Here is a 114,025-nt window from a genome sequence, read left to right as displayed (position 1 = left end):
TCAACGTCGTCGAAGGCACCCGCAAGCGCGCCCAGGCATACGAAGGCGTCGTGATTTCGCGTCGTAACCGTGGCCTGAACTCGAACTTCATCGTTCGCAAGATCTCGTCCGGCGAAGGCGTCGAGCGTACGTTCCAACTCTACTCGCCGCTGATCGCTTCGATCGAAGTCAAGCGTCGTGGCGATGTGCGTCGTGCGAAGCTGTACTACCTGCGTGAGCGTTCGGGCAAATCGGCGCGTATCAAAGAAAAACTGCCACAGCGTCGCGTCAAAGCAGCGCCAGCAGCTGCAGCTGAGTAATAGCCATCGTGCGCAAGCACCTTTGCTAATAAAAAGGCATCCGCAAGGATGCCTTTTTTACTATCCGCAGCGATATTGAAAGAACGTCATTTTGGCCAAGCTCGTGTTCGACCCCACCCAGTTGCCCGTGATTAGTCTGGCCGGCGAGGCCGCAGTGGCGCCGGCTCGCCTGCATCCGGCTGCGCTGCGCCAGCGCTTCGCGCAAACCCTGGCATGGGAGCCGGAAATCTCGACCGAGGCCGACAGCCGCCTGGCCGCGCCGTTTCGCCGCGCCGCCGTGCTGATTCCGCTGGTCGAGCGCGCCGAGGGCGTGACGGTCCTGCTCACGCGCCGCACCGACCACCTGACGAGCCACGCCGGCCAGGTCAGCTTTCCCGGTGGTCGCTCGGAAGACTACGATTCGTCGCCCATCGAAACCGCGCTGCGCGAGACCGAAGAAGAAATCGGCCTGTCGCGCCACCGTATCGAGATCATCGGCGTGCTGCCCGATTACGCCACCATCAGCGCCTACCGCGTCACGCCGGTCGTGGCGCTGGTCGAACCGCCGTTCACACTGCAGGTCGATCCGGGCGAAGTGGCCGAAGCCTTCGAGGTACCGCTGGCCTGGCTGATGGATGGCCAGCATCACCAGCGGCGTGAATTCCACCTGCCGCAGGGTGGCAGCCGGGCCTTCTACACGATGCCGTACGAGCAGTATTTCGTCTGGGGTGCGACGGCCGCCATGCTGCGCAATTTGTTCCACTTCTTGCGGGCTTAAGAGGCTGTTATTGCCCGAAATTTGATTCTGGCGTACTTCTCCGCTATCGTTACGGTGCAGTCGTGTTGCCATAACAAAAAAGGGTTACTGAATGACATTTTTTTCCATCCTGTGCGCGCTGCTCATCGAGCAACTGAAACCGCTGCGCGCGGACAACCAGGTGTATGGCGCCATCAAGGCGCTGGCGATTCGCATCGAAACCTGGTTCAACGCTGGCGAGCAGACCAACGGGCGGATGGGATGGTTCCTGATGATGGGCGCGTTGATGCTCCCCACCTGGCTGGTCCACTGGGTGTTCATTCACTACAACCTGATTTTCCTGGCCTTCGTCTGGAATGTCCTGATCATCTACCTGACGATGGGGTTTCGCCACTACAGCCATTTCTTCACCTCGATCCAGTTCGCGCTCAATACCGGCGACGAAGCGCGCGCGCGCGCGCTGCTGGCCGAATGGACACGGCTCGACACGGTCGGCATGGACGCCACCGAGATCACCCGGATCGCTGTCGAGAAAGCGCTGATCACGACGCACCGCAATGTCTTCGGTGTGTTCTTCTGGTTCCTGATGCCGCTGGGCCCGGCTGGCGCCGTGATGTACCGCATCTCGGAATACCTGTCGCGTGCGTGGAACGAGCCTGACCACATGCGCAACGAAGCGTTCGGCGAATTTGCGGCCAAGGCGTTTTACTGGATCGACTGGCTGCCCGTGCGCCTGACGGCGGTGGCGTTTGCCGTGGTGGGCAATTTCGAAGACGCCGTCTATGCGTGGCGCAATTTCGCCAATCGTTGGGTTGACGAAGCGCGCGGCATCATTCTGTCGGCCGGCGGTGGCGCGATGGGTGTGCGTCTTGGCACGCCGAATGAAAATGCCCCACAATTACTGCCGGCGGACGCCGCCATGGTCGACTTGAGCGACAGCGAGACGGACATCCTGCCGGGCGAAGAACCGACGATCCGCGCGCTGCAAAGCACCGTCGGCCTCGTCTGGCGTGCGCTGATTCTGTGGATGATTTTGCTGTTGTTGACCTCCAGTGTGGCCTGGCTGCGCTAGTGCAGAGCAGGGGCGCCGCCCGCTTCCTCGTTCTCAGGTCTTCTATAAGATATAATAGTGGCTTCACTTAGCCCCTCAGGACTATGACCGACTTAGCGCAGACCAAGGACGAGGAACTCTCTGGAGAATTTTTTGTCCTGGGCATCACGAACAACGGCAAGCAATTCCGCCCGAGCGACTGGGCGGAGCGGCTGTGCGGCGTCCTGGCAGCGTATTGTCCCGGCACCGGCGGCCCCAATGCCCACCTGAAGTTTTCTCCTTACGTGTATCCGACGCTGGTCAACGGGATCAAGGCCGTCGTGGTCAACCGCAAGTTGCAGAAGATCGAACCACTGGCATATCACTTCGTGCGCAGCTTTGCCACCGACAACGACATGCAGATCGTCGAAGCGTGCTTCGTGCCGCTTCCCGGCGAGAAACAGCCCGGGGCCTGAACTCTCAGCACCACGCCACTGGCGCCTTGATCACATCAAGGCGCCAGTGTTCGTTTGGGGCGGCCTTCCATGGGCTGCACCCGTTCGCGCCAGGGCTTCAGTACGCATCAGATGCTCTCTGTCAACCCGTCAACCGGAGGGGCATGCTGGGTTTGCCCATCTGCTACTATTTCGGCCGCAGGCGGGACGGTTGGCGTCCTGCCCCAATGATGGGACATCATGGATTCAAAGAACAAGATGCGCGGTATGTCCGCGCATGTCGCTGCGCTGTGCCTGGCGCTGATCACCAGTGCGCCCGCCGGTGCGCAAGCTGTGGCAAGCGCGCCTGCTGCCAGCGCACCCCCTGCCAGCGCTGCCAAAGCAGTGCTCCCCAAGGGCGTGACGCTTGGCCCGGCGGTCGAAGGCATCACCGAATATCGCCTGGCCAATGGCCTGAAGGTGCTGCTGTTCCCGGACGCTTCGCGCCCGACCGTGACGGTCAACATGACCTATATGGTCGGCTCGCGCCACGAAAACTACGGCGAAACGGGCATGGCCCACTTGCTCGAACACTTGCTGTTCAAGGGTTCGACGAACAACCGCGACATCACGAAGCAGTTCTCCGAACGGGGCATGCAGTTCAACGGCACCACGTCGCTCGATCGCACCAATTATTATGAAGTCTTCCAGGCCTCGAAAGGCAATCTGGACTGGGCGTTGCAGATGGAAGCGGACCGCATGGTCAATTCGTTCGTCTCCGCCAAGGACCTTTCGTCCGAAATGACGGTCGTGCGCAACGAATTCGAAAGCGGCGAAAACCAGCCGGGCAACGTGCTGTTCAAGCGCATGCAGAGCATCGCCTACGACTGGCACAGCTACGGCCGCTCGACGATCGGTAACCGCAGCGACATCGAGAACGTGCGGATCAAGAATCTGCAGGACTTCTACCGCACCTACTATCAGCCGGACAACGCCGTGCTGCTGGTGGCCGGCCAGTTCGAGCCGACTGCCACACTGGCGAAGATCCAGCGCCTGTTCGGGGCCATCCCGAAACCGAAGCGCACCTTGCCCGTGTTCTGGACCGAAGAGCCGACCCAGGATGGCGAGCGCAGTTTCACCGTGCGGCGCCAGGGCGACATGCAGTTCGTCGCGGTTGGCTACAAGATCCCGTCCGACCTGCACCCGGACGCTGAAGCGCTGGGCTTTGCCTCGCAGATCATGGGCGACGCGCCCAACGGCCGCCTGCACAAGCTGCTGGTCGAAACGGGCAAGGCCAGCCAGGTGTTCAGTTTTGGCCAGACCGGGTATGCGCCGGGCCTGCAATACTTTGGCGCCGTGGTCAAGCTGGGCGAACCTATCGAGCCTGTGCGCGAGGCACTGGTCCAGGCGGTGGAAGAATTTGCCAGCAAGCCGCCCACGACCGAGGAACTCGAGCGCGTGCGCCGTTCGTGGCTCAACACGGTCGAGCGCAGCCTGAACGATCCGCAGGCGGTGGGCGTGGCGCTGTCCGAGCCGGCGTCCCTCGGCGACTGGCGCATGTTTTTCGTCAGCCGCGAGCGCGTGCAGAAGATGACGGCCGAACAGGTCGCCGCCAGCGCAGGGCGCTACTACCTGCGCACCAACCGCGTGACCGGCACCTTCATCCCCGAAGAGTCGTCGAAACGCGCCGCGCTGCCGCAAGCGCCGGCCGTGACCGACGTGCTGAAGGACTTCAAGCCGGCCGTGTCGAACCTGGTGGCGGAAAACTTCGACCCGAGCCAGCAGAACATCATGCAGCGCACCACGTTGACGACGGCGGGTGGCGTGAAGCTGGCGCTGCTGCCGAAAAAGAACCGTGGCGAGACCGTTACCGTGGACCTGCGCCAGCATTTCGGCACCGAGCAAACTCTGTTCGGCAAGGGCACGATCCAGGGCCTCACGTCGGCAATGCTGATGCGCGGCACCACGCGCTACACGCGCGCCGAACTGGCCGACGCTTTCGACAAACTCAAGATGACGGGCGGTCCGACGCATTTCCAGACCACGCGCGAACATTTGCCTGAAGCACTGAAACTGGTGGCGCACGTGCTGCGTGAGCCGGCGTTCCCGGAATCGGAATTCGAGCAGCTGCGCCAGCAGATCCTGGTGGGACTGGAGGCAAGCCGCAACGAGCCCAATAGCGCCGCCGCGCGCGCCATGGCGCTGCATTTCAATCGCTATCCGAAAGGCGACGTGCGCCATGCGAACTCGCTCGAAGAAGACGTGGCCGAGGTCAAGGCGGCACGTCTGGCCGACCTGAAAACGTTCCATGCCGACTTCCACGGCGTCCAGCCGGCCGAGATGGCGATCGTGGGCGACTTCGACGCAGCGCAGATCACGCCGCTGGTGGGCACGCTGTTCGGCGCCTGGCGCGCCCCGCAGCCGTTCGCACCGGTGCTGACCGACTACGCCGACGTGGCGCCGCTCGCGCGCATGCTCGATACGCCGGACAAGGAAAACGGGTCGTACACGGCGCGCCTGAACGTCGATCTGAACTTCGAAGACCCGGATTACCCGGCCCTCATGCTGGCCAACTATATCTTCGGCGAAGGTGGCCTGAAGTCGCGCCTGATGGACCGGATCCGCCAGAAGGACGGCCTGTCGTACGGCGGCGGCTCGAACCTGACGGCCGGCACGCTCGACCGCTCCGGCGTGTTCTCGATTGGCGCCATCGCCGCACCGCAGAACCTGGCCAAGCTGGACGCGGCAGTGCGCGCCGAGTTGACGCGCGCGGTCAAGGACGGTTTCACGGCCGAAGAACTGGCCGGCGCCCGTTCGGGGCTGATGCAGCAACGCCTGCAGACGCGCACGAACGACGCCGCGCTGGCAGGCGGCTGGACGTCGTACCTGTACCGCGGCAAGACCTACCTGTGGTCGCTGGAACTGGAACGCAGGCTGAACGCGGTCACTTTGCCCGAGCTGAACGCAGCGTTCCGCAAGGCGATCGATCCGGCAAAACTGTCAGTCGTGATGGCCGGCGACCAATCCAAAGTCGGCGAGCCGGTCAAACCGATAGTCGCTATGCCTTAACTGCAACAGTTATCTGCCTTAAATGCTCTGGGTTGTGACGCCGGGGGAAGCATGCGTTAAAATGTTTCCTTTCGGAATCATCGTATCACCCAGGGAGTATCATGAAGGGCATCAGCAAATTGCCGCCAGCAAACGGCATGTCGTTTTCTGGCAAGGTTGTCCTGGTCACGGGCGCTGCCAGCGGTATTGGTCGCGCCATCGCCTTGGCGTTTGGCCGCGCCGGCGCCTGTGTGGTCGTGGCCGACATCTCGATCGAGGGTGGCCACGCCACGGCGGGGATGATCGTGGAAAATGGCGGCAAGGCGCTGTTCGTGCAATGCAACGTCACGCGCGCGCTCGAGGTCGAGGCGCTGGTGGAAAAGACGATCAATTACTACGGTCGCCTGGACATCGCGGTCAACAATGCCGCCGTGGATGAAGAGCGCGGTCCGCTGGCCGATACCGACGACGAGCTGTTCGACCGCATCATGAACGTCAACGTCAAGGGTGTCTGGCTGTGCATGAAATACCAGCTGCGCCGGATGCTGGCGCAAGGCAGCGGGGCGATCGTGAATATGGCGGGCGTGTCCGGCCTGGTGGGCAATCCGAACCATGCGGTCTATAGTGCCAGCAAGCATGCCGTCGTGGGCCTGACCAAGAGCGCCGCCGCCGAATATGCACGTGATGGCGTGCGCGTCAATGTGCTGTGCCCGGCGGCCGTGAAAACACCGATGCTGGCGCGCGCGATCGAGCGCGAGCCAGGCATCGAGAAAAAGCTCAAGGCAGCCCATCCGATGGGACGCTTTGCCGAAGCAGGCGAAGTCGCGCAAGCTGCTTTGTGGCTGTGCTCCGACATGGCGTCGTACGTGAATGGCCATGAGATGGTCATCGACGGTGGTTATACGGCCGTCTAGGGTCGCTGTCAGCGCTCCGTGCATGCTGACGGCGGCCTGCCACTGCGGGCTTACTTGGGCCGTGGCTGCTTGAGGTTCTGGCTGGCGACGGCGACGCGGCCGGCGCGCACTTCACCCACGGCAATCGCCACCGCGCGTGCCACGTTGCGGGCCTCTTCCTGCACCGCATGGTCGGCGTCGAACGTCTCGTGGCTGTCGGCATACGATTCGTAGTAGCCGATGAAGCGGTTGAGCTGGCCGAAGTTGCCCGAACTGATCAACCCCATCCATTCCAGCCAGTCCGACAGCGAGCGGCGCACGCCCTCGATGCCAGCCACGTCACCATGCACGATGAGGCCGAATGCGCGCCCGGCGAGGTGCTTCGGATATTCCCAGCCATCGCGTTCGATCTGCTTGGCGAGCTCGGCCTTCTTGCCCTGCGTCGAGGAAGGATCGGGATTGCCGCCGTCGGCGCAGACCAGACGGTCGATCATCTGCTTGAGCACCCCTGGCGTCTGGTACCAATAGACCGGCGTGATGATGATGACGCCATGCGCCAGCACCCAGCGTTCGTAGATCTCGTTCATCCAGTCATTGACCTGGCGCTCGGCGTGGTTCGGGTAGCAGCTGCATGGCCAGTGGCACAGCGGCATGGCGGTCGACACACAACCCTTGCATGGGTGAATGTGGCGGTCGTAATCTGAATTGATCAGGCTCAGATCGAGGATGTCGGCCTCGATGCCATCGGCCTCGATGACGGTGCGCGCCATCTCGGCCATGCGCCAGCTTTTCGAGACTTCGCCGGGGCAGGTGCCATCGTTGCGGGCCGAGGCGTTGATGATCAGGATGCGACTTTTGGTGTCGGGATTCTTCTGGTGCTTCTCGGCCTCGAGCAGGCGGTCGCGCGCGGCTTTCCAGTCGATCGACAGATCATAGTCGGGATCGGCAAAGCCCGGCCCGGCCTTGACCGTACGCGGGGCCTTGCGGCCGTCCTGGTAAGCGTCCCAGGCGACCGCCTCGATAGCGGCCAGCTCATGTTCGAGCGCGTCGTAGCCGGGGTCCTGGAAGGTGCGGCGAAACTGCAGGTGGAATTCGTTGCGCCCCAGCTTGGCGGGCGCCTGGCCCTTGCGTACCGTTGTCATCATCTCTCCCATGTGAATGGGATGATTATCGCGAGGACTGGTCAAAGACTGTGTTCGCACGCGCACACAGAATGGCGAATCGGTGCACGGGCGGGGCGACCATGGGTGCGTTGACGCACGGCGCGGCCCGTGATGCCTGTTTACTCTGGAGCCACGATGTAATGGCCCGTGGCGTCACCGCCTATCACCCAGAAAGCGTTAAGGAATCATATGTCAATGGAATCGAAACAAGCAGTGCTGCACCGCATGGTCACCCCAGAACATGTCTGTCCGTTCGGCGTCGAGTCGCTGGAATTGTTGAAACAGGCAGGTTACCAGGTCGAGGATCATCAACTGACTACCCGTAGCGAAGTCGATGCCTTCATGCAGGATGAGGGCGTCCAGACGACGCCGCAGACCTATATTGACGGGAAGCGTGTAGGCGGCTACGACGAAATTGTCGATTTGTTAGGCGAGAAGTAAAGAGCACCCGCCTGGCCGGGCAGCGCCGCTTCCCCGCACGCGAAGCGCGAGCAGCAAGAGCAGCAAAAGCAGGGCAGCAAAAGAAGAGCCGCAAAAGCAGGGTCAGGTCTGACAATCAGACACGGACTCAGCAAAAGTTTGGTTGTGAAAGCCCTGGCGAGCCGACCAAGCGCGAGCTCGTGTCCAAATGTCAGACCTGATCCTGGCTACTATGAGCAGATCTCATCGTTTGATGAGTTAACATCACTTTTATTCATTTCACAGCTTCGGCATACTCCATCGGGTTGGGCACATATGTCGTGCTCTCAAACCCGGAGCACCTGGCTATGATGAATGAAGATTTTACGTTTGCGATCAAGACCGTCCGTTTCGATGAACATTACCGTCCGGCGGATGGCACGCGTATCACGACCAATTTCGCGAACCTGGCCAGGGGAGAGAATCGCCAGGACAATCTGCGCAAGGCCTTGCAGATGATGGACGCGCGTTTCAATGCCTTGGCCCATTTGGACAATCCCAAGGGGGATCGTTATTCTCTTGAACTCGATATCGTCTCCGTCGACATGGCGTTGGGGGACGGAGGACGTGGTGATGCGTTCCCGCTGATCGAAATATTAAAAACCAGTATCGTCGATCGCGACACCAACGACCGCATCGACGGCATCGCGGGAAACAACTTTTCCTCGTATGTGCGCGATTATGATTTCAGCGTGCTGCTGTCGGATCACAACAAGGATCGGCAGGAATTTGGCGTCCCGGCTAACTTTGGCGACCTGCACGGAAAGCTGTTCCAGTGCTTCCTCGGCTCGACGGCCTACAAGGAAAATTTTGGCAAGCCCCCCGTGATCTGCCTGAGTATTTCTACCAACAAGACTTACCACCGCGCCGAACATCAGCACCCTGTATTGGGTGTCGAATACCTGCAGGATGAACCTTCGCTGACCGATCAATACTTCAGCAAGATGGGGCTGCGGGTGCGCTACTTCATGCCGCCCGATAGCGTTGCGCCACTGGCATTCTATTTTGTCGGCGATCTGCTGTCCGACTACACCGATCTTGAACTGATCGGCACTGTCAGCACCATGGAGGCTTTCCAGAAGATTTACCGGCCCGAAATCTACAATGCCAATTCTGCGGCGGCCAAATGCTATCAGCCGAAATTGAAACACGAGGATTACTCATTGACGCAGATCGTGTATGACCGGGAAGAGCGTAGCCAGCTCGCCGTCAAGCAGGGGAAATTTGCTGAAGAACACTTTATCAAGCCATACCAGCCGATTCTTGAGCGATGGGCAGCCAGCTACACCCTCTAATAATCAAACACGAAAAGCGATCTGATATGAAAAAATTACTGCCCACTTCAACTGCCGGCAGTCTGCCGAAACCTTCTTGGCTCGCACAACCAGAGACGCTTTGGTCGCCCTGGAAACTGCAAAACGAAGAATTGGTCGAGGGTAAACAGGATGCATTGCGCCTGTCCCTCGAAGACCAGCAACAGGCAGGCATCGATATCGTCAGCGATGGCGAACAGACGCGCCAGCATTTCGTCACGACATTTATCGAACACCTGAATGGTGTCGACTTCGAGAAACGCGAGACCGTCAGGATCCGGAATCGTTACGACGCCAGTGTGCCAACCGTGGTTGGCGCCGTGAGCCGCCCGAAGCCGGTGTTTGTCGATGATGCCAAATTTCTGCGCCAGCAAACCAAGAAGCCGATCAAATGGGCCCTGCCTGGCCCCATGACCATGATCGACACGCTCTACGATAGCCACTATAAAAGCCGTGAAAAGCTGGCTTGGGAATTTGCGAAAATCCTGAACCAGGAAGCGCGCGAACTGGAAGCCGCCGGCGTCGACATCATCCAGTTCGACGAGCCGGCGTTCAATGTGTTTTTCGATGAAGTCAATGACTGGGGCATCGCTACGTTGGAACGGGCCATCGAAGGCCTCAAGTGTGAAACCGCCGTCCATATTTGCTACGGCTACGGCATCAAGGCCAATACTGACTGGAAGAAGACATTGGGGGCGGAGTGGAGACAATACGAATCCATCTTCCCTCAGCTGCAAAAATCGAATATCGACATCGTCTCGCTGGAATGCCATAACTCGCATGTTCCAATGGATTTACTGGAACTTATCCGCGGCAAGAAAGTGATGGTCGGCGCGATTGACGTGGCAAGCAATATGATCGAAACGCCGGCGGAAGTTGCCAACACCCTGCGCAGGGCGCTTCAGTTCGTCGATGCCGACAAGCTGTGCCCTTGCACCAACTGCGGGATGGCACCTTTGCCACGTCACATCGCACGAGCCAAGCTGGCTGCATTGAACGCAGGCGCAGACATTATTCGGCGCGAACTGTCAGCCTGATTATGTAACGCGCCAGCTTGATGTTCCAGAGTCGGACGCGTGAACTGAACTAGCAGGGTCAGGTCTGACATTCAGACACGAGCTCAACAAAAAGTCTGTTTATGAAAGCCCCCGCGAAGGGTTTGCGGAAGAGCCCGTGTCCAAATGTCAGACCTGACCCCGGCTTTTGACATGAAAAAAGCGGGCCGGGCGCAGGGCCTGGCCCGCTTTCACGGGGACATCGACAACAGCTGGCTTACTTCTGCTGTTGCAGCAGCACCAGCCAGTACTTGGCCAGGTCGCCTGCACCGCCGCCGCCCTTGACGGTCTGGAAGGTCGAGGTCGCTTCGGCTTTCTTGCCAGCGCGAACTTGCGCCATGCCGAGACGCAGCTTGGCTTCTTCAGCGTTCTTCAGGCCGCCCTTGGCAATACCTTGCTGGATGAAGCCGACGCCCTTGTCGCCCTGGTCCATGGTCGCGTATGCCCAACCCAGGTTGACGAGGCCGGCGCCGGTCTTGGCCTTGGCCGCGCCCGCTTCGCCGGCAGCGATGTTCTTGGCATCGTCCGCTGCGCCCTTGTTTGCCTTGTCGCGCAGCGCGTTGTGGGTCTTGGCATTGGCCCCTTTGCCCAGCACGCCGGCAGCGTAACCGGCATCCATGGTTTTCTTTGCTTCGGTCGGGAAACCGTCACGCAGCGACAGCTCGGCCAGATCGACATATTCCTCTGCCGCCATCTGCTTGACGGCAGCCGCTTCCAGGCGATACACGTTGATCATGTTGGTCTGTGCATCGAAGCCCGACTTGCGCGCCACGCCGCGGTTGAGCAGGTCGGTCCAGAAGTCGTCGCTCGGGTAGTGGGCGACCAGCTTTTCCAGCGCGACCAGGTAGCCGGCATCATCCTTGACCTTGTTGGCCGACGAGGCCAAGAGGCGCAGGTCTTCTTCGCTTGGCTTCTGGCCGGCTTTTTCGGTCGCCTCGATGGCTGGAATCAGCGCCGTCTTGGCACTGGCGTAATCGCCGCCCAGGTAGTAGGCGCGGGTCAGTGGCGCGGCGACTTTTTCAGGCGTCGGGCTTTCTTTCTGGTAGCGCTTGAACCACTCGATGGCCTTCGGGTAATCCTTGGCGTTGTAGTGCATGTTCGCCAGGGCCTGGATGAAGTCGGCCTGCTCGTTCGGCGCCAGGCGGCCCGATGCGATGACGGCTTCGAGCGCTGGGATCGAGATCGCGTTGTCGTTCGTTGCCGAGCCCAGCGACAGCTTCATGCGGTTGACGACGTAGTCTTCATACGGCGTGCGGTTCGGGAAGGCTTCGGCCTGCGTCACGCGGCTCTGGATTTCGGCGTAATTCTTTGCATCCATCAGCGGCTTGATCTGCGCCGGGTCGAGCAACTTGAACAGCTCAGGACGGACAGTGTCCTTCGGCGCGGCGGCGGCGGCGGCCGCAGGCTTGTCTTGCGCGTGGACGGCAGGAATCACGGCAGCGGAGCTCAGGCCGACGGCGGCCAGCATCAGGCAGAGGCGGGCGAGACGGAGTTGGGACATTGGTTATCCTTCTATCTAGACAAAAAATATACGAAATGTGCTTTTTGCAATATAGCAAAAATGCCAAGCTCGGACAAAAAAGTATTGTCCCATACATCCAGCATTTTCTGGATTGGCAATTGTGCCGTAGCACGGGCCGCCGTGCCCGTGTCGTTACATCGCGTTACCTTGCCGCTGTCACGGCCCGTCAAAACCCGGTACCGGGCAGGTACCTGGCGCGTCGATCTCGCCGGCCAGCCACGCCATGGCAGCGGCCAGCGCCGGCGGCGCAAATCCATAACTGAGCAGGGCAGGACCGGGGAAGTCGAGTGCCTGATACGGGTTCCACAAGGCCAGATGCAGGTCGGGCCGCCAGGTCGCGCAGGCTTGTGGCCCGTAGCGCCGGCGCGCGGTCGAGGCCAGGATCGTGAAGCGGCCGTCGACTGGCAGCGCGCTCCAGTCGAAGGTTTCGCTGTCGGCGAAGGTCACCAGGTCGACGTCGTACAGCTGCGACAGCGCTGCCGCGATGCTGGCCGCCGGCACGCCGGCTTCGGACACGCCGTCGCTGATCACGTCGGCGCGTGCGATCAGGCGCACGCGCGCGCCGCGCTCTGGGCGCTGCGGCGAGCGCAGGGCCGTCAGGCCCGCGCGCCAGGCGCGCGCCATCAGTGCGCGGTCATCCGCTTCGGCCGCGTAGGCGAGCGCGCCGGCCGGGTGCGCGTCGGCCAGCTTGCCAAGGCGCGCCAGGCGTGCCTGCACGGCGGCCAGCGGCAGCACACCGTCGCGGATCGCCGCGGCGATCGCGTGCACCGTCTCGATTTGCGTGGCGCGCGTGCCGATGGCCATGACCATGTCGGCGCCCGCGACCAGCGCATTGACGGCGGCCTGGCCGACGCCATAGCGGTGCGCGATCGCGTGCATGTCCATGCCGTCGGTGATGATCACGCCATCGTAGCCGAATTGTTCGCGCAGTACGCCGGTCAGGATCGCATGCGACATGGTGGCCGGATTGACCGGGTCCAGCGCCGGATAGACGATGTGGGCCGTCATCATGGCCGGCGCATGGGGCGCAGCGATACGAAATGGCGCGAATTCGAAGCGTTCGAGTTCGGCGCGTGATTTGTCGACGTACGGCAGGTCGCGGTGCGAATCGACGTGGGTGTCGCCGTGGCCGGGGAAGTGCTTGACGCAGCAAGCCACGCCTTCGCGTTCGCTGCCTTCCATCCAGGCCAGCGCAAGCCGGGTCGCAAGCACTGGATCGGCGCCGAACGAGCGCTCGGCGATCACCGGATTGTGCGGGTTGTTGTTCAGGTCCAGCACCGGCGCGAAGTTCCAGTTGAAGCCCAGCGCACGTACCGCGCGCGCCACGGCCGCGCCAACCTCGCGCGCCAGGTCCGGATCGCCCGCCGCGCCGAGTGCCATCGCGCTTGGCGGTGCCGGCACCCAGGTCGAGCGCACGACGGCGCCGCCTTCCTGGTCAAGGGCGATCAGGGCTTGCGGCCCGATCGCAGCACGCAGCGCACCCGTGAAGCGGGTCAGCTGCGCCGCGTCGCGCATGTTCTGGCGGAACAGGCAGGCGCCGCGGATCCGGTAGGTACGCAGGAAGGCATCGGTGTCGGCATCGAGTTCGGTGCCGAACAGGCGCACCATCACCAGTTGGCCGGCCAGGTCGAGGTAGTCGTTCATGGGCGTGATTTGGGCGTGATTTTGGGCGGTTAGTTCGTCTTGGTGACTTTGCTCAGGTGGCGCGGCTGGTCGGCATTCATGCCGCGCGCAGCCGACAGCCGGGCCGCCATCGTGTAGAACGCCTGCACCGCGACAATCGGGTCGAGGTCGGGGATGGCGGCGGTGGGCAGCGTCAGGTCGCGGCTGGCGATGTCGGCCGGCGCTGCAAGCAGCACGCGCGCGCCCCGTGCGCGCATGTCGTCGGCCAGCGCCACCAGGCTGGCCTGGGTCGGACCGCGCGTCGCGAAGATCAGCAGCGGATAGCCGTCCTCGATCAGCGCCATCGGGCCGTGCTTGATCTCGGCGCCCGAAAACGCTTCGGCCTGCAGCGCCGAGGTTTCCTTGAACTTGAGCGCCGCTTCGAGCGCGAGCGGGAAGCTGATGCCGCGGCCCACCACCATGATGTTGCGCGCCGGCGCCAGCACGTCGATGGCGGCCGACCAGTCGCCGTCCTGGCCGAAACTGCGCGCAGCGCGCAGCGCATCGGGCAGGGCGGCGATGCCATCCTTCAGTTCAGGGTCGTTCTGCCAATCGGCGACCAGGCGCGCGCCGGCCACCAGGCTGGCGATGAAGCTCTTGGTCGCGGCCACGCTCTGCTCCTTGCCGGCGTGAAGCGGCATCGTCCACTCGGCGGCGTCGGCCAGCGGCGAAGCGGCGTCGTTCACCAGCGCCACCGTGACGGCCCCGCCGGCGCGGAAGTACCGCATCGGTTCGACCACGTCGGGACTCTGGCCCGATTGCGAAATGGCGATGGCCAGCGTGTCGCGCGCGATGATCGGCGACTTGTAGAGCGTGATGAGCGACATCGGCAGCGAGGTCACCAGGCGGCCCATGCGCGACATGATCAGGTAGGCCAGGTAGCCGGACGCGTGATCGGAGCTGCCGCGCGCCACCGTCACGGCGCTGTGCAACTGGGTTGCACGCAGTTGCTCGCCAAGCGCGGCGTAGCGCTCGGCGTCCTGCGTCAGGGCGTGGGCGATGCAGTCGCCGGACGACAGTGCCTCTTGCAGCATCAGCGATTCGGTACCGTCAGCAATGGCGGGCGCGGCATTCACAGGCATTCTCCTTCGATATAGACAGCTTTGATGTTCAGGGCGCGGTCCAGGACCACGAAGTCGGCGTGACAGCCAGGCGCCAGGCGGCCGCGCCGGGTTTCGCCGAGGTAGTCGGCGGCATGGGTCGAGACGCGCTTGCTGGCTTCTTCGATCGACAGGCCCATGCCCACCAGATTGCGCAGCGCCTGGTCCATCGTCAGCGTGCTGCCGGCCAGCGTGCCGTCGGCCAGGCGCACACCGCCCATGCATTTGTGGACCACCTGGCGGCCCAGCATGTAGTCGCCATCGGGCATGCCGGCCGCCGCCGTCGAATCGGTCACGCAGAATAATTTGGGGATGCAGCGCAGGGCAGTGCGGATCGCGCCCGGGTGCACGTGCAGCAGGTCGGGAATGATCTCGGCGTATTCGGCGTGCGCGAGCGCCGCGCCGACCATGCCGGGATCGCGGTGGTGCAGGCCGGGCATGGCGTTGAACAGGTGCGTGAAGCCGGCCGCACCATGTTCGAGGGCGGCCACGCCGACGTCGTAATCGCCGTTGGTGTGGCCGATCTGGACCCGGATGCCGGCCTTTGTCAATTGGCGCACGAGGGCCATGTGGCCGTCGATTTCGGGCGCCACGGTGATGAGCTTCATTGGCGCCAGCGCGTGAAAGCGCATGACTTCATCAAGGTGCGCTTCGCGCGCGAATGGCGGCTGGGCGCCGAGCTTGCCGGCGTTGATGTACGGGCCTTCCAGGTGCACGCCAAGGATGCGCGCCTCGCCCTGGCCGCGCGCCGTGCAGGCCGCGCCAATGGCGGCCAGCGCCCGGTCGATGTCTTCCACCGGCGCGGTCATGGTCGTGGCGAGCAGGCTGGTGGTGCCGTGCTTCGCGTGCAGGGCGGCGATCACGTGCGCGGCGTCGCCGCCTTCCATCATGTCGCGGCCCGCGCCGCCGTGCACGTGCACGTCGATGAAGCCCGGCACGATGTAGACGTCGTCGTTGTTGGCCGGATCGGCGCGGCGGCCGTCGATGCCGTCGACGCGCGCATGGAAGCGCAGCGCGCCGTGCACCCAGCCGGCCGGCGTGAGGATGTTGCCTTTGATCGGGTGGCGAGCGTCGTTTGTCATGCGTTGGCGTCCTTCAGATGCAGTTCGATCATGCGCAGCGCGCCGGCGGCGGAGTCGCCGTGCGGTGGACTGCAGCGTGCCAGCGTGGCGGCCGGCAGGTATGCGCGCAGCGTCTCGCCCAGGCCACCGCACAGCGACAGCGGCAGGCTGCCCGGCGGGTCGAGTGCGCGCGCGATGCTGGCCGCTTCCGCGCCTGCCTGTGTCAGGATCCCGCGTGCCACGGGGTCGCTGCCACCGTGCGCCACGACGAAGCGCGCCAGGCCCGCGTAGTCGGTCTGCGTGGCGTGGCCGAGCCAGACCTGGATCGGATCGCGCGCGCCGCCGCAGGCAGCAATCACGGCGTCGGCAAAAGCGCCGCCTTCGGCGCGGCCGTCGAGCACCTGCTGGATGTGGCCGATCGCGCGCAAGCCCATCCAGGCGCCACCTGCCTCATCGCCGGCGGGGAAGCCCCAGCCGCCCACTTCGACGCGCGTTCCATCCTGCCGCAGGGCTTCGCCGACGCTGCCGGTGCCGATGGCGACAATTGCGCCGGGCCGCCCGCCATGGGCGCCCATCAGCGTCGTGAAGCCGTCGGTATCGAGCATGATGGTGCCAAAGCCCGGATCGGCGGCGTGGAAGGCCGCCGCCCATTCCTTGTTGTGCACGCCAGCCATGCCCAGGCCAATGGCGCAGGCATGCATGGGAATAATGTCGATGCCGATGGCGGCAAAGGCCTGGCTGGTGGCGGCAAGGACCGCGCTCCAGGCCTTGTCGATGCCGTGACGCAGGCCGGACGCGCCGCTGCTGCCGGTGGCGAGCCCGGCGCCGTCGCGGCTGGCCAGGCGTACGCGGGTATTGGTGCCGCCGCCGTCAACGCCGATGAGATAGTCGATCATGGTGTGCAATGAATACCGGGAAAAGGGTCATCGCACTATAGGCAGCGCGTTCTGCGGTGTCAACAGGTATTTAACTGGTATTGATTATGTGGGGCGCTCAGGCCTGCTCTTCCCGAGGCCAACCAGGCGTCAATGCCGTCTGGCTGGCGAATTGGTATCGCAATTGGTATTGGGAGAGGGGCCGTCGCATGCTGGCGTACGTACCAGCGGGAAAAGGATGTAACGTGCCGCGGCGGCACAGTGGTATCGTTTGTGGAATATCCCAAGTGAATGACCCGATGCCCGACCTCTTGCCATCGCACCTCCCGCCATCCAACCTGGCGTTTGCCACCGGTGGCGGGGACATGGGCGCGCTATTACGCGCGCTGGACTGGTCGCAGCATCCGCTTGGTCCGCTCGAGGCCTGGTCGCAACCACTGCGCACGGCAGTGAGCCTGATGCTCGGCGCGTGCCAGCCCATGTACGTGGCCTGGGGGCCGGCGCTGCATCTGCTTTACAACGATGCCTATCGCGTCCTGCTCGGGGCGCGCGGCGAGCAGCCCCGCCAGACCTTCGGCCAGCCGTTCGTTGAGGTCTGGGCCGATGTCTGGGAAGAGGTCGGCCCGATGTTGTCCGCCACGCTGCAGGGCAATCCGGTGCACGCACAAGACCGAGGCTTTGTCGTGCACCGCAACGGCTATCCGGAACAGATCTACGCCACCTTCTCGACCATCGCGCTACGCGACGAAGCGGGGCAGGTCGCGGGCATTTACTGCATGTGCGCCGAAACCACGGCCCAGGTGCTGGCCGGACAAGAGCGCGACAACGCGCTGCACGAGCTGGAGACCACCAACGAGAAGCTGCGCATTGCGGCCGATGCCGGTGAATTCGGCCTGTTCGACCATTCTCTGAACCAGTGCGACATCGTCTGGAACGCGCAGGCGCGCACGCATTTCGGCGTGCCGCCCGACGGGCCGGTCACGCACGCGCTGATCGATGCCGCGTTCCATCCGGACGACCGCGAGCGGGTCGTGGCCAGGGTCGCGGCATTGCTGGCCGCGCCGGGCGATGGGCACTACCGCGACGAATACCGCACGGTCAGCGCCATCGATGGCCGCGAACGCTGGATCGCAGCCGGCGGGCGCCTGCTGCGCGACGCCGCCGGCGCCCCGGAACGCCTGGTCGGCACCACGCTCGACATCACCAGCCGCAAGCTGTTCGAAGCAAGCGTGCGCGCCACCGCAAGCGAAGCCGTGGCCGCGGCCGAAGCAAACGCCAAGTTCCGCACGTTCTTCGAGCAGGGCACGCATTTCGGGATCCTGATGACCCCGGATGGCGCGCTGATCGAAGCCAATCACGTGGCACTGGGTGCCGGCAGCTACGCGCGCGACGACGTGCTGGGACGCCCGTTCCAGGCCTGCAACTGGTGGAGCGGCTCGCCCAAGGTGGCGGCCGAAATCGCCGCCTGCGTCGCGCTGGCTGCCGGCGGCGAGCGTGTGCGCTGCGAGCTGCCGTACTTCGTGGCGGGCGGTGGCGAGCGCTTCATCGATCTCGTGATTGCGCCGGTCATGGGCGACGATGGCGTATTGCTGTTCGTGGTCGCCACCGGCAGCGACGTCACCGAGCGGCGCCAGGTCGAAGAGCGCCTGCGCCTGCTCGACGCCATCGGCGAAGCCACGCGCGTGGCGCACGACCCGAAGACGATCATGGGCGAGGCCACGCGTTTGCTGGGCCAATACCTGGACGTCACGCGCGTGGCCTACGCGGACGTCGAGCCGGACAACGACCGCTTCACGATCCGCCACGACTGGGTGACGCCGGGCGCGGTCAGCACCGTGGGCGTGTATTCGCTCGATCTGTTCGGCTCGCGCGCGCGGGCCGACATGCGCGAAGGCCGCACACTGCTGATCGACGACGTCGAACGCGAATTGACGGAACAGGATGGCGCCGTGATGTTCAGGCAGATCGACGTCAGGGCCATCATCTGCTGCCCGCTGGTCAAGGGCGGCAAGCTGGCAGCGATGATGGCGGTGCACCAGCGCACGCCGCGCGTCTGGACCGGCGACGAGGTGGCGCTGGTCGAAGCGGTGGTCGAGCGCTGCTGGGCGCACATCGAACGGCTGCGCGCCAGCGAAGCGCTGCGCGACGCCGACCGCCGCAAGTCGGAGTTTCTTGCCACGCTGGCGCACGAGCTGCGCAACCCGCTGGCGCCGATCCGCAACGGCCTCGAGCTCATGCGCATGGGCGCGGACAAGCCGGGCAATGCCTTGCGGCTGGGGGGCGTGCGCACGATGATGGAGCGCCAGGTCGGCCACATGGTCCACCTGATCAACGACCTGCTCGACATCGCGCGCGTCTCGAGCGGCAAGCTGGTGCTGCAGATGCAGCCGGCCGACCTGCGCGACGTGATCGCGACGGCCATCGAGACCAGCACGCCGCTGATCGACGCTGCGGGCCATGGGTTGACCGTCGATCTGCCGCTGGTGCCAGTACCGGTCGACGTTGACCCGGTGCGCATCAGCCAGGTGGTGAGCAACCTGCTGTCGAACGCAGCCAAGTACACGCCGTACGGCGGGCGTATCGTGCTCACTGCGCACACCGAGGGTGACGAAGCGGTGGTGACCGTGCGCGATAACGGCGTGGGCATCGCCCCCGACATGCTGGCGGCCGTGTTCGAGATGTTCACCCAGGTGGCGCGCAGCATCGAGCGCGCCAACGGCGGACTGGGGATCGGGCTCTCGCTCGTGCAGCGCCTGGTCGAACTGCATGGCGGCGCGGTCAGCGCGCACAGCGCCGGCGTGGGCCTGGGCAGCAGCTTTGCCGTGCGCCTGCCATTGATGCTGGCGCCGCTCGTTGCCTCACCCGGGCTTGCGCCGGCAACAGAAGCGGCGCGCAATGGCGGCCAGCGTGGCGCGCAGGCTGGCGCGCTGCGGGTGCTGGTCGCGGACGACAACGTCGACGCCGCTGCCACGCTGGCGGCGCTGCTCGAGATCGCCGGCCACACGGTGCGCGTCGTGCATGACGGCGCGGCGGCGGTGGAAGAAGCCGCGCGCTTTCAGCCTGACCTTGCATTCCTCGATATCGGCATGCCGTTCATGGACGGCTACGAAGCGGCGCGCCGCCTGCGCCAACTGCCCGCGCTCGAGGGCGTCATGCTGGTGGCGCTGACCGGCTGGGGCACCGAGGAAGACCGCGCCCGCTCGCGCGCTGCGGGCTTCGACCGTCATCTGCTCAAGCCGGCCTTGCCGGACGACGTCGATGCGGTGCTGGCCGCAGCAGTCGTAACGGCGACAGCGGCGGCGCGTACGCCGGCATGAGCCGGCACTTGGCTGCCGGGGCGCCACGCAGTGTCATAATGGGGGCCGCTGAAGGAGAGTATCGCCATGATCCGCCAGGTTGTTGCCCGCCGTACCACCATGCTGCTGCCGCTGCTCGCAGGCCTCGTTCTGGCCTGCACCGCGGCCGGGGCGGGGGCGGCGCCGTCGACGTTCGGGCCGGTGATCGGCAGCGCGCTCCTGTGCCGCAGCCACCTCGATAACGCCTACTTCCACGCCTACCTGACCGAATTTTTCGGCCCGGCCTACAAGCGCGAGGGCGGGGCCTACTGGTTTCGCACCGAGGCGTCGCTGTGGGGCGCGAACGTCGAGCAGGTGATGGTCAGCGACGATACGAGCGCCGTCGTGTTCGTGGCCGCCATCCTCGAGGCCAAGCCCGACGAACTGGAAAAGTCGGTGCGCGCCGCCGCGGGTACGCCGTTTCGCGCGGCAGACGGCTCGCGCTACCCGCTCCGCAAGTCGATCCCGGGCAGCACGATCGCCTACGCGAACGACAAAAGCAAAATATACTGCGCCAAGTTCAAGCCGCAGAGTGTCCGTTAGTCATCCATGTACAACCACTATTTCCAGCTCACGCACGCGCCATTTTCAATCGCCCCCGATCCACGCTACCTGTTCATGAGCGAGCGGCACCGCGAAGCGCTGGCGCATCTGTTGTATGGAATCGGCAGCGGCGGTGGCTTCGTGCTGCTGACCGGCGAGATCGGCGCCGGCAAGACCACCGTCTGTCGCTGCTTCATCGAACAGGTGCCCGAGAACTGCCGCCTGGCGTATATCTTCAACCCGCGCCTGACGGCGCAGGAGCTGCTGCAGACCGTGTGCGACGAGCTGCATATCGAGGTGGCGCCGGCCGCCGTCGGCGCGGGCGTGAAGGGCTACGTCGATGCGATCAACCGCTACCTGCTGGCTTCGCACGCACAGGGCCTGAACAACGTGCTGGTGATCGACGAGGCGCAGAACCTGTCGAGCGACGTGCTCGAGCAGCTGCGCCTGCTGACCAATCTCGAGACCAGCGAGCGCAAGCTGCTGCAGATCATCCTGATTGGCCAGCCCGAACTGCGCACGATGCTGGCGCGCCCCGAACTCGAACAACTGGCCCAGCGTGTGATCGCACGCTACCACCTGGGCCCGCTGCAGGAAGCTGAAACGGGCGCGTATATCGCGCACCGGCTGGCCGTCGCCGGCGCGGTGGGCGTGCCATTCCCGCCCGCGCTGACGCCGCTGGTGCACCACCTGGCGCATGGCGTGCCGCGCCGGATCAACCTGCTGTGCGACCGCGCCCTGCTGGGCGCCTATGTGGAAAACAGTCCGCAGGTCACGCGCGCCATCCTGCGCAGGGCGGCCGCCGAAGTGTTTGCCGATGATCCGGCCGCGCACCGTGCGCCGCGGCGCTGGCCGTTGCTGGCTGGCGGCGCGCTGGCCTGCGTGGCGCTGGGCGCGGCGGCGTGGCAGATGCTGCCGCAGCATGCGGTGGCGCCGGCGCCGGTCATTGCCCGCGCCGCGCCGCCCAAGCCGGGGCCGGCGCCGGCGAGCGCGAGCGCGGCAAAGCCCGCCGCCATCCCGGTCGCTGCACCCGCAGCCGCCGCCGCAACCGCCGCCGCACCTGGCGCGGCCTTGCCAACGCTCGGGAGCGAGAACGCGGCGCTGGGCGCGCTGGCGGCGTTGTGGGGACCGTCGTTCGCGAACCTGGCCGGCGCCGACCCGAAGGCCACCTGCGAAGCCGCGCTGCGCGCCAATCTGCGCTGTCACGCGGGGCGGGGCGGCCTGTACGAACTGCGCCTGCTCGACCGGCCGGCCGTGGTCACGCTGCACGACGGCCCCCGCACCGGCCATGCAGTGCTGGTGGGGATGGACGAGCGCAGCGTCACGCTGGCGCAGGGCAAGCGGCGCGAGCAGATCGACATCGCTGCCTTCGTCGCGCGCTTCGGCGGCGAATTCACCACCTTCTGGCGCATGCCGGCGGCGTTTCGTGATGTCGTCGCCCAGGGCGACCGCGGGCCGGACGTCGACTGGATCGCGCAGCGCCTGGCGGGCCTGCACAGCGCCACGGCGCCGGCGCTCGATGCGCCGCTCGACGCGCGCACCAAAGAATGGCTGCGCGCCTTTCAGGCCGCGCAAGATCTGAACGCCGATGGCGTGGTCGGGCCGCGCACTTACATGCGTCTGAACCAGTTGTCGAACGTGGCCGAACCCCGTTTGCTGACCGCCGGCGGGACGGGAACCTGATATGTCGTACATTCTAGAAGCACTCAAGAAGGCGCAAGCCGAACGCCAACTGGGCAACGCCCCGACCATCCACGCGCCAGCGCCGTCGTATGCGTCGCCGCGTGCAGGGCAGGGCGCGCAGCGGCGCTACCTGGCCCTTGGCGTGGGCCTCGTCGTCGTCGCGGCGGCGGTGGCGCTGCTGTGGCCACGCCTGGCGGGCGAGCCGCCGGTGCGACTGGCAGCCGTGACGCAGCCCGTGGCAGCGCCCGTCGTTGCGCCCGCCACTGCGCCCGTCGTTGCACCTGCCGTTGTGCCGGCAACGGCAACGGTTAGCGCACCGGTGGCGACGCCCGCAGCGGCCGCTGCTGTCGTACCCGCACCCGCACCCGCACCCGCACCCGCACCCGCACCCGCACCCGCACCCGCACCCGCACCCGCACCCGCACCCGCACCCGCACCCGCACCCGCACCGGTTGTCCAGCCTGCACCGGTGGTCGAAGCCCGGCCGGTGCGCACGAAGCCGGCGTCGGCACCGGTTGCGCCGACCGCGCCACCGTCACCGCCGCCGCGCGAGGCCGCGCCGACATCCGCCGTCGTGGCCGCGCAGCCGGGCGGCGACGAACCGTTGCGTACCCTGCAGCAACTGCCGGACACCCTCCAGCGTGAGATCCCGAAGGTGGCCTTTGGCGGCTACATCTATTCGCCGACACCCGGCGAGAGCCTGCTGCTGGTCGACAAGATGCTGCGCCGGGAAGGCGAGGAAGTCGCGCCTGGCCTCGTGCTCGAACGCTTGACGCCCAAGGCCGCCGTGATGAATTACCGTGGCACCCGCTACCGTGCGCCGTACTGAGTTGCCTGACCAAGGCGCGAGCGGGCCCGTGCTGGCGGTGGTCGGCTGGTCCGGCAGCGGCAAGACGACGCTGCTCGAGCATCTCGTGGCCGGTCTGTCCGGCGCCGGCCTGCGCATCAATATCGTCAAGCACAGTCACCACGATATCGAGCTCGAGCCGCCGCGCAAGGACAGTGCGCGCCTGCGTCTGGCCGGGGCGGCCGAAGTGATGATCGCCTCGCCGTACCGGATCGCCATCATGCGTGAACTGCGCGCCGCGCCCGAGCCGCCGCTGGCCGAGCTGCTGGCGCGCCTGTCCCCGGCCGACCTGACACTGGTGGAGGGCTATAAATGGGAGGCGCTGCCCAAGCTGGAAGTGCATCGCCCGGTGCTGGGCAAGCCGGCCCTGTACAGCGACGATGCGACGATCGTGGCCGTGGTGTCGGACGTGGCGCGCCCGGCCGCATTGCGGCCCGGCGTGGTCTGGCTCGACCTGAACGACATCGGCGCAGTGCTGGACTGGGTTGGCACATGGTCGCGCGCCAACCCTCAAGTTCTGGTTGGCGGCGTCGTTAAAGACTGACGAGTCTTTTTCTGGAGAAATGTATGGACGTCACGAATATTGCCAAACTGTCGACCAGCATGGCAGAAACCGGTATCCGTCAGGAAGTAGGCATGACCATGCTCAAGCGTGCCATGGACATCGAAGCGTCGTCGGCAGCCCAGATGATCGCAGCGATTCCGCAGGCGCCGAACCTGCCGGCCAACCTGGGAAATTCGATCAACACGACCGCATGAACCCCCCCGGCGCGACGCCGGGTTGTTGTCATTGCGGGTCAGTGAAACGCGCGCAGGATGCGTGATTCGCCCGAGCGGTCGGCGAACTGTTCGTTGGCGTGGCGGGTTGCGGCCATCATCCGTTCGAGCTGGGCGTCCTCGAAGCGCGACAGTTCTTGATTCGCCGCTTCCAGCGCCTGAAACAGCTTGGTTCGGGCGTTCTGGTACAGCGCGCTCGAGTATTGATCAGTATTCTTGAGCAGTTCTTCCGCGTTTTCGATCACGAGGCGCAAATCACCGATGAGCTGCTCTTGCGACTGTACGCGGGTTTCAGGGGTTTCCATCGCTTTCACCTATAAGCCGTTGATTAACGTCTTGAAATATAAACAATGAAGCCCCGTTCTGTTTGTTAAACCGCAAACATAAGATGCTGTCTTTCTGTCTATTTTTTAGCGAACCGTGATTTCGACGTCGCCCAATGTCACGATCTGGCCGGTGCGGATCTTGGCCGTCTTGCGCAATTCCTGCTTCCCGTCGACATTGACGACGCCACTGGCGACCAGCTTCTTGCCGGCGCCGCCGCTGTCGACCAAGCCGGCCAGCTTGAGCAGTTGGTTGACTTCGACGAATTCCGATGTCAACTCAAATTCGATTTTTTGCATTCTTTCCTCGGGGATGAAAGGGCGGTCTGATGGTTACCGGGCCGCCCGGGTGCTGGGTATTTACTCGACCGGATCGGGCCGCGTCATATCGATCGGCACGATCCACTGGTCAAACTGCTGATCGTCGACAAAGCCGCTCTGCAAGGCTGCCTGGCGCAGGGTCAAGCCTTCCTTCGATGCGGTTTTGGCAATCTGCGCGGCGCGATCATACCCGATGTGGGGCGCCAGTGCCGTCACCAGCATCAGCGATTTTTCCATCAGCTCGCCGATCCGCACCAGGTTCGGCTCGATCCCCTGGGCGCAGTGCGTGTCGAACGAGCGCATGCCATCGGCCAGCAGGCGCGCACTTTGCAGGAAGTTATGCGCGATCATCGGCTTGAACACATTGAGCTCGAAATTGCCCTGCGAGCCGCCCACCGTGATCGCGACATCGTTGCCAAACACCTGGCAACAGAGCATCGTCAAGGCTTCGCACTGGGTCGGGTTGACCTTGCCCGGCATGATCGAGCTGCCCGGTTCATTCTCGGGGATCGTGATTTCGCCCAGGCCCGAGCGTGGACCGGATGCCATCCAGCGGATGTCGTTGGCGATTTTCATCAGCGCCGTGGCCAGCAGCTTGAACGCGCCATGGGTCGAGACCATCGCGTCATGCCCGGCCAGCGCCATGAATTTATTGGGCGCCGACTTGAATGACAGTCCGGTGCGCGAACCGAGTTCGGCCGCGATGCGCGGTGCGAAATCGGGATGCGCATTCAGGCCCGTGCCCACGGCCGTGCCGCCGGCTGCCAGTTGCAGCAGGCCCGACAAGGTGGACTTGAGCGCGCTTTCGGCAAATTCGAGCTGCGCGACGTAGCCGGAGAATTCCTGGCCCAGCGTCAGTGGCGTCGCATCCTGCAGGTGGGTACGGCCGATCTTGACGATCGGCTCGAAATCGCGTGATTTGCGCACCAGCGTGCCGCGCAATTTTGCCAGCGCCGGCAGCACTTCCTTGGCCAGCGCCCAGGCAGCGGCCACGTGCATCGCGGTGGGGAAGATGTCGTTGGACGACTGGCCCATGTTGACGTGGTCGTTCGGGTGCAGCAGGCGGGCTTCGCCACGCTCGCCGCCGAGCAACTCGGAGCCGCGGTTGGCCAGCACCTCGTTCATGTTCATATTGCTTTGCGTGCCCGAACCGGTCTGCCACACGGCCAGCGGGAATTCGCCGGGATGGCGCCCGTCGAGCACTTCGTCGGCCGCGCGGATGATGGCGTTGGCCTTGTCGGCCGGCAGCTTGCCCAGCGAGCGGTTGACGGCTGCTGCAGCGCGCTTGACCTGGGCGAGGGCGGCGACCAGTTCGGGCGCCATGCGTTCGGTCGAGATGTGGAAGTGGTGCAGCGAGCGCTGGGTCTGCGCACCCCACAAATTGTTCTCTGGCACTTCGATCGGACCAAAGCTGTCTTTCTCAATCCTGTTTTCCATGGACATGTCCTGATTTGCAAGAGGCTGGGACTAAAGAGTTTATCCCAATGTCCGTTAATGACGCTTGGGCTTCACTCTTGTTAGTTGCTATGGCCAGCCGCCTCCCTGTATTCATCACGTGTGTTTTGCTCTCTTGCGGCGTCGGCGCGGCCGAACTCGGCGAGCCGCGCGTCAGTTCGTATATCGGCCAGCCGCTGGCGCTGGAACTCGAGCTGACCGCGCTCGCCGCGCCCGCGACCCCGGTCCAGGCACGCCTGGCGCACCCGGACGTGTACCGGGGTGCCAATATCGGCATGCCCGCCGTGCTGTCGGCGCTGGCCCTGCGCGTGAGCGAGCGCGATGGTCGTCAGTTCCTGCGCGTGACGTCGTCGGCGCCGGTTGAATCAAGCCGCCTGCACCTGTATCTGGAACTGGCCGATGGTGGGACGCGCGATGTGCGGCTCGTGACGCTCTTCATTGCGCCGAATCCGAATCCGCCGGCGCCAGCGGTGCCATTACCGGTGCCGGCACCGGTGCCCGCGAAGGCGCCGGCGCCGCTCGTGGCGGATCTTTCTGCTGCGCCCGTTGCGGTGCCCAAGCCGATGGCGGTCAAGCCAACGCCACCGAAACCGCCAAAGCCGCCGAAGCCGCCGAAGCCCCCGAAGCCCCCGAAGCCCCCACTTCCCGCCACGCCGGCGGCATCGGTCGCCTCCGAGAAAGTGGCGCCGGCGCCCGGGCCGGCTGAAGCCACGCATGCATCGACGCCAGTGCCCAAGCCGCTGCCTGTGCCTGTCGCCTTGCCTGCAGCCGCATCTGCCGCGACTTGCGCGCCATCGTCCTCAATCGACAATGCAACCGTGTGCGCCGCGCTCGATGTCAAGAACGCTCAGCTGCGCCAGCAAATCGGCACGCTGGAAGACAAGGTGCGGGTGTTGCAAGTGGCGCTGGGTGCCAGTCCGTCCGCGGTCATCCAGGACAAGGTCGCGACACCAACGGCGCCACGGCCTTCCCGCAGGCGCCCCGCGCCGGAGCCGGAGGCGTCCACGCCGTGGGGCTGGATCGCCGGCGGCGTGATCGTCGTGCTGGGGCTCGTGGGTGGCGCGCTGTTCGTCCTGCGCCGCCGCAAGCGGGCCGCGCCGATGATCCAGCCCATGCCGCGCATCTCGCTGATGGCACGCCTGCGCCAGCGCTTCGTTCGCAAAAACAAGGCGCCGGTGCCGGTCGAACCACAGTTGGACGAGCCGGACAAGGAAATGTCTACACAACTTTGATTCTGAGCTATAATGGTGCGGTGATCGACAAGGTCACAGACAGCACAGGGTCTGGCGCAGTCACCAACGATAGGTGGCGCGGCAAGCAGACGACCGTTGAGGAAACGCCTGTGTCTGGAAGCAGTCTGCTTGCCTACGATGGCAACGGACGCCGGCAGCAACCGGCACGAGGCGACGCCAGCAGATAGCTGGGGTTCGTCCTCTCACCGAATTCGCCATCGACCTGATGGCCGCCAAAGCGCCCCGATGGGCGCTTTTTTGTTGCCCTGGCGTCTGCAACAGGGTGTCTGGGGCGAAAAAAAAGCACCCGCAGGTGCTTTGACGATCAATTCGCTGACAGATCAGTGTGCGTGCAGCGCGCGATCGACTTGCTCGTCCCATGGCTCGGTTACATCGCGGATGGCGCGATCGTTGGCCATCAACTGCTTCAACAGCTCGATCTTGCTCAGGCGCTTGGCGCCTGTCAGCGCTGGCATGCCGGCCACTGCCGGGGCTACCTGAGCCCTGGCTTCCATGTTCAATTGCGCAAACTCGTGCCAGTCGCCGGCCTTGGCGGCGTGCGCCATCTGGCCCGTCAGGCCAGAGAGGTTTTCGTATATCGCAAGGACGTCGTCTGCGTTCATAGGGTTACCAAAGCATGTATTGTCAGGCCGGATTGCCGGTTGTCTGAACCATTTACGACTGCGCTGGCGGGAACTTTAGGGCGATCCAGAAATATTTTCACATTATTTTGCGCAGAGGCACCTCCCGCAAGGGGCGCCCCCGCAGGCATACTGTGCGCATGAACCATGACGACATCACCCGCAGTACTCTCCAACACTACAACGAGCATGCCGAGGATTTCTTTGCCGGTACGATTGACCATGATGTAAGTCAAAACATTGACGCCTTGCTGGGTGCAATCACAACGGCAGCGCCGCACACGATCCTCGACCTGGGTTGCGGGCCCGGGCGCGACCTCAAGACTTTCAGCGGCCTCGGCCATCGCGCCATCGGCGTGGATGGCAGCGAACGGTTTGTCGCGATGGCCCGGCAATACAGTGGTTGCGAGGTGTGGCACCAGGATTTCCTGCATCTGGATTTGCCGCCCGCGCTATTCGACGGCATTTTTGCCAATGCGGTGCTGTTTCACGTACCCAGCGCAGCGTTGCCGCAGACGCTCGATCAATTGTTCGGCACGCTCAAGCCGGGCGGGGTGCTATTCACCTCGAATCCGCGCGGCGAGAATCAGGAAGGCTGGAACGGCGACCGCTATGGCAGCTACCACGACTACGACAGCTGGGAGCGCTTCATGCTGGCGGCTGGCTTCGTCGCGCTGCATCACTATTACCGGCCGCCCGGCTTGCCACGCGACCAACAACCGTGGCTGGCGAGCGTCTGGCGCAAGCCCATGTGTTAAGCGCCGCACAGAAGCGGCCCGGACTTGCTCCTAGTGTGAAGCCTCATCCACGTCACGGGCAAGGAGATTGCAATGAACAAGGATCAAGTCAAGGGCAAGACCAAGGAAGTTGCCGGCAAGGTGCAGGAGAAAGTCGGCGAAGCCGTCGGCAGCCGCCAGCAGCAGAGCGAAGGCTTGTCGAACCAGGCTGAAGGCAAAGCTCAGAAGAAAGTTGGCGACGTCAAGGAAATCGCAAAAGGTAATCGCTGATACATTTCCGCTGATTCCTTCGGCATCATCAATAACAAAGCCGCGCATTGCGCGGCTTTGTTGTTATTCAAGACCCTCTGGCGGGTCTGTCCCCGGGTCTGTCTCCCAGTATGTCTTCGATATACAGCATCTTGACCAGCACGGACAGCACGGCTGCCAATGGCGTGGCCAGCGCAACGCCGGCAAAGCCGAACAGCGTGCCGAAGATCAGTTGCATCACGATCACGAGTGCCGGCGGCAACTCGATGGCTTTCGCCTCGATCATCGGCTGCAAGACATATCCTTCAAGCATATTGATCGCTGCAAACAGCAGCAGCGCATACAGCGCCAGATCCGGGCTGATCGACAGCGCCAGCAAGACCGCCGGAATGCCGGCCATGATCGGGCCCAGGTACGGAATGAAGTCGAGCAGGCCCGCGATCACGCCCAGGATCAGCGCCAGCGGTACGCCGAGCAGGCTGAGGCCAATGGCCGTGGTCACGCCGACGATCAGCATCGACACGGCCTTGCCCAGCAGCCAGCTCGACAGGTTGTCGCCCATCTCCTGCATGACCTCACGTGCGCGGCCCCGCTTTTGTTGCGGCACGAGGCGGATGAAGCCGCCGGTATACACGCCCGGCGAGGCGGCAAAATAAATGCCCACGAATATGATGATGACAATATTGCCGAGAGTACCGATGACACCGCTGAAGAACAGGCCGGCATTCGGCACCAGCGAACCCATCTGCTTGACGATGTCTTCCGGCGGCGGCAGCTCGGCCACGACGCGCTTGAGCAGAGGGTGTTGGGCGACTTCAGCTTGCAGGCGAAGGGCGGCGGCAGGGATTTCCTTGGCCAGCTGACCTGACTGCTCGGAAATCTGCGGCGCCATCGCCCACCCGCCCAGGCCAAAGATGGCGCTCAGCAGCAGAACGACCATGACCAGGGCGATGTTGCGCTTGATGCCCGTGCGCTGATGTAGCAACGCGCTCAGTTTGTAGAGCAGGATCGAAAACAGGATGCAGGCAAAGATCAGCAGCAGGGCATCGGCGGCAAGTACGACCGCTGCCAGGCCAAGGATGAACAGGACGCCGATGCCATTGACGAGCGTGACGCGGCGCGCAAGTTTGCGCTGGGTGAGGGGCGTCTCGGGCGCCGTGGCGTCGGAGGAAGGCGGCGTAGGGGGATGCATGGTGGTGTCTTGATCGGGCGTTGAAGGTAGTGTTAAAACGGGTGTCGATACAGCCGGTGTTATTAAAACAATAGCATTCTCAATGGCAAGGTGGCGCGCAATTCGACATGCCAGTTGTGTGCGTGCGCTAACAGAAGAGCTGGAAAGATTGCGTTAATCTGTACTCATCGCATCGCCAACCGGCCATGCCAAACACAGGAGATCACCATGAACAAAGACCAAGTCGAAGGCAAACTGAAAGAAGTTGGCGGCAAAATCCAAGAAGGCGCCGGCAAATTGGTGGACAGCAAGGAACAGCAGGCCAAAGGTCTGGCAAACCAGGTTGAAGGCAAGATCCAGCACGCTGCTGGCGACGTGCGCGAAGCCGTCGAAGACGCAGCTGACGACGCAAACCGTCCACGTCCACGTCCTTGATAGGGACTCCCCCGCCAGCCGCGCATCGCGGCAGGCGGGTGGGAAAAGAAAAAGCCGCATCGTTTCCGATGCGGCTTTTTTACGTCTGGCCCATCCGCCTTACTTTGCTGGCGTCTCGCCCAGGTGGCGCTTGAAGTAGGCTTCGATCAAGCCATACACGTGACGCTGGCTGGTGCGCCCCGAGATGCCATGCTTGGCGCCCGGATACGTCATCAGGTCGAACTGCACGTTGCGCTTGACCAGCTCGTCGATCAGCAGCGTGGTGTTGGAGAACAGCACATTGTCATCGGCCATGCCGTGCACCAGCAGCAATGGCGACTTCATGCCATCCAGGTGGGCAAATACGCCGCTGCGTTTGTAGGCTTGTGGATCGCCCTTCGGCGTCGCGCCGACGAACTGTTCGGTGTAGTGCGTGTCGTACAGGGACCAGTCGGTCACTGGCGCCACCGACACGCCCATTGCGATCTTGTCCGATGCCGCTGACAGCAGACGCAGCGTCATGAAGCCGCCATAGCTCCAGCCGAACACGCCGATCCGCTTCGGATCGACAAAGCTCTGCTTGGCCAGCCAGTCGATGCCCGTCACCTGGTCTTCGACTTCGTGCTTGCCCAGATTGTTGTACAGCACGTCGGTGAAGGCGCGCTCGCGGCGGCCCGAGCCACGGTTATCGAGGCGGAACACGACGAAACCCTGCTGCGCCATGTACTGGTCAAAGTAATTGCCCCAGGCACGGGTCACGCGCTGCGAGTGCGGGCCGCCATAGGTGAACAGAAACACCGGATAGCGCTTGGTCGCATCGAAATTGGCCGGCTTGATGATCGAATAGTGCAGCGTCTGGCCATCGTTGGCCTTCATCGTGCCGTATTCGGTGGCCAGGTGGTCGGCCATGTGGCGCGTGTACGGGTGGTTGGCATTGAGCTCGTTCTTTTCGATCCACTCGACCATCGCGCCATCGGCGCGGCGGATCGACACCTGCGGCGGGGTGCGCGGGTTCGAATAGGTGTCGACGAACAATTTGCCATTGCCGGCAAAAGCGGCGTCGTGCCAGCCATCGCCCTGCGTGATGCGGGCCGGCTTGTCGGCGCTGCTGCCGTCAAGCGCCAGCGCATAGGTCTGCTTGTCGATCACGGCGTCGCGGTTCGACGACACATACACCTTGCCGGCGCCTTCATCGACCGCCAGCACATCGTCCACGCCCCATGCGCCGCGCGAGATCGGGTGCAGCAGCTTGCCGTCCAGGTCGTACAGATACAGGTGGTTGTAGCCGCTGCGCTCCGAGGCCCAGATGAAGGCCTTGCGGTTTTTCAGGAAGCGCAGGTCGTTGTGGATGCTGACCCAGGTGGTCGAGTTTTCCGAGAATAGCGGGCGCTGCGCCAGCGAGCCGACATCGACGGCCACCAGGTCCAGGCGCTTCTGATCGCGCGTCTGGCGCTGGAACACGAGCGTCCTGGCATCGGCGCTGAAGTCGGCCCGCACCAGATAGATGTCCTTGTCCGCGCCCAGATCGATCTTGCGCTGCACGCCGGTGGCCGGATCGACCAGCATCAGGTCGATCAGCACGTTCGGATCACCCGCAGCCGGGTAGTGCTGGTCGATCACCTCGGTGCGATCGGCGAAGATCTCGAAGCGGCGCACGACCGGCACCGGCGCTTCATCGTAGCGGCGGTAGGCAATGGCCGAATCGTCCGGCGCCCAGTAGTAACCGGTGGTCTGGCTCATTTCTTCCTGCGCGATGAACTCGGCCGCGCCGTTGTGGACGGTGCCCTTGCCATCGGTGGTCAGCTGGCGCTCGGCGCCGCTTTTCAGGTCGATCACGACCAGGTTCTGGTTGCGCACGAACGAGACGTAGCGCCCGCGCGGCGAGATTTTCGGATCGGTCACGCTGCCCGAGGCGACCTTGCGTGCATTCTCTGGCTTGGCGGCATCGACGAGGTACAGGTCGCCACCGACCGGCACCAGCAATTGCTTGCCATCCGGTGACCAGAAATAATTCAGGATGCCAGACAGGCCAGCGGTGCGGGCGCGCTCGCGGCGTGCTTTTTCTTCGATCGACAAGGTCTCGGTCGGGACCAGCTGCTTCGAGTCCACCAGGCGCTGCGTGGCCTTGCTCTTGGTGTTGTATTCCCACAGGTCGAGACGGTACTGGTCGTCGGCGCGCGGGCGCAGGAAGGTCACGCGTTCGCCGTCTGGTGACACGCGCAGATTGCGCACGCTGGCGCCGGCCAGCGAAGTGTCGCCATAAATACGATCGAGGGTCAGACGTTCAGCCATGGCAGGAACAGCCGTGAGAGCGGCCAGGAGGACAAGGAGAGGGCGCATAGTTTCTCTGAAGGATGTTTAATTGACAGCAACCGCGAGACGATACCAGAGTCGGCCTGCCAGCGCTGTAATGACATGTCATAAAAACTAGCAGACCAACGATTTCGCCACACCTTCGCGGATGCGCTGGCGCGCCAGCTTCTCGAATTGCCAGGTCAGCAGTACCGCTGCAACCGTCAGTGCGAACACGAGGCCGATCCAGAAGCCGGTTGCCTCCATCGGCGCGGCCGGTGTCCACGGGAACCATTGCGGCGCCAGCCCCAGCACGCAACCGAGTGGCAGCGACAAGCCCCAGAACGATACCAGCTGGATCACCATCGGCGGGCGGGTCACCTGGTAGCCGCGGATGGCCGAGGCAGTGGCCACCTGGGTCGCGTCCGACAACTGGAACAGCGCCGCGAACAGCAGCAGGTGCGCCGTCACCTGCTGCACGGCCGGATCGGACGTGTAGGCGGCCGCGATTTCCCAGCGGAAGATGGCGATGAACAGCGCCGCGAGGGCGCCGACCGTTACCGACACGCCCACCCCGACCCAGCCGACGAAGCGGGCCCGCACCGGGTCGCCTTCGCCCATCGCCTGGCCAACGCGGGTGAGCATGCCAATTGCGAAACTGAGCGGCAGCATGAACACCAGCGACGCAAAATTGAGCGCGATCTGGTGCGCCGAGACTTGCACGACGCCGTAGCGCGCCACCAGCAGGCTGATCAGGCCAAAGGCGCTGACCTCGGCAAAATAGGTCACGCCGATCGGCAGGCCCAGGCGCAGCATGTTGCCGATGGCTGCGACGTCCGGGCCTTCGAAGCGGTCGAACGGGTAGGTCATGCGGTAGGCAGGCGAGCGCCGCACCCACCACAGCATCACGCCCAGCATCAGCCAGATGCCGCTGGCGGTGGCGATCGCGCAGCCGACCGCGCCCAGGCGCGGAAAGCCCAGCTCGCCAAAGACGAGCAGCCAGCTCACCAGCGTGTTGTACAGCAGGCCCGCGATCGCGATCCACATGATCGGCTTGGTCTGGTTGATGCTGGTCGTGTACCCGTACAGCGCGCGGTAGACGCCGAAGGCCGGCAAGCCGATGCTGATCACGTGCACGACCAGCGACGCGCGCGCGGCCACATGGGCATCGAGGCCGACATGGTCGAACAGCAGCGTGCACAGGTTGGCAAACAGCATCGCGACGGTGCCGACCAGCACCCCTTTCCACATCGCCTGGCGCACCGAGTGGGGCACCTGATCGTGCCGCGCGGCGCCCATTTCGTGCGCGACGACGGTGTTGATCGCCATCATCGTGCCCATGACGGTGACCAGCACGATCGACCACACGGCCGTGCCCAGCGACACCGCCGCCAGTTCCTCGGCGCTCACGTGCCCGGTCATGGCGACATCGACCACACCCATCCCGACGGTGGCCAGCTGGCCGACCAGAACCGGCCACGACAGGCGCCACAGGGTAAGGATTTCAGTACGGATCGGTGTGGCGGAGGTGGTCATGAGGCGGGCTCGGCTATGTGAACCCGGGATTTTACTGACTTATTGTCAAGACCGGGGAACGCAGCACCGTCCACGCGCTGCAACGCGCCGTTGATCCGTGCGCTTCCATTGCGCTTTCCCAACGACCCTGCGCGCGATCTGACCGACCGTAGCGTGTCAGCCTGAGGAGCGTCCAATGAAAGCGCTGTTGCCGTACTACGAGCGCGAGCTCGTCTATCTGAACACGGTTGGCCGCGAGCTCGCCCACCAATATCCACGCCTGGCCGCCGAGCTCGGCCTGGGGCCGGAAGGCAGCGAGGATCCGCACATCCGGCGCCTGATCCAGGCATGCGCGCTGCTCAATGCGCGCACCGCGAAAAAGCTCGACGACGATTATCCCGAACTGACCGGGGCACTGCTGGCCAGCCTGTATCCGCATTTCCTGCACGGCATCCCGAGCTGTTCGATCGTGCGTGTCCACGCCAGCGACCGTCAGCCCAACTCCGCCGCACCAGGGCACGTGCACGTGGTGCCGCGCGGCACCGAGATGACATCGCTGGCCGCGCGCGGCGCGCCATGCCGCTTTCGCACGACGGCCGACCTGGCACTGGCACCCGTGACGGTGACGCGGGCCTGGTTCTCGCCGGTGGCGCAGGTGCCGCCGCCGATCCGGCTGCCGGCCCGCGCCAGCGCCCGCATCAGCATCAGTATCGACAGCGCCATGCCGTGCCGGCTCTTGCCGGGGCTCGGCCTGGCGCGCCTGCGGCTGCACGTTGATGGCGATGCGCTGCTGACGGCCGCGCTCATCGACAGCCTCTGCCTGCACACGCTGGAAACGTGGGTCGAAACGCAAGGGCAGGACCGCTGGCGCCGCCTGGAGCGCCCGGCCTTGTCGCTCGGCGGCCTGGAGGCTGATGAAGCCCTGGTGCCGGAGCCGGCGCACGCCCATCCGGCCTACCGGTTGCTGACAGAATATTTCGCCTTTCCCGACAAGTTCCACTTCCTGGACGTCGACCTGGCGGCGCTGGCGCCGATGTTTCCCGCCGGCGCGCGCCGCTTCACGCTGCACGTGCTGCTGACCGGCTTGCACGTCGACTCGGGCCCGGCCCGCGTCCTGCGCGCGCTGTCGCACCAGCACTTGATCACGGGCTGCACGCCGGTCGTGAATCTGTTCCGGCAAGCGGCGGCGCCGGTACGCATCACGCACCGCTCGGCCATGTACGACGTGGTGCCAAGCCGGCACGAAGACGATGTCGAGGTCTACAGCATCGACGCGGTGCAGGTGCTGACGACGCACAGCGGCAAGACGGCTGGCGTTGCCTATCGCCCCTGTTATGGGTTGCGCCATGGCGAAGGTGGCGGCGGCCAGCGCTACTGGTTCGACCGCCGTATTGATGTGGGCGACCGTCGGCACCGCATGAAGATCGCCTTCAGCGACGACGATCCGGCGCCGGCCGGGCCCGAGCCAGCGATCGCGTCGATCGACCTGACCTGCAGCAACGGTGCGGCGGCCTGCGCCGTGGGCGTGGGCGCGCCGGGTGGTGACCTGGCCAGCGAAACGGCGATCGGCGACGTGCCCATCCGCCTGTTGCGCAAGCCATCGGCGCCGCTGCACTTCGGCAACCGCGATGGCACGGGCTGGCGCCTCGTGGCCCAGCTGGCGCTGAATCACCGCTCGCTGGCCGAGCTCGATACCTTCCGCGACACGCTGGCGTTGTACGATCTGGCGCGCTCGGGCAGTTCACAGCGCCAGATCGCCGGCCTGACTGCGCTCACCACCCTGCCGGCCACGGCGTGGCTGCGCAACCGGCATGGTGCCACGCTCGTGCACGGCACCGAGGTGCGGCTGACGCTGGAAGAAGAAGCGTTTGCCGGCAGCAGCCTGTTCGTCTTCGCGCAGGTGGTCAGCCGCTTTCTGGGGCTCTATGTTCACCTGAACAGCTTCACGCGGCTCGTGCTGGTCTCTGGGGAGAGCGGCAAGCAATTGCTGCGCTGCGAGCCGCGCAGCGGCGGCCTGACGCTGGTATAAGCGGTGATTGCCGACCTGCTGGCGCACCCGCAGCGCTATGAATTTTTCCAGGCGGTGCGCCTGCTGCTGCGCTGGCTGGGCCGACAAGGAATCGGCCCAGAGGGGGCGCTTGGCGACCTGATCCGCTTTCGCAACAGCCTTGCTCTGGGCTTTCCGCCCAGCGAAATCGAGGCCATCCACCTCACTGGCGAGGGCATCCCGGCAATCACGATCACGCCCGCGATGATGGGTTTGCTCGGCACGATGGGCGCCTTGCCGCTGCACTATACTGAACGGTTCGCGGCCTGGGAGCAGCGCACCCGCGACGACGGGCCACGCGCCTTTCTCGATCTGTTTTCCAGTCGCCAGGTGGCGCTGTTCTACCGCGCCTGGTGCAAATACCGCGTGCGGGAACCGCTGGCGGCGGGCGTCGACCGTTTTCAGCCGTTGCTGCTGGCGCTGGCCGGCGTGGCGCCGGGCATGGGGCATGTGCCTGACGCCGACGCCGACGCCGTTGCGCTGGCCCGGTTTGCCGCGCCGCTGCGCAACCGCGTGGTCAGCGCCGACCTGATCGCCGGCGTACTCGGGGTCCGTTTTGGTGTCGCAGTGCGCGTCGAGCAATATACCGGGCGTTGGGACGTGCTCGAGCCGGACCAGCGCACCCTGCTGGCTCGAGGCAATTGTATGCTCGGAGCAGGCGCCACCGCTGGGGCGCGGCTGCTGCGGCCCGAGCTGGGCATCCGCATCCGCCTGGGCCCGGTGAGCGGCACCGAGTTCGCGCGTTTTTTGCCGGGGCAGGAGGGCAGCCGCGCGCTGGCCGCCTTGCTCGGGCGCTTTGCCATTGACGTGCCATATCGCGAACTGCAAGTGGTGTTGCGGCGCGAGGCCGTCCAGGGCATGCGCCTTGGCGGTTCGGCGCGCTTGGGGCTCGATGGTTTCGTGTGCACGCGAAGCGCACCAGGCGATCGCGACGATATGTGCTACCTGCTCGGGTGACACGTTCGATTCCTGATGGCATACGCGCGCCACACATGTGCCGGGCCGCCTACAATCGATGTCAACGAATTAACAAACCATCGACCAGGAGGCACCATGCAACAAGCAGAAAACATGCAGCCGGCAGATCATCTCGAACCAGCGGCAACCCAATCCCTCGACGGCCGCCGCGTCGCCGTCTTGATGACCGATGGCGTCGAGCAAGTCGAATACACCGAGCCGCGCCAGTTCCTCGAAGCGCAAGGGGTGACGGTCGTGCTGGTCTCGCCAAAGAAAGTGGGCGAACAGATCCAGGGTTTCAATCACCTCGAGCCGGGCGACAAGTACGCAGTAGAACTGAACGTGGAAGACGCCAACGTGAACGACTACGATCTGCTCCTGCTGCCGGGTGGCGTGGCCAATCCCGACAATCTGCGGTCGAGCCCGGAATCCATCGCCTTCATCAAGGCGTTTGGCGATGGCGACAAGCCGATTGCTGCGATCTGCCACGGCGCCTGGCCGCTGATCGACGCGGGCATCGCCGAATCGAAGCACATGACCAGCTGGCCGACGCTCCAGATCGACCTGGTCAATGCGGGTGCTGAATGGACGGATGACGAAGTGGTCGTCGATGGCAAGCTGATCACGAGCCGGAAGCCGGATGACATTCCGGCGTTTAACGAAGCCATCATGAAGCAATTGATGGTGCAACAAGAAGCCGGCACCGATCCGGGGCCGACCTCGTAATCAGTCAGTCTTTGCATTCAGGGCGCGTCACTGCAGGTGTTCCCACAGCGTGACGCAACCGACCGCAATCAATACCAGGCCGCCGAAGATCTCGGCGCGCTTGCCGGCCAGGGCGCCGATGCGGCGTCCCACCAGCATGCCCAGCGTGACCATTGTCAGTGTCGCCAGGCCAATCGCCAGTGCCGGCCAGATGATACCGGTGTCCGTAAATGCCAGGCTCACGCCGACCACCATGGCGTCGATGCTGGTGGCAAAGCCCGTCAACGCCAGCAGCCACAGTGGCCGGTTCGAGTCTTCGGCCTCTTCCGGCGCGGCAAAGCCTTCGCGAATCATCCGCAGGCCCAGCCCGCACAGCAGGACAAAGGCGACCCAGTGGTCCCAGCTCTCGACATAGGCAGCGGCAATGCTGCCCAGCGCCCAGCCGACCAGTGGCGTCGTGCTCTCGATCACGCCGAACAGCACGCCCACCTTCAGTGCATCCTTGAACCGTACATGATGGCGGCGCGCGCCCATGGCAATGGCGACGGCGAAGGCGTCGGTAGACATGGCGAAGGCGAGGATCAGGATGGCGACGAGAGACATGACGGCTTTCCGATCGGGCACGACAAAAGGCATGTCGCGTGGCCCGAACGTCACGCAAACATGCCAATGGTCTTGCCAACCAGAAGGCTTGCGCACCATGACGTTGAGCGTCAAGTATGTTGATGCGACAAACTTCCGAAAGAGGAAGCAGGCTACTCCCCAAGGGCGGCGCTATGGTAACCCAACAGTAGCTGATCGGCAAGGCGCGTTATGTGCGCTTGATGCGGGCATTAAGGACAGGTTAGGCCACGTTGCCAGCATCAAGCGAGAAGGGTGCGGCGTCCCGGTGCCCACATCATTGCGCGGCCCATCGGCAACTCGACGCCGTAATGGAACAGGGCGCCGGCGATGATGCTGGCGATCCAGGCAAGGATGACGCCGGCAGTTTGCACGAGCACGTCCTGCGGCGCGAAGCGCGTGAACGCGGCATTGATGACGAGGCACACAGGGAAGTGCACCAGGAACACGGAGAACGAGATGTTTCCCGCGACGCTGACGAGGCGCCATTGTCCGGGGGCAGTCGTCGCCGACTGCATGCGCCCGAACGCAACCAGCCCACAAGCAACAAGCAGCGCGAGCGCAATGCGGCTACGAAAGTCGACCGTCAGCGCAAACAGCGCCGGCACCGCCATCAGCAGCAGCAGGACAGCGGTCGAGCGCGGCCGTCGGGTGGGATCGCTAGCCCACCACGCCAGTGCGCCCAAGCCATAACTGCCGAGAAAGTAGGGCGCCCAGACGTCCCAGTCGGCATCGAGGTTGAAGTACAGCAGCGAGGCGCCGGCGGCAATGGCCGTCAGGGCCGGGATCAGGTACGCCGACATGGGCTGTAACGATGCGTGGCTGCATGCCCACAGCAGAATGCTGAACAATGCATACAACTGAAGATCGATGGCGACGTACCATGCGCCCGCCGAGAGCGCGTCATAGGCGAGCACGTCTTGCAGCAGGAACGCGTGTGCGAGCAACTGCGCGCCGCTGGGTGGCGCGGAGATGGCGTCGTGCGTCATCCACAGGCCCGCCAGCCACGAGGCAGCGACGGCGAGCAGCATCGCCACGAAAAACGGCGGGGCCAGCTTGGTGTAGCGGCGCACGATCGCTGACAGCGGATTGGCGGGGCCGGACAGGCCTTTTGGGGACAGCGACTTTGCGGCGAGAAAGCCGCCGATGACCAGAAAGACCTGGACCGCGATACGGGCGTCCTGAGCGAGCCAATCCACCAACTCCGGAAGTGCCGTGCGGGTGTGGTCAGCCATGGGGCCGTAGAAGGCCAGGTGGTGCAGGACGATCAACTGGGCTGATAAGGCTTTCAACAGATTGATCGTCGCGTAGTCTGCGGGGCGTGCATTTTTTAACGTAGGGTTGGTGCCGACTTCAAACTTCATGCGCTTCCTAGGATATTGACATTTGGTGCGTGCCATCGGCTGCAGAGGTGCGGGCGGTAGGACGGACGCTATCATAACTGAGCTTGTCAGAAAGACACGCGCACGAGCAATGGTCGGTCGTTGTTGACGCAGTTCGTTCGATGAAATGGGGTGGCGTGCCTACTCCTGCTGGGCAGAATAGGCATTCACGATTCTGTCGAGCTCGTTGTCGGGAACGTCGATGACTTCAACGATGTCAGCATTAAATAGCCGCTGAAAACTCAAGGGCACCCTTGAATTGCTCAATTTAATCATGGAAGCTTCGGCAGGCTTTTCAACAATCAATTGCGTGCGAAGACTGGCACATCCACCGCATTCAAATTTCAAGATGTAATAGCCTCTGGGCAAGCGCAATTTGCTGATTCTGGCAGTATTCATTGGCTGGGCAATCAATAAATGTTGCTGCGAAATGTCGTACACCGAAATGAGGCCGTCCTTGTCCTGGGATTTACTTTGTTGGCTGGAAAACTCAAAGTAGTAGTCTCCCACTTCTCCCTGCTTGAGCCGACTCGCAACCGCCTGCGAAATGAATGAAAAAAAACTCAATTGCTGTGTCGCTGCCGCCAGCGGAGAGCGTGCTTGCTGCTGAGGCGTAAATGCTGCAAGTATGGCGAACACGGAGAGGCCGAGAGCAAATGATTCTTTGCGACTGGCTGGTCGATAAATGCCGCATAGAATTGTCGAAAAGATCGCCATCAGGCACAGGGCGATCCAGCCGGCACCCAGTACAGGCGAAAACTGCTCGCGCAGGACGGCAGAAATGCGCAGTACCGTGACATTCGTTGTTTCGCTCCCAGCGCGTATCAGCTCGCCAAATCCAACAAGAAAACCGCCGAATGCTGCTGAAAGATAGTGTTCACGGGCCCGTGAAGCATGTTCAGGTGCCCCGTCGTGGTCTTGGTCGTGGTCGTGGTCGTGTGTGGTCGGGGACTTGGAATGGTCTTCGGGATTGGATCGCATTTGTGCACCTGTCATCAGATGATGTCTGTGTCGAGCAGCAGCGGTGTGGATGCGTACTACCTTAGAGCAGGTGATGGGGCGGTTTCAGATTTGGGACAAACGCGCGTGGGGAACTTCATTTCAGTACTGCGATTGCGTTCGTCTTGCGAAGTTCTTTATTGGAATAGAGTGGGTTTCTTTTCCGGCGGCTCAAAATTGCATTGCTGTCAGCACTAGGGGAAGAAATCGCCTTGGCGATTTCCCTTTGGTCAGGCGAATCGGAGAGCCTTGCGCTTGCAAGCGCAAGGCGGATTTCCGGCGGGGAGCGGTGCTCCCCGAATCCCCGGAAATCCCCCGCGTCCCGCGGGTTCGATTCCCGCCGCCTGGGAGGCAGGCGAAAAAAAACCGTCCACAGGACGGTTTTTTTGGAATACTGGTGGAGGCGGCGTCTACCGAACTCCGCTATGTAAATGATGAGCTTTCGGGAAAAGTTACCCCCATAGTTACCCCCTTGGCCACGGCCTGTGTCAACGGCGGAGGGGCGGCCGCCCAGCTTTAACAAAAAGCGGCTCGCCTTTAACAAAAACAGACACTTTTAACATGATTCAAATGACCCGATTGGCCGGGTTTCTCCTATGAGAGCTGGTACTTTCAGGGCCCCGGCATTTGATTAACATTTTCTGAGGGGGGATTTTTTCTGCGCGTGCGGAACTAGTCGGTGTCTGAAAATGGAGCAGCGCCAACTATTCATAGCCCCCCCGGTAGGAGGCCCGTTACACTGTTGCCTTTATATCAATGGAGGTTGGCATGAGCACGAGGACACAGTTATCGCTGATGGCAGCGATCTTGGCGTCAGCTATTGGCGCCGCGATTTGGTTTTACTACTCACGGTTCGGGCTTTCCTTGGGCTTGAAATATGCGACCGATCCCGCCGACTGGGGCTCGTTCGGGGACTACATCGGTGGCCTGCTAAATCCTTTGATTTCTTTGTTCGCGTTTTATTGGCTCGGTTCGTCTGTCCGCCTTCAGGGCATCCAACTTCAGGACTCAGCTAGTGCGATTAATGAGGCTGCTAAGCATCAGGCTGCACAGGAGGCTCTTGCATTAAAAGGCCACCAACTGGCCAGTCTCAACATGGAGCTCTCGGCGATCCAAAGTGAAATCAGCTATCACCAGAGTTTGTTAGGTACTTGGCTTGACCAATTTCATGCGCCCGATCGACCAGTTACCGTGGTAAGCCCGGATGGGATTGAGATGCCGATTTGGGGGGCTGTAACTGGAACAGGTTACACCCTGAGAAAACTGCGGGGTGAGCAACGCCGCTTGATCGACCGCGTTAAAAATCTCTCAGCAGATTAGGAGATTGGATTGGGTTCTTCATCCACGCATGGTGGCGGCCTGGTCGAACAGTTCGACACGTTGACGGCCAGCGCAGTGGCGTGGCGCCTGCTTCGCCAGCGAGAGCTACTTGAGGTGGGAGGGGGAGATGGGTGGTGCGTGCCACGCGGCCTACATGGTCCGCTGCACGCTCTCGGGGTTTGGTGCGACTGGGCCACTCACCGAGTAACGCCCTGAACTGCTTAGCGCACGCCTGTGACCACGGCGATCGCCTTCGGATACATCACTGCAACGTCAGCGCGGACGTGGCAGATAAAGCCGATCTCGCCAGTGCCGGCGAACAGTTCGCTGGCCACCTGGATCGTCATCTGTTCGCGCATCATGAACTGCACTTTCGAGAAGTCGCCCACATAGATTTCGCTGCAATCGCTCGATGTGCCCACGGCCAGGTTGTTGGGCACTTGACTGGTGGCGATCATCTTCCAGTTCTCCAGCATCGATGGCTTCTCGATCGGCTGGCCAGTGCTGTCGGTCAGGCCGGCCAGCTTGATCAGCGAGCGGGGAGACATGATGGCGGCCAGTGGCGCCGGGGCGTCAGCCTGCAAGATTGCTTGGGTTGCGGCCAAGAGGTTCGCATAGCCCGCCAGTGCGGTGCCGTTGGCGCCGTTCGCAACGGTCTGGATCCCTGGCGTGCCGAGGATGCCCAGCGGTTGCGGTGCAACACCCGAGCCGCGCAGGGCCACGCGGTCCAGCTCCTTGGCGAATGCTTGGGCGATGGCGGTGTTGAGTGCCTGGGCCATGTTCGGTGCGTCGGCCAGCAGCTCGCGGCTTACCTTGAACAGGAAGGCCAAGCTTTTCGGCGCGGCGACGACGGCGCGGAAGGTCGGGTCGGATACCGCAACAGCGCCCGATTCCAAGCGCCACGAAGCGGTCGGAATGTTGTCGATCGCGGCAGTGGTGAAACTCTTCGCACCGGCATTCAGCGGAACGATCCCAGCGCCAGCCGAAAGCAGGGCAGAAGCGGGAACCAGCGCCTCCAGGATGCCCGGCATGACGACGCTGGGGATCATGTAGCCGCCGGTCGAGTCGGTCCCGGTGGAGAGTGCGGCATGAACCGATGCGTTCGACTTCATGCCGGCCACGCCACGCATGAAGTCGTCGATCCGGATAGGGTCTTCACCAGGGCGAGCGGCGCTGTTGCTCATCGCGCTGTAGTGGGCGCGGATATCCGTGCTATTGCGCAGCACCTTCACATCGCCACCCTCTGGATTTTTCCAAGCAGGCGCGCTCGCCTGGGCCTGCGCATCGAGCGCCTTAAACTCGACGTCGAGCTGGCCGGCGCGGTTCATCAGCGTATCCCATTCGGTTTGCTGCTTCGGTCCCCAGCTCGCGCCAGGATGTTCCTCGAGCAGCTGCTTGGTGCGGGCGTTGAGCTTGTCTGCTTCGGCACGGAGTTCGGTAAGTCTGGACATATTTTTCCTTGTTGAAAGTGTCCAGACAGAATCTCTCAAGTGCAGCCCGCGCCGCAATGTTGCACATGGGTGCAGCGCGGCCCGACTCGTCTCATCGGTGAGAGGGAAGGCTCGCCAGGCGCTTGAGCCGTAGCCAGTGCTCGAAGTCGGCGCGCGCGATGACCGTGATTCCCGGCGTGATTTCGAAAAAGCGCGGGAAGGATGCGTCAGTTTTGATCATTCGCGCCAGCGTGTGGCGGCTGATTCCTAGTTCGTATGCGACCAGCTGGCGCCGCATGTATTGGCTGATGATGGCCGTCATTAGGTAACTCCTTCCAGGTGCTCCGCCGGTCTTGCTGGTACTGGCCGGCGGAACGAATGAATGTCTCCCTCAAATTGAGGAAGTGCGATCGCGCTGCGCTCCAGGCGGAAGGCTTTGCAGCGCTGCAGCAGCACCGGAAGCTCGCTGGGCAGCTGTGGGCCTCCGTGCCCGGCCTGGCGCCACTGAGCGCAGCGTGGCGCGCGTGCGGTGTCGAACAGGTGGCTGCACTCCAGGCACAGCCGGCGTTCATCATGCTGGGCGTCGCGGGTCTTGAGGCGAAGCGCCAGCGCATGCGCTTCGGCCTGCCCGACGTGCTGCCTGATGAGGTGGGCCGCGCGCTGTGCGACCAGCACCAGGTCGCTGGCCAGCAGCGCCAGCAGTTCGGCTTTGAACGATCGCAGCAACGGGCGCCATTCATCGAGCACAGCCGGCGTGCCGGCGATGATCAGCTTGCCGCCGTCGACTGATACCGTGCCCCCCTCCGCCGCGCAGCATTCCAGCATCAGATTGAGCGTCATAGTTCCTCCCGTACAACGGTGTCAGGCTGCACTTCGACCCCCGAAGGGAGCACCGAAGGGAGCGAAGGGAGCGAAGGGAGCGCGTTTTTTAACGCACACTCTTCGGCACTCTTCGTGCTCCCTTCGGGTACTCGGTTGCTGTTTTGTAGCAGGCGCCACACCCAAGCACCACCCATGCTCAACTTGACCGACTCCACACCCAGCTCTTTTTTCAGGCGCTTGGCCACGTCCCATGAGTGGCCGGCGTCGCGTACTTCGGCCTGCAGTCTCTTCGTCGGCATTGAGCCGCCGGCGTCCTTGAGCATGTCAGCGATCATGTGCTTGAGCTCGTCGCGTGCGCTCACGTCATCGTTTTCGTCTGTCTCGACCTCGCCCAAGATTTCGCGCGCGCTGCCCTCGATCAGGTCTCCCCACATGGCGCAAGTCGTCTCGATGCCGCCCTCGATCGTCATCGGCTCGATCATGTAGGCCACGCCGCCGTCGTCCTTGGCGATGTTGGACTTCGCCCGGGCCAGCACGCGCCTGGTGGTTTCCTTCTCCTTCGCCGTGACCAACACCATACGGGCCAGAGCGCCGAACGCCTGGGAACCGATGACACGGTCTTGCGGATCGCGGTCGGCGCCCGCCTTGGCGAAGTGCGTGATGCCGATGACGGCGCAATCGTGCGCGTCCGCGAAGTCGACCACCGCCTGCAGGCTGCGCCGGACGTCGTTCGCCTTGTGCATGTCGCCGGCGACAGCCGACACGATCGGATCGATGATCAAGAGGCTGACGCCACCCATGGCCAGCACCGCGCGGTGCAGCTCGATGATGTCCTGCGACGGATCGAACGGCACGCTCTCACCGTTCTGCGCGATGCCCTCGATGAAGTGGCAGCGCGACAGGTCGGCGCCGGCCGCAATCAGCCGGGGCACCAGCGTATCGTCGGCCACGTCTTCACTGGACCAGATCAGCACGTTGCCTTTGGTCTTGGTCACCGTACCGTCAGGCCAGCGGCCACCGGCTGTGATGACGGCAGCCAGCGCCAGCGCCAGCGTGGTCTTGCCGGTGCCGGCCGCGCCGGCCAGGATCGTCAGCTTGCCGGCAGGGAGCCATCCAGGCCACAGCCAGGTGATGGCCTGAGGCTTGATGTCGGCGCCGCACCGGATCTTCACCACGCGGCTCGGCGCCGGCGCTGCTGGGCGATCGTTCGATGGCTTGACCGGCTTGGCTGCTGGCGGATCGAAGTGCACCGCTTTCGAGAGCGCGTCGACCAGCGCTTCGGCGCCCTGGCGCTGGGCCAGGTCGTTGAACTCGGTCGGGCGGTCCTCGTCGGATTCGAACTCCGGTACTGCGAGCCAGCCACCGACGGCGCGCGCGGCAGCAGTGGCTCGCTCGACACCCACGTTGCCGGTCGCGTTGAAGCGGTCGTTGTCGGCGCACACGATGATCTGCACATCGGGGAGCTTGCCGCGCAGCGCCAGCGCCACTGCCTCCAGGTTGCCGGCGTTGAATGCGACCGCGACCGGATGACCGAGGGCCGCGAACAGGCTGGCGCCGGTGGCGAAGCCCTCGCACACTAGCACCGTGTCGTAGGGCTTGCCGCCGAAGCTGTAGTACGCGCCCTGCACACGGCCGTTGGACTTGAAACGCTTCGTGCCGTCGGCATAGATGAACTGCAGGCTACACAGCGTGCCCTGGGCGTCCCGCAGCGGCACCAGCAACGTGCGCTTGTCCTTGAACTCCTTAAGGCCGTACGGCTTGATACCTTTGCGGACGCAATACGGGTTGTCTTCGGTCGCGTCGAGCGCGCCGGCGAATATGCGGGCACAGTCGGCAGCTGCTTCCTGCTCAAGCTGCAGGCGCGTGAACTCGGCATCCTGGCGGGCCTTGGCGATCTTGGCCTGGTAGTCGGTGCGCTCGATCGGCGTCAGTGCCTGGTCGGACTTGCCGCACCACTTTTCGGACAGCCCGGTTTTCCAGTTGCCGAAGGCGCCGGCTGGCACGCCGTCAGCATGCAGGACATACCAGGCTGATTTCTTACCCTTCTTGTCGTCGTTGGCGTCGAAGCGGTGGCGCGCGCCGTCCGCCAGAATCTCGGGTGGACTGAGGTCGAATGCCGCCAGCGCAGCGCTGAACTGAGCTTCGATGTTTGTCTGAGGAGCGTTCAATTTGCCCCCTTTCCGGACGGCTTGCGGCCGGCCCGATATTTGTTCATCCATTCGACGCGGGACTCGGCGTGCCGGGCCAGCATGTTTGCGCTGGCATTGGCGAACCGCAGGAGGCATTCGGTGTCCGGCTTATCGAGCAAAGGCACATCTTCTTCGCCATCGTCAGCGGCCTCGTTCATTTCCCGCGCCAGGGTGCTGGTATTGATCATTTCAAGGCAGAGCCCGATGCCGGCCGCGAAGTCCTTGACGGTCTCGGCGAACTGCGCATCCTGGTCGAGCTTGAGACTCGGATCGAGAAACGAGAAAGCCTCGTGCGCTGCCCTTCGGCCTTGTGGCTGGCCGGCCTGGTGTTTGGTCGGGGCGCTCATGGTTTAGCTCCCATCATGCCGGCCACGGTGGCCACGATCTCGTCGGCCATCTGCTGGGCAAGCCAGAGCATGGAATCAGCGCCTTCGGATGGCTGGATCAGCACCAGCAGGCGGGCCAGCTGGCGCGCGCGCATCAGCGCATGGTCGCCAACATCTTCGGCAGCAATGTGCAGCTGCGAATAGGGCGCGGTCATCAGGACGTTGTTGTGGGCGGTCATGCTGCACCTCCCACGATAGCGGCGAGCTGCTGGGCCAGGTCATCGGCCAGGCTGGCAGAGACGGCGATTGCGTCATCTTGGCCAGCGGGCGGCAGCAGAGCGAATACGCTCAGCATGGCGCCAATAGTGTCAGCGATGCCGGCAAGGCGGCGGATTTGTTCGGAGTGGGATTGTACCGGCGAGTTCGTGCTAGGCATGTGAGCCTCCTTGTGATTGATTTGAAAATCAACCATCCCGACGCCAATCGGGGTGGAAGACCGTGCAAGGTTGGCGTGCTGGCCACAAGTAACCAGTGGGCATTGCTGCCCCCTCACACGGCCCTCCATAGGAGAAAAGCCAATGCGTTGCGCGTAAAAAAAGCCATCAATGATTGAAGGCTTCGCGCCTTGTAGTTGCAGGACGCCAATCCTGGTTCCGTCTTTGTCGGGAACATGGCCAGAATACGCCGGCCGGATGTGAACGGTCAAGGGATTCGGCGTCAGGGTCTTCAGATTTTTGTGAACCAGTGCACGAAGGGAGCGCAAAGAGTGCCGAAGAGTGTGCGTTAAAAAATGCGCTCCCTTCGCTCCCTTCGATGGTTTTCTGCTCCCTTCGGCGCAGTGCGTCGGGAGCCGCTTGATGGTGTGTTGTGATGCGTCAACCATTATCGCCACCTCAAACAGCTGCGGAGATAAGGTTACGGATGTCCTCGACACGCCACGCGGTAGTGCGCGGCCCGAGCTTAACAGGGGAGGGGAAGCGGCCGGACTTCACGCCAGCCCACCAGGTCGACTTGCAGACCGGGACCACGGCAGGGACTGGCGGCTGCGCGCGGTTATCTCCGATGATCTGGGGGAGACGGAGAAAACCGGTTTCGGGAAGTTGATGCATTTAGATTGCTCCTGTCTGAATTGGTCCGAACTGGACCGACAGGGCAATCTTGATTCCTGTTTTCTTTACTGAAAACCCGCCTGCTGGCACGATGCTCACCACGCCGCAGAATGCGCAGGGTGCGGCAAAGTAAGCAGTCTGCGTGCAAACTTACTGTTCGTTCTCCGTTTCCCATCGACGACACCAGTCCTCTATCACTTTTTGGCTTTCCAGGTTTTCGCACTTGTCGAGCATGTCGCGTGCAAAAGCGGCTTTGCCTTTATAGGTTTCTGGTTTTTTACGCCATTCTTTCCAGCAGTTGAATACAAAGTGTCTGTCTGCCTGCTTCGGATCTTTTTCATGACGCAGATTCGCCCTCTTGCGAGCTGTTTCACTATTTGCGTGTTTGAGTAGACCTTCCCTATTAAACTCGCTAATACTAATTTCTGCGGCGTGAAGAAACCTATGCGCTGCCATTAATAAGCTAATCGTGTCTTTGCTAAAACCAGAGGCCTTTATATCGCTGCAAGCTTGATCGACCATTAAAACGGCACAAACGGCAATTAGTTGGGATGGCTCATATTCTCTATAATCGACGCTGCGATCATAACCCTCAGCAATCGCCGCAATATAGTTGCGCCATTCATCTGCAGTCCTAATTTTACGGAAAGGAGGGCATGGCGGATCACTGTAGTCACGATTTTCATAAAAAGAAAGGTCGTGTGCGTAATTGGCGAGGCGAATAATCCCATAGTTGTCTATTGGGTAGGCATACTGCGCATCATCGCCCTCAGGCCCGGCGCACCAGCTAGCGCAAAGTGCCAGTGACTTATTAAGCAGTCGAAAAGCCTCTTCTCCGAATGATTCGACAAAGCGGCTTGAGATTGCGCCTTCATGCAAATTTTGGGGGTCAAAGTTTACAAAAATCGAATTATATTTCGACTGATACGACCTAGCGACAAAGCCATCGAACCAAATAGATTCCATTGCTGCGTAAAATTTTGATTGTTCTTTCATGCGCGCAGTCTTTTCTCAATAGATTTTAAAATTGCTAGACTGTTTTACGACTAACTCGTAAAAGCACCGGTCTGCAGTTTTTCAAGATAGTCCGCCCACTGCTGCATCATTTCCCGGCGTGCCGGTAAGTGAGCGGTGCGGTTATAGGCTCGTCCGTTGGTATCGCGCACCGCGTGCGCCAGCTGGTGCTCGATCAAGTCAGGCCGCACGCCCATGACTTCGTCTAGGATCGTTCTGGCCATCGCCCTGAAGCCATGGCCGCTCATCTCTTCCTTCGATATATCCATGCGGCGCAGCGCTGCCAAGATGGCGTTATCGCTCATCGGCCTGGCCGCCGTGCGCGCGCTGGGGAATACGTACCGGCCGGCGCCGGTCAACGGCTGGATCTCGTGGAAGATGGCTAGCGCCTGGGTCGACAATGGGACGATGTGATCGACGCCCAGCTTCATGCGCGCGGCAGGGATGCGCCACTCTGCGGCGGCGAGGTCGATCTCGGCCCATTCAGCGCCTCGAAGCTCTCCAGGTCGAACGAACACAAGCGGCGCCAGGCGCAGCGCGCAGGACACGATGGCGGTGCCCTGATAGGCGTCGATCGCGCGCAGGATTTGAGCGACCTGGTCGGGTTCGGTGACGGCTGCGAAGTGCTCGCCCTTGACCGGGGGCAGGGCGCCGCGCAGGTCGCCCGATGGGTCGCGCACGGCGCGGCCGGTGGCCACGGCATATCGGAATACCTGCCCGCAGTTGCCAAGCGCGCGATGGGCCGTCTCAAGCGCGCCACGGTCCTCGATCTTGCGAATGACCTGCAGCAGCTCGGGCGCCGTTATATCGGCAATTGGCCTGGCTCCGAGGTGCGGGAAGATGTCGCGCTCGAGTCGGCGGATGATCCTGGTGCCGTGCGCGTCAACCCAATTAGGGGAGTGCTTCTCGTACCACTCCCGGGAAACGAGTTCGAAGCTATTGGCCGCCTGCACCTGGCGCATCGACTTCTGCGCCTTGCGGCTATGACTGGGGTCGATCCCGTCCGCCAGCTGCTTGCGCGCACTGTCGCGCCGCTCGCGCGCGTCTTTGAGGGTCACATCGGGATAGGTGCCAAGGGACAGTAATTTCTCCTTGCCCTCGAAACGGTACTTCAAGCGCCACCACTTACCGCCGGCTGGAGTAACAATCAGGAACAGGCCGCGCTCGTCGAACAGCTTGGCAGGCTTGGCGCCGGGCTTGGTGGTGCGGATGGCAGTGTCGGTCAGGGGCATGGATGGGGGTAAGTAATCCGGGGGTAGGGGAGTTACCCCGAGAGCTACCCCCATAAACTGTTGGATGTCGTTGGACTATGTTACCCCTAAAAATAAGATCCCCATAGGAAAAAACCCGCTCGGAGGCGGGTTTTTAAACGTGGATGAACCACGTTGGAGTGTTGGTTGGTGGAGGCGGCGGGAATCGAACCCGCGTCCGCAAGCACTCTACAGACAGTTCTACATACTTAGCACTATCATTTAATTTAGCCCATACAGCGCGGATGTGCACGCTTTGGACAGGCGAGTTACCTTAAATTTCGGAAACAACCAAGTAACCCGGCTGAGTCCTAGCCTCTGTAAATGACTCTACTAGTCTTGCGACTCACCCCAGAGGCGAGGTGTTGTAGAGCTAGCAGCAATTAAGCTGCTTGTGCGTACGAGTTATCGTTTGCAGTTATTGATTTCTGGATGTATTTACGAGGTGACCAGTCCTCGGTATGCCCTGCGCTGCTTTGTAACCCACGTCGAAACCAGGTCGCCCCCAGTGTCGAGAAGCTTTATTGTACTCCATGAGCTGGCGATGTACAGCCGTTTTCACTCACCTCGCTCTAAAGTTGCCGCAAGCTATAGAGCTTGCGGCTAGAGCCTCACTTAACGGTTGCGATTGGCAATTTCGTTACCGAGCATGCCGCCGCCGATGACGCCGGCCACGGTGGCCAGTTTCTTGCCATTGCCGCCGCCAATCTGATTACCGATCAGGCCGCCGATAACGGCGCCGGTACCGATGCCGACATAGTTCGGCTGTGCCGGCGCTGGTTCTGCGTAACGCGGCTGTTCATAGCGCACTGGCTTCGGCGCTGCGTGCACGACGCGGGTTTTCTCGACCACGCGCACCACCGGCTTTTCCTTGATGATCACGGTCGGCTGCTGCTGGACCACTGGCTGGGCATAGGCCAGCTGACTGGCGGGCACCATCGCCGGGACCATGGCAGGAACCAGTTGCTGCTGGTTGGCCGCGACCGGCACGAGCTGGCCGTTCTGGACCATGTAACCGTTCGGCACTTGCAGACCTGGCTGCTGCATGCCTGGCTGCTGCAGACTGTACGGCGAGGTTGCGGCGAGCGGCATTGGCTCGGGCGCGCTCTTGGACGATGGCAGCAGACCAGTGATCGCTGCGGCACCGGTCAGGCTGACGATGATGACCGACGCTGCTGCGGCTGCCATCATTGGGTGAATGCGGTTAGTGGTGTTTTCCATGATCTGCTCCAGTAAGTTATTGCTTGTTCGTATGGATGTAGATTAATGGCGAGGCCGCTTTGAAGCTAGACGCATCCCTGTATCAATCGTAATGAGATGTAAGCCGTCACCTTTGGACGGCACAAATGAAAATGGCGCCCGAAGAGGGCGCCACCGTGGAAGCAAGTTAGTGCTGAGCCGATCAGGCCGCCCGATCCGCGCGCGACGTGCGATCTGCAGCTTCGCGCAATGCGGCCAACAATTGATCCGGCGTGTCAAACAGGTAGTCGGCACCCCAGCTAATCGGCGCAATCGCGCCGCAATAACCCCAGGCGCAGGCCACCGTGACCATGCCTGCCGCCTTGCCAGCCTCGATATCGCGCAGGTCGTCACCAACATACCAGCACTGCTCTGGTGCAACGCCGAGACGGCGGGCGCCTTCCAGTACGGGCGCCGGGTGCGGCTTGGCGAACGCCGTGGTATCGCCCGAGACGATGCAGCCGGCGTGCGCGAGCGCGATTTGCGGCACCAGCGGATCAGTAAAGCGCGATGGTTTGTTGGTGACGATGCCCCATGCCATGCCGGCTTGTTCGATGCCAGTGAGCAATTCGTTGATGCCGTCAAACAGCGTCGTATGGGTCGACATCGCCGTCTGGTAGCGGTCAAACCAGGCCAGGCGCAGTTCTTCGTAGCCATCGTCGCCCGGCGCCAGGCCAAAGGCCGCGCCGATCATGCCGCGCGCGCCGGCCGAGGCCGTGGGACGCAGCACGGCGTACGGCGTCTCGGCCAGGCCGCGCTCGGTGCGCAGCCAGTTGACGGCCGCAGCCAGGTCGGGCGCGGTGTCGGCCAGCGTGCCATCAAGGTCGAACAGGACGGCGCGTGGCGCCGGAATCGAAGCGGAAAAGGTCATCGGATCACAGGGGTTTGGTACACGCCACCATGTAGTTCACACTGGTGTCGCTGTTGAGTGAGTAGATCTTGGTCAGCGGGTTATAGGTCAGGCCCTTGAGACCATCGACCTGCAGACCGGCCTGGCGCACGAACTGCGCCAGCTCTGCCGGCGTGATGAACTTGCCGTAGTCGTGCGTGCCGCGTGGCAGCATGCGCAGGACGTACTCGGCGCCGATCACGGCAAACAGGTACGACTTCGGATTGCGGTTGAGCGTCGAGAAAAACAGGTGGCCGCCCGGTTTCACGAGGGCTGCTGCGGCGCGCACGACCGAGGCCGGGTCGGGCACGTGTTCCAGCATTTCCATGCAGGTGACCACGTCGAACTGGCCTGGCTCTGCCAAGGCCATGTCTTCGGCAGCGATGTGCTTGTAGCGCACCTCGACCCCCGATTCAAGGCTGTGCAGGTCAGCCACTTTCAACGCTTTTTCGGACAAATCGATGCCGGTGACCTTGGCACCTTTTTTCGCCATTGCCTCGGACAGCACGCCGCCGCCGCAACCAATGTCGATCACGTTCTTGCCGGCCAGCGGCACGCGCGCGTTGATCCATTCAAGGCGCAGGGGATTGATCTCGTGCAGCGGCCGGAATTCCGAGGTTGGATCCCACCAGCGGTGGGCCAGTTCGCTGAACTTCTGAATTTCTGATGGGTCTGAATTTGTCGTCGTCATAGCTCGGAATAATAACGGAAATGGTGCAACAGAATAGCGCGCATGAAAAAACCCCGCCGTAGCGGGGTTGTTGAGGGACCGGTGAGGGTCCTGCGCAGCTGGATTACTTGGCGGCGCCGCGGGTGCCGACCACTTCGATTTCCACGCGGCGATTCTGTGCGCGGCCTTCGGCAGTGGCGTTGTCCGCTTTAGGCTGGCTCTCGCCCTTGCCTTCGGTGTAGATGCGGGTTTCTTCGATGCCCTTGCCCTTCAGGTAAGCCTTGACAGCTTCTGCGCGGCGGATCGACAGTTTCTGGTTGTAGGCATCGGTACCGACCGAGTCAGTGTGACCGACGGCGATGATGACTTCCAGGTTCATGTCGCCCAGCTTGCCGCTCAGCTCATCCAGCGATGCCTTGCCGGCTGGCTTCAGGATGGCCTTGTCGAAGTCGAAGAACGCGTCGGCCGAGTAGCTGACTTTTTCCGAGGTTGGCACTGGGGCTGCTTCAGGCACGGGTGCCGGAGCTGGCGCGGGTGCGACTGGCGCTGGTGGCGCGACGCACTTGCCGTTTTCAAGTTTCTCTGGCGCGACGCACAGTGGCGCGTCGCAACCCGGGACCGCATCGGCCGGGGTCCAGTAGCCGGTACGCCAGCACAGACCGAAAGGATTGCGTGCGATCACGCCGCGGCTGTCCTGCACATAAGCGCTGTATGGGGTGCGCGCTTGCAGGTCAGTGGTCAGCGGCGCGTAAGGTGGGGCGCTTTGGGCAGAAGCGACGCCCGCGATAGCGGCCGTTGCTGCGAACAGAACAGTGATCATTTTTTTCATATTCTTTTCCTTTCGGTAAATTCCGTGTCGATTCAGACAGTCTCCATGTGGTCATGACACTAACATGGTGGCTGCTCTGTCCGTTTCGTATTGTGAAACAAGCAATTGACTTCCTGGCCATTCTGCCACACGCACCAAAATCGCACGACTGCACCTAAATCAAACATCGAGCATTTGTTGTTTGACGTTGTTTAAGCGCAACATTTATGCAAGAAGGCGGCGCTGGTGACGACAATACTGGAACTTTTGGTGAGTCCCGGCGGGATTTCCCGTGCCAAAAAGGCATGGCCCGGAATTGAGCAACTACTATGTGACGCGTGGTAGAATCGCCCGCTGTAACTTATAACTTTCGCCTGAAAGCAGTCGACCCGCCAATGGATCAATTCGCAAAAGAAACAGTCCCGATTTCCCTCGAAGAAGAGATGCGCAAGAGCTATCTCGATTACGCGATGAGCGTGATCGTGGGCCGCGCACTGCCGGATGTCCGCGACGGCCTGAAGCCGGTGCACCGCCGCGTCCTGTACGCGATGCACGAAATGAACAACGTCTGGAACCGGCCTTACCTGAAGTGCGCGCGCGTCGTCGGCGACACGATGGGCAAGTTCCACCCGCACGGCGACTCGTCGATCTACGATACGCTCGTGCGCATGGCGCAGGATTTCTCGCTGCGCTACACGCTGGTCGATGGCCAGGGCAACTTCGGTTCCATCGACGGCGACAGCGCCGCGGCAATGCGTTACACCGAGTGCCGCCTGGACAAGATTGCCGGCGAAATCCTGGCCGACATCGACAAGGACACCGTCGACTTCCAGCCGAACTACGACGGCAAGGAAAAAGAGCCGACCGTCCTGCCAACCCGCATCCCGAACCTGTTGATCAACGGTTCGTCGGGCATCGCGGTCGGCATGGCCACCAATATACCGCCGCACAACCTGTCCGAAGTGATTGCCGGCGCGATGCACGTGCTACACAACCCGGATTGCACCATTGACGAACTGATCGAGCTGATCCCGGCGCCGGACTTCCCGACCGCCGGCATCATCTATGGCGTCTCGGGCGTGCGCGACGGTTACCGCACCGGCCGTGGCCGCGTCGTGATGCGCGCCAAGACCCACTTCGAAGAAATCGGCCGCGACGGCGCCCGCACGGCGATCATCATCGATGAGCTGCCGTACCAGGTGAACAAGAAGTCGCTGCTCGAGCGCATTGCTGAAAACGTGCGCGACAAGAAGCTCGAAGGCATTTCCGACATCCGCGACGAGTCCGACAAGTCGGGCATGCGCGTCGTGATCGAGCTCAAGCGCGGCGAAGTCCCTGAAGTCGTGCTGAACAACCTGTACAAGCAAACGCAGCTGCAAGACACGTTCGGCATGAACATGGTGGCGCTGGTCAATGGCCAGCCGAAGCTCTTGAACCTCAAGCAGATGCTCGAGTGCTTCCTGTCGCACCGCCGCGAAGTCGTCACGCGCCGCACCGTGTTCGAACTGCGCAAGGCGCGCGACCGCGGCCACATGCTCGAAGGCCTGGCCGTCGCACTGGCCAATATCGACGACTTCATCGCGATCATCAAGGCGGCGCCATCGCCACCGGTCGCCAAGGTCGAGCTGATGCAGCAAGCCTGGGATTCGTCGATGGTGCGCGAAATGCTCAACCGTACCGAAACGGGCGCGGCCGGCGGCATCGAAGCCTTCCGTCCCGAGCACCTGCCGAAGCACTACGGCATGCAGCCCGATGGCCTGTACAAGCTGTCGGACGAACAGGCGCAAGAGATTCTGCAAATGCGCCTGCAGCGCCTGACGGGCCTGGAGCAGGACAAGATCGTCAACGAGTACAAGGAAGTGATGACCCATATCGCCGACCTGCTCGACATCCTGTCCAAGCCGGAACGCGTCACCACGATCATCGTCGATGAAATGACGGCGATCAAATCCGAGTACGCCGACAACGGCAAGGATGCGCGCCGTTCGGCCATCGAGCACAATGCCAGCGACCTCGAAACCGAAGACCTGATCACGCCGCAGGACATGGTCGTGACGCTGTCGCACTCGGGCTACATGAAGTCGCAGCCGGTGTCCGAATACCGCGCGCAAAAGCGTGGCGGCCGTGGCAAGCAGGCGATGGCAACGAAAGAAGACGACTGGATCGACCAGCTCTTCATCGCCAACACGCACGACTACATCCTGTGCTTCAGCAATCGTGGCCGCATGTACTGGCTCAAGGTCTGGGAAGTGCCGCAAGGCTCGCGCAACTCGCGCGGCAAGCCCATCGTCAACATGTTCCCGCTGCAGGACAACGAGAAGATCACCGTCGTGCTGCCGCTGCAGGGCGAAAACCGCACCTTCCCTGAAGACCACTACGTCTTCATGGCCACGTCGCTGGGCACCGTCAAGAAGACGCCGCTGCGCGACTTCTCCAATCCACGCAAGGCCGGCATCATCGCGGTCGACCTGGACGAGGGCGACGTGCTGGTTGGCGCGGCGCTCACCGACGGCAAGCACGACGTGATGCTGTTCTCCGACGCCGGCAAGGCCGTGCGCTTCGACGAGAACGATGTACGCCCGATGGGCCGTACGGCGCGCGGCGTGCGTGGCATGAACCTCGAAGAAGGCCAGGAAGTCATCGCGCTGCTGGTGGCCGAGAACGAGCAGCAAACCGTGCTCACCGCGACCGAGAACGGCTTCGGCAAGCGTACCCCGATCACGGAGTACACCCGCCATGGCCGCGGTACGAAGGGCATGATCGCCATCCAGACCTCCGAGCGTAACGGCAAGGTGGTGGCGGCGACCCTGGTCGAGCCAAGCGACGAGATCATGCTGATCACGACGGGCGGCGTGCTGATTCGTACGCGCGTCTCCGAGATCCGCGAGATGGGCCGCGCGACCCAGGGCGTGACGCTCATCGCCGTCGAAGACGGCACCAAGCTGTCCGGCCTGCAGCGCATCGTCGAAACCGACCTCGAAGAAGTCGAGTTCGAGCCGGCGCCAGAGTGATATCGTCACAAGCAGGGACGTGCTGTCGTCCCTGCTGCTGCCATTCCGGATGGCCGGCCCGGCAGGCCGGCCATTGACCCAAGTCGATGGGCTCTGCCACCCGCATGGACTCCTGATGAAACACCTTCTTCGTTCCTTGAGCATCGTTGCCGCCCTCGCTGCTGCGCCGTCGTTTGCCATGGCCCAAGCCGCTCCGACCCCGGCGGTCACCGCCACCGTGACTGCCGCCAGCCCGCAAGCCAACGCCGCCGTCAAGGAACTGCTCGACGCAATGGACGTACGCAAGATGATGACCGCGTCGTTCGCCGAGATGGAAAAATCGCTGCCGCAGATGATGCGCGCGCAGATGACGGCCGTGATCAACGCCGATCCGGGCGCTTCTGCCGAGAAAAAGAAAGCCTCGCTGGCCAAGGTCGAGCAGGTCTTGCCGGTGGCGTCGCAAGCCATCAGCCGCATGTTCAAAGACCCGGCACTGATCGACGAAATGATGGTCGAGATCGCGCCGCTGTACGTCAAGAACTACACGGTCGCCGAACTGAAGGAACTTACCGCGTTCTACCGCACGCCGCTGGGCCGCAAGATGCTGGCCCTGAGCCCGCGCCTGTCCGCCGAAAGCATGGCGGTCGGCCAGCGCATCGTCGCGCCGCGCCTGAATGGCCTGATGCAGGAAGTCATGCAGAGCGCGCAAGGCAAATAACCCTCCACGAAAGGACCGCATGACCCAGATCTTCAATTTCTCGGCCGGCCCCGCCGTACTGCCGAAAGACGTGCTGCAACAAGCCGCGCATGACATGCTCGACTGGCACGGCAGCGGCATGTCGGTGATGGAGATGAGCCACCGTGGTCCTGAATTCTCCAGCATCCACCGCCAGGCGCTGGCTGACCTGCGCGAGCTGCTGAACGTGCCGGCCAATTACAAGATCCTGTTCCAGCAGGGCGGGGGGCTCGGGCAGAACGCCATCGTGCCCCTCAACCTGGCCGGGCGCCGGCTAGATCCGGTGATCGACTTCGTCCACACCGGTACCTGGTCGGGCAAGTCGCTCAAGGAAGCGGCGCGCTTTGCGCGCGTGAACATCGCGGCATCGAGCGAACCAGAGCACTTCACCCGCGTGCCAGCGCGCGACACCTGGCGCCTCAGCGACGACGCATCGTATCTGCACATCTGCACCAACGAGACCATCGACGGCGTCGAATACCCGGACGCGCCCGACGTGCCGGCCGATCTGCCGATCGTGGCCGACATGTCGTCGCACATCCTGTCGCGCCAGATTGACGTCTCGAAGTACGGCGTGATCTTCGCCGGCGCGCAAAAGAACATCGGCCCGGCGGGCCTGACGCTCGTCATCGTGCGGGATGATTTGCTCGACTTTGCCTCGCCCCAGTGCCCATCGGCCTTCCACTGGAAGACCTGCGCCGAACACGATTCGCTGTACAACACGCCGCCCACCTATGCGATCTATATCGCGGGGCTCGTGTTCGCGTGGCTGAAACAGCGCGGCGGCGTGGCGGCCATGGAAGCGATCAATATCGAAAAAGCGCGCCTGCTGTACGCCGCGCTCGACGCCGATGATTTCTACGCGAACCGCGTGGATCCGGCCTACCGCTCGCGCATGAACATCCCGTTCTACCTGCGCGACGAATCACAAAACGAGCAATTCCTGGCCGGCGCGAAGGCGCGCGGGCTGTTGCAACTGAAGGGCCACAAGTCCGTCGGCGGCATGCGGGCATCTATCTACAACGCGATGCCGATCGAGGGCGTACAAGCCCTCGTCGATTATTTGAACACGTTTGCGGGACGGTAGATCGTATCGGCCGGCTGGACGCGTGGACGGCGGAGCCGTCCACCCTACGCCAATGTGCACGGTGGGCGGGCGTACCGTCCGCGCGCCACAATGTGTGGGGTGGGCGGGTATCCGGTCCGCGCGTTCAATGCACCGTAGGGTGGACGGGTATCCCGTCCACGCGTCCACGGCACGGCTGATGCGCCCGAACGCAAACAACATCGACCAACCAGCATAACGATGACAGACAAACTCACCCCCTTGCGCGAACGCATCGATGCGATCGACGCACAAATCCTCCAGCTGTTGAGCGAGCGCGGCCAGGTCGCGCAGGCTGTCGGCCACGTGAAGGCCGAAACCAACGCGCCCGTGTTTCGCCCCGAGCGCGAAGCGCAGGTGCTGCGCGGCGTGGCCGAGCGCAATCCCGGTCCGCTCAAGAACAGCGACGTCCAGACCATCTTCCGCGAGATCATGTCGTCCTGCCGCGCCCTCGAAAAGCGCGTGACGGTCGCGTTTCTCGGCCCCACGGGCACCTTCAGCGAGCAGGCCGTGTTCCAGCAGTTCGGCACGGCCATCGACGCGCTGCCGTGCGTATCGATCGATGAAGTGTTTCGCGCGACCGAGGCCGGCACCGCCGACTTTGGCGTGGTCCCGGTCGAGAATTCGTCCGAGGGCGCCATCAACCGCACCCTCGACCTGCTGCTGGCAACGACCACGATCATCAGCGGCGAAGTCTCGATTGCCGTCCATCACAGCCTGATGACCAAAACCGGTACGATGGATAACGTTACCGTCGTCTGCGCCCATTCGCAGGCGCTGGCACAATGCCAGGTGTGGCTGAACCAGCATTACCCACACATCGAGCGCCGCGCGGTCGCGTCGAACGCCGAGGCGGCGGTACTGGCCAGCCAGGATCCGACAGTCGCCGCAATTGCCAGCGAGATGGCGGGCGAGCAGTATCGACTGGGCGTCGTGCAGGCCCACATCCAGGACGATCCGCACAACCGCACGCGCTTCGTCGTGATCGGCCAGTTGCAGACCGGCCCGTCCGGCAAGGACCGCACCGGGATCGTGCTGGCCGTGCCGAACAAGGCCGGCGCCGTCTACAACCTGCTCGCGCCTCTTGAAAAACACGGCGTGTCGATGACGCGTTTCGAGTCGCGCCCGGCCCGCATCGGCACCTGGGAGTATTACTTCTATGTCGACATCGAGGGCCACGTGCACGACGCTGCCGTTGCGCGCGCGCTCGAGGAACTCAAGGACAACGCCGCCTTCTTCAAGGTGCTGGGGTCCTACCCGCAAAGCCTTTAAACGATTACGAGAGAGATTTTCATGTCGACATTTGGTCCCGAATACATCCGTGCCATCGCCCCGTACCAGGCCGGCAAACCGATCGCCGAAGTGGCCCGCGAATATGGCCTCGACGAAGCGAACATCGTCAAGCTGGCGTCGAACGAAAACCCGTTCGGCATGCCGGCATCGAGCCGCGCCGCGATGCTCGAAGCGGCAGCCGATCTGGGTCGCTACCCGGACGCCAACGGCTTCGACCTGAAGACCGCACTGGCCAAGCGCTACGACGTGCCGCTCGAATGGCTCACGCTCGGCAACGGCAGCAACGACATCCTCGAGATCGCGGCGCACGCCTTCGTGCAAAAAGGCGAAGCCGTCGTGTATTCGCAGTACTCGTTTGCCGTGTATGCGCTGGCCACGCAAGGCGTCGGTGGCCGCGCGATCGTCGTGCCGGCTGTCGATTATGGTCACGACCTCGATGCGATGGCGGCCGCCATCGATGCCGATACGCGCCTGGTGTACGTCGCCAACCCGAACAACCCGACCGGTACGTTCATCCCGGCCGCGCAGATCGAAGCGTTCCTGCAAAAAGTGCCGGCGCACGTGATCGTCGTGCTGGACGAAGCCTACAACGAATACCTGGCGCCGGAAGACCAGTTCGAGTCGAGCGCCTGGGTGCGCACCTACCCGAACCTGATCGTGTCGCGCACCTTCTCGAAGGCCTATGGCCTGGCGGGCCTGCGCGTGGGCTTTGCCATCGCGCAGCCAGCCGTCACCGATCTGATGAACCGCATCCGCCAGCCATTCAACGTCAATTCGCTGGCGCAGGCCGCTGCGGTCGCGGCGCTGAACGACACGGCGTTCCTGGAGCAGGGCGCGCGCAACAATGCCGACGGCTATCGCCAGATGATCGCCGCCTTCGAAGAGCTTGGGCTCGAGTACGTGCCGTCGTTCGGCAACTTCGTGCTGGTGCGGGTTGGCGACGACGATGGCGCCGGTGCGCGCGTGAACGTGGCGCTGCTCAAGCAGGGCGTGATCGTGCGCCCGGTCGGCAACTACGGCCTGCCGCAGTGGCTGCGCATCTCGATCGGCCTGCCGCACGAGAACGCCGCCTTCATCGAGGCGCTGAAGAAGGCGCTTGGCTAAATGCTGGACAAGATCGTTATCGTCGGCGTCGGCCTGATCGGCGGTTCGTTCGCGCTGGCGCTCAAACGCGCCGGGCAGGTGCGGGAAGTGGTCGGCATCGGTCGGCATCCCGAGGCACTGGCCCGGGCACTTGCCCTTGGCATCATCGACCGGGTCGGCGACGACTACGCCGATGCGTTGCAAGGCGCCGACCTGGTCATGCTGGCCGCACCGGTAGCGCAGACGGGGCCGATCCTGGCCGCGCTGCTGCCGCATCTGGCACCCGGCACGATCGTCACCGACGCCGGCAGCACCAAATGCGACGTGGTCGCGGCAGCCCGCACGGCGCTCGGCGAGCGGGTATCCCAGTTCGTGCCCGGCCACCCGATCGCGGGCAGCGAAGCGAACGGCCCAGATGCCGCGCTGGCTGGCCTGTACCAAGGCAAGAAGGCGGTGCTCACGCCGTTGCCCGAAAACGCGCCGCTCGACGTCGAACGTGTCGCCGCCGCCTGGCGCGCCTGCGGCGCCGTGATCCACCAATTGACGCCGGAAGACCATGACCGCGTGTTCGCTGCCGTCAGCCATCTGCCGCATTTGCTGGCCTACGCGCTGGTGGACGACCTCGCCGGCAAGCCGCACGCCGCGATGCTGTTTCAATACGCCGCCAGCGGCTTTCGCGACTTCACGCGCATCGCCGGTTCCTCGCCCGAAATGTGGCGCGACATCAGCCTGGCCAACCGTGCCGCGCTGCTGACCGAGCTCGATGCCTATCTGGCACAATTGACGTCGATGCGGGCCATGCTGGCCGCCGGCGATGGGGCCGGATTGCACGATATTTATGCGAACGCGCAGCGCGCCCGCCACGAGTGGCAGATCGCCATCGAAGCTGGCCACGGGCAAAATGCGCTGCGCGCGCCTATTCAGGAAAACACATGACGCAGCAAAAACACTATCCGCAACATATCGACCTCGAACCCGTGCTCCACGCGGCGGGCACGGTGCGGCTGCCGGGGTCCAAGAGCATCTCGAACCGCACGCTGCTGCTGGCCGCACTGTCCGAGGGCGCGACCACGATCCACGACATGCTCGCGTCGGACGACACGATGGTCATGCTGGGCGCGCTGCGTTCGCTGGGCATCTGCTGGGACGAAGTCGACGAACGCACGGTCATCGTGCATGGCAATGGCGGCGTGCTGCCCGAGTCTGCGGCCGATCTGTTCATGGGCAATGCCGGCACCGCGATCCGGCCGCTGACGGCGGCGCTGGCCGTGATCGGCGGCGACTACACGTTGCACGGCGTCTCGCGCATGCACGAGCGCCCGATCGGTGATCTGGTCGACGCGCTCAACGCCGTCGGCGCGCAGATCGAGTACACGGGCGAAGCAGGCTTTCCGCCGCTGCGCATCCGTCGCGGCCACATCACGGCCAACCGCATGGCCGTGCGCGGCAATGTGTCGAGCCAGTTCCTGACCGCGCTGCTGATGGCCGCGCCGCTGATGGCCACCACGCATCCGGTCTCGATCGACGTCGTCGGCGAGCTGATTTCCAAGCCGTATATCGAGATCACGCTGAACCTGATGCGCCGCTTCGGCGTCGAGGTCGAGCAGAATGGCTGGGCCTCGTTCACCGTGCAACCGGGCCAACGGTATCGGAGTCCGGGCACGATCCACGTCGAAGGCGATGCTTCATCGGCGTCGTATTTTCTGGCGGCCGGCGCGATCGCGGGCGGGCCGGTGCGCGTCGAAGGTGTCGGTGAGCACAGCATCCAGGGCGACGTACGCTTTGCCGATGCGCTCGAACGCATGGGCGCCATCGTTACACGGGGCGAGAACTGGATCGAGGTGCAGTCCAATGGCGTGCTGAAAGCCATCGACGCTGACTTCAACCACATCCCGGATGCAGCGATGACGATTGCGGTGGCGGCGCTGTACGCCGACGGCCCGAGCACGCTGCGCAATATCGCCAGCTGGCGCGTGAAGGAAACCGATCGCCTGAGCGCGATGGCGACCGAACTGCGCAAGGTGGGCGCCGAGGTGGAGGAGGGGCCAGATTACATTCGCATCACGCCGCCGGAAGAACTCAAGCCCGCCACGATCGACACCTACGACGACCACCGTATGGCGATGTGCTTTTCGCTGGCGTCCCTCGACGGCAAGGCGCGGCGCGGCAACGCGATGCGCATCAACGACCCGAAGTGCGTCGCCAAGACCTTTCCCGACTATTTCGAAGCGTTTGCGGGCATCGCGCGCAACGAGCTGTTTTAACTGACCCGTCCCGAGCCCATGCCCAATTCCAACGTACCAGTCATCACCATCGACGGCCCGACCGCTTCCGGCAAGGGCACCGTGGCCAGCCGCGTCGCCGACCGCCTGGGTTTTCACCTGCTCGATTCGGGCGCGCTGTATCGCCTGACGGCGCTGCAGGCGCTGCGCGGCGCGCTGCCGCTGTCGGACGAAGCGGGCATCGCAAAGCTGGCCGAGCAGCTGCCGGCGCGCTTCCAGGGTGACGTGATCTACCTGGCGCAGGAAGACGTGAGCCACGCGATCCGCGCGGAAGAGGTGGGTAATATGGCGTCCAGGATTGCCGCGCTGCCGAGTGTGCGCAAGGCGCTGTTGGACCTGCAACTGGGCTTTCGCCAGACGCCGGGACTGGTGGCCGATGGCCGCGATATGGGCACGGTGATCTTTCCCACCGCCAAGCTCAAAGTATTCCTGACTGCAAGTGCTGAGGCGCGCGCGCAACGCCGCTATAAGCAATTGATTGACAAAGGCTTTTCTGCTAATATGAACGACCTGCTGGCAGATTTACGGGCTAGAGACGAACGCGACACTGGCCGCGCAGTCGCTCCCCTGGTCGCAGCAGCTGATGCACATACTCTGGATACCTCCGCGATGGGGGTCGACCAGGCGGTCGAGCAAGTCCTGACCTGGTATGCGCAGAAATAAGACTTTGAATGACGTGGTGGCGGTGGTGTCGGTCGGTTGCAGTCCAAACCGGTAGGCAGCAGCGCCTGAACGTCATTCCCGCGCAGGCGGGAATCCCGGTTCGATGCGTCACCATTGGCTTGAGTCATCGCCATGGTGGTTTGCAAGTAAATCTGGAGCCCCGCCTGGGTGGGGACGATGGTCTTCACGCTGGTATCTTCGTTGTTGGAAGATGGCAGTCAAAGACCTTGTCCTTTGGTGCTTGCGACAGCATATTGGCCATCGCAAGCGTGTTTTAACCTAACCCAGTTCAGTCCGCACTATCGTCGGCCTGCTGGCTCACATGAAATAACCAACTTTTTTATGTCAACTGCAACTACCCAAGATACTGGTATGGAAAGCTTTGCCGCCCTCTTCGAGGAATCGCTGTCGCGTCAAGACATGCGTTCGGGCGAAGTCATTTCGGCTGAAGTCGTGCGTCTGGATCACAATTTCGTGATCGTCAACGCAGGCCTGAAGTCGGAAGCATTCATTCCAATCGAAGAATTCAAGAATGACCAGGGCGAACTGGAAGTCGCAGTTGGCGACTTCGTTTCCGTGGCCATCGAGTCGCTGGAAAACGGCTTTGGCGACACCATCCTGTCGCGCGACAAAGCCAAACGTCTGGCTTCGTGGCTGGCGCTGGAAAAAGCAATGGAATCGGGCGAGATCGTCACCGGTACCGTCAATGGCAAAGTCAAGGGCGGCCTGACCGTTCTGACCAACGGCATCCGCGCGTTCCTGCCGGGTTCGCTGGTTGACACCCGTCCAGTCAAGGACACGACCCCATTCGAAGGCAAGACCCTCGAATTCAAGGTCATCAAGCTGGACCGCAAGCGTAACAACGTCGTGCTGTCGCGCCGCGCTGTCATCGAAGCATCGATGGGCGAAGAGCGTCAGAAGCTGATGGAAACGCTGAAAGAAGGTACCGTGGTTACCGGTATCGTCAAGAACATCACCGACTATGGCGCATTCGTCGACCTGGGCGGCATCGATGGCCTGCTGCACATCACCGATCTGGCATGGCGTCGTGTGCGTCACCCATCCGAAGTCCTGTCGGTTGGCCAAGAGATCACCGCCAAGGTCCTCAAGTACGATCAAGAGAAGAACCGCGTCTCGCTGGGCGTCAAGCAGCTGGGCGACGATCCATGGACCGGTCTGTCGCGTCGTTACCCACAGAGCACCCGCCTGTTCGGTAAAGTCACGAACCTCACCGACTATGGCGCATTCGTCGAAGTCGAGCAGGGTATCGAAGGTCTGGTCCACGTGTCCGAAATGGACTGGACCAACAAGAACGTGGCACCAAACAAAGTTGTCCAGCTGGGCGACGAAGTGGAAGTCATGGTTCTGGAGATCGACGAAGAGCGCCGCCGTATTTCGCTGGGCATGAAGCAGTGCAAAGCGAACCCATGGGACGACTTCGGCATGACCCACAAAAAAGGCGACAAGGTCAAGGGTTCGATCAAGTCGATCACCGACTTCGGCGTGTTCATCGGCCTGCCAGGCAACATCGATGGTCTGGTGCACCTGTCGGACCTGTCCTGGACCGAAGCCGGCGAAGAAGCCGTGCGTCGCTTCAAGAAAGGCGACGAACTGGAAGCCGTGGTGCTGGCCATCGACGTCGAGCGCGAGCGTGTTTCGCTGGGCGTGAAGCAACTCGAAGGCGACCCGTTCAACACCTACTCGTCGATGAACGACAAGGGTTCGCTGGTCACCGGCACCGTGAAATCGGTTGAGCCAAAAGGCGCCGTGATCTCGCTGTCGGAAGAAGTCGAAGGCTACCTGCGCGCTTCGGAAATCTCGCGTGACCGCGTTGAAGATGCTGGCACCCACCTGAAAGTCGGCGACAGCGTCGAAGCTCTGGTGATCAACATCGATCGCAAGGCTCGCAGCATCCAGCTGTCGATCAAGGCGAAAGACAACGTCGATACGCAAGAAGCCATGAGCAAGCTGTCGAACGACAACAGCGCTGCTTCGGGCACGACCAGCCTGGGCGCACTGCTCAAGGCCAAGTTCGATAATAAGAACTAAGCAAGAATGATCAGGATCTCCTGAGGAGCTGCGCAGATGACCAAATCCGAGCTGATCAACCGACTGGCTGAGCGTTATTCTCAGCTGGTGGCAAAGGATGCGGAGTTTGCTGTCAAGACCATCCTCGATGCGATGACCAACGCCCTGGCGACCGGGCAACGCATCGAGATCCGTGGTTTCGGCAGTTTTTCGCTGAACAGCCGTCCACCGCGCATCGGTCGCAATCCGAAGTCCGGCGACAAGGTGATGGTGCCCGAAAAACGGGTGCCGCACTTCAAACCGGGCAAGCAGTTGCGCGAGCAGGTGGACGCGATGGTCGGACAACCGATCATCAACGATTGAGTCAGTGCTGGCACCAAGAAACGGCATCCGCGAGGATGCCGTTTTTTTATGGCCTTTCGAGGCAAACAGCGGCCCAACGCCGCACGCTGTTTTGAAATATCATGGTGGATGTGCGACACTTCGCCCTTACACCATTGTCCAGCGGAACCTGTTGATGAAATTCGTCTCGACCATTGTCGGATTTGTCCTGTTCATCCTGTTTTTCGGCTTCGCGCTGAAAAACACGAAAGAGGTCGACCTGCATTTTTTCCTCGACTATGAACTGCGTGGCCCCCTCGTGCTGATGCTGCTGGCGTTCTTTATCGCCGGCGCCGCGTTCGGCATCCTGGCACTGGCGCCGACCGTGTTCCGCCAGCGCCGCGAAAAGTGGCAGCACAAATACACCATCCAGGCACTGCAAAGCGCCGCCGGCACCGGGGTGGTTGCCACCACGCCACCGCCGCCGGATGCCGTTCCACCGGTTGCACCCCGCCACTAACAACAAGAACACCATGGATTTCGAACTCTGGATGCTGCTTGGCATCCCCTTCTTCTTTGGCCTGGGCTGGCTTGCTGCCCGGGTCGACATCAATGAGGTGGTCTCCGAGTCGCGCACGCTGCCGCGTGGCTACTTCAAGGGCCTGAACCACCTGCTCAACGACCAGCCCGACAAAGCCATCGACTCGTTCATCGAGATCGTCAAGCTCGATCCTGAATCGAGCGATATGCACTTTGCGCTGGGCAATCTGTTTCGCCGCCGCGGCGAAACCGAGCGCGCCATTCGCGTGCACCAGAACCTGCTGGCGCGTCCCGACTTGCCGAGCGAAGAAAAAGCGCACGCGCAGTACGAACTGGGTATCGACTATCTGAAGGCGGGCCTGCTGGACCGCGCCGAGGAATCGTTCAATGGTTTGGCCGACACACCGTACGCGGTGCAAGCGCGCCGCTCGCTGCTGGAAATCTACCAGCGCGAAAAAGAATGGAAGCGCGCCATCGAGGCCGCCCAGGACTTGCAGGCCTCCGGCGCCGGTGCGCGCCAGATCGAGATCGCCCAGTTCTACTGCGAACTGGCGGCCGACGCGCTGGTGCACATGGCGCCGAGCGATGCCATGCTGCTGCTGGACAAGGCGCTCGAGGCCAACCGCCACAGCGTGCGCGCCACGATCCTGCGCGGCGACGCGCTGCTGGCCCAGGGCGACGTGGAAGAAGCGCTCAAGACCTGGCGCCGAGTGGAGCAGCAAAGCGTGCCGCACGTGGCCCTGGTCGCTGCGCGCCTGATGGATGGCTACCGCAAGGTGGGCCGGCCACAGGAGGGCGTGAACCTGCTGCGCTCGTACCTGGCCGAGGCCTCATCGATCGACCTGATCGAAGTGGTGTTCAAGGCCGTCATCGAGCTCGATGGCGTCGAAGCGGCCAAGGGCCTGGTGGTGGAAGAGTTGCGCCGCAATCCGACGCTGCTCGGCCTGGATAAATTGCTTGAAGCGCGCTTGATGGATGCGCCGGCCCATGTCTGGGAAGAGCTGTCGATGGTCAAGAATCTGGTGCAGCGTTACACGCAGAAGCTGGCGCGCTACCAGTGCAGCCACTGCGGTTTCAAGGCGCGCCAGTTCTACTGGCAATGCCCGGGCTGCAACCGCTGGGATTCGTACCCGCCACGCCGCACCGAAGAACTCAATGTGATGAACTGACGGTGTATCGAACGATCTGAATGACAAGCACAAGTGCCATGACCATGACCCCAAGCCGCCTGCTGGTGGCCGACGACTACCGCCAGCAGGCGGCTCCTGAACTGTCCGCCGTGCGCCTGCTGGTGGTGGGCGATGTGATGCTCGACCGCTATTGGTTTGGCGAGGTCTCGCGTATCTCGCCGGAAGCGCCGGTGCCCGTCGTGCGCATCGAGCGGCGCGAGGAGCGCCTGGGCGGCGCCGCCAACGTGGCGCGCAATGCCGCCGCGCTGGGCGCTTACACGGGCCTGCTAGGCGTGGCTGGGGCCGACGAGGCGGGCGACGAGGTCGAGCGCCTGCTGCAGGGCGCGGGCATCCACAGCTACCTCAAGCGGGACGAAGCGATCTCGACCATCATCAAGCTGCGTGTCATCGGCCGCCAGCAGCAGATGGTGCGCATCGACTTCGAAGATGCACCGACCGAGACCGTGCTGCGCGATAAGCTCAGCCAGTTCAAGGCACTGCTGCCCCAGTACGACGTGATCATCCTGTCCGATTACAACAAGGGTGCGCTGGTCAATGTCGCCGAGATGATCGCGCTGGCGCGCGCTGCGGGCAAGATCGTGCTGGTCGACCCGAAAGGCGACGATTTCACGCCGTACAAGGGCGCGAGCATCCTGACACCGAACCGCGCCGAACTGCAGCGCGTCGTCGGCGGCTGGAAGAACGAGACGCAATTGCTCGAAAAAGCGCAGGCGCTGCGCATGGAGCTTGGCCTGGATGCGCTGCTGCTGACGCGCTCCGAAGAAGGCATGAGCCTGTTTACGGCCGATGAAGTGCTGCATGTTAACGCCGATGCGCGCGAAGTGTTCGACGTCTCGGGCGCCGGTGACACCGTGATTGCGACACTGGCCACGATGCTGGGCACGGGCGCGCCGCTGGGCGAAGCGCTGGTAACGGCCAACCGCGCCGGCGGTATCGTCGTTGGCAAGCTGGGCACGGCCACCGTGACGCGCGACGAGCTGTTTCCGGGTTGAGTCGCGCTTGACCTGCCTCAAGCCCGGCCCGTCAACGACGCGCCGGGTGATCCGTTGGAAGACCGATGGGCGGCGTCGCCGTCCAGCGTCTACAACCAACGGAGAAATTTCGATGATCAAGAAACTGATGCTTGCCTTCGCCGCGCTGGCCGTCTCGAGCGGTATCGCGTTTGCCCAGGTCGACGTGAACAAGGCCGACGTTGCCGCCCTCGATGGCGTCAAGGGTGTGGGGCCGAGCATGTCCAAGGCCATCCTTGACGAGCGCGCCAAGGGCGAGTTCAAGGACTGGGCCGACCTGCAAACGCGCGTCAAGGGCATGGGCGAGAAAAAGGCCGCCAAACTGAGCCAGTCCGGGCTGGTGGTCAATGGCAAGGGCAAGGAAGGCGCAGCGGCCAAGCCCGCCGCCGCCAAGGGCGACAAGTCGGCCGCCAAACCGGTCGACGCCAAAACCGCAACATGATATGTATTGACTGACAGCGTCACGGGCGCGTGGCAAGATGTTCCAGCTCTTCAAGATAGTGCTTGAACATCAACATCAGAAAGGTCGTCATGCCTCACGCCCGTGTTTCAAATCGTGTTTCAGCCGGTGTCTCAGCCCGTGTTTCAGCCCGTGTTTCAGCCCGTGTTTCAGCCAGTGTCTCAGCCCGTGTCTCAGCCCGTGTCTCAACCGCCTTGCTGGCAGCCCTGCTAGCTGCTGCAGGCGTCGCGTCTGCCGCTACGCCGGTGACTACTGCGGCTGCACACGTCACACCGAAACAACCCGACATCAGCGCGCAGCAAGCCCAGATCAGCAAGATCCTCGCTGAAGTCTCGCAGCATCGCATCGAAGGCCATATCCGCAAGCTGGTCAGCTTCGGCACGCGCCACACGATGTCCGAGACCGAATCGCCCACGCGCGGCATCGGCGCTGCCCGCCGCTGGATCAAGGCCGAGCTCGAGCGCTGCGGCGCCGGCACGCCCTTGCAGGTTACCTACGACAGCCACGTGGCGCCCGTCTCGGCGCGCATCACCAAGCCGACCGAGATCGTCAACGTCGTCGCGACGCTGCCGGGCACGCAGGCTGCCTCCAAAGAGCGCATGTACGTCGTCAGCGGCCACTACGATTCGCGCGCCTCGGACGTGATGGATGCCACCTCGGACGCGCCGGGCGCGAACGACGATGCCTCCGGCACCGCCGCGATCATGGAACTGGCGTGCGTGATGGCCAAATACAAGTTCGACGCGACGCTCGTGTTCATGGCCGTGGCCGCCGAAGAGCAGGGCCTGATCGGCGCTCGCCACTGGGCCGTTGGCGCCCGTGAAAAGAACTGGAACGTGGCCGGCATGTTCACCAACGACATCATCGGCAGCTCGAAGGGCGACGATGGCAAGGTCGATAACAAGCAGGTGCGCCTGTTCGCCCAGAGTATTCCGGCGACCAAGGAAATGAGCGAGACCGTGCGCCAGCTGGTGGCCACGGGCGGCGAGAACGATTCGCTCTCGCGCCAGCTCGCGCGCCACACGAAGGAGCAGGGCGAGCGCTACGTCAAAGGCTTCAAGGTCAGCGTGATCCAGCGCCCTGACCGCTATCTGCGCGGGGGCGACCACATGCCGTTCCTGGAGCAGGGTTACGCCGCCCTGCGCTTTACCGAACCCGCAGAAGACTTCGCGCACCAGCACCAGGACCTGCGCACCGAGAACGGCAAGGTGTACGGCGACACGATCGACCATGTCGACTTCGACTACATCGCCAAGGTCACGCGCGTGAACGGCGCTGCGATGGCCTCGCTCGCGCTGGCGCCTGCCGCCCCGCAAGAGGTCAAGCTGCGCACCGCAGGCCTGACGAATGATTCGACGCTGGTCTGGAAGGCGAACGGCGAGCCCGATCTGGCCGGCTACCGCATCGTCTGGCGCGACACGACGGCCGCGAATTGGGAAGGTGCAAAGTGGGTTGGCAACGTGACGGAAGCCACGCTCGACCTGTCGAAAGACAATGTGTTCTTTGGCGTGCAGGCGGTCGACAAGGATGGCAACGTCAGCGTCGCGACGTATCCGCTGCCGCTGCGCTGAGCCGGTAACGCTATCGTGAAATCGTCCATCGTCATCTGCATCATTGCGGTGGGCGTGAGCGCAGTCGCGCTGCCGGCCGCGGCCCAGGTCTACAAATGCGTCGATCCCAAAACCGGGGCGAAGACGTATTCCGACTCGGGCTGCGCCCGCAGCGCGCAGCGCACGACGATGGAGGCACTTCCGCCAGTCATCGCACCTGCGCCGCACGAAACGCAGGCGGCGCGGTATGCTCCCGCGCCGGTGCAGGGCTGGCGTGCAGAAGACGCGCGTGGGGGGCTGCAGGCAGGTGCGGCCCAGCCGGTCGGCTCGATCGCGCCGCCGCAAGGTGACCCGAACTCGTACGAGTGCGAGCAGGCGAAAAGGAAACTGGCGGTGCGCCGAAGCCGCGTCACCAACTTCGCATCCGATGCGAAAGAGCCCGTCATTGATGTCAACCGCATTTGCGGTGTCTTCACGAGTCCGAATCCCATGCCGGGCCAGCTGACGCGCCAGGGTACGCGCTGAACACCACGCTCTGCTGCCGTTTGCCGTCGCGCCCGGCGGCTGCGCCGACGCGGCTGTGCATCTCGGATTAAAATGGTGTTTTGGTATCGCAAGGAATAGAGAACGCAATGGCATACAAGACCATCGAATCCACGATCGGCAACACGCCGCTCGTGCAACTGCAGCGCCTGCCGGGCGCAGAGAGCGCGGCCCGCAACAACATCATCCTGGGTAAGCTCGAAGGCAACAATCCGGCCGGTTCGGTCAAGGACCGGGCTGCCATGTCGATGCTGCGCGGCGCCGAACTGCGCGGCCAGATCAAGCCCGGCGACACGCTGATCGAAGCGACCAGCGGCAACACCGGCATCGCGCTGGCGATGGCGGCGGCGATCCTTGGCTACAAGATGATCCTCCTGATGCCCGACAACCTGTCGATCGAACGCCGCCAGAGCATGGCCGCGTATGGCGCGCAGATCATCCTCACGCCGAAGTCCGGCGGCATGGAATACGCGCGCGACATGGCCGAGCAGATGCAAAAAGACGGCCAGGGCATCATCCTCGACCAGTTCGCCAACGCCGACAATCCGCGCGCGCACTACGAGAGCACCGGCCCGGAGATCTGGCGTGACACAGAAGGGCGCGTCACGCACTTCGTCAGCGCCATGGGTACCACCGGCACCATCATGGGCGTATCGCGTTATCTGAAAGAGCAGAACGAGGCCGTGCGCATTATCGGCGCGCAGCCCGAAGAAGGCTCGTCGATTCCGGGCATCCGCAAGTGGCCCGAAGCCTACCTGCCCAAAATCTATGACAAGGCGCGCGTCGATCAGGTCGAGAACGTGAGCCAGGCCGCGGCCGAGCAGATGGCGCGCCGCATGGCTGCCGAAGAGGGCATCTTCTGCGGCATCTCGGCCGCCGGCGCCTGTGAGGTGGCGCTGCGCATCGCGCAGACCGTCGAGAACGCGACCATCGTGTTCATCGTCTGCGACCGGGGTGATCGCTATCTGTCCACGGGTGTTTTTCCTGCCTGAGGCAAAGGCGCGGTCAACGCAGATACCGCGTTGGCAGCGCCCATAAAAAAAGCCGCCCGGTGCACAGGCGGCCTTCAAATCAGTCCTTGGACTGCCTAGACCTTTCCATCGGCACTGCGCCAATTTCCTTCGGTCGTCCGCCAATGCGGCGGCTCATACGCCCGCGCGGGCGTATGCACTACTGGTACAGGCTGTGCCACATGGCGACGGCCCGTTCAATCCTGGCCAGACGACAAACGCAGGCGCCGTGAAGCGCCCGGCGTTGATCAGTCCTTCATTGCCGGAACTGCGCCTTCTTTTGGCTTGAACTGCTTGTCGCTGATGCGGAATTTCGCACGGCGATCGCCCATCAGGTAGCGCAGGTCACGGATCGACAGGTCGCTCACTTCGTGCATGCGAATCAGCAGCGATGCGCCGACCGGCAGGCGGTGGTGACGGATTTTGGAAATTACCGGCGGCGCCACTTCCAGCGCGCGCGACAGCGCTGCGTCATTTTTCAGGCGCAGGTTTTCGATCAGCGTATCGAGCAGGCGATTCGGGTTGTACTGAAGCAGCTCGTCGCCTTCCGAATCGCTGTTCATATCAATGCCGACTTGGTTAGTCATGATTCATATTCCTTAGGGGTTAGTGCGGAGTCATCAACAACTACTACGTTGGAGTCCGGTTTTACTTTCGTAAATTTCTATTCAATTGTACAACTATTTCGATACCGATACTCATGAGCAAGCCGGAATCGTTTCTACTGATTCGGTTATCGTTGTCTACTTGCAACAATAGCCGCAATGCAATTCTCTCACATAGTCACTAGAAACAACTATTGTTTTTTGGTTAATCATTAGTGTACGGGCATCCAGCATTTGATGCCGCACGGTATGAAAATTGCTGACTAAATGGAAAGAAAGCGGGGAGTATGACGACATTCGTAATAAATTTACTACGAAAAATAGCAAGTGACAGGTGCATACCCCTGGGGGGTATGCAACCAAATGCTGATCGGCAATTTTGAAAGTGCGCGAGAAACTCGTTACAAAGGATTACAAAATTTCCCGCTAGGCAAGGCTGTTGGCGGGCGTTTACTCGGGTCGGGCAGAGCGCACCGCGCGCCCCAGGTCCACCACCGACATTGCATAAAAGTAACTGCGATTGTATTTGGTAATGGCGTAAAAATTATCATTGGCCACCCAGTACTCGGTCGGCTCGGCGCCGTTCTGCAGGTCGATCAAACCGTACAGATTTTCGGCCGGCAGCGGCGTGCCGGTCACCACGCCTGCGGCGCGCAGCGCTTCCGGCCGCAGCGTCGCTTCAAGGCCAAGCTCGAGCAGTGGCTCCCAGGCACGTGTCGGCGAGACATCGGCGGCATACGCGGCAGGTCCGCGGTGTTCGGCATTCCAACCGTGCTGGATCAGGAAGTTGGCGACGCTGCCGATCGCATCGACGCTGGAGCCGCGCAGATCGACGCGGCCGTCGTTGTCGAAGTCCACGCCATATTTGAGGATATTGCTCGGCATGAATTGCGGCAAGCCGACTGCGCCCGCGAACGAACCGAGCAGCGAGAACGGGTCGTAGCCGCGCTCGCGCGCCAGCACCAGCGTGCTGGCCAGCTCGTCGCGGAAGAAGGCCTGCCGCGCGGCCTGGTTTGGCGCGGCCGGATAGGCGAACGCCAGCGTGGTGAGCGAGTCGAGCACGCGGAAGCGCCCGGTGTCGCGCCCGTAGATGGTTTCGATGCCGATGATGCCGACGATGATCTCGGCCGGTACACCATACGCCGCTTCGGCGCGCTTGAGCGCCTCGGCATTGGCTTCCCAGAAGCGCACGCCGGCCCGGATCCGGATCGGCTCGATGAAGCGGGCGCTGTAGGCTTGCCAGTTCTTCGGCTTGCCTGGCGGCGCCGGCTTGACCAGCTGCACGGCCGTATCGATGTAGCGCACCTGACCGAACAGCGTCTCGAGCGCGGTGCGCTCAAAACCGTGCTGCGCGACCATTCCGTCGATGAAGTCGCGCACCGGTTGCCATTCGAGGAAGTTGACGTGCTCGTTGTCGGTATCGACCACGCTGGTCACGGCGACGCCGGCTGCAGCCACTGGCGCGGCCTTGGCGGCCGTGCGGCGTGCCTTGGACGATTTGGCCTTCGCTGCCGCTTTGGCTTTCGCGGCCTTGGCTTGCGCGCTGCGCGCCTGGGTATCGGAAGAAGGGGCGGCGAGCGCATCGCCATGCGCGCTGGCGGCAAGCGCGAGCGCGGCGAACAGGGTAACGATTAATTTCATCTGACTTGCGACAATAGACTTTTCAAGGTGGCGTGGAGCCGGGGATCGGCTGCGGGCGCTGCGTAGCGCCAGGCGCTGTAACGACGCAGGAAGGCGATGGCCGCCTCGCGGGCGGCGGGCGCCAGGGCCTGCGCGCCAGGCGCGGTGGCGAGGATGCGCGCCGCGTAGGCGCTTGGCCCTTCGTCTTGTGCGCGCGGCAGGCCGGCCTGGCCCAGACGTTTGCACAAGGTCGAGTATAGAGCATCGATCGGGTCGATTTCGCGACGGTGCCGCAAAATTTTCATCCCCCACCAGGCCAATCCGGCCAGCACCAGCACAACGCCGAACGGCCAACCGAGCAACCTGTCCTGCAAGCCTTGCACGACGCTGTGCTGGCGTTCCGGCGTGTAGTTCAGCACCCACTGGTTCCAGCCGTTGTTGAGCGCGCCCATCGCGTTGCGCACGTCGGCCAGCCAGGCGCCGGCGTCAAGCCCGAACGGATTCGCGCCGCGCAGCGCCTCGATGCCGAACGGCGCGGGCCGCTCCGTGGCACGGTTGGTCCCGGTCCGCACGCGCTCCGGTGCCACCGCCGCCGTCGGATCGACGCGCAACCAGCCGCGGCCTGCGATCCAGACTTCGGCCCAGGCGTGGGCGTCCGACTGGCGCACCGTCATGAAGCCGTCGATGGGATTGAGTTCGCCCCCCTGGTAGCCGGTCACGACGCGCGCCGGCACGCCGGCCGCGCGCATCAGGAACACGAACGCGCCCGAGTAATGTTCGCAAAAGCCGGAGCGCGTCCCGTACAGGAATTCGTCGACCGAATGGCGCCCGAGCAGGGGCGGGGCCAGCGTGTATTCGAACGCTTGCTCGCGGAACTGGCGCAGCACGGCATCGACCCGCGCGGCCGGGTCGCCCAGCGCGCGCAAGGCCATGCCGGCAGCCAGCGCACGCGGGTTGAAGCCATACGGCAGCAACAGCCAGCGGTTGGTATCGGCGAGGACAGGACCATTTTGCAGCGCATACTCGACGTGCGAGCTGGCGCGGTAGCGCACGCGGCTCGCCAGCGGCGCGTCGGCCGTCAGTTCGAACTGCGGCGAGATGCGCAGCTCGTGGCCCGGCACGACGGGCAGTTCGCCCGGCATCTCGAGCGCGAACACCCAGCGCGACTGCGACGGTTCGAGCGTGACTTCATAGTCCAGCCCCGGTCCGCCAACCGACAGGCGCAGATTGCGGCCCGACGCGGTGTTCTCGCCCCGGCGCCAGGTCAGGCCATCGAAAGCGTCGAGCACCGGGCCGCGCCAGTACAACTGGGGCGCCAGCGGCGGGGGGCCGAAGAAGCGCACGCGAAACGCCGGTTCTTCCGACAGCGCCAGGTTCGACATCTGGCCCGGCGCCATCTGGTCCGACAAGCCCGAGGTGCCGGCGCCGGGCCCGCCCGGCATGCTCCACAGCGGCCCCTGGATGCGCGGGAACACGACAAACAGCGCGATCGCGATCGGCGCCGCAAAGGCCAGCATGCGCGCGGCCATCGCCAGGCGCGTGCGCAGCGGCGGCACGGCGCCGGTGAACTGGAACGACAGCTGCGCGGCCAGCAGCAGCAGCACCGACGCGATCATCATGATGGCGGTGCCGATGCCCTGCGCGTAGAAGAAGTTGGTCAGCACCAGGAAGAAGCACAGGAACACCACGACGAACAGGTCGCGCCGCGCGTGCATCTCGAGCATCTTGAAGGCCACCAGCAGCACCAGCATCGCCACGCCGGCGTCCTTGCCGAGCAGCGTGTCGTAGCTGTATTGCACGCCCACCATGGCGGCGATCGCGATCGGCAGCAGCACGATGGCTTTGGGCATGCGCTTGCCGCGCAGCGTGATGGCGGCGCGCCAGGCCAGCGTGGCCGCGCACAGCAGCGACACCCACCACGGCAGATGCAGCGCGTGGGGTGCCAGCACCAGCACCGCGCTGGCGAGAAGCAGCAGCGTATCGGCCTTGTCGCGTGGCAGTGGGGTACGCAAGAATGTCATGCGGGGCCCTCGATGCCGTACAAGGCCAGCGCGCGCAGGCACGCTGCCTGGTGCGCCGCGCCGCTCCCCGCGTCGATGCGTACGGGGCCAAGGTGGAAGGCGTAGGGCAGGGCGCGGCTTTCCGCTTCCAGCACCCAGCGCGTCAGGCGCGCCAGGCGCAGTTCGACGTCGAGCGTGCGTGGCAGGCGGTCGAAGTCGAGCACCAGTTCGTCGCCGCCACCGCCTTCAAAGTGTTTCGTCACCAGTTGGCCGCCGATGCTCGGATCGAGCCGCGCGATCTGGCGCCAGGCCATCTGGCGCGGCGAGTCGCCCGCCTGGTAATTGCGCACGCCCGCAAAATCGTCATGGCCGGCCGTGCGCACGCTGTTGCCGCCGCCGCCCTGCAGCGGCAGGCCGGGCGCGCCGTCTTCGGGGCGCGGATAGACCAGCACTTGCGTGGCTGGCCGCCAGTAACTCCAGGCGACGAACAGGCCGAGGGGAAAGCGCGTCGACAGTGTCACGCGCCCCGGCGCCGCCCAGCCGCGCTCGCTGGTCGGCAGCGTGAGCGTGACGGTGGCTTGCGTGCCGGCGGCGATGTCGGCGACGTGGCGTGCCTCGGGCCAGTCGGCAAAGTCGGCCCGCACGGCGTAGCGCGCCAGGCGCGTGCGGTTGATGACCTGCAGCTCGAACTGCGCGACCTCGCCTGCAAACACGGGCGCCGTGCGGCCCTGTTGCAGGCGCAGCTGCGCCAGATTGCGGTAGGTGGCGACCATGTCGACCAGTGTGCATGACAGTGCCAGAAAGGTCAGGCCGAAGCCCAGGCCCAGCGCGTAATTGACCGAGCCGACCAGCAGCACCGCCAGCAGCAGCACGAACCCAAGGCCGGCGCGCGACGGCACGATGAACACGCGGCGCTGACTGATAATGACCTCGCCCGCATCGAGCGCGCCGCCGCGCGGCAGCCATGCACCGGTCGTGCGGCGCAACCAGCTCCGGAGCGCCAGCGCCATCAGACCGGGACCGCCTTTTGCAGTTGCAGCACCAGGTCGCGGCTGGCCAGTGCGGTGCCGTGCGCGGCGCGTACTGGCCGCAGACGGTGCGCGCAGACCGGCACCAGCACGGCCTGGATATCTTCGGGGATCACGTGATCGCGCCCTTCGAGCGCGGCCCAGGCACGTCCGGCCTGCAGCAGCGCGATCGCGGCGCGTGGCGACAGGCCCTCGGCGAACATGCCGTTCTGACGCGACGCCTGTGCCAGCGCCTGTACATACGTGATCAGGGCGCCGGACGCGTGAATCGTGCGCAGCTGATGCCGGGCAGCGGCCAGTTCGGCGGCCTGCATCGCCGGCTGCAGGGTCTTGAGCATCGCGCGCCGGTCTTCGCCCATCAGCAGTGCGCGTTCGGCGGCGGCGTCCGGGTAGCCCAGCGTCAGGCACATCAGGAAGCGGTCGAGCTGCGACTCGGGCAGCGGGAACACGCCGACCTGGTTGGCCGGGTTCTGCGTGGCGATGACAAAGAACGGTTCGGGCAGGGCGCGCGTGACGCCGTCAGCCGAGACCTGGTGTTCTTCCATCGCTTCGAGCAGACCCGACTGGGTCTTGGGCGTGGCGCGGTTGATCTCGTCGGCCAGCAGCACCTGCGTGAAGATCGGGCCCGGATGGAACACGAACTCGTTCTTTTCGCGCTCGTAGATCGAGATGCCGGCGATGTCGGCCGGCAGCAGGTCGCTCGTGAACTGGACGCGGTTAAAGCGCAGACCCAGCGAAATGGCCAGCGCGTGCGCCAGCGTGGTCTTGCCAACGCCCGGCAGGTCGTCGAGCAGCAGGTGGCCGCCGGCCAGCAGGCAGGTCAGGGCCAGGCGCACTTGCTGGTCCTTGCCGACCACCACCTCGTTGACCTGGCGTGCGACGGCGTGCAATTTGTTGAACATGGTTGGGCTTTACGTTATTCAGTACATGGAACAGGTCGTCGTACCCGACGTCGTATGGCATGATTGACAAGGCGGCACGGCAGTCCACTGGCCTGGCGTGGTAGATTAGCGTCATTGGCAATCTTCATACGTCGACAGCAACAAGCCGTCCCAAGGGATTCTATGCGAGAACGGCGCGGCAAGGTGTGAATGGATGGGCACAGGCGGAGACCGAGCATCATGAGTACAGCGATTTACAGCCACCCCGACTGCCTGCGGCACGAGATGGGCGATTGGCACCCCGAGTCCCCGGCGCGCCTGCGGGCGATCGACGACCAGCTGATCCTGGCGCGCCTGGATGGTCTGATCGAGCAGCGCAGTGCGCCGCTGGCCGACACCGCGCAGATCCTGCGCAATCACACGGCAGGCGCGCTGGCGCTGGTGCGCGACCACGTGCCGGCCACGCCGGGCGACTACTATCCACTTGACGGTGACACGCTGCTCAATCAGCACAGCTATCAGGCGGCGCTGCGCGCGGCCGGCGCCGCGGTGGCCGCAACTGACGACGTCATCGCGGGCACGGTGACCAACGCCTTTTGCTCGGTGCGCCCGCCGGGCCACCACGCCACGCCGACCGAGCCGATGGGCTTTTGCCTCTTCAACAACGTGGCCATCGCCGCGCGCCACGCGCTCGAGGCCCACGGGCTGGCGCGTGTGGCGATCATCGATTTCGATGTCCATCACGGCAACGGCACTGCCGACGCGTTCAAGGACGATCCGCGCGTGCTGATGGCGAGCTTCTTCCAGCACCCGTTCTTTCCGTACACCGAGCCCGAGCCGATCACGGCCACGTGCGTGAACGTGCCGGTGCCGGCGCGCTGCGACGGCGACACCGTGCGCCAGCTGGTGCTGGAGCAGTGGCTGCCGGCGCTGCATGCCTTCAAGCCGCAGATGATTTTTGTGTCGGCCGGTTTCGACGGCCATCGCGACGACGACATGGGCGGCATCGGGCTGGTCGAGGCGGACTACGCGTGGATCACGCGGCAGATCCTGGCGGTGGCCAACCAGCACGCCGGCGGGCGGATCGTCAGCTGTCTTGAAGGCGGTTACGAGTTGTCGTCGCTGGGGCGCAGCGTGGTGGCGCACCTGAAGGTGCTGGCCGATCTCGAATAGTCGGGGAACCGCAGCGGCATTCTGCTCTCTAACGTAGCACCGGCGTAGCACCTGCACACGCCGGGCAGCGAGGAGACCAGCATGAAGCACCGCCGCATCCCGTACGCCCTCTACGTCCTTTGCACCTTGTGCCTGCTGTTGGCCAGCACCGTGGCGGGCGCCACCAACTACACGCTGTGGATCAACGGCCGTCACAGCGGCGGCGCGCCCGGCAACTACAGCGACTTTCGCTACTGGGGCCCGGCCACTACCCCTGCGGGCATCAACAAGCAGGCGGTCAACTGGGATGGCCGCAGCAGCATCGCGTCGCAAAGCGGCCGCGTGCGCGCTGCGCTCGACTGCTTCTGCACGGGCCAGAACTGGTGCTATATCGCCGCCTACAGCGCCGGTGACCTGCTGCTCGGGTACACACTGGCCAACTACGGCGGTTCGACGCGCGCCGTCACCGACGCCAGTGCGAACGCCAACGGCGTGTGCGCCGCCAACGGCGCTATGCAGACCGGCTGGAACCTCAAATGGGTGCGTGTCGCGGCCGGCGCGGCGGGCGGCTCCGAGCTCGCCAACGCCGGTGCCTGGACCACCTCCGAGCCACTCGTGCAAGACCTCAAGACCAGTACCGCGCGCGCCATGTACAACCATAACGACACCCGCAACGTCTGGTTCTACCGCTACGCCGGCGCGCGCGGCACGGCGTACTCTTTCCTGTTGCCGGGCCAGGACGACGAGGTGGTGGCATATCACAGCAGCGGCGGCGTGGCCGGCAATGCGGGCCGTGCGCTGTGCAATCCGGGCGACTGGCTGTGTGACGACCTGCGCCTGGGCACCGCGCCGAACCAGGGCGGCAGCGTCAAGTGGAGCTGGCACTCGGTCGTATTCCGCGACGACGGTGAAGGCTTCAATCACTATGGCGACGGCAACTGGGCTGGCGTCATCGGGGTCGTCCGTGCGGCGATGGTCGATACGGCCAACTAGGCCGCGACCGTTCTGGCTGGCGCGGCGCGCCGTCATTGCCGCTACGGCTCTGCTTGCATGTCTGCTGGCGGCATGGCTGCTGGCCGGCCTGCTGCGCGCGGCCGATCCGGCGCCGGCGCTTGCTGCACCGGCGCCGCTGGCCGGCCTGCATTTTTTTGGGCCGGTGCCGATCATGCCTTCTGCTGGCGAAGAGCGTACCGCGCATCGTCGCCAGCTTGCCTGGCAGCTTCGCTTAACGCAGCACACCTACTGTAGCTACCTCCAGCAAACCCGCTACCCGCACACATCGCGCCCGGCCGGGCAGCATCCCGACCAGCTGTATCCGAACCAGCCGGTGCGCGAATCGAACCCGCTGCGCGTCCAGGGCGGCGACAGCGATCCGGCCGTGCTGGTGCAGAGCGCGCAGTCGCGCGTCTATCTGGCGGCGGGCGAGACGGTGGCGTTCTCGCTGCGCGCCGTCGATGCTCAAGGCGTGGCGCTGCCACTGGTGGTCTCACGCGCGCTGGCCCAGGGCATGGCCGCGCCGGGGACGCGCGCTGCGCCCAGCGTGACGCTGGTGTTTGCACAGGACGGCGACGACTGGCGCGCCACGTTCGCGCCGCATGCGGGCGCGCTGGCGCGCTTTCACGGCACCATCCGCAGCGAAGTGCGCTTCAGCGCTGGCGGCCGCACGGGCATCGTGTGGTTCGATGTGATCTACTCGCCCGAACTGCCGGCCATCTGGAGCGGCGCCCCGCATGAAGCGATCGGCCAGGACGCGCTCGAATTCACGCTGCCACTCGACGTGCGCATCGCTGGCCGCTACGTTGTCAGCGGCCGCATCGACGACGCGCTGGGGCGCCCGTTCGCGCTGGCGAGCTTCAACGAGCTGCTGGGGCAGGGCACGCAGGCGGTACCCTTGCGCGTGCACGGCAAGCTGCTGCACGACGCCAACCCCAGGCCGTTATTGCCACTGGTGCTGCGCGACGTCGAAGGCTATCTGCTGCGCGAGAATGCCGACCCGGACCGGCTGCTGCTGGCGCGCCGCGAGGGCCCCGTGCTGGTCAGCCGCACGCTGTCGTTGGCAGGCGTGCCCGATCGCGAGTGGCAGAGCGAGGAACGCAGCCGCTACCTGGCCGAGTATGCGAAAGACCGCTCGGCGGCGCGCGACCGCTTATCGGCGTTCGATCCGGCCGCCACGTTGCCGCCCGCCGCATGCAGCGCAGCGGGTCCGCTTCAGTAAGGCACCAGCGGCAACTCGACCAGCGCAGATACCACGATGGCGCAGCACAGCAAGCCGACGCCATACCAGCGTGCCATCGATCGTTTCAGTCTGTCCCGTGCGCGCATATGTCGTCTCCGCTGCGTCCTGCCACCACCTGTGGTCAAGGGCCAGTGTGCACGCCGAATATGTCAACAGTGTTGCAACGGGTCAACGTCATGCAGAAGAGAAAGGCCGACTGTGGCGGGTTCGCGACGCCAGCGTGCGCCACCAGCGTAAAATAGCACCTTGAACGAAAGATAAAGAAAGCAATAGCATGTCGATACAATGGTTCCCGGGCCACATGAATGCGGCCAAGAAGGAAGCGGCCGAGCAGATGGAGAACATCGATCTGGTGATCGAAGTCCTCGATGCACGCCTGCCCGAGGCGAGCTGCAACCCACTGGTGGACCAGCTGCGCAAGTTCCGCCAGCGTCCCAGCCTCAAAATCCTGAACAAGATCGATCTGGCCGATCCGGTCGCTACCGCCGCCTGGAAAGCCTATTACGATGCGCAGGATGGCGTCACGGCCTACCCGATGACGACCAAGAAGCCGGCTGACGTCGCCCGCATCCCCGATCTGGCCCTGTCGCTGGCGCCGCACCGCGGTGTGCCGACGAAGCCGCTGCGCATCATGATCATGGGCATCCCCAACGTCGGCAAGTCGACGTTGATGAACGCGCTGCTGAAAAAACGCGTGGCCAAGGTGGGCGACGAGCCGGCCGTGACCAAGGTCCAGCAGCGCCTGTACCTGAACAAGAACGTGGTCCTGGTCGACACGCCCGGCATGCTGTGGCCAAAGATCGCCATGGCCAGCGATGGCCTGATGCTGGCGGCCAGCCACGCGATCGGCACCAATGCGCTGGTCGAAGAAGAAGTGGCCGAATACCTGGGCGAGCTGCTGCTGCAGCGCTACCCGCACCTGCTCACCGCGCGCTATGGCCTGAAAACAGATGGCATGGATGGCGTGGGCGTCATCGAAGGCGTGGCGATGCGCCGTGGCTTCCGTGTGCGCGGGGGCGAGTACGACTACGAAAAGGCAGCCCACTCGCTGCTGCAGGATTACCGCCAGGGCGCCCTTGGCCGCATCAGCCTGGAAACGCCGGTTTCGCGCGCGGCCAGCCTGGCCCTGCACGCGGCCGAGGTCGCCGAGAAAGCCCGCCTGGCGGCCGAGAAGCTGGCCGCCAAGCTCGAAGAGCAGTCGCGCGGCAAGCGCGGCAGCTGATCACGCCCGGGCGCGTGCCGACACGGTATAATCGCGCCGTTTTGGTGCTCTCGCGCGCCCTCCAGTGCGCGAAGTTAAACGGGAAACACGACAGGGCTGCGCCACGCGCGGTTCTGGAAGTGTGCTGCCCCCGCAACGGTCGACAAGCGCCGCGTCCGCACATCCTGCGCCGCGGCAGACAATCTCGATAACCACTGTCCGCACGACAGGAAGGTGAGGGCGTCTCGCTTGCCAGCCCGGATACCGGCCAGGACAGGTGGAGGCGCCATGCGCCTCCTTCGACGCCGGGCTGCGGGGACGCAGCGGGGCGCCCCTTACCGAGAACACACTCATCATGATTTTTGCAGCTCCTGCGCGCCGCGCGCCCCTCGCCGTGGCGTGCGCCTTCGCCGTTTCGACCTTTGCCACCATCGCTGCAGACGCTACTGCGCAAGAGCCGCTGGCGCCGGTCGTCGTCACCGCCGCCCGCTTCCCCGCCAGCGCGACGCCAATCGGCGCCACCGTGATCACCGCCGACCAGATCCGCAGCGCCGGCGTGGCCGACGTGAATGCGGCGATCCGCAAGATCGGCGGCGTCTTCGGTCGCCAGAGCCTGGATGGCTCGCCCGACTTCAGTCTCGACCTGCGTGGTTTCGGCACCAACAGCGCGCAGAACGTGGTGGTGATGGTCGACGGCGTGCGCCTGAACGAAAATGAGCTGGCCAACACCGTGCTCTCGAGCATTTCGATCGACACGGTCGAGCGCATCGAGATCACGCGCGGCGGCAGCAGCGTCCTGTATGGCGACGGCGCGACCGGCGGCGTGATCCAGATCTTCACCCGCCGTCCAGCCGGCAGCGGCACGCGCGGTTCGCTGTTTGCCGAAGCCGGGCGCTTCGATGCCCTCGACCTGCGCGCCTCGATCGCGCATGGCGCCGGCCCATGGTCGTTCGACGCCGCCGTGACCGACCGCCGCACCGACAACTACCGCGACAACAACAAGTACGAGCAGACGAGCTTCAGCGGCGGCGTGCAATATGCGTACGCTTCGAACGGCCGCGCTGGCCTGCGCTTCGAGAGCTCGCGCTCGGACGCGCGTTTTCCGGGTTCGCTGAACGAGGCGCAATTCCAGGCCAACCCGACCCAGAGCAACACGCCGGGCGACTTCGGCTCGCTCGACACCGACCGCATCAGCGCCTTCGTCGAACACCGCATCGGCACCATCGAACTGGCAGCCGAACTGTCGCACCGCGCGCGCGATGTGAAGTCGACCTACAGCGGGTTTGGTTCGCGCTACGAGGCCGAGCAGACCCAGTTCTCGCCGCGCCTGCGCCACACCGCCATGCTCGGCGACAAGCGAAACGAATTTGTCACAGGCATCGACCTGACCCGCTGGGATCGCCAAGTGACGTCGAGCTTCTCGGCCGGCGACGCCACGCAGGATTCCAAGGCGATCTACGTGCGCGACGAACTGACCTGGAACGCGCCACACAATGCGCGCCTGGCCGTCGGCGCGCGCCATGAACGTTTCGACAAGGACTACACCGACCCGCTCGCCTTCACCGCCCCGGAAGAGACCGAGCAATCAAGCAATGCCTTCACGCTCGAAGGCAGCGTTGATGTCGCGCGCGAGGTGACCGTGTTTGCAAAAGCGGGCCGCAGCTACCGCATCGCCAATATCGACGAAAACTCCTACCGTTCCACGACAGGCGTGCTGGCGCCGCAAACCTCGCGCGACCTGGAGCTGGGCGTCGCGGTTGGCAATGACGCGCGCAAGGCCACGGCCTGCGTATTCCATCACCGCCTGACGAACGAAATCTTCTTCGACCCGACGCTGGCCGGCGGTTTTGGCAGCAACACCAACCTCGACCCGACCCGGCGCCAGGGTGTCGAATTCGAAGGCAACGCGCTGCTGGCGACTAACTTGCGCGTGACCGGCGCCTGGCAGTACGTGCAATCCGTCTTCCGTGATGGCCCGAACGCCGGCCGCGAGATGGTGCTGGTGCCGAAACATGTCGTGACGACGCGCCTGGCCTGGACGCCCGGCAATGGCCAGAGCGCCGATGTGGGCGCGCAGTGGGTGGCGAGCCAGCGTTTTGGCGATGACTTCGCCAATCGTTGCAGCGCGCGCGTGCCGTCGTACACGACGGTCGACGCCCGCTATGCGCGCCGCTTCGGCCCATGGGAAGCGTCGGTATCGGGCCTGAACCTGCTCGATCGCCAGCACTACAGCTACGCGTTCAGCTGCCGCGCCGGCATTTACCCGAGCGATGGCCGCCAGTTGAAAGTGTCGCTGCGCTACGACTTCTGATCCATCGTTTGCCGGGCGCGGGTGGCTGATGTATTTGCATGCATGTTTCAGCGGTAAGCAAATGCAATAAATCGCGCCCTGCAGACAGGGGAACGGCAAAAAGTGGTAATCTCGCGATCGTTCGCTCAATCATATATGTGGAAGGATGTTATGCGCACTCTGCGTTTTGCCCTCGTTGCTGCCGCCCTGGTTGCCGGTTTCGCCAATGCTTCGCCGACTGATCCACGCGTCGGCGCCGAATACACCGTGCTGGCCGCGCCGCAGCCGACCCAGACCGTTGGCAAGAAGGTCGAAGTCGTCGAATTCTTCGCCTACCACTGCGGCGCCTGCAATGCATTCGAGCCGACGCTCAATGCATGGATCAAGAAGCAGGGCGACAACATCGTGATGCGCCGCGTCCCGTTGCCGTTCCAGGGCGCGAGCGACCCGGAAGCACGCCTGTTCCTGACGCTCGACGCCATGGGCAAGCTGGAGCAGTACCATGACCGCGTGTTCCGCGCCGTGCACGTCGAGCGCAAGCGCCTGATGAAGGATGACGACATCATTGCGTGGGCAACCTCGAACGGGCTCGACAAGGCCAAGTTCATGGAAGCGTGGAACTCGTTCGGCGTGCAAACCAAGCTCAAGCGCCTGCCGGCAGTTGCCGAAGCGTACAAGGCCAGCAGCACTCCAACCGTCGTGATCGACGGCAAATACGTCGTCTCGCCAGCCACCGTGGCGCAGTCGAACAAGATCCAGGACATGGGCCAGCTGATGACGGCCACTGGCCAGGTCCTCGATGCACTGGTCACGAAGGCAGCCCAGACCAAATGACCAACGACGTCGAACGCGACATCCTCAAGATCTACGAAGGGTCACGGCCCAAAGAGGAAGAGCTGTTTGAGACCAGCCGCGTGAACCATGTTGCGTGGTCGCTGGTGGCGATCTTCGCCATGGCGACCATCTGGCTCTCCATCGCGCTGGTCAATGCGGAGAATCAGCGTCATGCGCTGGCGACGAACAAATGTCCTGACCTGGTATTCAAGTCGGGATTTGACAAGGCATGCCTGGTCACGGTGGATTCGCGCGATCACTGGTGGGAACACCTCTGGTTCGGCGTGATGAATGTGCGGCCTGCTCCGCATAATGTTGGCAAGTGAGTTGGCAAATGCGTTGGCAACTGAGCTAGGCAAGCAAGCCAGGCACTACCAAAACGGCGCCCCATGGGCGCCGTTTTGTCATTCTGCCGTCGATACAGCGTAGGCGCAGCGCCGCGCGCCATGCAACTGATGCTCGATGCGGATCACCTTCACGGTCGGTCCCAATACGCGCGCGAACACGTCGAGTTCCGAGCGGCAAAAGTCCTGGCACATGCGTGCTGCGGCGCAGATCGGGCAATGGTTTTCTATTAACAGCACGCTGCCGTCCGGTTGCGGCTGCGCCTCGGCCATATACCCCTCTTCATCGCGCACGGCGGCCAGCGCCGCGACGCGCGTTGCCAGTGGCGCTCCGGCACCCGCGTCATCGAGCCGGCTGCGGTACAGCGCTTCGCTCGTCTGCTCACGCGCAACGATCAGGCGTTCCATCGCGGCCGGTCCGAACAGCCTCTGCACCTGCCCGATCAAGTCAACCGTGAGCTCGGCGTGACGATCCGGAAAGCGTGCTTGCCCGGCCTGGCTCAGGTGCCAGCGCCGCACCGGGCGCCCGACCTTGCCCCCGCTGTCCTCGCACTCGACCAGGCCCTTTCCGAGCGCGCTCTCCAGATGGCGCCGCACGCCCATCGAGGTCAGATCGAGTTGTCCGGCCAGTGCCTGTGCGGTCTGAGGGCCGCGCATTTTCAGCTGCATCAGGATGCGTTCCGAGGTGTTCATGGGGTCTCCAGTCGTTGATGCATACTGCGCATACTCCAGCGCCGCAGTGCCATCGCCGCCCAGGCCGCCAGCACGCCGCCGACGACCAGCACCAGCCGGGTGTCGATCAGCGTCAGCACGGCGCCCAAGAGCGCCATCAGGATATTGGCCAGGCAAAAAATGGTCGACAGCAGCGCCATGACCGACCCCTGACCGTGGGCCGCAAACTCGTCGGCCGCCCAGGTTTGCAGCGCCGTGTTGTAGAACGCGTGTGGTACGCCGAACAGGACGATGCCGGCAATCCCGATCCACAGGTTGCCAAAGCCCACGCACAGGATCGTGGCGGCGCCCACGCCCGCATACCAGGCAGCGCGCCGGCGGCCTTCCACCAGACTGGCGTGGCCGGCGAACAGCGCGGCGGTCGTCATCAATGCGCACATGCCCATGTTTACGAGCGAAATTTCGCGCGCATCGTAGCCGCCTATATCAACCAGCCATAACGGGAAGTACTGGTACAGCGACGCGACGCCACAGCAATAGCCCAGGTGGACGATGAACAGCGTGCGCAGCGGGCCGTGACGCAGCAGTGTCAGCGCGTGGCGTTCCCGCGCCACCGTCCACCAGCGCAGGCCGTGCGTGGCGGGCGGCGTGGCGGGAATCGTCAGGAACACGCAGAGCGTACCCAGGAGCAGGGCGACGGCGGCGATCCCGAACGGCACCTCGGCGCCCAGCGTCATCGTGAAGCCGCCCAGCAGAGGGCCGACCAGCCAGCCGAGGTTGAAGGAACCATTCAGCCACGACAGCGCGTGATTGCGCATCGGTCCCTTGATGCGCTCGATCAACAGGGCGCGCATCACGGCGCCATTGCCTTCGAGCAGGCCGGTGAAGAAGCGCGCCGCCAGGAACAGCAGATACGACTCCATCACCATCGCCACGGCGGTCAGCAAGTGGCCGATCGCCGCGCCGACGGTCGTCAGCAGCAGCGCGCGACGCCGGCCGAAACCATCGGACAACGGCCCCAGCACGGCGCTGCCGATCAGCAGGCCGAGCGGATTGATCATCAGGGCAATCCCCAATAGCAGCTTGGGCGGCAGTCCCAGAAAGCTGTTGAGCCCATGGACGCTGCCATCGGCGAACAGGGGAGCGAGCATCGGATAGGGCAGCGAGGCGCCGACCGTCGACAGCAGGGCCAGAGCGCATAGGGTGAGGATAAGGAAACGCTGGTTCATGATGGCGCGGAAAGAATGTCAACGCGCCGAGCTTACGCCCGGCCAACTAATAAGTAAACGAAAGTGTTTATTTATTTGAGTGCTTGCGGTAATCGCACCACGAAGCGCGCGCCGCCAAGCGGCGAGGTGTCGGTGCTCAGGGCGCCGCCATGCAGGACCACCGCCTTGCGCGCGATCGACAGGCCGAGGCCAAAGCCGCCCGTGGCGCGGTCGCGGCTGCGGTCGAGCCGGTAGAACGGCTCGAACACCTTGTCGCGCTCGGCCTCGGGAATGCCGGGGCCATCGTCGTCGACAGCAATCTCGATGCCGGCCGGTCCCCGTGCGGCCGATAGCACGACCCGGCTGCTTGCATATTTCTGGGCATTGCGCAGCAGGTTGCCGATGGCGCGCGCCAGCAGGCGGGCATCGGCGTCGATGGTGCCGAGCCCGTCCTCGTACTGGCAGCGGACCTCTTGGGGCGACGGCGGCAGCGTGGCGCAGCAGTCGCGCAGCAGCGCCTCGAGATCGACCGTGGCGCCCTGCAGCGTGCCGGCGCCGTCGAGTTTGCTCATATCGAGCAGCTCCTTGACCAGGTCGTTCAGCTCGCGCACATCGCCCTCCAGCGCGGCGATGCGGCGGCGCTGGTCCGGGTCGTTGGCACGCGCATCGAGCAATTCGAGGCCGAATTCCAGGCGCGCAATCGGCGTGCGCAGTTCGTGCGAGACCGAATGCAGCAGGCTGCGCTGCGCGCCCATCAAGGCCTCGATGCGCCTGGCCATATCGTTGATGCGTTCGGCCAGCGGATAGACGATCTCCGAGCGTTGCAACTGCGCGCGCACCGACAGCTTGCCGGCGCCGAATTCGTCGGCCATGCGCGACAGCGATTGCAGCGCGCGCCAGTGCGAGCGCGACCAGAGCGCAATCGGCAGCAGCAGGGCGAGGGCGACGATAACGAAGCGCAGCAGCTCCATCGTGAGCTCCTTGCCGATATCGATCGGCAGGTTCTGTGCATGCAGCACGTCGTCGTTGCTGCCGATATAGCGCTCGCCCGCCAGGTCGACGCGCCGGTACAGGGCGCGCTCGCCGATGTCCAGCACAATCGCGCCACGATCGAGCGCCGCGCGCCGGGCGCCATCGAACCGGGCGCGCGCGGCGGCCAGCGGCAGCAGGTCGTAGCGCACCGGCGAGACTTCGCGCACCTTGTTCAGGCGCGTGAGCCACTCGTCGCCGGGCGCTTCATCCACGTAGTGTTCGATCAGGAAAATCTGCCCCGCAGCCTGGCGCCGTGCAATGTCTTCCAGCGGATCACCGAACAGTCTTGCAAAGGCAAAGTAGATGAGGAATGTGGCGACCGTGATCGACAGCATGACGAACACGAAGAACCGGAAAAATAGGCGGTTCACGGGCGCATTCCGGTTGACTGTCGGTGATGAAGCGTGGCCAAAAGCATGGTTTCTCCTGAGCCCAAGATTGTACAGCGGCAAAGGTTCAACGGTCAGCCTGCATGCCGGTGCACGCGCGCGGCCTTACAAATTGACGACAATTGGTGGACATCTGAAGGGTGATTCACGGCGGCGCAACGCTTACCATCAGTTGCATCATCAGGTTTTCCGTTTGCCCACTGATGCGCGAGTGTCAGTGGGTTTTTTTAGTTGTACCAGACCGAAAGCGTCTGCGTTGTCACCATGTGATTGGGAGAGCGAAGCTTGCTCGACGTAAAATATCAGCATACGAACTCCCGGAACGCCATCACGATGAAACAGTTCTTCGCCCTGGCCCTCGCTGCAGCAAGTGGTGCTGCGAGCGCGCAGACGCCGGCCACCAACCCGATGCCCGACGGCAGCCACGATATGTATGTGGGGCTGGGCGCGGTGTCGCAGGCACGCTATGAAGGCGCGGCAAACACGAAGACATCGGTCTTGCCGGTGCTGCAGGTACAGTGGAGCAATGGTGTGTTCATGTCCGGCATGAGCGCCGGGATGCATCTGTCGACCGATCCCACGTTTGAGTATGGGCCATTGGTATCCCTGCACGCCAGCCGCGACGAGTCCGGCTCTGGTGGCATCGTCGATGGCGTTGGCGTGGCGACCATGCTGCCGCTGGCGGCGCGCATGCGGCGCGATAACCCCCTGGCCGGCATGCCGGACGTGGATGCCCGCGTCGAAGGCGGCGCCTTCCTGAACTATTACCTGAACCCGGCCTGGCGTCTCACCAGCAGTGTGCTGATCGGCTCTGGCAGCGGGCGCGACGGTGCACGCATGGCGCTGGGCGTGCAGCGTCTGGCCGTGGCCATTGCGCCGCAGCACGCGATTTCGTTCAATGCCGGGCTCACGCTGGTCAACCGCCACTACAACCAGAGTTATTTCGGCGTGAGCGAGAACGAGGCCTGGGTCAGCGGCAATGCCGTGTACCGGCCCGGGGGCGGCCTGAAGGATGTGCACGTCGGCGCGCGCTGGAACTGGGCGCTCGGTCCGTCTTGGATGCTCACCACCAATGTCCAAGCGACGCGCCTGATCGGCACCATTCGCCACAGCCCGCTCGTCGAGCGGCCCACCAACGTGACGGTTTCGACCGCCTTCGCTTACCGCTTCTGATGATGCAACGCGTACACCTTTCCGCCTGCGTGACCCTGCTGCTGACGGCAGGCGTTGCCGTCGCGCAGGCGCGTGTCGACGAATGGGTGAGCTACCGGGATGCCTACCGCGCGATGGTGGTATTCGACAAATATGGCGGGCCCAAGCATCTGCTGCACAATCAGCTGCAGGTGCGTCCGCGCGCCAAGGGCATGCTGGACGACGGCGCGAGCCTGCTGATCAAGGGCCGCACGCTGCAGACCAGCCTGGCGCTCGATCCGTTGGGCCGTACCACGCTGCCGCTGCTCAAGGCCGCCTACGACGAGAACGCCGTACTGGCACCCAGCCGGCCCCTGGGTGGCTTCACGGTGCGTCCGCGCATCTCGCTGGCGCTGCGCGCCGACGGTGCTTACGACGCGACCGAATTGCGCGCCGCCTGCGAGCAGGCGCTGGGCTATGCCCGCCACGGCGACGCCTCGGCGCGCAGCCAGACCTGCGTTGGCGTGCGGCTGGTATTTTCGAAGACGAGTCCCGCTGCCGGCGCCCGGGTCCGGGCCGGCAGCGCCGAGACCGTCCTGCCGGTCACGCGCGCGCCCGCATTTGCCGGCGACATCGATGACGATTTCCCGGTCGTGAGCTACCGCTTCGCGCCAACAGACGCGGCCCAGCTCGTGACATACAACGCGCCGCTGGCGATCTTGCCGGTGTTCGAATAAGCGCCAACGGACTCGTGACCGCCTTGCGTGCCACATCGCCGTCAACTCCAGCTGTCTTAGTTGAACCGCATTACTGCTGTGGCAGGGGTTTTTATGGGGGCGCCGTCAATTCCAGGCCGACGGCGAGAACAGATAACCCTCGCCCCAGACCGTCTTGATCTTTTCGGAGTCGGCATCGTCGAATTTGCGGCGCAGTTTCGAGATGCAGTTGTCGATACTGCGGTCGAGTCCATCGAACTCGATCCCGCGCATCTTCTTGAGCAGGGCGTCGCGCGAGAGCACGCGCCCGGCGGCCTCGGCCAGAACCAGCAGCAATTTGTATTCGGTATTGGACAGGATGCACGGCTGATCGCGCCAGACCACGCTGCGATCGCTCGTGACGATGCGCAGCGCGCCAAATTGCAGGATGCGCGAATCGATGCCCGACTTGGCCTGGGTGCGCCGCATCAGGGCGCGCAGGCGCGCCAGCAGCACGCGCGGCTGGACCGGCTTGTTGACGAAGTCGTCGGCGCCTTGCTCCAGCCCCGACACTTCATCGTACGAATCTTCGCGCGCGGTCAGGATCAGGATCGGGACGTCCGAGTGCTCGCGGATCTGGCGGCACACCACCATGCCATCCAGGCCCGGCAGCATCAGGTCGAGGATCACGACGTCGGGCGCCAGTTCCTTGAAGCGCTCGAGCGCGATGTCGCCGCGGGTGACAAGGTCAACCGCGAACTCGTAACTGGACAGGTATTCGGAAACGAGCTCGGCCAGGCGCGCGTCGTCTTCCACCAACATTACACGGTGCATGCAGTTTCTCCTCGGTCGGCCATTGTAGCGGCCAGTGTGCCCGAATGGCAGATCCTGCGAGAAGCGAGACAAGTCATTACAGTTTGACGACAACCGGGCGCGCTAACAGGCGCGCCCGGTAAGGTCCAGGTACCCACCAATTGCCCGGATGTTGCCAACAGCTCACCTCGGGAGAAATTTCCTGGCCCGCAGTCCGACGTACGCAAAAATCCACCGACTTGACTAACATCGATCTGTCGTCGAACATCCCGGTCATCCAACCACGTCCTGACACCTTTGGAAAACACCATGAACCTGGTCGTCAAAGTGCGCGTGCTGCGGCACATCCGGCAGTCCAGCTATCGTCCGCAATTGGAGGATCTTTCGCCTGGTCTGTTCCCGTTCTGGCAGCGCAATAGCGGGAAGGAATTTCCCGGCATGCCAGGCAGCCAGCTCTTTTTCATGCATGCAGTAAGCGGATTGATGCGCTTCTTCGAGGTCGCCGCTGACCGGCGTGAGCCGTGCGCGTTGCCGTCGCTGGCAGCCGACTCGGTCTGGCACGCATGGATGGCATGGGATCCCGTGAATCTGGATCACTTCTGCCGCCGCCACTTCGGCAAGCCGATCGAACATCTTCCACACGCCAGGCTCGATGCGCTCGCACTGCCGCGCGTGCTCGTTGGCTGTCGTGAACATGAAAGTGCGCGCTCGCGGGTACGGGGCTTGCCCGCGTTATTTCGACTCGATGCCACGTTGCGCATGCCACATGGTCATGGCTACGCGCTGCAAGACAATGACATCGTGTATCGCCGTCTGGATGCGAACGGCAGGATGACCGGGGGCGCACGGCTGCACCCCGAGCTGACACTGCGGGCGCTGCTGCTGGCGAACCTGATCAGCCAGGCAGACTATGCCGCAGCCCTGCGCGAGAAACGGGGACTGGACAGCGGATCAGGCACCTATTACGTCGGTGATGGTGGCAACGATAACGGGATGCGCGCCTGTGGCGTCGACACCGACTGCCCCGGCGGCGCAAGCGATGGCGGCGATGGCGGCGGCGGCAGTTGCGGCGGCGGTGGCGGCGGGGGAGACTAATCGCCGGCAAGCCAACGGCCCGCTTGCGCGGGCCGTTTCAGAGCGTCACGCCGTACAGCACGTGACAGTCAGCCATTCAAATGACTTCAAGCCATGTTCTGGTTGACGAAGTCCCAGTTGGCCACATTCCAGAACGCTTCCAGGAACTTCGCGCGCGCATTGCGGTAGTCGATATAGTAAGCGTGCTCCCAGACGTCGGCCGTCAAGAGTGGCTTGTCGGTCGTGGTCAGTGGCGTGGCGGCGTTCGACGTGTTGACGATGTCGACGCTGCCGTCGGCCTTTTGCACCAGCCAGGTCCAGCCCGAACCGAAGTTGCCCAGCGCCGATTTGTTGAATTCTTCCTTGAACTTTTCGACCGAACCCCATTTTGCATTGATCGCGTCCAGTGCCTTGCCGCTCGGCGCGCTGCCGTTCGGGGTCATGCAGTGCCAGAAGAAGGTGTGGTTCCAGACCTGCGCCGAATTGTTGAACACGCCGCCCGACGACTTCTTGACGATCTCTTCCAGTGGCATCGCTTCGAACTCGGTGCCCTTGATCAGATTATTCAAGTTGGTCACGTAGGTCTGGTGATGCTTGCCGTGGTGATATTCCAGGGTCTCGGCCGAGATGTGCGGTTGCAGGGCGTCCTTGGCATACGGCAGTGCTGGCAGGGTGTATTCCATGATAAATCCTTGTTGGGTTGGAAAGGTTGCTGTTCTGATAGCGGCGCTATTCTAAACCGGATGCGGCAATGTTGCATGCCTGCATCCTCCTTGCATTTGGACAGGATTTCTTACTCAAGCACGTTCTGCACCTGCGCCACACCGACCTCGGCACTGCCATCGGCCAGGCGGATATGCAGTGTGTCACGGGCATGGATCTGGGCCGGGTCGCGCACGATCTGGCCTTTGCCGTCGCGCACGATGGCGTAACCGCGCTCGAGCGTGCGCTGCGGATTGAGCAGTTCGAGCTGTGCCGCCAGTCCCATCAGGGCATCGCGGCGGCCCTTGAGGCTGTTGCGCAGGCTGGTGTGCAGGTGGCGCCCGTCCGATGCCAGTTGCGCCCGCAGTGCACGCATGTCGGGCCGGTGCCGGCTCCACCGCTGCTGCAATTGCGCCAGCACCAGTCCCTGGCGATTCAGGGGCAGCTTGACCGCGTGCGTCATGGCCGTGGCCAGTGCCAGCAATTTCAGGCGCTGGTGGCCGATCTGGGCCGACGGGCTCAACAGGCGACGGCTCAGGTTATCCAGGCCCTGGCTGGCATCCGACAGGCAGCGGTCCATGGCGCGCTGCAGGTCGAGGGCGTCGCCATGCAGCGACGCCAGCCAGTCGGCGCGCGGCGTGGCGGCCAGTTCGGCGGCGGCAGTTGGCGTCGCGGCGCGCACGTCGGCCGCGAAGTCGGCAATGGTGACGTCGGTTTCGTGCCCCACGCCCGAGACCACGGGAATGGCGCAGGCATCGATCGCACGCGCCACGCATTCTTCATTGAAACTCCACAGGTCTTCGATCGAGCCGCCGCCACGGCAGACCAGCAGCACATCGACTTCGCCGCGGCGTGATGCGGTCATGATCGCCTCGGCAATCTTGTCGGCAGCGAACTGGCCCTGGACCGGGGTGGGGTAGAGCACCACGCGCACATGGGGCGCGCGCCGGCGCAGGGCGGTGAGCACGTCGCGCAGCGCCGCAGCGCCCGGACTGGTGACAATCCCGATGCTGCGCGGGAACAGCGGCAGCGCTCGCTTGCGGTCGGCATCGAACATGCCCTGCGCGGCCAGCTTTTCCTTCAGCCGCAAGAACGCTTCGTACAACTGGCCGACGCCGGCGCGCCGGATTGCTTCGACATTGATCTGATAGTCGCCCCGGGCGCCATACAGCGTCACGAGGGCGCGGACCTCGACCTTGTCGCCTTCGCGCGGGATGAAGCCGGCTGACTGGGCGCGGCCACGGAACATCACGGCGCGCACCTGGGCTGCGTCGTCCTTGAGCGTGAAATACCAGTGGCCCGACGCCGCGCGCGTGAAATTGGAAATTTCACCGCCAATCCAGGTCAGTGGAAACGTACGCTCGAGCAGGCGCGCCACCTGCTGGTTCAGCGCAGTAACGCTGAGAACGGCGGGGGGAGCGTAGACGGAATCGGCGTCGCTGGTCGGGAGCATGGTGGGTCGAAAAAAATCGGAGAGCAGCGATTATAGCCGCCTCCGGTGCGGCGTTCGGACCGTATGACAATCAGGCATCGAAACGCTGATTATTGCTGCTTTTCAATGCAATCTATTGAATTATGTTTGAAATCAATGGGTTGAAGGGCTGGTGATGTCCTTCGAGAGCGGTTTATCCACATAAACTGTGGGGAACTCTTGTATGAGACGTGACGCTGCGCGCCGATTGGGCAGGGGACGCGGATATATTACAAAACAATGACTTAGAGCCATTGCGACAGGCTTGATCACAAAGTTGTCCACAGAATCTGTGCACACCTTTCATGTTGTCCTCTGGCGGCATTGCTTGTGAAAAGTTGTCACCTAGATCTTCAGGATCGAGTCGGACCATGTTGCCCGATTTTGTTGCAGATCGAATAATAGCTAATTAAATCAGTGACTTGCGCCTCTAACTTGACGCTTCCTCACACTCTTATCCACATAAAGTGTGCACAGGACGACTATTCTGTGAACAACCGTCATGACGGCCAAATAAACGCGGTAACCAGGCCGAACCTGTCACGTTTTATTGGCAAATTACGGTATATGCTCAAATTTTAAGCGATGAGCTATTTCTGATTGAAATCAATGCCTTAGTGTCATAAAAGACGTCTTGCGCACACTTTTGTCCACAATATATGTGTGGAACTACACAGCCGGGTGCGCTGAACAATTTACCGAGATGCTGCCTCCAAAACAGGCGCATCGATGAATTCCAATAAAATCAATGACTTATGTGTTGTTCATGGACCTTGCGCACAATTTTGTCCACAGAATGTGTTCGCAACTACACGAGCTCGCCGCAGTATTGTCGAAAAGCCATGATGTCAACCTCATCCCCGCACCGAGTCATGAGACTGCCATTTTCTTGCGCAGGCGCAGAAACCTCTTTGAAATCAACGTACTTGTATCGTCTCCCGCGCCTTGCGCACAATTTTATCCACAGAAGGTGTGCAGAACTCTACTTGCCGCTTCGCTGCCAACTTGCTACATTGCCGGATTGACTTTTATCCTCTCAGGAGTATCTCTTGCTCGCCATCTTTCAAGCCGCAGGCTGGCCTATCTGGTTCCTGCTGTTCGCGTCGATCGTTGCCGTCGCCCTCATCGTCGAACGCCTGATCACGCTGCGCCGCGAGAAAATCCTTCCCCGCAATCTGCTCGATGAAGTCATCCGTGTGCATCACACCGGCAAGGCCACGCCAGACGTGATCAGCAAGCTGGAACAGAATTCGCCGCTGGGCACCGTGCTGGCTGCGGCGCTGCGTAACGTCGACGCCCCGCGCGACGTGATGAAGGAGTCGATCGAGGAAGCCGGCCGCGGTGTGGCCCAGAACCTCGAACGTTTCCTGACCACGCTCGGCACCATCGCCTCGCTCGCGCCGCTGATGGGCCTGTTCGGTACCGTGGTCGGCATGATCGAGATCTTCGGCGCCTCGTCCCCGACCGGCGGCAATAACCCGGCCCAGCTGGCGCACGGCATTTCGGTGGCGCTGTACAACACCGGTTTTGGCCTGGCCATCGCGATGCCGGCCCTGGTTGCCTACCGTCACTTCCGCAACCTGGTCGATACCTATATCGTCGATATGGAACTGCAGGCCGTGAAATTTGTCGACGTCGTCCATGGTGCCCGCAAATGATGGACTTTCGCCGTGGCCGCAAGCGCGAGGATCCGGAGATCAACCTGATCCCGTTCATCGACGTGCTGCTGGTGGTCCTGATCTTCCTGATGGTCTCGACCACCTACAGCAAGTTCACCGAACTGCAAATCACCTTGCCGACGGCCGAGGCCGAGAAGCAGGCGCAAAAGCCGTTCGAGATCAATGTCACGGTCGATGCCAAGGGCAACTACACGGTCAACAACACGCCCGTGACGTTCACCAGCGTGGCGGGCCTGGCGCAGGACATGAAAACGGCGGCGCGCACGCCGGACGGCCAAGTGGTGGCCAGCCCGGTCGTCATCGTCAATGCCGACCAGTTTGCCATGCACCAGATGGTGATCAATGTGCTGGAAGCCGCGCGCGTGGCCGGCTACGACAAGCTGACCTTCGCGGCCCAGACCGGCACCGGCAAGTAACCTCACCGGTCCGTGTCAAGCGGGCCGGCATTCTCCCGCATGGCTTCTTCCCTTGAAACAACACTAACCCGCGCCTGGCTAAGGCGCGGACCGCTTGCCGTCGCGCTGCTGCCGGTGGCGCTGCTGTTCGGGGCGCTGGCCGCCGTGCGCCGCCGGCTGTTCCAGTCCGGCCTCAAGCAGTCGGCGCGGTTGCCCGTACCCGTCATCGTCGTCGGCAACATCTTTATTGGCGGCACCGGCAAGACCCCGCTGACGATCTGGCTGGCAGAGGCCCTGCGCGCGGCCGGCATGCAGCCGGGCATCATCTCGCGCGGCCATGGTGGTGATGCTGGCCAGGATGGCGCACCGCGCGCCGTCACGCGCGAGTCCGATCCGCGCGCCGTGGGCGACGAGCCGCTCCTGATTGCCCAGCGCACCGGCTGCCCGGTCGTCATCGGCCGCCAGCGCGCCGAGGCGGGCAGGGCGCTGTTGGCGGCGCACCCGGACGTCGATGTCCTCATTACCGACGATGGCTTGCAGCACTATGCGCTGGCGCGTGACATCGAGATCGTTCTGTTCGACGGCCGCGGCGTCGGCAATGGCTGGCTGCTGCCGGCCGGACCGCTGCGCGAGCCGTCGTCGCGCCGCCGCGATTTCACGGTGGTCAATGTCCCCGAGATCACGCCGGCGTTGGCCCGGGCGGTGGGCGGGGCCCCGTACCGCATGCTGTTGTCCGGCCAGTACGCCGAACCGTTGCAAGGTGGGGTGCGCGTGCCGCTGGCTGATCTGCGCGCCACACGCCTCGTCGCCGCCGCCGGCATCGGTCATCCGGCACGCTTCTTCTCGATGCTGCGCGCGGCCGGCCTGGCCCCCGGCGAACTGCCCTTGCCCGACCATCATGATTTCCTGGACGACCCGTTTGCCGCCGTGGACGCCGAGATCATCCTGATCACGGAGAAGGATGCAGTAAAATGTCGGCAACTTGAACATCTGAAGGACGATCCGCGCTTGTGGGTCGTGCCTGTGACGGCGCAGCTCGACCCTGCGCTGGCTGAACAAATCGTGGAGAAATGTCGTGGACGCTCGCCTGCTTGATATCCTGGTCTGCCCGTTGTGCAAGGGTCCGCTCGAACTCGACAAGAAGGCGCAGGAGCTGACCTGCCGCGCCGACCGTCTCGCCTATCCGATCCGCGACGGCATCCCGATCATGTGGGCCGACCAGGCGCGCAAGATCGAGCCTGTCTGATCCGGCCGGCATGAACTTCACCGTCATCATCCCGGCGCGCCTGGCGTCGACCCGCCTGCCGAACAAGCCGCTGGCCGACCTGGGCGGCAAGCCGATGGTGGTGCGTGTGGCCGAACGTGCCCGTGAATCGGGCGCGACCCGGATCATCGTCGCGACCGACCATGCCGACATTGCCGCCGCTTGCGCCGAGCATGGTGTCAGCGCCGTGCTCACGCGCGCTGATCACCCGTCCGGCACCGACCGCATCGCCGAAGTGGCGCGGGTGCTGGGCCTGGCACCGGACGACGTCGTCGTCAATCTGCAGGGCGACGAACCATTGATCGACCCACGCCTGCTGGCGGCCTGCGCCGCCCGCATCGGCGCCGACGTGCCGATGGCCACCTGCGCGCATCCGATTCTCGATGCGGCCGACGTGTTCAACCCGAACGTGGTCAAGGTCGTGCTCGACAAGAACGGGCGCGCACTGTATTTCTCGCGCGCCACGATCCCGTGGCACCGCGATGCATTTGCCCAGACGCTCGAGTCGCTGCCAGTTGGCTATGCACCGCTGCGCCATATTGGCTTGTATGCCTACAGCAATGCGTTCTTGCAGGCTTACCCGGCCATGGCGGTGTCGCCACTCGAATCGATCGAGGCCCTGGAGCAGTTGCGCGTGCTGTGGCATGGTGTCCCGATCGCCGTGCATATCACGGACAGCGCACCGCCAGCGGGCGTCGACACGCCCGACGATCTGGCCCGGGTGCGGCTGCACTACACGTCTTGACGCACGCCACAAGGCGATAGCGAAGCCATCTGCGCAGGATCAAATATCCTCACTGCAACGGCTTACGGCTGGCTTTTACGCCAACTTTTGTGGTAACTTCCGTCTCAACGAAGTCTGCGCAATATCAAAAAGATCACCGTATTCGCCATTTTACTTTTCTCTATTTTCTAGAATCTCAGGAAACTCATGCGTCTCATTCTGTTAGGAGCACCCGGTGCCGGCAAGGGCACCCAGGCCAATTTCATCAAAGAAAAGTTCGGCATTCCCCAAATCTCGACCGGCGACATGCTGCGCGCCGCGATCAAGGCCGGGACTGAGCTGGGCCTGGCCGCCAAAAAAGTGATGGATGCCGGCCAACTTGTGTCGGACGACATCATTATCGGCCTGGTCAAGGAGCGCCTGAAGGACGCAGACTGCCAGAACGGCTATCTGTTCGACGGCTTCCCGCGCACCATCGCGCAAGCCGAAGCGATGAAAGACAGCGGCGTGAACATTGATTACGTCCTCGAGATCGACGTCCCGGACGACATGATCCTCGAACGCATGACCGGTCGCCGCTCGCACGCCGCGTCGGGCCGCGTGTACCACGTCAAGTTCAACCCGCCAAAAGTCGCCGATACCGACGACGCAACTGGTGAACCGCTGATCCAGCGCGACGACGACAAGGCCGAAACCGTCTCGAAGCGCCTCGAGGTGTATCACAACCAGACCAAGGTCCTGCTCGGCTACTACGGCAAGTGGGCCGAGTCGGGTTTGCCAGGCGCGCCAAAATACCGTCGCATCACGGGCGTTGGCCCGGTCGAGCAGGTGCGTGACAACGCGTTTGCGGCCCTGGCCGAGTAAGTCGTCCGTTCAGTAGCACCGACCTCGATCCCGCGCCGGCACTGCCCGCGCGGGATCGATGCATTTGGGGCCTGCGATCATCGTTACGCCTTACAATTGTGAGCAATTGTTTCCCGTGCGCCGTGTGTGGGTTGGCAAGACGATAATAAGTTATCCGTCCAAACCCCGAGAGGTCTTCCCATGAACAAGAACAACGCCATCCTCGCCATGCTGCTGGCGCTCGCCGCCGCTGGCGCCAGTGCCCAGACGACGGGCGCCACCCAGGGACAGCCGACGACGGGCGAGACATACCGTCCATCCCTCGATGGCCAGCAAACTGCGACCCCGGCCGCGCCAATCGACATGCAGCCGAAAACCCAGGAAGAGAAAGCCACGGGCCGCCAGGAGCCATCGCGCCTGAAGGATATTGACCCGGCCACGCATCCGGCGCCGCAGAACGTGCGTCCACAGCCAACGCCAGCGCCAAAGACGCAGCAGGAGCAGGGCGTGCAGCCGGTCGCGCGCCGCTCGGTGCAGCAGCAGATCGACAGTGCAGGACGACTGGCTTCGCCGAACGCGACAACTGTTGTTTCTCCGGCCACGACTGGGCCAGCCACGACGGCGCCAGCCACGAGCGCGCCGACGCCAGTCGTGCCAACGACCAGCCAGGTTAGCCCGTGCATTGGCGCAACGTGCACCGATGCCACAGGCGCGACCACTGCCGGCGCCGTCGGTAGCTCGAGCGTGAACAGCGCCGGTCGCCTGTGCAACCGCAGCGGTACGACGGTGCAGTGCTTCTGAACCAAGACCGTCGTTCGTTCCGAAAGTTCGCCATCCACCCACTTTACGTTTACGTAAACGTTAAAGCCGGGCAAAATAGTGGTACAAGAACTTTCACAAGGGACAACCATGCATATCCAGGATAACGTCTTCATCGTCACGGGCGGCGCGTCCGGCCTTGGCGCAGCCACCGCGCGCATGCTCGCCGCCAATGGCGCAACCGTCGTCATTGCCGACGTCCAGGCCGAGGCGGGCCAGGCACTGGCCGACGAGTTGAAAGGCCAGTTCGTCCGCTGCGACGTGACCCAGGAAGCCGATGCCCAGGCCGTCGTCGATGCGGCCGTCGCGCTGGGCGTGCTACGCGGCCTGGTCAACTGCGCCGGCGTCGCACCGGCCGTCAAGACGGTCGGTAAAGATGGCGCGCACCCGCTGGACGTGTTCCAGCGCGCCGTGAACATCAACCTGGTGGGCACCTTCAATATGGCGCGCCTGGCCGCCGAGGCAATGGGCAAAACCGAACCTGCCGAGCATGGCGAGCGCGGCATCATCATCAACACGGCGTCGGTCGCCGCGTTTGATGGCCAGATGGGGCAGGCGGCGTACGCGTCGTCCAAGGCGGCCGTGGCCGGCCTGACGCTGCCGATGGCGCGCGACCTGTCGCGCAACGGCATCCGCGTGATGACGATCGCCCCGGGCATTTTCGAGACGCCGATGCTGATGAACATGCCGCAGGAAGTACGTGATTCGCTGGGCAAGATGGTGCCGTTCCCGCCGCGCCTGGGCCTGCCGACCGAGTTCGCGCACCTCGCGCGCGCCATTATCGAAAACGTGATGCTCAATGGCGAGACGATCCGCCTGGACGGTGCGATCCGCATGCAGCCAAAGTAGTTCTTCAGGGACGTGTCCTGAAAGCATGTCGAAGATGCTGTAGCATGTCTTCGATGTCGGGCGCCTGGCCTATGGTCACGCGCCCGTTTGCTATTTTGGAGAACCGATTGAAGATACTCAGCAAGCTTGCGCTCGCCCTGGCACTCGCCGGCGCGACGACGACGCCCCTCTGGGCCCAGGATTCACTGCAGGCCGCGCCCGAAGCGGCGACTGGCTACACCGAGAAAAATGGCTGGCAGGCCAAAAAATACATGGTCACCGCCGCCAACCCGCTTGCAGTCGAGGCCGGCTACCAGATCCTGCGTCAGGGCGGGACCGCGATCGACGCGGCAATTGCCACGCAACTGGTGCTGACGCTGGTCGAGCCGCAATCGTCGGGCATCGGCGGCGGCGCCTTCATGGTCCACTACGACGGCAAGCAGACCCAGGCGTTCGACGGCCGTGAAACAGCGCCTTCCAAAGCCGATGAGCACCTGTTCGAACGGCCCGATGGCACGCCGCTGTCGCGCACCGAAGGCGTGGTCGGCGGCCGCTCGGTCGGCGCACCGGGCGTGCTGCGCATGCTCGAACTGGCGCACCGCCAGCACGGCAAGCTGCCGTGGAAGGCGCTGTTCGCACCGGCAATCCGCCTGTCCGAGGGAGGTTTCAAGGTCAGCCCGCGCATGCACAAGATGCTGGCCGGCGAGACGTTCCTGATCAAGGACCCGGTCGCCGCCGCCTACTTCTATGACGCTTCCGGCAAGCCGTGGCCGGTTGGCCACGTGCTGAAGAATCCGGCGCTGGCCGCCACGCTGCGCGAGATCGCCGCCGGTGGTGCCGACGTGTTCTACACGGGGCGCTTCGCGCGCGCTATCGCGGCCAAAGTGGCGGCGCACCCGACCAACCCGGGCCTGCTGACGGCCAGGGACATCGCCGACTACCGGCCCAAGGTCCGCACGCCCGTCTGTAGTGACTATCGGGCGTACACCGTGTGCGGCATGCCGCCGCCATCGTCGGGCGGGATCGCCGTGGCGCAGATGCTGGGCATGTTCGAGACCTTCGACATGAAGGCGCTCGCGCCGAAGGACGGCGTGCCGGGCGCCGAGGCGGTGCACGTGTTCTCGGAAGTGGGGCGCCTCGCGTACGCCGACCGCAACCGCTACGCGGCCGACGCCGACTTCGTGCCGCTGCCGGGCCGTGGCATCCCGAGCCTGATCGACAAGGGCTACCTCACGGCGCGCGCTGGACTGGTGGGCGCGCGCTCGATGGGCCAGGCCAAAGCCGGCACGCCGCCGGGGATGGAGGTTGCATGGGGCACCGACAACGCGATCGAGACGCCATCGACCTCGCATATCTCGGTTGTCGACGGCAATGGCGCCGGCCTGGCCATGACGACGACGATCGAAGACGCGTTCGGCTCGCGCCAGATGGTTCATGGTTTCATGCTGAATAATCAGCTGACCGATTTCTCGTTCAGCGCGCGCGACGCCGACGGCCCGGTCGCCAACCGCGTCGAAGCCAACAAGCGGCCGCGCAGCGCGATGTCGCCGACGATCGTGTTCGACCGCGCCAGCGGCAGGCTGGTGCTCGCGATCGGCTCGCCGGGTGGCCCGGCGATCATCAATTACGTGGCCAAGGTGCTGGTCGGTACGCTCGACTGGGACCTGAACATGCAGCAGGCGATCGCGCTGCCGAACTTTGGCAGCCGCAATGGCCCGACCGAGCTGGAACGGGGCCGCTTCCCCGATGCCACGCTCGACGTGCTGCGCGCACGCGGCCACGCGATCCGGGTCAGCGAGCAGACGTCGGGTCTGCATGGCATCGAGCGCGTGGTGGTAAAAGGGGTGCCGATGTGGTTTGGTGGCGCCGATCCGCGCCGCGAAGGTATTGCCAGGGGCGATTAACGTATGCCTGGAATGAAAGCCGGCCCGAATGGGCCGGTTTTTTATTTTGTGAGACGCAGATTTTTAAATGCGTAGCGAAGCGCTTCCGGCAGCGTATCCACATCGACGTATTGATTCAGGAGTTCGATCCGAAGCTTGTCCTTGCCGCCATAGGCAGCAACAAGCCGGTTCGCATAGTCGATCATGAGACGCTGCTGAATGTCGCGCGAATATTCCTCGGTGAAGTTTTCGTCCGCCAGTCGGTCGGGGCCTTCGTGGTCGATGATGACGCACGCCAGATGTTGCAGCATGATGATCGGCGCATATTCATCGACGGCATAGCGCGGGAAGCGCAGATCGTCGAGGTGGTGCCGAACGTGATAACCGTTGAGCAGGTAAAAGACCCGGCCGGAGGCGTCGCTGGCGCTGGCGAAAATGAAGAAGGCGCGAGATGGGTTTCCGCCCTCGTCCAGTGCCGTGCGATCCTTGCCCGAGGTGTCGCCTGTTTTGGCGAAGACGTAATGTACGCCGACGCTGTATTCATTGTCAGACAAGGTGGCACACCCGGAGATGGCCTGCAATGGTAGCGGTTCGAAACGTATTTTTGCCTGCTCATATTTTAGTTCAAGGAGCGGGTCGCGAAGGATTCGTGGCGGCGATTGTGCGACTAGAATACCGCTCGTGCTGCTGAGCAATGCGACGGCGATGAGCTGCTTAAGGACGGTAGAACGCATGAGGTGGCCTCTTGATGCGGTAGGTTGGACCTGACCAAAAGTTGGGCTGCTTGAAATCCGACTGTATCTTTTCGCGTTGTTGCGCAGATTCGCCGTGTACTTTTCGATATCAGTTCGCCTGGTAATCCCTACGCAGTTTCGTTCGGCGCCAGATTCCACCCATCGACGGTCGCGCCGCGCCTGCCGTCGGCACGCATGAATTCGAGTTTGCCCTTCGTTATCGTCTTGCCAGTCGCGCAGCTTTGCAAATACACATCGCTCGCCATGACGCCTCCGGAAAGTGGATTGGGTCTGAAGTCTGGCGCGGTTCGGCAGAGCGGTTCTTGGCACGTGACAAGACCACGAGGGCAGAGTCGATTATTCGGAGCAAGTGGGGCACGTAAGCGACAATCAGCGACATATTCTTGCCATTCCTATCCCTTGTTTGCCTCAAGACAAGCAGAATTTGCTACCCTGCTGGGGTGGAGAACAAACAGAAAACCGGACTGATCCTGACAGGGGGCGGCGCACGGGCCGCCTACCAGGCCGGGGTTCTGCACGCCATCTCGCGTATCCTGCAGGATGCCGGCCATCCACCCGGGAAAATGCCGTTCGATATCCTGTGCGGTACCTCCGCCGGCGCCCTGAACGCGACGGCGCTGGCTTGTCGCGCCGACAACTTCGCCAGCAGCGTACGCGGCTTGCTGGCCGTGTGGGAAACCATCCAGGTGCAGGCCGTGTACCGGGCCGATTCGCTGTCCGTGCTGCGTTCGGGCGCGCGCTGGCTTTCCCTGCTCTCGTTCGGCTGGCTGCTGCGCCAGTGGCGCGCGGCGCCGCCCACGTCCCTGCTCGACAACACGCCGCTGGCTGGCCTCTTGCACCGCGTGCTCGACTTGCCGCGCCTCGACGCCAATCTGGCCGACGGCACCTTGCACGCGCTGGCGATCACTGCCTCGTCCTACAGCAGCGGCCACCACCTGACGTTCTACCAGAGCGCGGCCCGGGTCGAGCCGTGGGCGCGTCAGGGGCGCGTGGCGCTGGCCACGCAGATCGGCGTCGAGCACTTGCTGGCCTCGAGCGCCATTCCCTTCGTGTTCCCGGCCGTGCCCCTGTATCTGGCGGGACACCGTGAATTTTGCGGAGATGGCTCGATGCGCCAGTCGGCGCCGATTTCGCCGGCAATCCACTTGGGTGCCACCCGCGTGCTGGTCGTGGGCGCGGGGCAGGTGACCGACCCGCACCTGAACCAGCATGGCCGGGACGGTTATCCGAGCCTGGCGCAGGTGGCGGGCCATGCGCTGTCATCGATTTTTCTCGACAGCCTGGCAGCCGACGTCGAGCGCCTTGAACGCGTGAACGAAACGCTAGCGCGCATCCCGCCCGATGTCCGTGCGCAGATGCCGCTGCGCGAGGTGAAACTGCTGATGATTTCGCCATCCGAGCGGCTGGACGACATCGCCGCGCGCCACACATCGAGCTTGCCGGCACCGGTGCGCACGCTGCTTGGCGCGCTCGGCGCACTCGAGTCGCGCGGCGCTGCGCTGGCGTCCTACCTGCTGTTCGAAGCCGATTACACGCGCGAACTGATTCGCCTTGGCGAGCGCGATACGCTGGCGCGGCGCAGCGACGTGCTGGCCTTTTTCGCGGCGTGACGGTGCTGCGCGCGTTCCTGACCCTGGCGCTGCTGGCGCTGCTGGCGCTGACTGCGCTGTGCGCCCCCCTCGTGCGTGCTGCGGCGCCCGAGCCGACCTTGCGCTTTGAGCATCTGTCGGTGCAGCAAGGCCTGGCGCAAGAGTCGGTGCTGTCGATCCTGCAGGACAGCGATGGCTTCATGTGGTTCGGCACCCAGTCCGGCCTGTCGCGCTATGACGGGTACCGGTTCGTCAACTACCGCAGCGAGATCGGCAACCCGCGCAGCCTGGCCAGCAACTGGGTGCGCGCGATGCTGCTCGATCGCCACGGGCGCATGTGGCTGGGCACCGACGGCGGCCTGAATCGCTACGATCCGGCCACCCGCAGCTTCACGCTGCATGTGCCGAACGAGCCGGCGCGGCGCGGTACTGGCAACCGCCAGATCAAGACGATGATCAGCGATGGCCAGGACGGCCTGTGGATCGGCACCGCCGACGGCTTGCAGCACTTTGACATCGACACCGGCAAGTTTACGGTCTGGCACCACGTCCAGGGCGATCCGCGCACGCTGCGTGCTGACGGGGTCCAGGCGCTGGCCCTGGGCGACGACGGGCGCCTCTGGATCGGCAGCGCGGCAGGCCTGGACAGTTTGAGCGCCGACCGCCAGCGCATCGAGCATCATGCGTCGGACCTGGCCGGTCGCGCGCTGCCGGTGCATGCGCTGCTGGTCGACCACCAGCAGCGGCTGTGGGTGGGCCGTTACGGCGGGCTCGAACGCCACGGCCCGGGCGGGCCGGGCAAGGGCGCGCTGCGCCGCTTCGGGGTGGGTGACGGTATCGGCAACGACTGGATCACGACCCTGCACGAAGATGTTGATGGCACGGTGTGGGTCGGCACGCACGACGACGGCCTGTACCGCTGGCGTGCGCAGGGCGAGCGTTTCGACGTCTTCCCCCATTCAATCGCCGATCGCCACAGCCTGGGCGACAATTTTGTCTCGGCGCTATACCGCGACAATGTCGGCACGTTCTGGGCTGGCACCTGGTATGGCGGCGTGTCGCGCGTCGACCTGGGCGGCGGCGGTTTCTCGCGCATTGTTGGCCGTCCCGGCGAGGCCCATTCGCTGGTCGACAACAAGATCCGCGCGCTGCTGCAGGACGGCGACCATCTGTGGCTCGGTTCGGGCACCGCGCTGCACCGGTTCGATCCGGCCACCGGCAAGGCCGATGTTTACCGGCATCAGAAGGACAATCCCAACAGCCTGATCGACGTGCCGGCTGCAGCCATCGTACGCGATCGCGCTGGCCTCCTGTGGATCGGCAGCCGCGCGGGCATCACGAGCTTCGATCCGGTCACGCGGCGCTTCCGGCGCCAGGTACTGCCGGGCGACGCCGACGCCAACCAGGTGCGCTCGATGCTGGTCGATCGCGATGATGTCATCTGGATCGGCACGCGCGGTGGCATGCACCGGATGGCCCCCGGCACACGCGCGGTGACGAGCCTGCGGCATGACCCCGGCAAGGCAACCAGCCTGACGGACGACATGGTGCGGCCGATGCTGGAGGACCGGCGCGGGCGCTTCTGGGTCGGCACGGTCTCTGGCCTCGAGCTGCTCGATCGTGCCAGCGGGCGTTTTCGCCACTTGCGCCACGATCCATTCGACCCGAATAGCCTCAGCCATAACGAAGTGCAGTCGCTGTTCGAAGACAGCCGCGGCAACATCTGGATCGGCACCGGCGTGGGCCTGAATCGCATGGCCACCGGCCCGGATGGTGCCTTGAGCTTCACGCGCTACACGATGCGCGATGGCCTGGTCGACGATTCGGTCTCGGCCATCCTGGAAGATGCGGATGGGCGCATCTGGATCAGCACGTCGAGCGGGATCTCGAGCTTTGACCCGGCCAGCGGGCGCTGGCGCAGCTACACGGCGGCCGACGGCATCAGCGAAGGCACGTTCTTCGACATGGCGGCGCTGCGGACGACCGACGGCACGCTGTATTTCGGCGGCTACAATGGCCTGACCGCATTCGATCCGCGCGCGATCCACGACAACCGCATTCCGCCCCGCCCGACGATCACCGGGCTGCAGGTGTTCAACCGGCCGGTCGAGCAGGTATTTCCTGGCCTGTTGCCGGGGCCGATCGAGCATGTCAGTGCCATCACGCTGCCGTCCGACGCCGCCGTGATCACGATCGAATTTGCGGCGCTGCATTTCGCCGCGCCCGAGCGCAACCGCTTTGCCTACCGGCTCGATGGATTCGATGCCGGCTGGGTCAATGCCGGCGCCGACAAGCGCTTTGCCACCTACACCAATCTCGATCCGGGCACCTATGTGTTCCGGGTGCGCGCCGCCAACAAGGACGATGTCTGGAGTGAAGACGTGGCCGCGCTGGCGATCACGATCGAGCCGCCGCCGTGGGGCACCGCATGGTTCCGGATCGGAATGATCATGCTGTTCTGCGGCGTGATCTACATCGGCATGCGCATCCGCTTTGCAAACCTGCGCCACCAGAAAGAGCGCCTCGAGCACCAGGTGAGCGCGCGCACCGAGCAGGTCGAGCAGCAGAACCGCATGCTCGAGTTCCAGACGGAGGAACTGCGCGAACAGGAGCGGCGCGGCCGCCACCAGAGCAACGAGCTGGCGCGCGCCTACCGCGCCTTGCAGGACAACGAGGAGGTACTGCGCCAGGCCAAGGAGCGCGCCGAGGATGCGACGCGCCAGAAGTCGGAGTTTCTGGCCAATATGAGTCACGAGATGCGTACGCCGCTGGCCGGCGTGATCGGCATGCTGGGCTTCGCGCTGCGCGACCTGGCGCTGCGCGAGAACACGCGCGAGCAGATCCTGCGCGGCCAGGCCAATGCCCAGGCCCTGCTGGGGATCATCAATGACCTGCTCGACTTTTCCAAGATCGAGGCCGGCAAGCTGACACTCGAGCGGATCGACTTCGACCTGCACGCCAAGACACGCAATGTGGCCAGCCTGTTCCAGGAGCAGGCAGCCGGGCTGGACCTGGCGTTTTCGGTGCTGGTCGACGACAACGTGCCGCGCTACCTGGTGGGCGACCCGACACGCGTGCGCCAGGTACTGGTCAACCTGGTTGGCAATGCCTTCAAATTCACCCGGGCCGGCGGCGTGACGATCCATGTCGAATGCCGCCCCAGCGACCAGCGCGAGGTGAGCGAACACCACATGATCCGCTTCACGGTGCGCGATACCGGTATCGGCATCCCGTCAGCGGCCTTGCCGCGCCTGTTCCAGAAATTCGAGCAGGCCGATACCACCACCACGCGCCGCTACGGCGGCACGGGGCTGGGCCTGGCGATCTGTCGCCAGCTGGTCGAGCTGATGGGCGGGACAATCGGCGTCAACAGCGTCGAAGGCGAAGGCAGCGTGTTTTCCGTGCTGCTGCCGCTGCGCGACGGCGTCGCGCCGACCCATATTGCGCACGTTGCGCGCGCGCCGCACAGCCACCGGCTGGCGATCCTGTGCGCCGAGGATTTCCCCACCAACCAGATCATCGCGCGCCTCATGGTCGAGGAGATGGGGCATGCGATCGACATCGTCGACAACGGCATCGAAGCGGTGGCGGCGTGCGCCCGCAAGCGCTACGACCTGGTGCTGATGGACGGCCGCATGCCCGAGATGGACGGCGCCAGCGCCACGCGCCTGATCCGCGTGGGTGGCCCGCACGACGCGCCGGTGCTCGACCAGCACGTGATGATCGTGGCGCTCACCGCCAACGCCAGCGGCGAAGACCGCGCGCGCTACCTGGCTTGCGGCATGGACGCGTTCCTCACCAAGCCGATCGACGAAGCGGCGCTGCACCTGCAACTGGCGCGCGCGATCGAACGCCAGTTGCAGCGCGGGTTTGCCCTGCCGCTGATGGGGGACGATGCTGTGACGGCGCCTGTACCCGCACCGGCCGCGCCTGTGCCGGCCGCACCTGTGCCGGCTGCACCTGTGCCGGCCGCGCCTACGCCGGCGGCACCTACGCCGGCTGCACCTACGCCGGCCGCCCTCGATGCGCTGTTTGGCGTGGGGGAGGCGCCTGCAGCGCGCACCGACAACCTGGCGCTGCGCCTGCGCGCCGCCTTCTGCAACGACCTGCCACGCCGGCGCGCCGAACTGGACGCCGCACTGGCAGACGACGACTTCGAGGCTGCGGGCCGCATCCTGCACGGGCTGCGTGGCAGCGCCGCCTATCTGGACGAGCCGGCGCTGGAAGCACTGTGCGGCCAACTGGAAGCGGCCGCAGACGGGCGCGACGCCCAGCGCCTGCGCGCCGGCTTGCCGGTCCTGGCCGGGTTCCTGGATGCCTTCGAAACGGGCGCCCCGTCCTGACACCTGCTTATAATGCAGATTCTGACGAATCTGGTGGAGACGTGATGAACGTGCTGGTGGTCGACGATGACGTGGTGGCGCGCATGATGCTGATGCATCTGGTGGACAGCTGCGGCAGCCATACGATCGCCGAAGCGGACGACGGCGCCGATGCCTGGCGCCAGCTCGAAGCCGGCCTGCGGCCCGACATCGTGTTCTGCGACCTGCGCATGCCGCATGTGTCCGGGCTCGAACTGCTGCAGCGCGTGCGTCAGGATGCGCTGCTGGCGAAGCTGCCGTTCGTGCTGGTCTCGGCGGCGTCCGACAGCGCCACGATGGACGAAGCGGAGCAGGCCGGCGCCAGCGGCTATATCGTCAAACCGTTCCGCCACGACGACGTGCGCGAGCAGTTCGAACGTCTGTTCCCTTCAACCGACACGAGCGACACAAGCGACACGAGCGACGAAACTCCGGACGCCGTGGTGCGCCGGCTTGGCATCGACATCGATCGCCTGCGCTTGTATCTCGAGGGCCTGGCGCGCCAATTGCAGGCGGCGCAGGGCGACTTGGCCGAGGGTGTCGAGGGCGCGCTGCAGCTTGCGCGCCTGCGTGCCGGCTGCAGCATGCTCGGCCTGCATGGCGCTGCCGAAGCGCTCGACCGGGCGCCGCCGACGGCAGGCCTGGCGCAGGCGCAGGCGGCGGTGGCGCGCCAGATTGAACGCGCGGGGCGGGCATGACGGCGTCGTTGTCGTTGTCGTCGTTGTCGTTGTCGATGCGGTCGGTGGGGGCGATGGCAGGGGTGCGCGGCAAATCTCCTTGCTGCCGGTGTGCTTTGGATTTACAGTGTCCCGCGGGTGTTGCCTGACCAGCGCTGCCGGTCGACTGCTTCGTTGTTAGCCGGGGATTACGCCATGAACGACGTTACCAGTGCAGCGCCGTGCCCCTCCGGCCACACCGACGGCTTCGCGCGCGCACACTTGCCGCCACCCGAGACCTGGCCCCACTTTCTGTTCGACCTGCCCGAGCTGGCGTATCCCGTGCGCCTGAACTGCGCGAGCGCGCTGCTCGATGACGCCATCGCGCGCGGCTGGGGCGCGCGCACGGCGCTGATCGGGGCGCGCGAACGCTGGAGCTATGCCCAGTTGCTGGCGCAGGTCGACCGCATCGCCCACGTGCTGCGCCACGATCTCGGGTTGGCCACCGGCAGCCGGGTTCTCGTGCGCGGCGCGAACTGCCCGATGATGGCGGCCTGCATCCTGGGCGTGATCAAGGCCGGCTGCATCGTGCTGCCGACCATGCCGTTGTTGCGCGCGCGCGAACTTGGCGCCATCGCCGACAAGGCGCGCATCAATGCGGTGCTGTGCGCCGGGGATCTGGTGGACGAAGTCGATGCGCTTGGCCTGCAGGTACCGTTACTGGTGTTCGGCGACCCCGCGCCCGATGCGGCCGATGCGCCCGATGTGCTCGAACGACGCATGGCCGGCCACGACGCACCGTTCACCGCCGCCGACACCGCGCGCGATGACGTTTGCCTGATCAGTTTCACCTCGGGCACCACCGGCATCCCGAAAGGGACCATGCATTTTCATCGTGACGTGCTGGCCGTGTGCGACTGCTTCCCGCGCCACACGCTCGGTGCACGCGCGGACGATATCTTCATCGGCACGTCGCCGCTGGCGTTCACGTTCGGGCTCGGTGGCCTGCTGCTGTTTCCGCTGCGCGTGGGCGGCGCGGGCGTGCTGCTCGAACGCCTGAGCCCCGAGGCGCTGCTGGCGGCCATCGCCGACTACCGCGCCACCGTGTGCTTCACGGTCCCGACCTTTTATCGCCTGATGACCGCGCAGGTAGCGCGTTTCGACCTGGCCAGCCTGCGCGCCAGCGTGTCGGCCGGCGAGCCGCTGCCCTTGGCCACGCGCGAGGCCTGGCAGGCGGCGACCGGGCTGGCGATGATCGACGGCATCGGCGCGACCGAACTGCTGCACATTTTCATTGCCAGCGCGGGCGCGGCCATCCGGCCTGGCGCGACCGGCAAGCCGGTGCCGGGCTACCAGGCCTGTATCCTCGATGCCGACGGCATGCCCGTCGGGCCGGGCGTGATCGGGCGCCTGGCCGTGAAAGGCCCGACCGGCTGCCGCTACCTGGACGACGAGCGCCAGCTTGATTACGTGCAGGATGGCTGGAACATCACCGGCGACGCCTACGAAATGGACGCCGATGGCTATTTCTATTACCGCTCGCGCACCGACGACATGATCATCTCGGCCGGCTACAACATCGCCGGCGCCGAGGTCGAAGAAGCGCTGCTGCACCATCCGGCGGTGGCCGAATGCGCCGTCGTGGGGCGACTCGACCCCGAACGCGGTCAGGTGGTCGAGGCCCACGTCGTGCTGCGCGCAGGGCAGGTGGGGTCGGCCAGCCTGGCACAAGAATTGCAGGAATTCGTGAAGGCGCAGATTGCGCCCTACAAGTACCCCAGGGCCATTTTGTTCAAGGAAAAACTACCTCGCACCGAAACCGGTAAACTACAACGCTTTAAATTACGCACGAACGCAGATTGAGGAACGCATGCAGGAAGTGGATGGACGTGAACAAGACCCGAAGATGGACGGGCCAGCCGAGCTGGACATGGAAAGCCGCCTGACGGACGAACATCACCAATCGCTGCGCCTGTGGCTGCGCATGCTGTCGTGCACGACGCGCATCGAAAACGAAATCCGCAGCCGCCTGCGCACGACGTTCGACATCACGCTGCCGCGCTTCGATCTGATGGCGCAGTTGCA

Annotated in this window: 105 protein-coding genes, 1 other RNA gene and 2 riboswitches (2 of these 108 only partly in view); of the genes, 64 read left to right on the top strand and 42 right to left on the bottom strand. The window is 63.8% G+C overall.

All coding sequences use genetic code 11. The annotated features are described in order from the left end of the window. The 6 genes from rplS to RCH14_RS01275 form a co-directional block, all read left to right on the top strand. Positions 1-299, top strand: the 3' portion of a protein-coding gene (gene rplS / locus RCH14_RS01300; RefSeq protein ID WP_183553473.1) for a 50S ribosomal protein L19. The gene continues 94 nt to the left of window position 1, outside the view; the window shows 299 of its 393 coding nt (coding positions 95-393); its start codon lies off the left edge, out of view; its stop codon occupies positions 297-299. A 91-nt stretch (positions 300-390) separates the two neighbouring features. Beyond that, a complete protein-coding gene (locus RCH14_RS01295) occupies positions 391-1,056 on the top strand; it encodes a CoA pyrophosphatase (protein WP_343024359.1) in 666 nt (221 codons plus the stop codon). Between the two features lie 91 nt (positions 1,057-1,147). Next, a complete protein-coding gene (locus RCH14_RS01290) occupies positions 1,148-2,107 on the top strand; it encodes a CobD/CbiB family protein (RefSeq protein WP_343024358.1) in 960 nt (319 codons plus the stop codon). A gap of 83 nt (positions 2,108-2,190) precedes the next feature. Beyond that, positions 2,191-2,541 carry a DUF3579 domain-containing protein gene (locus tag RCH14_RS01285; protein ID WP_343024357.1) on the top strand — a complete coding sequence of 117 codons (351 nt, stop codon included), beginning with the start codon at positions 2,191-2,193 and terminating at the stop codon, positions 2,539-2,541. 219 nt (positions 2,542-2,760) lie between these two features. After that, positions 2,761-5,568: a pitrilysin family protein gene (locus RCH14_RS01280; protein WP_343024356.1), complete on the top strand. Its 2,808-nt coding sequence runs from the start codon at positions 2,761-2,763 to the stop codon at positions 5,566-5,568. Between the two features lie 101 nt (positions 5,569-5,669). Further along, positions 5,670-6,461, top strand: a complete 792-nt coding sequence (locus RCH14_RS01275; protein WP_343024355.1) for an SDR family oxidoreductase — start codon at positions 5,670-5,672, stop codon at positions 6,459-6,461. Between the two features lie 50 nt (positions 6,462-6,511). Here the strand turns inward: RCH14_RS01275 and RCH14_RS01270 are convergent, their stop codons facing one another. Next, positions 6,512-7,585 (bottom strand): flavodoxin family protein, encoded by a 1,074-nt coding sequence (locus RCH14_RS01270; RefSeq protein WP_343024354.1) that lies wholly within the window; start codon positions 7,583-7,585, stop codon positions 6,512-6,514. Between the two features lie 213 nt (positions 7,586-7,798). On the opposite strand from RCH14_RS01270, the gene RCH14_RS01265 reads away from it, so the two are divergent. From RCH14_RS01265 to RCH14_RS01255, 3 genes are all read left to right on the top strand, one after another. Next, entirely contained in the window at positions 7,799-8,044 is a 246-nt protein-coding gene (locus RCH14_RS01265; RefSeq protein ID WP_343024353.1) for a glutaredoxin domain-containing protein, read from the top strand. 329 nt (positions 8,045-8,373) lie between these two features. Continuing rightward, positions 8,374-9,357 (top strand): DUF1852 domain-containing protein, encoded by a 984-nt coding sequence (locus tag RCH14_RS01260; protein ID WP_343025018.1) that lies wholly within the window; start codon positions 8,374-8,376, stop codon positions 9,355-9,357. Positions 9,358-9,383: 26 nt separating this feature from the next. After that, positions 9,384-10,412 (top strand): methionine synthase, encoded by a 1,029-nt coding sequence (locus tag RCH14_RS01255; protein WP_343024352.1) that lies wholly within the window; start codon positions 9,384-9,386, stop codon positions 10,410-10,412. Positions 10,413-10,647: 235 nt separating this feature from the next. On the opposite strand, the gene RCH14_RS01250 is transcribed toward RCH14_RS01255, so the two are convergent. From RCH14_RS01250 to RCH14_RS01230, 5 genes are all read right to left on the bottom strand, one after another. After that, positions 10,648-11,931, bottom strand: a complete 1,284-nt coding sequence (locus RCH14_RS01250) for a hypothetical protein (RefSeq protein ID WP_343024351.1) — start codon at positions 11,929-11,931, stop codon at positions 10,648-10,650. Between the two features lie 177 nt (positions 11,932-12,108). Next, the gene (locus RCH14_RS01245; RefSeq protein WP_343024350.1) at positions 12,109-13,596 is read right to left on the bottom strand and encodes a glycoside hydrolase family 3 protein; all 1,488 of its coding nucleotides are present in this window, start codon (positions 13,594-13,596) and stop codon (positions 12,109-12,111) included. A gap of 29 nt (positions 13,597-13,625) precedes the next feature. Continuing rightward, a complete protein-coding gene (locus RCH14_RS01240) occupies positions 13,626-14,696 on the bottom strand; it encodes an SIS domain-containing protein (protein WP_343024349.1) in 1,071 nt (356 codons plus the stop codon). Continuing rightward, entirely contained in the window at positions 14,687-15,796 is a 1,110-nt protein-coding gene (gene nagA, locus RCH14_RS01235; protein ID WP_343024348.1) for an N-acetylglucosamine-6-phosphate deacetylase, read from the bottom strand. The genes RCH14_RS01240 and nagA overlap by 10 nt, the downstream gene beginning before the upstream one ends. Next, on the bottom strand, positions 15,793-16,671 hold the full coding sequence (locus RCH14_RS01230) for a BadF/BadG/BcrA/BcrD ATPase family protein (RefSeq protein ID WP_343024347.1): 879 nt from the start codon (positions 16,669-16,671) through the stop codon (positions 15,793-15,795). The genes nagA and RCH14_RS01230 overlap by 4 nt, the downstream gene beginning before the upstream one ends. A 266-nt stretch (positions 16,672-16,937) precedes the next feature. Between RCH14_RS01230 and RCH14_RS01225 the strand changes: the two genes are divergently transcribed. The 6 genes from RCH14_RS01225 (at position 16,938) to RCH14_RS01200 (ending at position 23,817) form a co-directional block, all read left to right on the top strand. After that, positions 16,938-19,967, top strand: a complete 3,030-nt coding sequence (locus tag RCH14_RS01225) for an ATP-binding protein (RefSeq protein WP_343024346.1) — start codon at positions 16,938-16,940, stop codon at positions 19,965-19,967. 66 nt (positions 19,968-20,033) lie between these two features. Beyond that, on the top strand, positions 20,034-20,528 hold the full coding sequence (locus RCH14_RS01220; protein ID WP_343024345.1) for a hypothetical protein: 495 nt from the start codon (positions 20,034-20,036) through the stop codon (positions 20,526-20,528). Positions 20,529-20,534: 6 nt separating this feature from the next. Further along, positions 20,535-22,211 (top strand): AAA family ATPase, encoded by a 1,677-nt coding sequence (locus RCH14_RS01215; RefSeq protein WP_343024344.1) that lies wholly within the window; start codon positions 20,535-20,537, stop codon positions 22,209-22,211. A gap of 1 nt (position 22,212) precedes the next feature. Next, entirely contained in the window at positions 22,213-23,040 is an 828-nt protein-coding gene (locus RCH14_RS01210) for a general secretion pathway protein GspB (protein WP_343024343.1), read from the top strand. Next, positions 23,012-23,602 carry a molybdopterin-guanine dinucleotide biosynthesis protein B gene (gene mobB, locus RCH14_RS01205; protein WP_343024342.1) on the top strand — a complete coding sequence of 197 codons (591 nt, stop codon included), beginning with the start codon at positions 23,012-23,014 and terminating at the stop codon, positions 23,600-23,602. Before RCH14_RS01210 ends, mobB begins: the two co-directional genes overlap by 29 nt. Positions 23,603-23,625: 23 nt before the next feature. Beyond that, complete coding sequence (locus RCH14_RS01200) at positions 23,626-23,817, top strand: YjfB family protein (protein ID WP_343024341.1); 192 nt, start codon at positions 23,626-23,628, stop codon at positions 23,815-23,817. Between the two features lie 38 nt (positions 23,818-23,855). Here RCH14_RS01200 and RCH14_RS01195 read toward each other — a convergent pair whose 3' ends face one another. The 3 genes from RCH14_RS01195 to fumC all read right to left on the bottom strand — a co-directional run bounded on the left by RCH14_RS01195 (position 23,856) and on the right by fumC (position 25,916). Further along, on the bottom strand, positions 23,856-24,140 hold the full coding sequence (locus RCH14_RS01195) for a DUF883 domain-containing protein (protein WP_343024340.1): 285 nt from the start codon (positions 24,138-24,140) through the stop codon (positions 23,856-23,858). A 105-nt stretch (positions 24,141-24,245) separates the two neighbouring features. Beyond that, positions 24,246-24,458, bottom strand: a complete 213-nt coding sequence (locus tag RCH14_RS01190) for an RNA-binding S4 domain-containing protein (RefSeq protein WP_343024339.1) — start codon at positions 24,456-24,458, stop codon at positions 24,246-24,248. Positions 24,459-24,518: 60 nt separating this feature from the next. Further along, positions 24,519-25,916 (bottom strand): class II fumarate hydratase, encoded by a 1,398-nt coding sequence (gene fumC / locus RCH14_RS01185; protein ID WP_343024338.1) that lies wholly within the window; start codon positions 25,914-25,916, stop codon positions 24,519-24,521. 89 nt (positions 25,917-26,005) lie between these two features. On the opposite strand from fumC, the gene RCH14_RS01180 reads away from it, so the two are divergent. Continuing rightward, entirely contained in the window at positions 26,006-27,166 is a 1,161-nt protein-coding gene (locus RCH14_RS01180) for a hypothetical protein (RefSeq protein ID WP_343024337.1), read from the top strand. A gap of 341 nt (positions 27,167-27,507) precedes the next feature. On the opposite strand, the gene RCH14_RS01175 is transcribed toward RCH14_RS01180, so the two are convergent. Next, on the bottom strand, positions 27,508-27,789 hold the full coding sequence (locus RCH14_RS01175) for a flagellar protein FliT (RefSeq protein ID WP_343024336.1): 282 nt from the start codon (positions 27,787-27,789) through the stop codon (positions 27,508-27,510). Between the two features lie 158 nt (positions 27,790-27,947). Here RCH14_RS01175 and RCH14_RS01170 point away from each other — a divergent pair, with 158 nt between their 5' ends. Both RCH14_RS01170 and RCH14_RS01165 read left to right on the top strand, forming a co-directional pair. Beyond that, positions 27,948-28,565: a methyltransferase domain-containing protein gene (locus tag RCH14_RS01170; RefSeq protein WP_343024335.1), complete on the top strand. Its 618-nt coding sequence runs from the start codon at positions 27,948-27,950 to the stop codon at positions 28,563-28,565. A 72-nt stretch (positions 28,566-28,637) separates the two neighbouring features. Next, positions 28,638-28,814, top strand: coding sequence for a CsbD family protein (locus RCH14_RS01165; RefSeq protein ID WP_343024334.1), 177 nt, complete (start codon positions 28,638-28,640; stop codon positions 28,812-28,814). A 67-nt stretch (positions 28,815-28,881) separates the two neighbouring features. Here the strand turns inward: RCH14_RS01165 and RCH14_RS01160 are convergent, their stop codons facing one another. Next, positions 28,882-29,985, bottom strand: coding sequence for an AI-2E family transporter (locus RCH14_RS01160; RefSeq protein ID WP_343024333.1), 1,104 nt, complete (start codon positions 29,983-29,985; stop codon positions 28,882-28,884). Between the two features lie 207 nt (positions 29,986-30,192). Here RCH14_RS01160 and RCH14_RS01155 point away from each other — a divergent pair, with 207 nt between their 5' ends. Continuing rightward, positions 30,193-30,399 (top strand): CsbD family protein, encoded by a 207-nt coding sequence (locus tag RCH14_RS01155; protein ID WP_343024332.1) that lies wholly within the window; start codon positions 30,193-30,195, stop codon positions 30,397-30,399. 99 nt (positions 30,400-30,498) lie between these two features. Here RCH14_RS01155 and RCH14_RS01150 read toward each other — a convergent pair whose 3' ends face one another. Both RCH14_RS01150 and RCH14_RS01145 read right to left on the bottom strand, forming a co-directional pair. Continuing rightward, on the bottom strand, positions 30,499-32,718 hold the full coding sequence (locus tag RCH14_RS01150; protein ID WP_343024331.1) for a S9 family peptidase: 2,220 nt from the start codon (positions 32,716-32,718) through the stop codon (positions 30,499-30,501). Between the two features lie 87 nt (positions 32,719-32,805). Continuing rightward, complete coding sequence (locus RCH14_RS01145) at positions 32,806-34,206, bottom strand: MATE family efflux transporter (protein ID WP_343024330.1); 1,401 nt, start codon at positions 34,204-34,206, stop codon at positions 32,806-32,808. Between the two features lie 175 nt (positions 34,207-34,381). On the opposite strand from RCH14_RS01145, the gene tssF reads away from it, so the two are divergent. The 3 genes from tssF to RCH14_RS01130 all read left to right on the top strand — a co-directional run bounded on the left by tssF (position 34,382) and on the right by RCH14_RS01130 (position 37,915). Then, entirely contained in the window at positions 34,382-36,214 is a 1,833-nt protein-coding gene (tssF, locus tag RCH14_RS01140; RefSeq protein ID WP_343024329.1) for a type VI secretion system baseplate subunit TssF, read from the top strand. 3 nt (positions 36,215-36,217) lie between these two features. Next, positions 36,218-37,189, top strand: a complete 972-nt coding sequence (gene tssG, locus RCH14_RS01135; protein WP_343024328.1) for a type VI secretion system baseplate subunit TssG — start codon at positions 36,218-36,220, stop codon at positions 37,187-37,189. A 96-nt stretch (positions 37,190-37,285) separates the two neighbouring features. Next, the gene (locus RCH14_RS01130) at positions 37,286-37,915 is read left to right on the top strand and encodes a type 1 glutamine amidotransferase domain-containing protein (RefSeq protein ID WP_343024327.1); all 630 of its coding nucleotides are present in this window, start codon (positions 37,286-37,288) and stop codon (positions 37,913-37,915) included. A 27-nt stretch (positions 37,916-37,942) separates the two neighbouring features. Here RCH14_RS01130 and RCH14_RS01125 read toward each other — a convergent pair whose 3' ends face one another. The 3 genes from RCH14_RS01125 to RCH14_RS01115 all read right to left on the bottom strand — a co-directional run bounded on the left by RCH14_RS01125 (position 37,943) and on the right by RCH14_RS01115 (position 40,878). Next, positions 37,943-38,497 carry a manganese efflux pump MntP family protein gene (locus RCH14_RS01125; RefSeq protein ID WP_343024326.1) on the bottom strand — a complete coding sequence of 185 codons (555 nt, stop codon included), beginning with the start codon at positions 38,495-38,497 and terminating at the stop codon, positions 37,943-37,945. A 1-nt stretch (position 38,498) separates the two neighbouring features. Then, positions 38,499-38,674: riboswitch (yybP-ykoY riboswitch) on the bottom strand. Between the two features lie 83 nt (positions 38,675-38,757). Next, positions 38,758-39,879, bottom strand: a complete 1,122-nt coding sequence (locus RCH14_RS01120) for an acyltransferase (protein WP_343024325.1) — start codon at positions 39,877-39,879, stop codon at positions 38,758-38,760. 159 nt (positions 39,880-40,038) lie between these two features. Beyond that, complete coding sequence (locus RCH14_RS01115; protein ID WP_343024324.1) at positions 40,039-40,878, bottom strand: hypothetical protein; 840 nt, start codon at positions 40,876-40,878, stop codon at positions 40,039-40,041. Positions 40,879-41,664: 786 nt separating this feature from the next. Here RCH14_RS01115 and RCH14_RS01110 point away from each other — a divergent pair. After that, positions 41,665-42,216 carry a hypothetical protein gene (locus tag RCH14_RS01110; RefSeq protein WP_343024323.1) on the top strand — a complete coding sequence of 184 codons (552 nt, stop codon included), beginning with the start codon at positions 41,665-41,667 and terminating at the stop codon, positions 42,214-42,216. Positions 42,217-42,437: 221 nt separating this feature from the next. On the opposite strand, the gene RCH14_RS01105 is transcribed toward RCH14_RS01110, so the two are convergent. The 14 genes from RCH14_RS01105 to ompA form a co-directional block, all read right to left on the bottom strand. Then, positions 42,438-43,667 (bottom strand): phage major capsid protein, encoded by a 1,230-nt coding sequence (locus tag RCH14_RS01105; protein ID WP_343024322.1) that lies wholly within the window; start codon positions 43,665-43,667, stop codon positions 42,438-42,440. Positions 43,668-43,758: 91 nt separating this feature from the next. Further along, positions 43,759-43,968, bottom strand: a complete 210-nt coding sequence (locus RCH14_RS01100; protein ID WP_343024321.1) for a hypothetical protein — start codon at positions 43,966-43,968, stop codon at positions 43,759-43,761. Continuing rightward, positions 43,968-44,486 carry a hypothetical protein gene (locus RCH14_RS01095; protein ID WP_343024320.1) on the bottom strand — a complete coding sequence of 173 codons (519 nt, stop codon included), beginning with the start codon at positions 44,484-44,486 and terminating at the stop codon, positions 43,968-43,970. Before RCH14_RS01095 ends, RCH14_RS01100 begins: the two co-directional genes overlap by 1 nt. Further along, complete coding sequence (locus RCH14_RS01090) at positions 44,483-46,636, bottom strand: AAA family ATPase (RefSeq protein ID WP_343024319.1); 2,154 nt, start codon at positions 46,634-46,636, stop codon at positions 44,483-44,485. Before RCH14_RS01090 ends, RCH14_RS01095 begins: the two co-directional genes overlap by 4 nt. Further along, positions 46,633-47,004 (bottom strand): hypothetical protein, encoded by a 372-nt coding sequence (locus tag RCH14_RS01085; RefSeq protein ID WP_343024318.1) that lies wholly within the window; start codon positions 47,002-47,004, stop codon positions 46,633-46,635. Before RCH14_RS01085 ends, RCH14_RS01090 begins: the two co-directional genes overlap by 4 nt. After that, positions 47,001-47,222 carry a hypothetical protein gene (locus RCH14_RS01080; RefSeq protein WP_343024317.1) on the bottom strand — a complete coding sequence of 74 codons (222 nt, stop codon included), beginning with the start codon at positions 47,220-47,222 and terminating at the stop codon, positions 47,001-47,003. Before RCH14_RS01080 ends, RCH14_RS01085 begins: the two co-directional genes overlap by 4 nt. Continuing rightward, positions 47,219-47,866 carry a hypothetical protein gene (locus RCH14_RS01075; protein WP_343024316.1) on the bottom strand — a complete coding sequence of 216 codons (648 nt, stop codon included), beginning with the start codon at positions 47,864-47,866 and terminating at the stop codon, positions 47,219-47,221. The genes RCH14_RS01080 and RCH14_RS01075 overlap by 4 nt, the downstream gene beginning before the upstream one ends. Positions 47,867-48,242: 376 nt before the next feature. Next, positions 48,243-49,088 carry a hypothetical protein gene (locus RCH14_RS01065; protein ID WP_343024314.1) on the bottom strand — a complete coding sequence of 282 codons (846 nt, stop codon included), beginning with the start codon at positions 49,086-49,088 and terminating at the stop codon, positions 48,243-48,245. A 50-nt stretch (positions 49,089-49,138) separates the two neighbouring features. Then, positions 49,139-50,338 (bottom strand): phage integrase central domain-containing protein, encoded by a 1,200-nt coding sequence (locus RCH14_RS01060; protein ID WP_343024313.1) that lies wholly within the window; start codon positions 50,336-50,338, stop codon positions 49,139-49,141. Between the two features lie 166 nt (positions 50,339-50,504). Continuing rightward, positions 50,505-50,863, bottom strand: a transfer-messenger RNA (tmRNA) gene (ssrA, locus tag RCH14_RS01055). A 108-nt stretch (positions 50,864-50,971) separates the two neighbouring features. Next, positions 50,972-51,577: a glycine zipper 2TM domain-containing protein gene (locus RCH14_RS01050; protein ID WP_343024312.1), complete on the bottom strand. Its 606-nt coding sequence runs from the start codon at positions 51,575-51,577 to the stop codon at positions 50,972-50,974. A gap of 181 nt (positions 51,578-51,758) precedes the next feature. After that, positions 51,759-52,466, bottom strand: a complete 708-nt coding sequence (locus tag RCH14_RS01045; protein ID WP_343024311.1) for an HAD-IA family hydrolase — start codon at positions 52,464-52,466, stop codon at positions 51,759-51,761. A gap of 4 nt (positions 52,467-52,470) precedes the next feature. Next, positions 52,471-53,175, bottom strand: coding sequence for a bifunctional 2-polyprenyl-6-hydroxyphenol methylase/3-demethylubiquinol 3-O-methyltransferase UbiG (gene ubiG / locus RCH14_RS01040; RefSeq protein ID WP_343024310.1), 705 nt, complete (start codon positions 53,173-53,175; stop codon positions 52,471-52,473). A gap of 103 nt (positions 53,176-53,278) precedes the next feature. After that, positions 53,279-53,983: an outer membrane protein OmpA gene (gene ompA, locus RCH14_RS01035; RefSeq protein WP_343024309.1), complete on the bottom strand. Its 705-nt coding sequence runs from the start codon at positions 53,981-53,983 to the stop codon at positions 53,279-53,281. A gap of 374 nt (positions 53,984-54,357) precedes the next feature. Between ompA and gyrA the strand changes: the two genes are divergently transcribed. From gyrA to cysM, 17 genes are all read left to right on the top strand, one after another. Further along, a complete protein-coding gene (gene gyrA, locus RCH14_RS01030) occupies positions 54,358-56,973 on the top strand; it encodes a DNA gyrase subunit A (RefSeq protein ID WP_343024308.1) in 2,616 nt (871 codons plus the stop codon). 115 nt (positions 56,974-57,088) lie between these two features. Beyond that, on the top strand, positions 57,089-57,670 hold the full coding sequence (locus RCH14_RS01025) for a DUF2059 domain-containing protein (protein WP_343024307.1): 582 nt from the start codon (positions 57,089-57,091) through the stop codon (positions 57,668-57,670). 19 nt (positions 57,671-57,689) lie between these two features. After that, positions 57,690-58,775, top strand: coding sequence for a 3-phosphoserine/phosphohydroxythreonine transaminase (gene serC, locus RCH14_RS01020; RefSeq protein WP_343024306.1), 1,086 nt, complete (start codon positions 57,690-57,692; stop codon positions 58,773-58,775). Positions 58,776-58,994: 219 nt separating this feature from the next. After that, positions 58,995-60,065, top strand: a complete 1,071-nt coding sequence (gene pheA, locus RCH14_RS01015; protein WP_343024305.1) for a prephenate dehydratase — start codon at positions 58,995-58,997, stop codon at positions 60,063-60,065. Positions 60,066-60,086: 21 nt separating this feature from the next. After that, on the top strand, positions 60,087-61,190 hold the full coding sequence (gene hisC / locus RCH14_RS01010) for a histidinol-phosphate transaminase (RefSeq protein WP_343024304.1): 1,104 nt from the start codon (positions 60,087-60,089) through the stop codon (positions 61,188-61,190). Further along, positions 61,191-62,105, top strand: coding sequence for a prephenate dehydrogenase/arogenate dehydrogenase family protein (locus RCH14_RS01005; protein WP_343024303.1), 915 nt, complete (start codon positions 61,191-61,193; stop codon positions 62,103-62,105). Then, positions 62,102-63,433: a 3-phosphoshikimate 1-carboxyvinyltransferase gene (aroA, locus tag RCH14_RS01000; RefSeq protein WP_343024302.1), complete on the top strand. Its 1,332-nt coding sequence runs from the start codon at positions 62,102-62,104 to the stop codon at positions 63,431-63,433. Before RCH14_RS01005 ends, aroA begins: the two co-directional genes overlap by 4 nt. Positions 63,434-63,451: 18 nt before the next feature. Continuing rightward, a complete protein-coding gene (gene cmk / locus RCH14_RS00995; protein ID WP_343024301.1) occupies positions 63,452-64,114 on the top strand; it encodes a (d)CMP kinase in 663 nt (220 codons plus the stop codon). A gap of 342 nt (positions 64,115-64,456) precedes the next feature. Continuing rightward, a complete protein-coding gene (gene rpsA / locus RCH14_RS00990; protein WP_343024300.1) occupies positions 64,457-66,163 on the top strand; it encodes a 30S ribosomal protein S1 in 1,707 nt (568 codons plus the stop codon). A 36-nt stretch (positions 66,164-66,199) separates the two neighbouring features. Further along, positions 66,200-66,505 carry an integration host factor subunit beta gene (locus tag RCH14_RS00985; RefSeq protein ID WP_183550085.1) on the top strand — a complete coding sequence of 102 codons (306 nt, stop codon included), beginning with the start codon at positions 66,200-66,202 and terminating at the stop codon, positions 66,503-66,505. Between the two features lie 154 nt (positions 66,506-66,659). Further along, positions 66,660-66,983 carry a LapA family protein gene (locus RCH14_RS00980; RefSeq protein ID WP_343024299.1) on the top strand — a complete coding sequence of 108 codons (324 nt, stop codon included), beginning with the start codon at positions 66,660-66,662 and terminating at the stop codon, positions 66,981-66,983. A gap of 13 nt (positions 66,984-66,996) precedes the next feature. Continuing rightward, on the top strand, positions 66,997-68,172 hold the full coding sequence (gene lapB / locus RCH14_RS00975) for a lipopolysaccharide assembly protein LapB (RefSeq protein ID WP_343024298.1): 1,176 nt from the start codon (positions 66,997-66,999) through the stop codon (positions 68,170-68,172). A 44-nt stretch (positions 68,173-68,216) separates the two neighbouring features. Beyond that, on the top strand, positions 68,217-69,185 hold the full coding sequence (rfaE1, locus tag RCH14_RS00970; RefSeq protein ID WP_343025017.1) for a D-glycero-beta-D-manno-heptose-7-phosphate kinase: 969 nt from the start codon (positions 68,217-68,219) through the stop codon (positions 69,183-69,185). 112 nt (positions 69,186-69,297) lie between these two features. Beyond that, entirely contained in the window at positions 69,298-69,645 is a 348-nt protein-coding gene (locus RCH14_RS00965; protein WP_343024297.1) for a helix-hairpin-helix domain-containing protein, read from the top strand. A gap of 263 nt (positions 69,646-69,908) precedes the next feature. Then, the gene (locus RCH14_RS00960) at positions 69,909-71,234 is read left to right on the top strand and encodes a M20/M25/M40 family metallo-hydrolase (protein ID WP_343024296.1); all 1,326 of its coding nucleotides are present in this window, start codon (positions 69,909-69,911) and stop codon (positions 71,232-71,234) included. A gap of 15 nt (positions 71,235-71,249) precedes the next feature. After that, positions 71,250-71,738, top strand: a complete 489-nt coding sequence (locus RCH14_RS00955; protein ID WP_343024295.1) for a DUF4124 domain-containing protein — start codon at positions 71,250-71,252, stop codon at positions 71,736-71,738. Between the two features lie 107 nt (positions 71,739-71,845). Further along, positions 71,846-72,748: a cysteine synthase CysM gene (gene cysM, locus RCH14_RS00950; RefSeq protein WP_343024294.1), complete on the top strand. Its 903-nt coding sequence runs from the start codon at positions 71,846-71,848 to the stop codon at positions 72,746-72,748. 266 nt (positions 72,749-73,014) lie between these two features. Here the strand turns inward: cysM and RCH14_RS00945 are convergent, their stop codons facing one another. From RCH14_RS00945 to RCH14_RS00925, 5 genes are all read right to left on the bottom strand, one after another. After that, positions 73,015-73,353 (bottom strand): hypothetical protein, encoded by a 339-nt coding sequence (locus tag RCH14_RS00945; RefSeq protein ID WP_183550106.1) that lies wholly within the window; start codon positions 73,351-73,353, stop codon positions 73,015-73,017. Positions 73,354-73,821: 468 nt separating this feature from the next. Then, complete coding sequence (gene mltB, locus RCH14_RS00940) at positions 73,822-75,012, bottom strand: lytic murein transglycosylase B (protein WP_343024293.1); 1,191 nt, start codon at positions 75,010-75,012, stop codon at positions 73,822-73,824. Then, entirely contained in the window at positions 75,009-77,012 is a 2,004-nt protein-coding gene (locus RCH14_RS00935) for a DUF3488 and transglutaminase-like domain-containing protein (protein WP_343024292.1), read from the bottom strand. The genes mltB and RCH14_RS00935 overlap by 4 nt, the downstream gene beginning before the upstream one ends. Next, the gene (locus tag RCH14_RS00930) at positions 77,009-78,001 is read right to left on the bottom strand and encodes a DUF58 domain-containing protein (protein ID WP_407070033.1); all 993 of its coding nucleotides are present in this window, start codon (positions 77,999-78,001) and stop codon (positions 77,009-77,011) included. The genes RCH14_RS00935 and RCH14_RS00930 overlap by 4 nt, the downstream gene beginning before the upstream one ends. After that, positions 78,001-78,921, bottom strand: a complete 921-nt coding sequence (locus RCH14_RS00925; protein ID WP_343024290.1) for a MoxR family ATPase — start codon at positions 78,919-78,921, stop codon at positions 78,001-78,003. Before RCH14_RS00925 ends, RCH14_RS00930 begins: the two co-directional genes overlap by 1 nt. Positions 78,922-79,140: 219 nt before the next feature. Between RCH14_RS00925 and RCH14_RS00920 the strand changes: the two genes are divergently transcribed. The 7 genes from RCH14_RS00920 to RCH14_RS00890 all read left to right on the top strand — a co-directional run bounded on the left by RCH14_RS00920 (position 79,141) and on the right by RCH14_RS00890 (position 86,939). After that, entirely contained in the window at positions 79,141-80,073 is a 933-nt protein-coding gene (locus tag RCH14_RS00920; protein ID WP_343024289.1) for a histone deacetylase family protein, read from the top strand. 81 nt (positions 80,074-80,154) lie between these two features. Beyond that, positions 80,155-81,045 carry a hypothetical protein gene (locus RCH14_RS00915; protein WP_343024288.1) on the top strand — a complete coding sequence of 297 codons (891 nt, stop codon included), beginning with the start codon at positions 80,155-80,157 and terminating at the stop codon, positions 81,043-81,045. Continuing rightward, a complete protein-coding gene (locus RCH14_RS00910; RefSeq protein ID WP_343024287.1) occupies positions 81,017-82,267 on the top strand; it encodes a hypothetical protein in 1,251 nt (416 codons plus the stop codon). The genes RCH14_RS00915 and RCH14_RS00910 overlap by 29 nt, the downstream gene beginning before the upstream one ends. A gap of 295 nt (positions 82,268-82,562) precedes the next feature. Next, positions 82,563-83,510, top strand: coding sequence for a ribosome biogenesis GTPase YlqF (gene ylqF / locus RCH14_RS00905; RefSeq protein ID WP_343024286.1), 948 nt, complete (start codon positions 82,563-82,565; stop codon positions 83,508-83,510). 25 nt (positions 83,511-83,535) lie between these two features. Beyond that, a riboswitch (cobalamin riboswitch) is annotated at positions 83,536-83,777 on the top strand. A 67-nt stretch (positions 83,778-83,844) separates the two neighbouring features. Further along, positions 83,845-85,800, top strand: coding sequence for a TonB-dependent receptor (locus RCH14_RS00900; RefSeq protein WP_343024285.1), 1,956 nt, complete (start codon positions 83,845-83,847; stop codon positions 85,798-85,800). A gap of 150 nt (positions 85,801-85,950) precedes the next feature. Then, on the top strand, positions 85,951-86,613 hold the full coding sequence (locus RCH14_RS00895; protein WP_343024284.1) for a thiol:disulfide interchange protein DsbA/DsbL: 663 nt from the start codon (positions 85,951-85,953) through the stop codon (positions 86,611-86,613). Next, positions 86,610-86,939, top strand: coding sequence for a hypothetical protein (locus RCH14_RS00890; RefSeq protein ID WP_343024283.1), 330 nt, complete (start codon positions 86,610-86,612; stop codon positions 86,937-86,939). Before RCH14_RS00895 ends, RCH14_RS00890 begins: the two co-directional genes overlap by 4 nt. A 78-nt stretch (positions 86,940-87,017) precedes the next feature. Here the strand turns inward: RCH14_RS00890 and RCH14_RS00885 are convergent, their stop codons facing one another. The 3 genes from RCH14_RS00885 to RCH14_RS00875 all read right to left on the bottom strand — a co-directional run bounded on the left by RCH14_RS00885 (position 87,018) and on the right by RCH14_RS00875 (position 90,240). Continuing rightward, positions 87,018-87,650, bottom strand: a complete 633-nt coding sequence (locus RCH14_RS00885) for a metalloregulator ArsR/SmtB family transcription factor (protein ID WP_343024282.1) — start codon at positions 87,648-87,650, stop codon at positions 87,018-87,020. Beyond that, complete coding sequence (locus RCH14_RS00880) at positions 87,647-88,858, bottom strand: MFS transporter (RefSeq protein WP_343024281.1); 1,212 nt, start codon at positions 88,856-88,858, stop codon at positions 87,647-87,649. The genes RCH14_RS00885 and RCH14_RS00880 overlap by 4 nt, the downstream gene beginning before the upstream one ends. A 71-nt stretch (positions 88,859-88,929) precedes the next feature. Beyond that, complete coding sequence (locus tag RCH14_RS00875; RefSeq protein WP_343024280.1) at positions 88,930-90,240, bottom strand: ATP-binding protein; 1,311 nt, start codon at positions 90,238-90,240, stop codon at positions 88,930-88,932. Positions 90,241-90,591: 351 nt separating this feature from the next. On the opposite strand from RCH14_RS00875, the gene RCH14_RS00870 reads away from it, so the two are divergent. After that, positions 90,592-91,431 carry a MipA/OmpV family protein gene (locus RCH14_RS00870; protein WP_343024279.1) on the top strand — a complete coding sequence of 280 codons (840 nt, stop codon included), beginning with the start codon at positions 90,592-90,594 and terminating at the stop codon, positions 91,429-91,431. Beyond that, positions 91,431-92,126, top strand: a complete 696-nt coding sequence (locus RCH14_RS00865) for a hypothetical protein (RefSeq protein WP_343024278.1) — start codon at positions 91,431-91,433, stop codon at positions 92,124-92,126. The genes RCH14_RS00870 and RCH14_RS00865 overlap by 1 nt, the downstream gene beginning before the upstream one ends. A gap of 105 nt (positions 92,127-92,231) precedes the next feature. On the opposite strand, the gene RCH14_RS00860 is transcribed toward RCH14_RS00865, so the two are convergent. Beyond that, on the bottom strand, positions 92,232-92,918 hold the full coding sequence (locus tag RCH14_RS00860) for a response regulator transcription factor (protein ID WP_343024277.1): 687 nt from the start codon (positions 92,916-92,918) through the stop codon (positions 92,232-92,234). Between the two features lie 288 nt (positions 92,919-93,206). Here RCH14_RS00860 and RCH14_RS00855 point away from each other — a divergent pair, with 288 nt between their 5' ends. Beyond that, positions 93,207-93,992: a hypothetical protein gene (locus RCH14_RS00855; protein ID WP_343024276.1), complete on the top strand. Its 786-nt coding sequence runs from the start codon at positions 93,207-93,209 to the stop codon at positions 93,990-93,992. A gap of 86 nt (positions 93,993-94,078) precedes the next feature. On the opposite strand, the gene RCH14_RS00850 is transcribed toward RCH14_RS00855, so the two are convergent. Together RCH14_RS00850 and xseA are read right to left on the bottom strand one after the other, a co-directional pair. Then, entirely contained in the window at positions 94,079-94,654 is a 576-nt protein-coding gene (locus RCH14_RS00850; protein WP_343024275.1) for a Fe-Mn family superoxide dismutase, read from the bottom strand. A 110-nt stretch (positions 94,655-94,764) separates the two neighbouring features. Next, complete coding sequence (gene xseA, locus RCH14_RS00845) at positions 94,765-96,126, bottom strand: exodeoxyribonuclease VII large subunit (protein WP_343024274.1); 1,362 nt, start codon at positions 96,124-96,126, stop codon at positions 94,765-94,767. A 1,067-nt stretch (positions 96,127-97,193) separates the two neighbouring features. Here xseA and RCH14_RS00840 point away from each other — a divergent pair. From RCH14_RS00840 to ggt, 9 genes are all read left to right on the top strand, one after another. Then, positions 97,194-97,802, top strand: a complete 609-nt coding sequence (locus tag RCH14_RS00840) for a MotA/TolQ/ExbB proton channel family protein (RefSeq protein ID WP_343024273.1) — start codon at positions 97,194-97,196, stop codon at positions 97,800-97,802. Continuing rightward, a complete protein-coding gene (locus RCH14_RS00835; RefSeq protein WP_343025016.1) occupies positions 97,802-98,239 on the top strand; it encodes a biopolymer transporter ExbD in 438 nt (145 codons plus the stop codon). Before RCH14_RS00840 ends, RCH14_RS00835 begins: the two co-directional genes overlap by 1 nt. A gap of 39 nt (positions 98,240-98,278) precedes the next feature. After that, entirely contained in the window at positions 98,279-99,313 is a 1,035-nt protein-coding gene (gene lpxK, locus RCH14_RS00830) for a tetraacyldisaccharide 4'-kinase (protein ID WP_343024272.1), read from the top strand. Beyond that, positions 99,294-99,464 (top strand): Trm112 family protein, encoded by a 171-nt coding sequence (locus RCH14_RS00825; RefSeq protein ID WP_183550164.1) that lies wholly within the window; start codon positions 99,294-99,296, stop codon positions 99,462-99,464. The genes lpxK and RCH14_RS00825 overlap by 20 nt, the downstream gene beginning before the upstream one ends. Positions 99,465-99,474: 10 nt before the next feature. Beyond that, complete coding sequence (gene kdsB, locus RCH14_RS00820; protein ID WP_343024271.1) at positions 99,475-100,227, top strand: 3-deoxy-manno-octulosonate cytidylyltransferase; 753 nt, start codon at positions 99,475-99,477, stop codon at positions 100,225-100,227. Between the two features lie 186 nt (positions 100,228-100,413). Next, entirely contained in the window at positions 100,414-101,070 is a 657-nt protein-coding gene (gene adk / locus RCH14_RS00815; RefSeq protein WP_343024270.1) for an adenylate kinase, read from the top strand. A 180-nt stretch (positions 101,071-101,250) separates the two neighbouring features. Further along, positions 101,251-101,850 carry a hypothetical protein gene (locus RCH14_RS00810; RefSeq protein ID WP_343024269.1) on the top strand — a complete coding sequence of 200 codons (600 nt, stop codon included), beginning with the start codon at positions 101,251-101,253 and terminating at the stop codon, positions 101,848-101,850. A gap of 108 nt (positions 101,851-101,958) precedes the next feature. Beyond that, positions 101,959-102,717, top strand: coding sequence for a 3-hydroxyacyl-CoA dehydrogenase (locus RCH14_RS00805; RefSeq protein WP_343024268.1), 759 nt, complete (start codon positions 101,959-101,961; stop codon positions 102,715-102,717). Between the two features lie 71 nt (positions 102,718-102,788). After that, positions 102,789-104,600, top strand: a complete 1,812-nt coding sequence (gene ggt, locus RCH14_RS00800) for a gamma-glutamyltransferase (protein WP_343025015.1) — start codon at positions 102,789-102,791, stop codon at positions 104,598-104,600. Between the two features lie 41 nt (positions 104,601-104,641). Here the strand turns inward: ggt and RCH14_RS00795 are convergent, their stop codons facing one another. Continuing rightward, entirely contained in the window at positions 104,642-105,313 is a 672-nt protein-coding gene (locus RCH14_RS00795) for a hypothetical protein (RefSeq protein ID WP_343024267.1), read from the bottom strand. 461 nt (positions 105,314-105,774) lie between these two features. Between RCH14_RS00795 and RCH14_RS00790 the strand changes: the two genes are divergently transcribed. From RCH14_RS00790 to RCH14_RS00770, 5 genes are all read left to right on the top strand, one after another. Continuing rightward, on the top strand, positions 105,775-106,944 hold the full coding sequence (locus RCH14_RS00790) for a patatin-like phospholipase family protein (RefSeq protein ID WP_343024266.1): 1,170 nt from the start codon (positions 105,775-105,777) through the stop codon (positions 106,942-106,944). A 2-nt stretch (positions 106,945-106,946) separates the two neighbouring features. Continuing rightward, positions 106,947-111,266: a two-component regulator propeller domain-containing protein gene (locus tag RCH14_RS00785; RefSeq protein WP_343024265.1), complete on the top strand. Its 4,320-nt coding sequence runs from the start codon at positions 106,947-106,949 to the stop codon at positions 111,264-111,266. 44 nt (positions 111,267-111,310) lie between these two features. Then, positions 111,311-111,982: a response regulator gene (locus RCH14_RS00780; RefSeq protein WP_343024264.1), complete on the top strand. Its 672-nt coding sequence runs from the start codon at positions 111,311-111,313 to the stop codon at positions 111,980-111,982. Between the two features lie 174 nt (positions 111,983-112,156). Then, positions 112,157-113,803 (top strand): AMP-binding protein, encoded by a 1,647-nt coding sequence (locus tag RCH14_RS00775; protein ID WP_343024263.1) that lies wholly within the window; start codon positions 112,157-112,159, stop codon positions 113,801-113,803. Between the two features lie 7 nt (positions 113,804-113,810). After that, a protein-coding gene (locus RCH14_RS00770) for a MarR family transcriptional regulator (RefSeq protein WP_343024262.1) crosses the window boundary here: on the top strand, positions 113,811-114,025 show its 5' end (the start). Its footprint extends 310 nt past the window's final position; the window shows 215 of its 525 coding nt (coding positions 1-215); the start codon lies at positions 113,811-113,813; its stop codon lies off the right edge, out of view.

It is taken from the genome of Massilia sp. MP_M2 (assembly GCF_039123635.1).
GTDB lineage: Bacteria > Pseudomonadota > Gammaproteobacteria > Burkholderiales > Burkholderiaceae_D > Telluria.
The sequence above is the reverse complement of the archived record's forward strand: the minus strand, read 5'-3'. Positions and strand labels throughout refer to the sequence as shown.

What these genes read in the sequence shown, in the direction of transcription:
- RCH14_RS01290 (WP_343024358.1), top strand. Translation starts at nt 1,148, where the DNA reads ATGACATTTTTTTCCATCCTGTGCGCGCTGCTCATCGAGCAACTGAAA.
- RCH14_RS01285 (WP_343024357.1), top strand. Translation starts at nt 2,191, where the DNA reads ATGACCGACTTAGCGCAGACCAAGGACGAGGAACTCTCTGGAGAATTT.
- RCH14_RS01280 (WP_343024356.1), top strand. Translation starts at nt 2,761, where the DNA reads ATGGATTCAAAGAACAAGATGCGCGGTATGTCCGCGCATGTCGCTGCG.
- RCH14_RS01275 (WP_343024355.1), top strand. Translation starts at nt 5,670, where the DNA reads ATGAAGGGCATCAGCAAATTGCCGCCAGCAAACGGCATGTCGTTTTCT.
- RCH14_RS01270 (WP_343024354.1), bottom strand. Translation starts at nt 7,585, where the DNA reads ATGATGACAACGGTACGCAAGGGCCAGGCGCCCGCCAAGCTGGGGCGC.
- RCH14_RS01265 (WP_343024353.1), top strand. Translation starts at nt 7,799, where the DNA reads ATGGAATCGAAACAAGCAGTGCTGCACCGCATGGTCACCCCAGAACAT.
- RCH14_RS01260 (WP_343025018.1), top strand. Translation starts at nt 8,374, where the DNA reads ATGAATGAAGATTTTACGTTTGCGATCAAGACCGTCCGTTTCGATGAA.
- RCH14_RS01255 (WP_343024352.1), top strand. Translation starts at nt 9,384, where the DNA reads ATGAAAAAATTACTGCCCACTTCAACTGCCGGCAGTCTGCCGAAACCT.
- RCH14_RS01250 (WP_343024351.1), bottom strand. Translation starts at nt 11,931, where the DNA reads ATGTCCCAACTCCGTCTCGCCCGCCTCTGCCTGATGCTGGCCGCCGTC.
- RCH14_RS01245 (WP_343024350.1), bottom strand. Translation starts at nt 13,596, where the DNA reads ATGAACGACTACCTCGACCTGGCCGGCCAACTGGTGATGGTGCGCCTG.
- RCH14_RS01240 (WP_343024349.1), bottom strand. Translation starts at nt 14,696, where the DNA reads ATGCCTGTGAATGCCGCGCCCGCCATTGCTGACGGTACCGAATCGCTG.
- nagA (WP_343024348.1), bottom strand. Translation starts at nt 15,796, where the DNA reads ATGACAAACGACGCTCGCCACCCGATCAAAGGCAACATCCTCACGCCG.
- RCH14_RS01230 (WP_343024347.1), bottom strand. Translation starts at nt 16,671, where the DNA reads ATGATCGACTATCTCATCGGCGTTGACGGCGGCGGCACCAATACCCGC.
- RCH14_RS01220 (WP_343024345.1), top strand. Translation starts at nt 20,034, where the DNA reads ATGATCCGCCAGGTTGTTGCCCGCCGTACCACCATGCTGCTGCCGCTG.
- RCH14_RS01215 (WP_343024344.1), top strand. Translation starts at nt 20,535, where the DNA reads ATGTACAACCACTATTTCCAGCTCACGCACGCGCCATTTTCAATCGCC.
- RCH14_RS01210 (WP_343024343.1), top strand. Translation starts at nt 22,213, where the DNA reads ATGTCGTACATTCTAGAAGCACTCAAGAAGGCGCAAGCCGAACGCCAA.
- RCH14_RS01200 (WP_343024341.1), top strand. Translation starts at nt 23,626, where the DNA reads ATGGACGTCACGAATATTGCCAAACTGTCGACCAGCATGGCAGAAACC.
- RCH14_RS01195 (WP_343024340.1), bottom strand. Translation starts at nt 24,140, where the DNA reads ATGGAAACCCCTGAAACCCGCGTACAGTCGCAAGAGCAGCTCATCGGT.
- RCH14_RS01190 (WP_343024339.1), bottom strand. Translation starts at nt 24,458, where the DNA reads ATGCAAAAAATCGAATTTGAGTTGACATCGGAATTCGTCGAAGTCAAC.
- fumC (WP_343024338.1), bottom strand. Translation starts at nt 25,916, where the DNA reads ATGGAAAACAGGATTGAGAAAGACAGCTTTGGTCCGATCGAAGTGCCA.
- RCH14_RS01180 (WP_343024337.1), top strand. Translation starts at nt 26,006, where the DNA reads ATGGCCAGCCGCCTCCCTGTATTCATCACGTGTGTTTTGCTCTCTTGC.
- RCH14_RS01175 (WP_343024336.1), bottom strand. Translation starts at nt 27,789, where the DNA reads ATGAACGCAGACGACGTCCTTGCGATATACGAAAACCTCTCTGGCCTG.
- RCH14_RS01170 (WP_343024335.1), top strand. Translation starts at nt 27,948, where the DNA reads ATGAACCATGACGACATCACCCGCAGTACTCTCCAACACTACAACGAG.
- RCH14_RS01165 (WP_343024334.1), top strand. Translation starts at nt 28,638, where the DNA reads ATGAACAAGGATCAAGTCAAGGGCAAGACCAAGGAAGTTGCCGGCAAG.
- RCH14_RS01160 (WP_343024333.1), bottom strand. Translation starts at nt 29,985, where the DNA reads ATGCATCCCCCTACGCCGCCTTCCTCCGACGCCACGGCGCCCGAGACG.
- RCH14_RS01155 (WP_343024332.1), top strand. Translation starts at nt 30,193, where the DNA reads ATGAACAAAGACCAAGTCGAAGGCAAACTGAAAGAAGTTGGCGGCAAA.
- RCH14_RS01150 (WP_343024331.1), bottom strand. Translation starts at nt 32,718, where the DNA reads ATGCGCCCTCTCCTTGTCCTCCTGGCCGCTCTCACGGCTGTTCCTGCC.
- RCH14_RS01145 (WP_343024330.1), bottom strand. Translation starts at nt 34,206, where the DNA reads ATGACCACCTCCGCCACACCGATCCGTACTGAAATCCTTACCCTGTGG.
- tssF (WP_343024329.1), top strand. Translation starts at nt 34,382, where the DNA reads ATGAAAGCGCTGTTGCCGTACTACGAGCGCGAGCTCGTCTATCTGAAC.
- RCH14_RS01130 (WP_343024327.1), top strand. Translation starts at nt 37,286, where the DNA reads ATGCAACAAGCAGAAAACATGCAGCCGGCAGATCATCTCGAACCAGCG.
- RCH14_RS01125 (WP_343024326.1), bottom strand. Translation starts at nt 38,497, where the DNA reads ATGTCTCTCGTCGCCATCCTGATCCTCGCCTTCGCCATGTCTACCGAC.
- RCH14_RS01120 (WP_343024325.1), bottom strand. Translation starts at nt 39,879, where the DNA reads ATGAAGTTTGAAGTCGGCACCAACCCTACGTTAAAAAATGCACGCCCC.
- RCH14_RS01115 (WP_343024324.1), bottom strand. Translation starts at nt 40,878, where the DNA reads ATGCGATCCAATCCCGAAGACCATTCCAAGTCCCCGACCACACACGAC.
- RCH14_RS01110 (WP_343024323.1), top strand. Translation starts at nt 41,665, where the DNA reads ATGAGCACGAGGACACAGTTATCGCTGATGGCAGCGATCTTGGCGTCA.
- RCH14_RS01105 (WP_343024322.1), bottom strand. Translation starts at nt 43,667, where the DNA reads ATGTCCAGACTTACCGAACTCCGTGCCGAAGCAGACAAGCTCAACGCC.
- RCH14_RS01100 (WP_343024321.1), bottom strand. Translation starts at nt 43,968, where the DNA reads ATGACGGCCATCATCAGCCAATACATGCGGCGCCAGCTGGTCGCATAC.
- RCH14_RS01095 (WP_343024320.1), bottom strand. Translation starts at nt 44,486, where the DNA reads ATGACGCTCAATCTGATGCTGGAATGCTGCGCGGCGGAGGGGGGCACG.
- RCH14_RS01085 (WP_343024318.1), bottom strand. Translation starts at nt 47,004, where the DNA reads ATGAGCGCCCCGACCAAACACCAGGCCGGCCAGCCACAAGGCCGAAGG.
- RCH14_RS01080 (WP_343024317.1), bottom strand. Translation starts at nt 47,222, where the DNA reads ATGACCGCCCACAACAACGTCCTGATGACCGCGCCCTATTCGCAGCTG.
- RCH14_RS01075 (WP_343024316.1), bottom strand. Translation starts at nt 47,866, where the DNA reads ATGGTTGACGCATCACAACACACCATCAAGCGGCTCCCGACGCACTGC.
- RCH14_RS01065 (WP_343024314.1), bottom strand. Translation starts at nt 49,088, where the DNA reads ATGAAAGAACAATCAAAATTTTACGCAGCAATGGAATCTATTTGGTTC.
- RCH14_RS01060 (WP_343024313.1), bottom strand. Translation starts at nt 50,338, where the DNA reads ATGCCCCTGACCGACACTGCCATCCGCACCACCAAGCCCGGCGCCAAG.
- RCH14_RS01050 (WP_343024312.1), bottom strand. Translation starts at nt 51,577, where the DNA reads ATGGAAAACACCACTAACCGCATTCACCCAATGATGGCAGCCGCAGCA.
- RCH14_RS01045 (WP_343024311.1), bottom strand. Translation starts at nt 52,466, where the DNA reads ATGACCTTTTCCGCTTCGATTCCGGCGCCACGCGCCGTCCTGTTCGAC.
- ubiG (WP_343024310.1), bottom strand. Translation starts at nt 53,175, where the DNA reads ATGACGACGACAAATTCAGACCCATCAGAAATTCAGAAGTTCAGCGAA.
- ompA (WP_343024309.1), bottom strand. Translation starts at nt 53,983, where the DNA reads ATGAAAAAAATGATCACTGTTCTGTTCGCAGCAACGGCCGCTATCGCG.
- gyrA (WP_343024308.1), top strand. Translation starts at nt 54,358, where the DNA reads ATGGATCAATTCGCAAAAGAAACAGTCCCGATTTCCCTCGAAGAAGAG.
- RCH14_RS01025 (WP_343024307.1), top strand. Translation starts at nt 57,089, where the DNA reads ATGAAACACCTTCTTCGTTCCTTGAGCATCGTTGCCGCCCTCGCTGCT.
- serC (WP_343024306.1), top strand. Translation starts at nt 57,690, where the DNA reads ATGACCCAGATCTTCAATTTCTCGGCCGGCCCCGCCGTACTGCCGAAA.
- pheA (WP_343024305.1), top strand. Translation starts at nt 58,995, where the DNA reads ATGACAGACAAACTCACCCCCTTGCGCGAACGCATCGATGCGATCGAC.
- hisC (WP_343024304.1), top strand. Translation starts at nt 60,087, where the DNA reads ATGTCGACATTTGGTCCCGAATACATCCGTGCCATCGCCCCGTACCAG.
- RCH14_RS01005 (WP_343024303.1), top strand. Translation starts at nt 61,191, where the DNA reads ATGCTGGACAAGATCGTTATCGTCGGCGTCGGCCTGATCGGCGGTTCG.
- aroA (WP_343024302.1), top strand. Translation starts at nt 62,102, where the DNA reads ATGACGCAGCAAAAACACTATCCGCAACATATCGACCTCGAACCCGTG.
- cmk (WP_343024301.1), top strand. Translation starts at nt 63,452, where the DNA reads ATGCCCAATTCCAACGTACCAGTCATCACCATCGACGGCCCGACCGCT.
- rpsA (WP_343024300.1), top strand. Translation starts at nt 64,457, where the DNA reads ATGTCAACTGCAACTACCCAAGATACTGGTATGGAAAGCTTTGCCGCC.
- RCH14_RS00985 (WP_183550085.1), top strand. Translation starts at nt 66,200, where the DNA reads ATGACCAAATCCGAGCTGATCAACCGACTGGCTGAGCGTTATTCTCAG.
- RCH14_RS00980 (WP_343024299.1), top strand. Translation starts at nt 66,660, where the DNA reads ATGAAATTCGTCTCGACCATTGTCGGATTTGTCCTGTTCATCCTGTTT.
- lapB (WP_343024298.1), top strand. Translation starts at nt 66,997, where the DNA reads ATGGATTTCGAACTCTGGATGCTGCTTGGCATCCCCTTCTTCTTTGGC.
- rfaE1 (WP_343025017.1), top strand. Translation starts at nt 68,217, where the DNA reads ATGACCCCAAGCCGCCTGCTGGTGGCCGACGACTACCGCCAGCAGGCG.
- RCH14_RS00965 (WP_343024297.1), top strand. Translation starts at nt 69,298, where the DNA reads ATGATCAAGAAACTGATGCTTGCCTTCGCCGCGCTGGCCGTCTCGAGC.
- cysM (WP_343024294.1), top strand. Translation starts at nt 71,846, where the DNA reads ATGGCATACAAGACCATCGAATCCACGATCGGCAACACGCCGCTCGTG.
- RCH14_RS00945 (WP_183550106.1), bottom strand. Translation starts at nt 73,353, where the DNA reads ATGACTAACCAAGTCGGCATTGATATGAACAGCGATTCGGAAGGCGAC.
- mltB (WP_343024293.1), bottom strand. Translation starts at nt 75,012, where the DNA reads ATGAAATTAATCGTTACCCTGTTCGCCGCGCTCGCGCTTGCCGCCAGC.
- RCH14_RS00935 (WP_343024292.1), bottom strand. Translation starts at nt 77,012, where the DNA reads ATGACATTCTTGCGTACCCCACTGCCACGCGACAAGGCCGATACGCTG.
- RCH14_RS00930 (WP_407070033.1), bottom strand. Translation starts at nt 78,001, where the DNA reads ATGGCGCTGGCGCTCCGGAGCTGGTTGCGCCGCACGACCGGTGCATGG.
- RCH14_RS00925 (WP_343024290.1), bottom strand. Translation starts at nt 78,921, where the DNA reads ATGTTCAACAAATTGCACGCCGTCGCACGCCAGGTCAACGAGGTGGTG.
- RCH14_RS00920 (WP_343024289.1), top strand. Translation starts at nt 79,141, where the DNA reads ATGAGTACAGCGATTTACAGCCACCCCGACTGCCTGCGGCACGAGATG.
- RCH14_RS00915 (WP_343024288.1), top strand. Translation starts at nt 80,155, where the DNA reads ATGAAGCACCGCCGCATCCCGTACGCCCTCTACGTCCTTTGCACCTTG.
- ylqF (WP_343024286.1), top strand. Translation starts at nt 82,563, where the DNA reads ATGTCGATACAATGGTTCCCGGGCCACATGAATGCGGCCAAGAAGGAA.
- RCH14_RS00900 (WP_343024285.1), top strand. Translation starts at nt 83,845, where the DNA reads ATGATTTTTGCAGCTCCTGCGCGCCGCGCGCCCCTCGCCGTGGCGTGC.
- RCH14_RS00895 (WP_343024284.1), top strand. Translation starts at nt 85,951, where the DNA reads ATGCGCACTCTGCGTTTTGCCCTCGTTGCTGCCGCCCTGGTTGCCGGT.
- RCH14_RS00890 (WP_343024283.1), top strand. Translation starts at nt 86,610, where the DNA reads ATGACCAACGACGTCGAACGCGACATCCTCAAGATCTACGAAGGGTCA.
- RCH14_RS00885 (WP_343024282.1), bottom strand. Translation starts at nt 87,650, where the DNA reads ATGAACACCTCGGAACGCATCCTGATGCAGCTGAAAATGCGCGGCCCT.
- RCH14_RS00880 (WP_343024281.1), bottom strand. Translation starts at nt 88,858, where the DNA reads ATGAACCAGCGTTTCCTTATCCTCACCCTATGCGCTCTGGCCCTGCTG.
- RCH14_RS00870 (WP_343024279.1), top strand. Translation starts at nt 90,592, where the DNA reads ATGAAACAGTTCTTCGCCCTGGCCCTCGCTGCAGCAAGTGGTGCTGCG.
- RCH14_RS00865 (WP_343024278.1), top strand. Translation starts at nt 91,431, where the DNA reads ATGATGCAACGCGTACACCTTTCCGCCTGCGTGACCCTGCTGCTGACG.
- RCH14_RS00860 (WP_343024277.1), bottom strand. Translation starts at nt 92,918, where the DNA reads ATGCACCGTGTAATGTTGGTGGAAGACGACGCGCGCCTGGCCGAGCTC.
- RCH14_RS00855 (WP_343024276.1), top strand. Translation starts at nt 93,207, where the DNA reads ATGAACCTGGTCGTCAAAGTGCGCGTGCTGCGGCACATCCGGCAGTCC.
- RCH14_RS00850 (WP_343024275.1), bottom strand. Translation starts at nt 94,654, where the DNA reads ATGGAATACACCCTGCCAGCACTGCCGTATGCCAAGGACGCCCTGCAA.
- xseA (WP_343024274.1), bottom strand. Translation starts at nt 96,126, where the DNA reads ATGCTCCCGACCAGCGACGCCGATTCCGTCTACGCTCCCCCCGCCGTT.
- RCH14_RS00835 (WP_343025016.1), top strand. Translation starts at nt 97,802, where the DNA reads ATGGACTTTCGCCGTGGCCGCAAGCGCGAGGATCCGGAGATCAACCTG.
- lpxK (WP_343024272.1), top strand. Translation starts at nt 98,279, where the DNA reads ATGGCTTCTTCCCTTGAAACAACACTAACCCGCGCCTGGCTAAGGCGC.
- kdsB (WP_343024271.1), top strand. Translation starts at nt 99,475, where the DNA reads ATGAACTTCACCGTCATCATCCCGGCGCGCCTGGCGTCGACCCGCCTG.
- adk (WP_343024270.1), top strand. Translation starts at nt 100,414, where the DNA reads ATGCGTCTCATTCTGTTAGGAGCACCCGGTGCCGGCAAGGGCACCCAG.
- RCH14_RS00810 (WP_343024269.1), top strand. Translation starts at nt 101,251, where the DNA reads ATGAACAAGAACAACGCCATCCTCGCCATGCTGCTGGCGCTCGCCGCC.
- RCH14_RS00805 (WP_343024268.1), top strand. Translation starts at nt 101,959, where the DNA reads ATGCATATCCAGGATAACGTCTTCATCGTCACGGGCGGCGCGTCCGGC.
- ggt (WP_343025015.1), top strand. Translation starts at nt 102,789, where the DNA reads ATGGTCACGCGCCCGTTTGCTATTTTGGAGAACCGATTGAAGATACTC.
- RCH14_RS00795 (WP_343024267.1), bottom strand. Translation starts at nt 105,313, where the DNA reads ATGCGTTCTACCGTCCTTAAGCAGCTCATCGCCGTCGCATTGCTCAGC.
- RCH14_RS00780 (WP_343024264.1), top strand. Translation starts at nt 111,311, where the DNA reads ATGAACGTGCTGGTGGTCGACGATGACGTGGTGGCGCGCATGATGCTG.
- RCH14_RS00775 (WP_343024263.1), top strand. Translation starts at nt 112,157, where the DNA reads ATGAACGACGTTACCAGTGCAGCGCCGTGCCCCTCCGGCCACACCGAC.